Annotated in this window: 81 protein-coding genes, 1 tRNA gene and 4 pseudogenes (2 of these 86 running past the window's edge); 55 read left to right on the top strand and 31 right to left on the bottom strand. The window is 70.9% G+C overall.

The genetic code is table 11. The features are described from left to right. A protein-coding gene (locus OG819_RS11300) for an ArsA-related P-loop ATPase (protein ID WP_266627069.1) crosses the window boundary here: on the bottom strand, window positions 1-52 show its 5' end (the start). It extends 926 nt beyond the left edge of the window; the window shows 52 of its 978 coding nt (coding positions 1-52); it begins with the start codon at window positions 50-52; its stop codon lies beyond the left edge, outside the window. Window positions 53-147: 95 nt separating this feature from the next. On the opposite strand from OG819_RS11300, the gene OG819_RS11295 reads away from it, so the two are divergent. The 4 genes from OG819_RS11295 (at window position 148) to OG819_RS11280 (ending at window position 2,583) form a co-directional block, all read left to right on the top strand. Further along, window positions 148-309 (top strand): DUF4177 domain-containing protein, encoded by a 162-nt coding sequence (locus OG819_RS11295; RefSeq protein WP_075033571.1) that lies wholly within the window; start codon window positions 148-150, stop codon window positions 307-309. Continuing rightward, window positions 306-776 (top strand): RidA family protein, encoded by a 471-nt coding sequence (locus tag OG819_RS11290; RefSeq protein WP_266431976.1) that lies wholly within the window; start codon window positions 306-308, stop codon window positions 774-776. Before OG819_RS11295 ends, OG819_RS11290 begins: the two co-directional genes overlap by 4 nt. A 110-nt stretch (window positions 777-886) precedes the next feature. Next, complete coding sequence (locus OG819_RS11285; RefSeq protein WP_266627071.1) at window positions 887-1,756, top strand: NUDIX hydrolase; 870 nt, start codon at window positions 887-889, stop codon at window positions 1,754-1,756. Beyond that, window positions 1,753-2,583 (top strand): MBL fold metallo-hydrolase, encoded by an 831-nt coding sequence (locus OG819_RS11280; protein WP_266649206.1) that lies wholly within the window; start codon window positions 1,753-1,755, stop codon window positions 2,581-2,583. Before OG819_RS11285 ends, OG819_RS11280 begins: the two co-directional genes overlap by 4 nt. Before the next feature lie 135 nt (window positions 2,584-2,718). Here the strand turns inward: OG819_RS11280 and OG819_RS11275 are convergent, their stop codons facing one another. After that, window positions 2,719-3,393: a Crp/Fnr family transcriptional regulator gene (locus OG819_RS11275; RefSeq protein ID WP_006382668.1), complete on the bottom strand. Its 675-nt coding sequence runs from the start codon at window positions 3,391-3,393 to the stop codon at window positions 2,719-2,721. Between the two features lie 336 nt (window positions 3,394-3,729). On the opposite strand from OG819_RS11275, the gene nth reads away from it, so the two are divergent. From nth to OG819_RS11260, 3 genes are read left to right on the top strand one after another with little or no spacing between them, the layout of a single operon-like run. After that, the gene (nth, locus tag OG819_RS11270) at window positions 3,730-4,815 is read left to right on the top strand and encodes an endonuclease III (protein ID WP_266627076.1); all 1,086 of its coding nucleotides are present in this window, start codon (window positions 3,730-3,732) and stop codon (window positions 4,813-4,815) included. 52 nt (window positions 4,816-4,867) lie between these two features. After that, window positions 4,868-5,701 (top strand): CoA pyrophosphatase, encoded by an 834-nt coding sequence (locus tag OG819_RS11265; RefSeq protein ID WP_266627078.1) that lies wholly within the window; start codon window positions 4,868-4,870, stop codon window positions 5,699-5,701. A gap of 13 nt (window positions 5,702-5,714) precedes the next feature. Continuing rightward, window positions 5,715-6,914: a MarP family serine protease gene (locus OG819_RS11260; RefSeq protein ID WP_266627080.1), complete on the top strand. Its 1,200-nt coding sequence runs from the start codon at window positions 5,715-5,717 to the stop codon at window positions 6,912-6,914. A gap of 27 nt (window positions 6,915-6,941) precedes the next feature. On the opposite strand, the gene OG819_RS11255 is transcribed toward OG819_RS11260, so the two are convergent. From OG819_RS11255 to OG819_RS11230, 6 genes are all read right to left on the bottom strand, one after another. Further along, complete coding sequence (locus OG819_RS11255) at window positions 6,942-7,121, bottom strand: hypothetical protein (protein ID WP_075033566.1); 180 nt, start codon at window positions 7,119-7,121, stop codon at window positions 6,942-6,944. 150 nt (window positions 7,122-7,271) lie between these two features. Further along, on the bottom strand, window positions 7,272-8,222 hold the full coding sequence (locus tag OG819_RS11250; RefSeq protein WP_266627082.1) for an alpha/beta fold hydrolase: 951 nt from the start codon (window positions 8,220-8,222) through the stop codon (window positions 7,272-7,274). Then, window positions 8,219-8,695 carry a phage holin family protein gene (locus OG819_RS11245; protein WP_266431966.1) on the bottom strand — a complete coding sequence of 159 codons (477 nt, stop codon included), beginning with the start codon at window positions 8,693-8,695 and terminating at the stop codon, window positions 8,219-8,221. The genes OG819_RS11250 and OG819_RS11245 overlap by 4 nt, the downstream gene beginning before the upstream one ends. Before the next feature lie 186 nt (window positions 8,696-8,881). Then, window positions 8,882-10,273 carry a Na+/H+ antiporter NhaA gene (gene nhaA, locus OG819_RS11240; protein WP_266649204.1) on the bottom strand — a complete coding sequence of 464 codons (1,392 nt, stop codon included), beginning with the start codon at window positions 10,271-10,273 and terminating at the stop codon, window positions 8,882-8,884. 315 nt (window positions 10,274-10,588) lie between these two features. Beyond that, entirely contained in the window at window positions 10,589-12,589 is a 2,001-nt protein-coding gene (gene acs / locus OG819_RS11235) for an acetate--CoA ligase (RefSeq protein WP_266627085.1), read from the bottom strand. A 340-nt stretch (window positions 12,590-12,929) separates the two neighbouring features. Continuing rightward, window positions 12,930-15,353 (bottom strand): bifunctional SulP family inorganic anion transporter/carbonic anhydrase, encoded by a 2,424-nt coding sequence (locus OG819_RS11230; RefSeq protein WP_266649202.1) that lies wholly within the window; start codon window positions 15,351-15,353, stop codon window positions 12,930-12,932. 334 nt (window positions 15,354-15,687) lie between these two features. Here OG819_RS11230 and OG819_RS11225 point away from each other — a divergent pair, with 334 nt between their 5' ends. After that, window positions 15,688-16,950: a hypothetical protein gene (locus tag OG819_RS11225; RefSeq protein ID WP_266649200.1), complete on the top strand. Its 1,263-nt coding sequence runs from the start codon at window positions 15,688-15,690 to the stop codon at window positions 16,948-16,950. Here OG819_RS11225 and OG819_RS11220 read toward each other — a convergent pair. After that, window positions 16,940-17,920, bottom strand: a complete 981-nt coding sequence (locus tag OG819_RS11220; RefSeq protein ID WP_266649198.1) for an ATP-binding protein — start codon at window positions 17,918-17,920, stop codon at window positions 16,940-16,942. The two genes, OG819_RS11225 and OG819_RS11220, sit on opposite strands and share 11 nt — an antisense overlap. Before the next feature lie 101 nt (window positions 17,921-18,021). Here OG819_RS11220 and OG819_RS11215 point away from each other — a divergent pair, with 101 nt between their 5' ends. Continuing rightward, window positions 18,022-18,846, top strand: a complete 825-nt coding sequence (locus tag OG819_RS11215) for an oxidoreductase (protein WP_266627093.1) — start codon at window positions 18,022-18,024, stop codon at window positions 18,844-18,846. A gap of 386 nt (window positions 18,847-19,232) precedes the next feature. On the opposite strand, the gene OG819_RS11210 is transcribed toward OG819_RS11215, so the two are convergent. Next, window positions 19,233-20,066 carry an HAD family phosphatase gene (locus tag OG819_RS11210; RefSeq protein ID WP_266627095.1) on the bottom strand — a complete coding sequence of 278 codons (834 nt, stop codon included), beginning with the start codon at window positions 20,064-20,066 and terminating at the stop codon, window positions 19,233-19,235. A gap of 596 nt (window positions 20,067-20,662) precedes the next feature. On the opposite strand from OG819_RS11210, the gene ssd reads away from it, so the two are divergent. The 7 genes from ssd to OG819_RS11175 all read left to right on the top strand — a co-directional run bounded on the left by ssd (window position 20,663) and on the right by OG819_RS11175 (window position 25,799). After that, on the top strand, window positions 20,663-21,757 hold the full coding sequence (gene ssd / locus OG819_RS11205; RefSeq protein ID WP_266649196.1) for a septum site-determining protein Ssd: 1,095 nt from the start codon (window positions 20,663-20,665) through the stop codon (window positions 21,755-21,757). After that, on the top strand, window positions 21,754-22,947 hold the full coding sequence (locus tag OG819_RS11200) for a TadA family conjugal transfer-associated ATPase (RefSeq protein WP_266627098.1): 1,194 nt from the start codon (window positions 21,754-21,756) through the stop codon (window positions 22,945-22,947). Before ssd ends, OG819_RS11200 begins: the two co-directional genes overlap by 4 nt. Continuing rightward, window positions 22,947-23,816: a type II secretion system F family protein gene (locus OG819_RS11195; RefSeq protein ID WP_266649195.1), complete on the top strand. Its 870-nt coding sequence runs from the start codon at window positions 22,947-22,949 to the stop codon at window positions 23,814-23,816. Before OG819_RS11200 ends, OG819_RS11195 begins: the two co-directional genes overlap by 1 nt. Next, window positions 23,813-24,595 (top strand): type II secretion system F family protein, encoded by a 783-nt coding sequence (locus OG819_RS11190; protein ID WP_266649193.1) that lies wholly within the window; start codon window positions 23,813-23,815, stop codon window positions 24,593-24,595. The genes OG819_RS11195 and OG819_RS11190 overlap by 4 nt, the downstream gene beginning before the upstream one ends. Window positions 24,596-24,656: 61 nt before the next feature. Further along, the gene (locus tag OG819_RS11185; protein WP_266649192.1) at window positions 24,657-24,863 is read left to right on the top strand and encodes a DUF4244 domain-containing protein; all 207 of its coding nucleotides are present in this window, start codon (window positions 24,657-24,659) and stop codon (window positions 24,861-24,863) included. A 109-nt stretch (window positions 24,864-24,972) separates the two neighbouring features. Further along, the gene (locus tag OG819_RS11180) at window positions 24,973-25,305 is read left to right on the top strand and encodes a TadE family type IV pilus minor pilin (protein ID WP_266627103.1); all 333 of its coding nucleotides are present in this window, start codon (window positions 24,973-24,975) and stop codon (window positions 25,303-25,305) included. A gap of 104 nt (window positions 25,306-25,409) precedes the next feature. Beyond that, window positions 25,410-25,799 carry an Rv3654c family TadE-like protein gene (locus OG819_RS11175; protein ID WP_266634559.1) on the top strand — a complete coding sequence of 130 codons (390 nt, stop codon included), beginning with the start codon at window positions 25,410-25,412 and terminating at the stop codon, window positions 25,797-25,799. Here OG819_RS11175 and OG819_RS11170 read toward each other — a convergent pair. Continuing rightward, the gene (locus OG819_RS11170; protein WP_266649190.1) at window positions 25,765-28,218 is read right to left on the bottom strand and encodes a DEAD/DEAH box helicase; all 2,454 of its coding nucleotides are present in this window, start codon (window positions 28,216-28,218) and stop codon (window positions 25,765-25,767) included. The two genes, OG819_RS11175 and OG819_RS11170, sit on opposite strands and share 35 nt — an antisense overlap. An 80-nt stretch (window positions 28,219-28,298) precedes the next feature. Between OG819_RS11170 and bldG the strand changes: the two genes are divergently transcribed. The 13 genes and pseudogenes from bldG to OG819_RS11105 all read left to right on the top strand — a co-directional run bounded on the left by bldG (window position 28,299) and on the right by OG819_RS11105 (window position 47,731). Then, entirely contained in the window at window positions 28,299-28,640 is a 342-nt protein-coding gene (gene bldG / locus OG819_RS11165; protein ID WP_010986038.1) for an anti-sigma factor antagonist BldG, read from the top strand. A 115-nt stretch (window positions 28,641-28,755) separates the two neighbouring features. Next, complete coding sequence (locus tag OG819_RS11160) at window positions 28,756-29,190, top strand: ATP-binding protein (RefSeq protein ID WP_266627108.1); 435 nt, start codon at window positions 28,756-28,758, stop codon at window positions 29,188-29,190. 299 nt (window positions 29,191-29,489) lie between these two features. After that, window positions 29,490-31,895 (top strand): sodium-translocating pyrophosphatase, encoded by a 2,406-nt coding sequence (locus tag OG819_RS11155; protein ID WP_266649189.1) that lies wholly within the window; start codon window positions 29,490-29,492, stop codon window positions 31,893-31,895. A 212-nt stretch (window positions 31,896-32,107) separates the two neighbouring features. Next, window positions 32,108-32,692, top strand: a complete 585-nt coding sequence (locus OG819_RS11150) for a small secreted protein (RefSeq protein WP_266627111.1) — start codon at window positions 32,108-32,110, stop codon at window positions 32,690-32,692. A 262-nt stretch (window positions 32,693-32,954) separates the two neighbouring features. Further along, complete coding sequence (locus tag OG819_RS11145) at window positions 32,955-34,484, top strand: class I SAM-dependent methyltransferase (protein ID WP_266649187.1); 1,530 nt, start codon at window positions 32,955-32,957, stop codon at window positions 34,482-34,484. Between the two features lie 81 nt (window positions 34,485-34,565). Beyond that, window positions 34,566-35,093: pseudogene (locus tag OG819_RS11140) on the top strand (protein kinase); the annotation flags it as partial. A 695-nt stretch (window positions 35,094-35,788) separates the two neighbouring features. Then, the gene (locus tag OG819_RS11135; protein WP_266647505.1) at window positions 35,789-37,492 is read left to right on the top strand and encodes an IS1634 family transposase; all 1,704 of its coding nucleotides are present in this window, start codon (window positions 35,789-35,791) and stop codon (window positions 37,490-37,492) included. 294 nt (window positions 37,493-37,786) lie between these two features. Continuing rightward, entirely contained in the window at window positions 37,787-37,984 is a 198-nt protein-coding gene (locus OG819_RS11130) for a hypothetical protein (RefSeq protein WP_266627115.1), read from the top strand. A 237-nt stretch (window positions 37,985-38,221) separates the two neighbouring features. Further along, on the top strand, window positions 38,222-41,035 hold the full coding sequence (gene topA, locus OG819_RS11125; protein WP_266627117.1) for a type I DNA topoisomerase: 2,814 nt from the start codon (window positions 38,222-38,224) through the stop codon (window positions 41,033-41,035). 180 nt (window positions 41,036-41,215) lie between these two features. Next, window positions 41,216-44,419, top strand: coding sequence for a dTMP kinase (gene tmk / locus OG819_RS11120; protein ID WP_266649186.1), 3,204 nt, complete (start codon window positions 41,216-41,218; stop codon window positions 44,417-44,419). Window positions 44,420-44,528: 109 nt separating this feature from the next. Beyond that, window positions 44,529-45,734 (top strand): DNA polymerase III subunit delta', encoded by a 1,206-nt coding sequence (locus tag OG819_RS11115; RefSeq protein WP_266649184.1) that lies wholly within the window; start codon window positions 44,529-44,531, stop codon window positions 45,732-45,734. 256 nt (window positions 45,735-45,990) lie between these two features. Next, on the top strand, window positions 45,991-47,550 hold the full coding sequence (locus tag OG819_RS11110) for an alpha/beta hydrolase (RefSeq protein ID WP_266652658.1): 1,560 nt from the start codon (window positions 45,991-45,993) through the stop codon (window positions 47,548-47,550). Between the two features lie 107 nt (window positions 47,551-47,657). Next, window positions 47,658-47,731: transfer RNA gene (locus OG819_RS11105), tRNA-Thr, on the top strand. Between the two features lie 50 nt (window positions 47,732-47,781). On the opposite strand, the gene OG819_RS11100 is transcribed toward OG819_RS11105, so the two are convergent. The 16 genes from OG819_RS11100 to OG819_RS11025 all read right to left on the bottom strand — a co-directional run bounded on the left by OG819_RS11100 (window position 47,782) and on the right by OG819_RS11025 (window position 58,648). Continuing rightward, on the bottom strand, window positions 47,782-49,173 hold the full coding sequence (locus OG819_RS11100) for a tyrosine-type recombinase/integrase (protein ID WP_266649182.1): 1,392 nt from the start codon (window positions 49,171-49,173) through the stop codon (window positions 47,782-47,784). Window positions 49,174-49,236: 63 nt separating this feature from the next. Continuing rightward, the gene (locus OG819_RS11095; RefSeq protein ID WP_266649180.1) at window positions 49,237-49,437 is read right to left on the bottom strand and encodes a helix-turn-helix domain-containing protein; all 201 of its coding nucleotides are present in this window, start codon (window positions 49,435-49,437) and stop codon (window positions 49,237-49,239) included. Between the two features lie 172 nt (window positions 49,438-49,609). Then, complete coding sequence (locus tag OG819_RS11090; protein ID WP_266649178.1) at window positions 49,610-50,782, bottom strand: DUF3631 domain-containing protein; 1,173 nt, start codon at window positions 50,780-50,782, stop codon at window positions 49,610-49,612. Next, window positions 50,779-51,132 carry a hypothetical protein gene (locus tag OG819_RS11085; protein WP_266649176.1) on the bottom strand — a complete coding sequence of 118 codons (354 nt, stop codon included), beginning with the start codon at window positions 51,130-51,132 and terminating at the stop codon, window positions 50,779-50,781. The genes OG819_RS11090 and OG819_RS11085 overlap by 4 nt, the downstream gene beginning before the upstream one ends. Continuing rightward, the gene (locus tag OG819_RS11080; RefSeq protein ID WP_266649174.1) at window positions 51,129-52,043 is read right to left on the bottom strand and encodes a bifunctional DNA primase/polymerase; all 915 of its coding nucleotides are present in this window, start codon (window positions 52,041-52,043) and stop codon (window positions 51,129-51,131) included. Before OG819_RS11080 ends, OG819_RS11085 begins: the two co-directional genes overlap by 4 nt. 86 nt (window positions 52,044-52,129) lie before the next feature. After that, complete coding sequence (locus tag OG819_RS11075; RefSeq protein WP_266649172.1) at window positions 52,130-52,690, bottom strand: hypothetical protein; 561 nt, start codon at window positions 52,688-52,690, stop codon at window positions 52,130-52,132. Window positions 52,691-52,709: 19 nt separating this feature from the next. Beyond that, window positions 52,710-53,195 carry a hypothetical protein gene (locus tag OG819_RS11070; protein ID WP_266649171.1) on the bottom strand — a complete coding sequence of 162 codons (486 nt, stop codon included), beginning with the start codon at window positions 53,193-53,195 and terminating at the stop codon, window positions 52,710-52,712. A 14-nt stretch (window positions 53,196-53,209) separates the two neighbouring features. Next, the gene (locus OG819_RS11065) at window positions 53,210-53,404 is read right to left on the bottom strand and encodes a hypothetical protein (RefSeq protein ID WP_190171262.1); all 195 of its coding nucleotides are present in this window, start codon (window positions 53,402-53,404) and stop codon (window positions 53,210-53,212) included. A 20-nt stretch (window positions 53,405-53,424) separates the two neighbouring features. Beyond that, window positions 53,425-53,676, bottom strand: coding sequence for a hypothetical protein (locus OG819_RS11060; RefSeq protein ID WP_266649169.1), 252 nt, complete (start codon window positions 53,674-53,676; stop codon window positions 53,425-53,427). 140 nt (window positions 53,677-53,816) lie between these two features. Further along, on the bottom strand, window positions 53,817-56,051 hold the full coding sequence (locus tag OG819_RS11055; protein ID WP_266649168.1) for a cell division protein FtsK: 2,235 nt from the start codon (window positions 56,049-56,051) through the stop codon (window positions 53,817-53,819). An 84-nt stretch (window positions 56,052-56,135) separates the two neighbouring features. Further along, window positions 56,136-56,345, bottom strand: coding sequence for a hypothetical protein (locus tag OG819_RS11050; RefSeq protein WP_266649166.1), 210 nt, complete (start codon window positions 56,343-56,345; stop codon window positions 56,136-56,138). A 29-nt stretch (window positions 56,346-56,374) separates the two neighbouring features. Further along, a complete protein-coding gene (locus OG819_RS11045) occupies window positions 56,375-56,758 on the bottom strand; it encodes an RRQRL motif-containing zinc-binding protein (protein ID WP_266649164.1) in 384 nt (127 codons plus the stop codon). Next, on the bottom strand, window positions 56,758-57,654 hold the full coding sequence (locus OG819_RS11040; RefSeq protein WP_266649163.1) for a DUF2637 domain-containing protein: 897 nt from the start codon (window positions 57,652-57,654) through the stop codon (window positions 56,758-56,760). The genes OG819_RS11045 and OG819_RS11040 overlap by 1 nt, the downstream gene beginning before the upstream one ends. Further along, entirely contained in the window at window positions 57,651-58,094 is a 444-nt protein-coding gene (locus OG819_RS11035) for a Pycsar system effector family protein (protein ID WP_266649162.1), read from the bottom strand. The genes OG819_RS11040 and OG819_RS11035 overlap by 4 nt, the downstream gene beginning before the upstream one ends. After that, the gene (locus OG819_RS11030; protein ID WP_266649160.1) at window positions 58,091-58,357 is read right to left on the bottom strand and encodes a DUF6284 family protein; all 267 of its coding nucleotides are present in this window, start codon (window positions 58,355-58,357) and stop codon (window positions 58,091-58,093) included. Before OG819_RS11030 ends, OG819_RS11035 begins: the two co-directional genes overlap by 4 nt. A gap of 126 nt (window positions 58,358-58,483) precedes the next feature. Next, window positions 58,484-58,648, bottom strand: coding sequence for a hypothetical protein (locus OG819_RS11025; RefSeq protein ID WP_266649158.1), 165 nt, complete (start codon window positions 58,646-58,648; stop codon window positions 58,484-58,486). Window positions 58,649-59,152: 504 nt separating this feature from the next. Here OG819_RS11025 and OG819_RS11020 point away from each other — a divergent pair. Continuing rightward, window positions 59,153-59,869, top strand: a complete 717-nt coding sequence (locus OG819_RS11020) for an XRE family transcriptional regulator (RefSeq protein ID WP_266649156.1) — start codon at window positions 59,153-59,155, stop codon at window positions 59,867-59,869. 2 nt (window positions 59,870-59,871) lie between these two features. Further along, window positions 59,872-60,345, top strand: coding sequence for an NUDIX domain-containing protein (locus OG819_RS11015; RefSeq protein ID WP_266649154.1), 474 nt, complete (start codon window positions 59,872-59,874; stop codon window positions 60,343-60,345). Here OG819_RS11015 and OG819_RS11010 read toward each other — a convergent pair. After that, window positions 60,333-60,899 carry an HD domain-containing protein gene (locus OG819_RS11010; protein ID WP_266649153.1) on the bottom strand — a complete coding sequence of 189 codons (567 nt, stop codon included), beginning with the start codon at window positions 60,897-60,899 and terminating at the stop codon, window positions 60,333-60,335. The genes OG819_RS11015 and OG819_RS11010 overlap by 13 nt on opposite strands. Window positions 60,900-60,901: 2 nt before the next feature. Continuing rightward, a complete protein-coding gene (locus tag OG819_RS11005) occupies window positions 60,902-61,363 on the bottom strand; it encodes a GntR family transcriptional regulator (RefSeq protein WP_266649151.1) in 462 nt (153 codons plus the stop codon). A 733-nt stretch (window positions 61,364-62,096) separates the two neighbouring features. Here OG819_RS11005 and OG819_RS11000 point away from each other — a divergent pair. Further along, the gene (locus tag OG819_RS11000) at window positions 62,097-63,362 is read left to right on the top strand and encodes a hypothetical protein (RefSeq protein ID WP_266649149.1); all 1,266 of its coding nucleotides are present in this window, start codon (window positions 62,097-62,099) and stop codon (window positions 63,360-63,362) included. 7 nt (window positions 63,363-63,369) lie between these two features. Here OG819_RS11000 and OG819_RS10995 read toward each other — a convergent pair whose 3' ends face one another. After that, window positions 63,370-64,551, bottom strand: coding sequence for a hypothetical protein (locus OG819_RS10995; RefSeq protein ID WP_266649148.1), 1,182 nt, complete (start codon window positions 64,549-64,551; stop codon window positions 63,370-63,372). A 252-nt stretch (window positions 64,552-64,803) separates the two neighbouring features. Between OG819_RS10995 and OG819_RS10990 the strand changes: the two genes are divergently transcribed. The 4 genes from OG819_RS10990 to OG819_RS10975 all read left to right on the top strand — a co-directional run bounded on the left by OG819_RS10990 (window position 64,804) and on the right by OG819_RS10975 (window position 69,885). Further along, the gene (locus tag OG819_RS10990) at window positions 64,804-66,471 is read left to right on the top strand and encodes a DEAD/DEAH box helicase (protein ID WP_266649146.1); all 1,668 of its coding nucleotides are present in this window, start codon (window positions 64,804-64,806) and stop codon (window positions 66,469-66,471) included. Beyond that, a complete protein-coding gene (locus tag OG819_RS10985) occupies window positions 66,468-68,567 on the top strand; it encodes a hypothetical protein (protein WP_266649145.1) in 2,100 nt (699 codons plus the stop codon). The genes OG819_RS10990 and OG819_RS10985 overlap by 4 nt, the downstream gene beginning before the upstream one ends. Before the next feature lie 326 nt (window positions 68,568-68,893). Next, window positions 68,894-69,217, top strand: coding sequence for a hypothetical protein (locus tag OG819_RS10980; RefSeq protein WP_266649143.1), 324 nt, complete (start codon window positions 68,894-68,896; stop codon window positions 69,215-69,217). Between the two features lie 11 nt (window positions 69,218-69,228). Continuing rightward, window positions 69,229-69,885: a nucleotidyl transferase AbiEii/AbiGii toxin family protein gene (locus OG819_RS10975; protein WP_266649141.1), complete on the top strand. Its 657-nt coding sequence runs from the start codon at window positions 69,229-69,231 to the stop codon at window positions 69,883-69,885. A gap of 530 nt (window positions 69,886-70,415) precedes the next feature. On the opposite strand, the pseudogene OG819_RS10970 reads toward OG819_RS10975, so the two are convergent. Continuing rightward, window positions 70,416-70,643, bottom strand: a pseudogene (locus OG819_RS10970) (tyrosine-type recombinase/integrase); the annotation flags it as partial. 193 nt (window positions 70,644-70,836) lie between these two features. Between OG819_RS10970 and OG819_RS10965 the strand changes: the two are divergent. The 19 genes and pseudogenes from OG819_RS10965 to OG819_RS10875 all read left to right on the top strand — a co-directional run. Further along, window positions 70,837-71,019: pseudogene (locus tag OG819_RS10965) on the top strand (hypothetical protein); the annotation flags it as partial. Window positions 71,020-71,172: 153 nt separating this feature from the next. Then, window positions 71,173-72,252 carry a hypothetical protein gene (locus OG819_RS10960; protein WP_266649139.1) on the top strand — a complete coding sequence of 360 codons (1,080 nt, stop codon included), beginning with the start codon at window positions 71,173-71,175 and terminating at the stop codon, window positions 72,250-72,252. 230 nt (window positions 72,253-72,482) lie between these two features. Beyond that, on the top strand, window positions 72,483-75,149 hold the full coding sequence (locus OG819_RS10955; protein WP_266649137.1) for an amino acid adenylation domain-containing protein: 2,667 nt from the start codon (window positions 72,483-72,485) through the stop codon (window positions 75,147-75,149). A gap of 200 nt (window positions 75,150-75,349) precedes the next feature. Continuing rightward, window positions 75,350-76,297, top strand: coding sequence for a 2,3-diaminopropionate biosynthesis protein SbnA (gene sbnA, locus OG819_RS10950; protein ID WP_266627127.1), 948 nt, complete (start codon window positions 75,350-75,352; stop codon window positions 76,295-76,297). An 8-nt stretch (window positions 76,298-76,305) separates the two neighbouring features. Then, window positions 76,306-77,295, top strand: a complete 990-nt coding sequence (gene sbnB, locus OG819_RS10945) for a 2,3-diaminopropionate biosynthesis protein SbnB (RefSeq protein WP_266649135.1) — start codon at window positions 76,306-76,308, stop codon at window positions 77,293-77,295. A 59-nt stretch (window positions 77,296-77,354) separates the two neighbouring features. Next, on the top strand, window positions 77,355-78,293 hold the full coding sequence (locus tag OG819_RS10940; RefSeq protein WP_266649134.1) for a TauD/TfdA family dioxygenase: 939 nt from the start codon (window positions 77,355-77,357) through the stop codon (window positions 78,291-78,293). Between the two features lie 263 nt (window positions 78,294-78,556). Beyond that, window positions 78,557-78,766: an MbtH family NRPS accessory protein gene (locus tag OG819_RS10935; protein ID WP_266584470.1), complete on the top strand. Its 210-nt coding sequence runs from the start codon at window positions 78,557-78,559 to the stop codon at window positions 78,764-78,766. A 101-nt stretch (window positions 78,767-78,867) separates the two neighbouring features. After that, a complete protein-coding gene (locus tag OG819_RS10930) occupies window positions 78,868-83,853 on the top strand; it encodes a non-ribosomal peptide synthetase (protein WP_266649132.1) in 4,986 nt (1,661 codons plus the stop codon). Beyond that, window positions 83,850-93,593 (top strand): annotated as a pseudogene (locus tag OG819_RS10925) (amino acid adenylation domain-containing protein); the annotation flags it as partial. The gene OG819_RS10930 and the pseudogene OG819_RS10925, both read left to right, overlap by 4 nt. A 77-nt stretch (window positions 93,594-93,670) precedes the next feature. Further along, entirely contained in the window at window positions 93,671-104,173 is a 10,503-nt protein-coding gene (locus OG819_RS10920; protein ID WP_353963254.1) for an amino acid adenylation domain-containing protein, read from the top strand. Between the two features lie 88 nt (window positions 104,174-104,261). Next, the gene (locus OG819_RS10915; RefSeq protein WP_266649126.1) at window positions 104,262-105,236 is read left to right on the top strand and encodes an ornithine carbamoyltransferase; all 975 of its coding nucleotides are present in this window, start codon (window positions 104,262-104,264) and stop codon (window positions 105,234-105,236) included. Further along, entirely contained in the window at window positions 105,233-106,492 is a 1,260-nt protein-coding gene (locus OG819_RS10910) for an MFS transporter (protein ID WP_266627138.1), read from the top strand. The genes OG819_RS10915 and OG819_RS10910 overlap by 4 nt, the downstream gene beginning before the upstream one ends. Before the next feature lie 247 nt (window positions 106,493-106,739). After that, on the top strand, window positions 106,740-107,102 hold the full coding sequence (locus OG819_RS10905) for a winged helix-turn-helix domain-containing protein (protein WP_266627140.1): 363 nt from the start codon (window positions 106,740-106,742) through the stop codon (window positions 107,100-107,102). Window positions 107,103-107,161: 59 nt separating this feature from the next. Further along, entirely contained in the window at window positions 107,162-107,392 is a 231-nt protein-coding gene (locus tag OG819_RS10900; protein ID WP_257017301.1) for a hypothetical protein, read from the top strand. A gap of 215 nt (window positions 107,393-107,607) precedes the next feature. Continuing rightward, entirely contained in the window at window positions 107,608-109,860 is a 2,253-nt protein-coding gene (locus tag OG819_RS10895; protein ID WP_266649125.1) for an MMPL family transporter, read from the top strand. 38 nt (window positions 109,861-109,898) lie between these two features. After that, window positions 109,899-110,561 (top strand): hypothetical protein, encoded by a 663-nt coding sequence (locus OG819_RS10890; protein ID WP_266627144.1) that lies wholly within the window; start codon window positions 109,899-109,901, stop codon window positions 110,559-110,561. A gap of 459 nt (window positions 110,562-111,020) precedes the next feature. After that, window positions 111,021-111,839, top strand: a complete 819-nt coding sequence (locus OG819_RS10885; RefSeq protein WP_266649124.1) for an alpha/beta fold hydrolase — start codon at window positions 111,021-111,023, stop codon at window positions 111,837-111,839. Then, window positions 111,836-115,114 (top strand): amino acid adenylation domain-containing protein, encoded by a 3,279-nt coding sequence (locus OG819_RS10880; RefSeq protein WP_266649123.1) that lies wholly within the window; start codon window positions 111,836-111,838, stop codon window positions 115,112-115,114. Before OG819_RS10885 ends, OG819_RS10880 begins: the two co-directional genes overlap by 4 nt. Window position 115,115: 1 nt before the next feature. Further along, on the top strand, window positions 115,116-115,343 hold the beginning of the coding sequence (locus OG819_RS10875) for a non-ribosomal peptide synthetase (protein ID WP_266649121.1). 5,688 nt of this gene lie beyond the right edge of the window; only the first 228 of its 5,916 coding nucleotides appear in the window; the start codon lies at window positions 115,116-115,118; its stop codon lies off the right edge, out of view.

Here is a 115,343-nt window from a genome sequence, read left to right as displayed (position 1 = left end):
CCGTGGTCTTGCCGGTACCGCCCTTGCCGCTGACGACCTGGAGCCTGCTCACGTCTTCGAGCCTAACCAGTCCGCCGCCGTAGTACGCAGGAGGCTGTGGACAACGTGTGCGCGAGGCCCCCGGCGGCAACGGCTACAGTCGGCGACATGACCAAGTGGGAATACGCAACCGTGCCGCTGCTCGTCCATGCCACGAAGCAGATTCTGGACACCTGGGGCGAGGACGGCTGGGAGCTCGTCCAGGTCGTGCCCGGGCCGAACAACCCCGAGCAGCTGGTGGCCTACCTGAAGCGCGAGAAGTCGGCATGAGCGGCGCCGTCGAGGCGAAGCTCGCGGAGCTCGGCCTGACACTGCCGGACGTCGTTCCGCCGCTGGCCGCCTACCAGCCCGCCGTGCAGTCCGGTGTGTACGTCTTCACGGCGGGGCAGCTGCCGATGGTGGACGGCAAGCTTCCGGTCACCGGCAAGGTGGGTGCGGAGGTCACCGCCGAGGAAGCCAAGGACCTGGCCCGCATCTGCGCGCTGAACGCGCTGGCCGCGGTCAAGTCCGTCGCGGGCGACCTCGACCGCATCGCGCGCGTCGTGAAGGTCGTCGGCTTCGTGGCCTCGGCCTCGGACTTCACCGGCCAGCCGGGTGTCCTGAACGGCGCGAGCGAGCTCCTGGGCGCGGCCCTGGGCGACAAGGGCGTCCACGCCCGCAGCGCGGTCGGCGTGGCCGTCCTCCCGCTGGATGCCCCGGTCGAGGTCGAGATCCAGGTGGAGCTGACGGCGGTGTAGCCGGTCGGGGCCGCGCCCCGCACGGGAGCACGCGGCTCGGGCCCCCACCCCGGCCGGGGGATCCTCATGGGCCCCTCGAACATTCGCCCGGCTCGGGATAGCCTCCGGCCATGGCGAATGGGCAGTGGTATCCACCGGAGTGGCCCGAGCGGATCCGCGCGCTCGCGGAGGGCACGCTGACCCCGGTGCCCCCCAAGCGTGCGGCCACCGTCATGCTGCTCAAGGACACCCCCACCACGCCTGTGGTGCACATGCTGCGCAGACGCGCCTCCATGGCCTTCGCCGGAGGCGCGTACGCGTACCCGGGTGGCGGCGTGGACCCACGCGACGACGAGCACCAGATCCGCTGGGCGGGCCCCACGCGCGCGTGGTGGGCGAAAAGGCTCGGCACCGACGAGACGTCCGCCCAGGCCGTCGTCTGCGCGGCGGTCCGCGAGACGTACGAGGAGGCCGGCGTTCTGCTGGCCGGACCCGCCCCGGACACCGTGGTCGGTGACACCACCGGCGAGGACTGGGAGGCGGACCGAGCGGCCCTGGTCGCCCGCGACCTCTCCTTCGCCGAGTTCCTCGACCGCCGGGGACTCGTGCTCAGGTCCGACCTCTTGGGCGTCTGGACCCGCTGGATCACCCCGGAGTTCGAAACCCGCCGCTACGACACCTGGTTCTTCGTGGCCGCCCTCCCGGAGGGCCAGCGCACCCGCAACGCCTCCACGGAGGCCGACCGTACGGTCTGGATCCGCCCCGCGGACGCGGCGGACGGATACGACAAGGGCGAGCTCCTGATGATGCCGCCCACCGTCGCGACCCTGCGCCAGCTCATCCCGTACGGCAGCGCCGCCGACGTCCTCGCCGCCGCTCCCGCCCGCGATCTGACCCCCGTCCTGGCCAAGGCCCGCCTGGAGAACGGCGAAGTCGTCCTCGCCTGGCCCGGCCACGACGAGTTCACCAAGCACATCCCGACCGGTGGAGCCCCCGCATGACCGACGCCGCCGCCCTCCCCGGCCAGCCGCGAGGCGGGGTCCTCTCCGGCTCCGCCACCCCGCGCGCCGTCAACGTGCTCGCGTCCAACGCGTCCGCGATGACCCTGGACGGCACCAACACCTGGATCGTCTCCGAGCCGGACTCCGACCTGGCGGTCGTGATCGACCCCGGGCCCCTGGACGACGTACATCTGCGCAATGTCGTGGACACCGCCGAGAAGGCGGGGAAGCGGGTGGCGCTGACCCTGCTGACGCACGGGCACCCCGATCACGCCGAGGGCGCCGCGCGGTTCGCCGAACTGACGGACACGAAGGTGCGGGCACTGGATCCGGCGCTGCGGCTCGGGGACGAGGGGCTCGCGCACGGGGACGTCATCACCGTCGGCGGGCTCGAACTGCGTGTCGTGCCGACCCCCGGCCACACCGCCGACTCGCTGTGCTTCCATCTCCCGGGCGATCGGGCCGTCCTGACGGGTGACACCATCCTCGGTCGCGGTACGACCGTCGTGGCCCACCCCGACGGCCGCCTGGGCGACTATCTCGACTCGCTGCGGCGGCTCAGGTCCCTCACCGTGGACGACGGCGTGCACACCGTGCTGCCGGGGCACGGGCCCGTCCTGGAAGACGCCCAGGGCGCCGTCGAGTTCTATCTCGCCCACCGCGCCCACCGTCTCGCCCAGGTCGAGACGGCGGTCGAGAACGGCTACCGGTCGCCGGCCCAGGTCGTCGCGCACGTGTACGCGGACGTGGACCGTTCGCTGTGGCCGGCGGCGGAGCTGTCGGTCCGGGCGCAGATGGACTACCTCCGGGAACACGGCCTCATCTAGGGCCTGTCCGGCGCCGGGCGTCCGCACAGGTGGCACCGGCGACCGCCGGGGACACGAGAAGGGCCCCGCTGTACGGCAGGGCCCTTCAAGTGCGTCGAAAGTCGGCGCGCCGTGTGGTCTCGGCGCGCCGTGCGGTCAGCGCGAGCGCTTCGCGAGGCGCTCCACGTCCAGCAGGATGACCGCGCGGGCCTCCAGGCGGAGCCAGCCGCGGCCCGCGAAGTCGGCGAGCGCCTTGTTGACCGTCTCGCGGGACGCGCCGACCAGCTGGGCCAGCTCCTCCTGCGTCAGGTCGTGCACGACGTGGATGCCCTCCTCCGACTGCACGCCGAAGCGGCGGGAGAGGTCCAGGAGCGCGCGGGCCACGCGGCCGGGCACGTCCGAGAAGACCAGGTCGGACATCTGGTCGTTGGTCTTGCGCAGGCGCCGGGCGACGGCGCGCAGCAGCGCGGCGGCCACCTCGGGCCGGGCGTTCAGCCAGGGCTGGAGGTCGCCGTGGCCGAGACCGAGCAGCTTGACCTCGGTCAGCGCGGTGGCGGTCGCCGTGCGCGGGCCCGGGTCGAACAGCGACAGTTCGCCGATGAGCTCACCGGGGCCCAGGACGGCCAGCATGTTCTCGCGGCCGTCGGGTGAGGTGCGGTGGAGCTTCACCTTGCCCTCGGTGACCACGTAGAGGCGGTCACCGGGGTCGCCCTCGTGGAAGAGAGCGTCGCCGCGTGCGAGGGTCACCTCACTCATGGAGGCGCGGAGCTCCGCGGCCTGCTCGTCATCGAGCGCCGCGAAGAGCGGGGCGCGCCGCAGAACGTCGTCCACGAGTTCTCTCCTTGTCGACCTGCTCAGGGGATCTTGCTCCCCCGTGATACCAGGGGACCGTGTTCCCCATCTTGCTGGACGGTCCAAACAGTGTGATCAGTCACAAGTCTGCCGCACTGGCGTGCCGGGCAGTGCGGCAGGGGGCCAATTGGGGGCTGATCTTCTGGGTCCGGGGCGGATGTCGGTGGTGGGCTTTAGGCTGGCCGAGTGTCCAAATCGCCGGTGAGAGCACAGGCCAAGGGGGCTGGGCGGGTGGTTGTACGTCGCGATTCCGCTGTGGGCGAACAGAGCCCGGCCGGAAGTATGAAAACGACAAAAGCGGCAAAATCGGCGCCGGTGAAGCCGGTCACGAAGAAGGCCGTGAAGAAGGTGGCCGAAAAGGCGACAGCCACGACCGACAAGAAGACAGGCGTGGCCAAGAAGGCGACGGCCACGATCAAGAAGGCGGCGACCACGTCCACGGCGACCACGTCCACGAAGGCGACAGCCACGTCCGAGAAGAAGACGGCTGCCGCCAAGAAAGCGACGCCTGCCAAGACCGTTGCCAAGAAAGTTGCCAAGAAGGCGGTCCCCGCCAAGACCGTCGCGAAGAAGACGTCGCCGGCCAAGCAGGCGGCCTCTACCCGGACCGCCCCCAAGAAGGCGACCGCAGAGTCCCACGCCGCTCTCGTGCGCCGAGCCCGCCGTATCAACCGTGAGCTCGCCGAGGTGTACCCGTACGCCCACCCGGAGCTGGACTTCGAGAACCCCTTCCAGCTGGTGATCGCCACGGTCCTGTCGGCTCAGACGACCGACCTGCGGGTGAACCAGACGACTCCGGCGCTCTTCGCCAAGTACCCCACTCCCGAGGACCTCGCCGTGGCGAACCCGGAGGAGGTCGAGGAGATCCTCCGCCCCACCGGTTTCTTCCGGGCCAAGACGAAGTCGGTGATAGGGCTCTCCAAGGCCCTGGTGGAGGACTTCGGGGGCGAGGTCCCCGGCCGCCTCGAAGACCTCGTCAAGCTTCCCGGCGTAGGCCGCAAGACCGCCTTCGTGGTCCTCGGTAACGCCTTCGGGCGCCCCGGCATCACCGTGGACACCCACTTCGGCCGACTCGTGCGCCGTTGGCAGTGGACCGACGAGACCGACCCGGACAAGGTCGAGGCCGCCGTCGGCGCGCTCTTCCCGAAGAGCGAGTGGACGATGCTCTCGCACCACGTGATCTTCCACGGGCGCCGTATCTGCCACGCCCGCAAGCCCGCGTGCGGCGCCTGCCCCATCGCGCCGCTCTGCCCCGCGTACGGAGAGGGCGAGACGGACCCGGAGAAGGCGCGCAAGCTCCTGAAGTACGAGAAGGGCGGTTTCCCCGGCCAGCGTCTCAACCCGCCGCAGTCCTACCTGGACGCGGGCGGCATCCCGGCACCCCCACTGGGCGCCGGATGACGGAACGAACACCGCGCCGCCCGGCGTTGGGGAGAGCAGAACGGGGGTGGCGATGACGCACGCGAGCAACACGCACAGCAGGCACGACGAGCCGGAGACGCACCACACGCAGAACGAGACGGGCACACACCGCACGCGGAACGAGTCGGGTACGCACCACACGCACGACGGCCCCGGCGCGCACCACCGCACACACGAAGGCGCCGACTCGCACAACGGCCGGGTCCTGGTGACCAAGGACGGCCTGCCCCCCTGGCTCGACCCGGTGGTGCACGCCGTCGAGACCGTGGAGCCGCTCCAGCTGAGCCGCTTCCTGCCGCCGGCGGACGGCGCGGGGCGGCAGTCCGCCGTTCTCATCCTCTTCGGCGAGGGCGCCCGCGGTCCCGAGCTGCTGCTGATGGAGCGTGCCAGCTCCCTGCGCTCGCACGCCGGGCAGCCCTCCTTCCCCGGCGGCGCCCTCGACCCGGAGGACGGCGACCCGATGGCCGACGGGCCGCTGCGGGCCGCGCTGCGGGAGGCCGAGGAGGAGACCGGGCTCGACCCGAGCGGCGTCCAGCTCTTCGGGGTGCTGCCGAAGCTCTACATCCCGGTGAGCGGCTTCGTGGTGACCCCGGTCCTGGGCTGGTGGCGCGAGCCGACCCCGGTCGGCGTGGTCGATCCGGCCGAGACGGCCCGGGTCTTCACGGTTCCCGTGGCGGATCTCACGGACCCCGCCCACCGCGCGACGACCGTGCACCCCAGTGGCCACCGAGGCGCGGCATTCCTGGTCGAATCGGCCCTGGTCTGGGGCTTCACCGCGGGGATCATCGACCGCCTGCTGCACTACGCGGGCTGGGAGCTGCCCTGGGACCGCGAGAAGCAGGTCCCGCTCGACTGGCGCGCATGACAGGGTGGCCCCCGTGAACGTGCTGGACATTCTGTTGCTGGTCGCCGCCGTGTGGTTCGCGATCGTGGGCTACCGCCAGGGCTTCGTCGTCGGCATCCTGTCGGTGATCGGCTTCCTGGGCGGCGGCCTCGTCGCCGTCTATCTGCTCCCCGTCATCTGGGGTGCTGTGACCGACGACACCAAGGTGAGTACGACCGCCGCCGTCGTCGCGGTGATCGTCGTGATCGTCTGTGCCTCCGTCGGCCAGGCCCTCACCACGCACCTCGGCAACAAATTGCGCCGCTACATCACCTGGTCCCCGGCCCGCGCCCTGGACGCGACCGGCGGCGCCCTCGTCAACGTCGTCGCGATGCTCCTGGTCGCCTGGCTGATCGGCTCCGCCCTCGCGGGCACGACGTTGCCGACGCTCGGCAAGGAGGTCCGTGGTTCCAAGGTGCTCCACGGCGTCTCCGATGCTCTGCCCTCCCAGGCCGACACCTGGTTCGCCGACTTCTCCTCGGTCCTCGCGCAGAACGGCTTCCCGCAGGTCTTCAGCCCGTTCGCCAACGAACCCATCACCGATGTCCAGCCCCCCGATCCGGCGCTCGCGAACAGTCCCGTCGCCACTCGCGCCGAGAAGTCCATCGTCAAGGTGATGGGCACCGCGCAGAGCTGCGGCAAGGTCCTCGAGGGCAGTGGCTTCGTCTTCGGCGACCGCCGCGTGATGACCAACGCGCACGTGGTCGGCGGGGTCGACGAGCCCACCGTCCAGATCGGCGGCGAGGGCAGGAAGTACGACGCCAAGGTCGTCCTGTACGACTGGGAGCGCGACATCGCCGTACTCGACGTACCGAACCTGGACGCGCCCGCCCTCCAGTTCACCGCGAAGGACGCGGCGAGCGGCAACAACGCGATCGTCGCCGGCTTCCCGCAGAACGGCGCGTACAACGTCCAGCCCGCGCGCGTACGCGGCCGCATCACGGCCAACGGCCCGGACATCTACCACCGCGGAACCGTGCGCCGCGACGTCTACTCGCTCTACGCGACCGTGCGCCAGGGCAACTCCGGCGGCCCACTGCTCACGCCCGACGGCAAGGTGTACGGAGTGGTCTTCGCGAAGTCCCTCGACGACGCCAACACCGGGTACGCGCTCACCGCGGACGAGGTCCAGCCGGACGTCACCAAGGGCCGTACGGCCAATCAGCAGGTGGACAGCGACAGCTGCGCGCTCTGAGGGTGACGGATGGGGTGGTGCGGGGGCTCAGCCTCGTGGGTGACGCAGCCGTACCGAAACCCAGCGGGCCCGGCGGCGCAAAATGCGCGGGATCCCCACTTGGGGGTCCGCGCCCGGCAACTGCGGGGTGCCCCTCTGATGGGAGCTCAGGCCCGTCGCCGAGCGGCGGTTGCGTGGTGCGTCACTGTAGTCGTGCGTCCAGCCCATACCCCGACGTGTGCCCCTGCCCCAAGGTCGATAACCGTGCCCGAGCCCCCCAATTGGCCTATGCGCCAGGCATTTGGCTGTTCGTAGGACAGGTGTTCCCGTCCGCATACCGGGCGCGCCACGGGCCGCAATCGGACAGTCACCGACGGATCACCGGTCGGGCTCGGGATCCTTCAGCCAGTTGACCAATTCGGTCGAAAACGCCACCGGGTCCTCTTCGTGGGGGAAGTGTCCGAGACCGTCGAACAGCCGCCAGCGGTACGGCGCTTCGACGTACTCCCCGGATCCGGCCGCGCTCCGTGTCCGCATCACAGGATCGAGCGATCCGTGCAGATGCAGCGTGGGCACCCGAACCGGGCGCTTCATGCGCCGGTTGAACTGGATCCCGTCCGGACGCGCCATCGAACGGACCATCCACCGATAGGGCTCGATCGAGCAATGCGCCGTCGACGGGATGCACATGGCGCGGCGATACGTCTCCACGGCCTCGTCGTCCGGCTGCCGCGGCCCCGACCAGTCCCGTACCAGACGACCCACCAGGGCGCCTTCTTCGGCCACGAGTTGGCGCTCGGGGATCCAGGGCCGCTGGAACCCCCAGATGTACGAACCCGCGGCCGACTGCTTGACGTCGGAGAGCATGGCCGAGCGCCAGCGCCGCGGATGCGGCATGGACGACACGGCGAGCCGGCGGACGAGCTTGGGGCGCATCACGGCCGCCGTCCACGCCAGATAGCCGCCCAGGTCGTGTCCGACGAGTGCGGCGTCGGGCTCGCCGAGGGACCGTACGACCCCGGTGATGTCGAGTGCGAGGTTGGCGGGGTCGTAGCCGCGGGGCGTGCGGTCGCTGCCGCCGACGCCGCGCAGATCCATGGCCACGGCCCGGAAGCCCGCGTCCGCGAGCGCCACCATCTGCCGGCGCCAGGTCCACCAGAACTGCGGGAAGCCGTGCAGCAGCAGGACGAGCGGTCCGTCGCCCATCTCGGCGATGTGGAAGCGCGCGCCGTTGGCGGCGACGTCCCGGTGGGTCACTTCTCTCCCGCCGGGGACGTCGAGCCGCACGACCGAGGTGGGTTGCGCCGAAGGGGTGGCGGGGTCCGTCATGACGTCGAGCGTGCCACAACCTCGACCGCGTCACTCACAGGGGCGGTCCGGGGATGCGGTTTGGCGTTCTGGAGCACGCCCGCCGTCTCCTTGACCGAGGCGGCCACCTTCTGCGGGCCCTTGCCCTTCTTCGCCTTCTTCGCGAAGACCAGACCGATCAACGCGAGGAGGGCGGCGACCAGCACGTTCGCGGCGAACGACAGGACGAAGCAGATCGCGAGATTCCAGTGGCTCCAGGTCCGGATGCCGTACGCCAGGGCGAAGTTCAGCATCGGCAGGGAGAAGATCAGCACCGCTCCGGCCGCGGAGAACGCGCCGCCGCTGACCGCACCACGCTTGACATCGCGCTTGAGCTGCGCCTTCGCCAGCGCGATCTCGTCGTGCACCAGCGCGGACATCTCGGTCGTCGCCGAGGCGAACAGCTGGCCGATGCTGCGTTCGGCGCCGACCGGGCTGCCGTCGGGTGCGCTCATCGCGGACTCCCTCTTCTGTATGTGTCTGCTCTGTCGTGCCGCTCTGCACGGGTCCGGCTGCCAAGGGTGCCGGTACGGACCCTGGCTTCTCCAGAGTCCGTACCGCCGTACCGCCTGCTGCCGAACTGTCTACTGCTGACCGTTCGGTCTTGACCGTTCGGTTCTGACCATCCGGTTCTGCTCAGATCATGCCGGACCGTCGTTCTCCTCGCTTGCCCCGCCCGCCACTTCGGCAAGCCTTCGGTGCTCGGCGGCCTTCCGTTCGTGGATCTCGGCCATCCGCAGGTGGTACGCCGGGTTGTCCTGCTCGTAGATGTCGGGGATGCCGTCGCTGTCCTCGTCGAGCTCCTCGGCCTCGCACAGCGCACGGTACTTGGCGTTGCGTATCTTCAGCAGCGTCGTGGCGAGTACGGCGGCTATGAGTGAGCCGATCAGTACGGCCGCCTTGACCTCGTCGGTGAGTACCGAGTCGTCCGTGAAGGCGAGCTCGCCGATGAGGAGGGAGACGGTGAAGCCGATTCCGGAGAGGGAGGCGACGGCGAAGACGTCGGGCCACACGAGATCCTCACTGAGCGAGGCGCTGGTGAAACGTGCCGCCAGCCAGGTCCCCCCGAAAATGCCCACGGCCTTCCCGACGACGAGCCCCAGCACGACACCGAGCGTCTCGGGTCGCGTGAACACATCGCCGACCGCTCCGCTGGAGACGACGACCCCGGCGCTGAAGAGCGCGAACAGCGGCACGGCGAGCCCGGCGGAAAGGGGCCGCACAAGATGCTCGATGTGCTCCCCCGGTGAGTGCTCCTCGCCCTCCCGCCGGTGACAGCGCAGCATCAGCCCCATTGCGACGCCGGAGATGGTGGCGTGGACGCCGCTGTTGTACATCAGCCCCCAGATGACGAGCGCGAGCGGCACATACACGTACCACCCGCGTACGCCCTTGCGTAGGAGTACCCAGAACACACCGAGCCCGACGACGGCCCCGCCGAGCGCACCGAAGTCGATGTGTTCGGTGAAGAAGATCGCGATGATCAGGATCGCGACCAGGTCGTCGACCACGGCGAGGGTGAGCAGGAAGGCGCGCAGGGCGGACGGCAGGGAGGTGCCGATCACGGCGAGCACGGCGAGCGCGAAGGCGATGTCGGTGGCGGTGGGCACGGCCCACCCGCCCAGGGACCCGCCCCCGACCGCGTTGGTGAGCGTGTAGACGAGCGCGGGTACCGCCATTCCGCACACGGCCGCGACGACGGGCAGTATTGCGGCCTTCGGATCCCGCAGATCCCCCGCCACCAGCTCGCGCTTGAGTTCGATCCCGGCGACGAAGAAGAACACGGCCAGCAGCCCGTCCGCCGCCCAGTGCTGAACGGACAGGTTCAGCCCGAGAGCCGAGGGCCCGAAATGGAGGTGACTGACGGTGGCGTAACTGTCCCGCAGCGGCGTATTCGCCCACACCAGCGCGGCAACCGCCGCGACGAGCAACAACACCCCACCGACGGTCTCGGTCCGCAACGCCTCCGCGACGAAGTTCCGCTCGGGCAGCGACAGCCGTCCGAGAAGCTTGCGGTTGCTGGGCGCGGCCACGGCGGGACCTCCGGGTCGTTACGGCTGCTTGCTGACGGCCGCCACACGGGATCGCTGACGACACCGCCGACCAGACTTCCCGGCACACCCTGAGGTCACTACTTTACCTTGCCATTACAGCGAGGTACTTCGCGTTGCGAACATATGGGACATGGGGCGAGCCCCAGGAGAAGGCCTCCCGGTGTCGCAAGGCCATGGCGGCACTGCCCGCCTCGCGGCCGACCGGAACAGGGCCGCGGAGCCTCACAAGGTTGGCGGGTGTGGGGGCACGAAGTACCCCCACACCCAAAAGGGGCGGGTGGGTGAGGGAAACCCTCAGTCCTCGCTCGGCGCCGCCGGCAGCTTCGCCTGGATGAGATCCATGACCGTGGAGTCCGTCAACGTCGTGACATCCCCCAGCTCCCGGTTCTCCGCCACGTCACGCAGCAACCGCCGCATGATCTTCCCGGACCGGGTCTTGGGAAGCTCGGCCACCGGCAACACCCGCTTCGGCTTGGCGATCGGCCCCAGCGTGGCTCCCACGTGATTCCGCAGATCCGCCACCAGCCCGGCATCCTCCGCGGAAGCGGTCCCCCGCAGAATCACGAACGCGACAATCGCCTGCCCCGTCGTCTCGTCCGCCGCACCGACCACCGCCGCCTCGGCGACCGAAGGATGCGAGACGAGCGCCGACTCCACCTCGGTCGTCGAGATGTTGTGCCCGGACACGAGCATCACGTCGTCGACCCGCCCGAGGAGCCAGATGTCCCCGTCCTCGTCCTTCTTGGCGCCGTCCCCGGCGAAGTACTTCCCCTCGAACCGCGACCAGTACGTGTCGAGGAACCGCTGGTCATCGCCCCAGATCGTGCGCAGCATCGACGGCCACGGCTCGGTCAGCACGAGGTACCCGCCACCCCCGTTGGGAACCTCCTGGGCCTCGTCGTCGACCACAGTCGCCGAGATCCCCGGCAACGGCCGCTGCGCCGACCCCGGCTTGGTCTCGGTGACCCCCGGCAGCGGCGAGATCATCATCGCGCCGGTCTCGGTCTGCCACCACGTGTCCACGATGGGCGTCCGGTCGCCGCCGATGTGCTTGCGGTACCAGATCCACGCCTCGGGGTTGATCGGCTCGCCCACGGACCCCAGCACCCGCAGGCTGCTGAGATCGAACTTCGCGGGGATGTCGTCCCCCCACTTCATGAACGTACGGATCGCGGTGGGCGCCGTGTAGAGAATCGTCACCCCGTACTTCTGCACGATCTCCCAGAAACGCCCCTGGTGAGGAGTGTCCGGCGTCCCCTCATACATCACCTGCGTCGCACCGTTCGAAAGCGGCCCGTACGTGATGTACGAGTGCCCGGTGACCCAGCCGATGTCGGCCGTGCACCAGTACACGTCGGTCTCCGGCTTGAGATCGAAGACGGCGTGGTGGGTGTACGAGGCCTGCGTGAGGTAACCGCCCGAGGTGTGCAGGATGCCCTTCGGCTTCCCCGTGGTCCCGGAGGTGTAGAGGATGAACAGCGGCTGCTCGGCGTCGAACGCCTCCGGAGTGTGCTCGGCGGACTGCCGCTCGACGATCTCGTGCCACCACACGTCGCGGCCCTCGGTCCAGTCGACCTCCTGGCCGGTACGGCGGACCACCAGCACCTTGTCGACCCCGTCGACCCGGCTCACCGCGTCGTCGACCGCCGGCTTGAGCGCGGACGGCTTACCGCGTCGGTAACCGCCGTCGGAGGTGATGACCAGCTTGGCGTCGGCGTCCTGGATGCGCGTGGCGATCGCGTCCGCGGAGAACCCGCCGAACACGACCGAGTGGGCGGCGCCGATCCGTGCGCACGCCAGCATCGCGACGACGGCCTCGGGGATCATCGGCAGATAGACGGCGACCCGGTCGCCCTTCCCGACGCCCAGCTCGGTCAGTGCGTTGGCGGCCTTGCTCACCTCGTCCTTGAGCTCGGCGTACGTGATCGCCCGGCTGTCACCCGGCTCGCCCTCGAAGTGGATGGCGACCCGGTCGCCGTTCCCGGCCTCTACATGCCGGTCGACGCAGTTGTACGCGACGTTCAGCTTCCCGTCGGCGAACCACTTCGCGAACGGCGGGTTGGACCAGTCCAGGGTCTCGGTCGGCTCGGTGGCCCAGGTCAGCCGGCGGGCCTGCTCGGCCCAGAAGCCGAGCCTGTCAGCCTTGGCCTGCTCATACGCCTCCGCAGTGACATTGGCGTTCGCTGCCAGGTCGGCGGGCGGCGCGAACCTGCGCTCTTCCTTCAGCAGGTTGGCCAGGCTTTCGTTGCTCACGACATCTCCCTTTCCCAGGGTGTCCGTTGTGTCCCAGGCCACAGCTCATCAGACCGGGGGCCTCGATGACAAGGGCCGATCTCAAATTGGTTTAGACCTATAGGGGAGCTGAGGTCTCTTCAGAAGCACGCACCAGGCACACGTGAGGTACGCACTCCGAGCCACGTACGGACAGGTGCGCGGGTTCACCCGGCGACGTCTCCCGCGACCGACCCCCACATGGACGCGTGACAGATGTGGCGCCCGGGCGTGTCGCGGCCCCCGCCCCAGGTCCGCACGAGGGAGCCGTCACCCCGTACCTGCCGTATCCCTACGCACGGCGTGGTGCGCGCCCCCGCCGACCGGGGCCGCGCACCACGCCGAGGTCACACGGGTGGCGAGGTCAGGCGGGGTGCCGTAGATCCTCGGTGGCTCCCACGTGATCGAACAGCTCGCCACCGTCACGTTCGACCAGCAGATACGCCTGCGCCTCCCCGACGTGGAAATACATTCCGTGCAGTTCGAGCGCACCCTCCCGCAGAGCCCGCGCCACGGACTCGTGTGCCCGCAGATGCTCCAACTGCTGGACCACGTTGGTCAGACACAGCTGCTCCACCGCGTCGGCCGGCGCCCGCCCGGCGATCCGGGCCCAGGGGCGGTTCTTCGCGGCCATCCGCTCCAGACTCGGAAGCCCATGCCGCAACCACCGCTTGAGTGGGGTCTGTGCCCCGCCGGGCTCCGAGTTCAACAGGGCCTGCATGGCCCCGCACCCGGAGTGCCCGCACACCGTGATGGACCGCACATGCAGCACGTCCACCGCGTACTCGATCGCAGCGGCCACCGAGTCGTCCCCGCTCTCCTCCCCGGGCCTCGGCACGAGGTTGCCCACGTTGCGTACGACGAAGAGGTCACCCGGACCACTGGAGGTGATCATCGACGTGACGAGCCGTGAGTCGGCACAGGTCAGGAACAGCTGCGAGGGCCGCTGCCCTTCCCGCGCCAGCCGCGCCAGCTCACCTCGCACCAGGGGCGCGGTGTTGCGCTGGAACGCGCTGATTCCGCGTGCCAGTTGGTGCGCGCTCTGCCCGCTGCGGCCGTCGCGCCCGGCGGAACCGGCCGCTCCGTCGGGTCCCTCCGACCCGTCTGCCGGGCCCTCCCCACCCGACCGCTCGCCGGGGGATGCGGGCTGCGGACCGGCGGAGGGTTCGCAGTGGTGGTTGCGCCAGGGCGTCCAGGGGCGGCAGCGGCAGTGGGAGGGGCCCTCGGGCTCGGCGATCCTGGTGCCGGTCCGGCCGGACCGGCCGGTCAGCTCGACCGTGCCGCCTCGCGCGACATGCGAGTTCTGCCAGTCCTGCAGGGACTCGTACGCCGCGTGGTCCATGAACGAGCCGTCCAACTCGAGCACCACATCAGCGCCTTGAGGCACCAGGTGCAGGGCGCGGCTGAGCCGAGGCACCGCGAGGAACGTCAACTGCCCTCGCACTTGTACGTGATGGACTGCTCCTCTCTCTTCGTGCGTGATGCGTGTGCGGGCGAGGCGGCGCAGGGCTACGGCGACGGCGACGGAGACCCCCAGCGCCACGCCCTCGAGGACGCCGAGGCATACGACGCCGAGCGTGGTGACGATGTACACCAGCACTTCGCGGTGGCGGGTGACCGTGCGGATGTGGTGCAGGGACACCATCTGGATGCCGACGGCCATCACCAGGGCGGCGAGCGATGCGAGGGGGATCAGCTCCAGGATCGGGACCATCAGCAGCGCGGCAACTACTACGAAAACGCCGTGCAGCATCGTGGAGTTCCGGCTCACGGCACCGGCTTGCACATTCGCCGAACTGCGCACGGCGACCCCGGCGAGGGGCAGTCCGCCGAGCGCGCCGGAGACGACGTTGCCGGCGCCCTGCCCGAGCAGCTCCCGGTCCAGGTCGGAGCGGCCCACCCGGGTTTGCTGCGCGGGCCGCCCCGCCACCATCTTGTCCACGGCCACGGCGCCGAGCAGGGACTGCACACTGCACACCAGCGTGACGGTGAGGACGGCGGCGGCGATTCCGAGCACCGGTCCCTCGGGCAGCCCGGCCAGCGCGTGGCTGCTCCAGGACGGCAGGTCGACCTTGGGCAGGACCAGCCCCGTGAGCGAGGCGGTCACGGTGGCACCGGCGACGGCGACGAGCGCGGTGGGCACGGTGCGCAGGACGTGCCCGACCCGTCCGGGAATCCGGGGCCAGGCGAAGAGGAGCGTCAGGGTGAGCGCGCTCATCGAGACCGCCCCGGGGTGAACGTTCGCCAACTGGGCGGGCAGCGCGCTCAGGTTCTCGAGCACGGAGCTCTGCGGGGTGCCGCCCAGCACGATGTGCAGTTGGGCGACGGCGATGGTCACACCGATGCCGGCGAGCATGCCGTGCACGATCGCGGGGCTGACGGCGAGCGCGGTACGGGCCACGCGCAGGCATCCGAGGCCCAGCTGGGCGACCCCGGCGAGGACGGTGATGGCGCAGGTCGTACGCCATCCGTAGCGATGGATGAGATCGGCGGTGACGACCGTGAGGCCGGCGGCGGGCCCGCTCACCTGGAGCGGTGAGCCGCCGAGCCGCCCGGCGACGATTCCGCCGACGGCAGCCGCGACAAGGCCCGACTGGAGCGGCGCGCCGGTGGCGAGGGCGATACCGAGAGACAACGGCAGGGCGATCAGGAAGACCGCGATCGAGGCGGACAGATCGGCGCCCGCGATACGGAATCGGCGGGGCGGGGTGGGTGGGGGGCTGTGGGGTTTGTGGATGCGCCTGGGCCGAGATGAGTCGGTGGCGCGGGTGGGGACGCAGGCAGACATTCCCGTCTCCTCCGGGGCAGCGCGGTCGCGGAACAGGTGGTCCCCGCCCAGGGAGGGCGGGGGCGGATCGCGGCCGTGGGTCACGGCGTGCAGCGGCGGGACTTTCAACGATCGGTAAACGAATCGTAATCCAGAGTAAAGCTCTTATGCGGACTTTAGTGGCAAATGGGGCAGCAAATCACTCACGTGGGTGAACCGGTCTTTTTATCGGCTTGTCGTATTTATTCATTCTCGGTCGCGTGCGACCTTGGCGGCGCTGTCGGCATTTAGCCGCACATCACCCTAGAACGCCCGAAGCGGCGTTGCTCTGACTGAAGGAAGAAGGTGGGCGGAGATGGCCGCCACCCAGAGGATCGCCGCGAGCGTAGCAATTGCCGCGGCCTGCGCCACGGCGCTCGCCGGTTGCGCCACCGGTACCCAGCAAGGCGCGCACGGCGCGAACGAGGCCGCAGGGGCCCCGGCGCCCCGGAGCGTGGTCCGCCTGATCGGCGACGGCTCCACCGCGTATACGGGAGCGCAGCCGAATCTGCCCCAGCCCGAGCGACTGAAGCCCGGTCAGAAGCCCCCGCAGTTCGTGGTCTTCTCCTGGGACGGCGCTGGTGAGGACAGCCAGAAGCTCTTCTCGCACTTCCGCGAGGTGGCCAAGGCCAACCGGGCGACGATGACGTACTTCCTGAGCGGTGTGTACATGCTGCCGGAGGACAAGCGCGAGTTGTACAAGCCACCGGAGCATTCGCCAGGCAGCTCGGAGATCGGCTTCAACGACGAGCAGGGCATCAAGAACACCGTCGAGCAGCTACGCGGTGCGTGGCTGGAGGGCAACGAGATCGGCACGCACTTCAACGGCCACTTCTGCGGTCCGGAAGGCGGTGTCGGCGAGTGGTCGGTCGCCGAGTGGAGGAGCGAGATCGCCCAGGCGAAGGCGTTCGTGAAGTCCTGGAAGACCAACGCGGGCATGAAGAACGCGGCTCCGCTGCCCTTCGACTACGACAAGGAGCTCATCGGTGCCCGTACGCCCTGCCTGGAGGGCCAGAAGAACTTCATGAAGGCGGCCCGGCAGCTGGGCTTCCGCTATGACACCAGCGGCGTCAACAACCAGGTCTGGCCCAAGAAGAAGAACGGCCTGTGGGATCTGTCGATGCAGCTGGTCCCCTTCCCCGGACACACCTTCGAGCAGCTCACCATGGACTACAACTTCATGGTCAACCAGTCGGGCACGCTGACCCAGGGCGACCCCGACAAGCGGGAGTACTGGGGCAACCAGATGCGTGACGGCCTGCTCAAGGGCTTCGACCGCGCCTACGACGGCAACCGCGCGCCGCTGATCATCGGCAACCACTTCGAGTCCTGGAACGGCGGCACCTACATGCGTGCCATCGACCAGGTCGTGGAGAACGTCTGCAACAAGCCTGACGTCCGCTGCGTCTCCTTCCGGCAGCTCGCCGACTGGCTCGACGCCCAGGACCCGACCACGCTCGACAAGCTGCGCGGCCTCAACGTCGGAGAGGCCCCGAAGCAGGGCTGGGCGTCCCTCCTGTCGGGTCGCCCGGCCCCGGCCCCGAAGGGCATCCCCGGGGCGCCGGCCGTCAGGCCGTAGCCACCAGCCCCTCGCCGAGTACGAAACCGGGATCGACCTGCGCCGCCAGGTCGGCCCCGGTCCTCTCGTTGCCCCAGCTGCCCGCGTTCTTCAGGTGGAAGTGCACCATCTGGCGCGTGTAGCGCTCCCAGTCCCGCAACTCGTACGTGGCGTCGGCGGCACTCTGCAAGATGCGCAGGGAGCGCCGGTTGGCCTCCTCCAGGAGCTCGAACCGGGGTGGGCGGCCCTTCTCCATGGCGCGCACCCAGTCCGAGTGCCCGACCGTGACCAGAAGGTCGTCGCCGACCTCGGCGCGGAGGAAGTCGATGTCGTCCTGGCCCTGCACCTTGTTGCCGACGACCTTCAGGATGACCCCGAAGTCGCGGGCGTACTCCTTGTATTGCCGATAGACGGAGACTCCCTTCCGGGTCGGCTCGGCGACGAGGAACGTGATGTCGAAGCGGGTGAACATGCCGGACGCGAAGGAGTCGGAGCCCGCCGTCATGTCGACGACGACGTACTCGCTCTGGCCGTCGACGAGATGGTTCAGGCAGAGCTCCACCGCACCGGTCTTGGAGTGGTAGCAGGCCACTCCCAAATCGGCCTCGCTGAACGGGCCGGTGACCATCAAACGGACGGCGCCGCCGTCGAGTTCCACCGGCCGCGCACAGGCGTCGTACACCGGGTTGTTCTCGCGCACCCGCAGCAGTCGGGACCCCTCGCCGGGCGGTGTCGTCTTGATCATCGTCTCGGCGGACGTGATCCGCGGATTGGCTCCGCGCAGGTAGTCTTTGATCAGCTGCAGCCGCGGGCCCATGGCGGGCAGCCCGGCGGCCACCGCCTCGTCGAGGCCGAGCGCGGCCCCCAGGTGTTGGTTGATGTCGGCGTCCACCGCGACGACCGGCGACCCCGAGACCGCGAGGTGGCGGATGAAGAGGGAGGACAGGGTGGTCTTGCCGCTGCCGCCCTTCCCCACGAAAGCAATTTTCATGTTCACCAAGGGTAGTCGGGTGATTGCTCATGGTGCCCTGGTGACGTGAAGAAGACCACTCCTTCGTGGGGCGGGCCGCCGGGGTGCGTAGGGTCGTACTCATGAGTACGACAGGCGCGACCGCCGATCCGCTCGCGGCCCTGGGCTCGCTGCCCGGCGTGGCCGAATCCGTGGAGTCCGTCCGCAAGGCGGTGGACCGGGTCTACGGACACCGGATCATGCGGCGCCGCAGTAACGAGATCACTTCCGAGGCCGCGCTGCGGGGCGCCCGCGGCTCCGCGGCGCTGTCGGGCACCGACTGGGCTCTCGAAGAGGTGCGCCGCCGCACCGACTTCAGCGGTGACGGCGAGGCCCGCGCGGTCGGCGCGGCCCTGCGGCTGACCGCCGAGGCGGGTCAACTCCTGTCCATCTGGCGACAGTCGCCGCTCCGGGTGCTGGCCCGGCTGCACCTCGTGGCGGCCGCGGACAGGGCAGGCGCGGTCGGTCGGCCCCGCCAGGACGGCGAACCGGTCGACGAGCCGCTCGTCGAGCTGCCCCTGCCGGAGGCGAGCGAGGTGGCCGGCCGGCTCGAAGGGCTGTCTCAGCTGATCATCGCGGGTGGTTCGGCCCCGGCTCTGGTGACGGCGGCCGTCGTGCACGGCGAACTGCTCGCGCTGCGCCCCTTCGGCACCCATAACGGCCTCGTCGCGCGCGCGGCCGAGCGCATCGTCCTGGTCGGCAGCGGCCTCGACCCCAAATCCGTCTGCCCGGCGGAGGTCGGTCATGCCGAGCTGGGCCGCGCGGCCTATCTGGCGGCCCTGGACGGTTATGTCTCCGGCACCCCGGAGGGCATGGCGGCCTGGATCGCCCACTGCGGAAAGGCGATTGAACTGGGAGCCAGGGAGTCGACAGCCGTCTGCGAGGCGCTTCAGCGCGGCGCGGCATAAGTCCTACAGCGCGGGTCCGTGTGCGAACCGGCCCCAAAAAGGGTTGCGGCGGTACGAGTTTTCGTACCGCCGCTGGCATGCTCACCGGGTTACCAAGCGTCCTCGATATGTTGCCCATCAGGTCGGGAACTCCTGCCCGTCACCTGGTGCGGCTGGCCCGTAATCGACGGGTCGACGTCGCGTGGGTGCTCGATGTCCATGCTCGGTCCGTGGGGCCTCGTTGCGTTTGAAGGTGATCCTTTCGGATGTCCTTGGTCTCGCGGGCCGTTAACCCCTTTGTACTCCTGGTCCAGGGGAAGCGGAACCCCTGACTGCACTTCTTTACTTTTAGGTTCAAACGGGTGTTAATCAGGCATAAATGTGCGGCGCCCGCATGCGTGACACGCTCACGCCACCGTGGTGCGCCGCTTGCTCGCGTACCAGACGAGCCCCGCCGTGGCCGCTGCCGCGCCTATCGCGGCCGCCGCGACGAGCGCGGGACGCGGCGGCACCGACAGTGCGGGCAGCCGCTGCTTGAGCCGGACCGGTCGGTGGAAGTCCAGAATCGGCCACGAACGGGCAATTGCCTCGCGTCGCAGCGCACGGCCCGGATTCACCGCATGGGGATGGCCGACGGCCTCCAGCATCGGAACGTCGGTCACGGAGTCGCTGTAGGCGTAGCAGCGCGAGAGGTCGTACCCCTCGGACGCGGCCAGCTCCTTGACGGCCTCGGCCTTCGTCGGCCCGTACGCGTAGTACTCCACCTCTCCGGTGAAGCAGCCGTCCTCGCCCACGACCATGCGCGTGGCCACCACCCGGTCCGCGCCGAGGAGCTCTCCGATCGGCTCGACCACCTCCGCCCCGGACGTGGAGACGATCACGACGTCGCGCCCGGCGGTGTGGTGCTCCTCGATGAGGGAGGCGGCCTCGTCGTAAATGATCGGGTCGATCAGGTCGTGCAGCGTCTCGGCGACGATCTCCTTGACCTGCCGCACGTTCCAGCCGCGACACAGCGCGGAGAGGTAAGCGCGCATCCGCTCGATCTGATCGTGGTCCGCGCCGCCCGCCATGAACACGAACTGGGCGTATGCGGTACGCAACACGGCCCTTCGGTTGATCAGCCCGCCTTGGTAGAACGACTTGCTGAACGTGAGCGTGCTCGACTTCGCAATGACCGTCTTGTCCAGGTCAAAGAAGGCTGCCGTGCGAGGCAAGGAGTGGTTTTCCACGAGCCCGAGCATATGCGCCCACCATTCGGGCTAGTGTGGGGCGCGTGGGTTTGCCTGAGAGGGCTCTCGGGTACACCATGGAAGTCACGGATCGTTCGCGACCGTGCTAACCCGGTCCGACTCCTCCCCCCCCGAGTCGGCCGTGGGGACGACCCCCGCTCTCCCCCCCGGCGGGGGTCGTCGCATGTCCGGATGGGTTTTTCCCCTCTTTCGCGCGGCCCCGGGACCCCGTTGTCACCGTTGCGGCCGTCCCTTTCGCATGTCCGCGATCTGTCACTCTGCGTAGCCGTGAGGCTGCTCTGTGAAAGTCGCACGCGGTTCACCGGTATGAGTGATGGCGATATTCACAGCCACTGAGTTGTCCACAGTTATCGACCAAGATCCACACGATTTTCGGGATCGCTGCACCGTGATTCCAGCGCGTCCCGCTCGCGGCGAGTTCCTCGCGGCAAGTTCATGGCCGGTTCCGTTTGTCGGACGCGTTTGGCCGGTTCGTATCGGCCGTTCATATGGAGGCCGCTTGCCGGTTCTTCACACGAGCGGGAATCGCGGGTCCGCAGAGGACCCTGCGGGCTCCGCGCAAGAAGCAGCGAAGGGGGCTGGAGATCATGGCGGGAGCCATCACACACGACCTGCCGCCCGCCGCCGACGGGCGGCAGGGCGGACCACTGATCGTCACGGAGGACGCCGAACTTCTCGACGACCTGCTGCGCCTGTGCGCCGCGGCGGGCGCGAGGCCGGAGGTTCACCACGGGGTGCCGGAGGGCCGCGGCAGCTGGGAGGCGGCACCACTCGTCCTGGTCGGCGACGACGCGGCGCGGCGCGTGCGCGGGGCCGTGCGGCGACGCGGAGTGGTGCTGGTCGGCCGGGATCAGGACGACTCCGGCGTCTGGAAACGGGCTGTCGAGATCGGAGCCGACCATGTCCTGATGCTTCCGGACGGCGAACAGTGGCTCGTCGACCGCATCGCCGACGTGGCCGAGGGAGTCGGCCGCCCCGCGCTCACCGTCGGCGTGATCGGCGGCCGCGGCGGGGCCGGAGCCTCCACGCTGGCCTGCGCGCTCGCCGTCACCTCGGCGCGTGAGGGACGCCGCACCCTGCTCGTGGACGCGGATCCCCTGGGTGGCGGACTCGACGTACTCCTGGGCGGAGAGGCGGCCGAAGGCCTGCGCTGGCCGGCGTTCGCGGCCTCCCGTGGCAGGGTCGGCGGCGGCGCCCTGGAGGAGTCCCTTCCAGAATTGCACGCGCTGCGCGTCCTGAGCTGGGATCGCGGCGACTCCGTGACCATTCCGGCGCAGGCCGTGCGAGCCGTCCTGGCCGCCGCCAGACGGCGCGGTGGCGCGGTGGTGGTCGACCTGCCCCGGCGCGTCGACGAAGGCGTCGCGGAAGCCCTCGCCCAGCTCGACCTCGGACTACTGGTGGTCCCCGCAGATCTGCGCGCCATCGCGGCGGCCAAACGGGTGGCGTCCGTGGTCGGCATGGTCCTGCGCGACCTGCGCGTCGCAGTCCGCGGCCCCTACACACCGGGCCTCGACGACCGCGAAGTGGCCCGTCTGCTCGGACTGCCGCTGGTCGGCGAAGTGCCCGCGGAATCCGCGCAGCTGGACACCGGAGTGCCACCCGGGGGAGCCGTGCGAGGGCCGCTCGCCCGGTTCTGCGCCGCCTTCTGGGAGCGGGTTCCGGTGGAAGGCGGGGGCGTATGAGCCGGGAAGCGGGCACGGGCGTCGGTACCGGCACAGGACTGCTGGACGGCGTACGGCAGTGGCTGGCCGAGAGCGGGTCGGAACCGACCCCCGCGCGCGTGGCACAGGCCCTGCGCGAGCAGGGGCGCGTGCTCGGAGACGCCGAGGTCCTCGGCACCGCCGAGCGGTTGCGCTCCGAACTGGTCGGCAGTGGTCCGCTGGAGCCGCTGCTCGCCGACCCGTCGGTGACCGACGTCCTGGTGTCCGCGCCGGACCGGGTGTGGGTCGACCGGGGCGGTGGCCTGGAACTGACGGCGGTCACCTTTCCGGACACGGCCGCCGTACGACGCCTCGCGCAGCGCCTCGCGGCCGTGGCCGGGCGAAGGCTCGACGACGCCCGCCCCTGGGTCGACGCCCGGCTTCCGGACGGCACCCGCCTGCACGCGGTGCTGCCCCCGGTCGCCGTCGGTTCCACCTGCCTCTCACTGCGGGTCGTACGGCCCCGGGCGTTCACCCTCGACGAGTTGGTGGCGGCGGGGACGATCCCGCACGGCGGGGACCGGGTGCTCAGAGCCCTGCTGGACGCCCGGCTGTCGTTCCTGATCAGCGGTGGCACCGGGAGCGGCAAGACGACCCTGCTGAGCGCGCTGCTGGGGCTGGTCGGACCCGGGGAGCGGATCGTGCTCGCCGAGGACTCGGCGGAGCTGCGGCCCGACCATCCCCATGTGGTGCGCCTGGAGGGACGGCCCGCCAATCAGGAGGGCGCCGGACTCGTGGCGCTGCAGGACCTGGTCCGTCAGGCCCTGCGCATGCGACCGGACCGGCTGGTCGTCGGCGAGGTGCGCGGACCGGAGGTCGTGTCGCTCCTGGCGGCGCTCAACACCGGCCACGAGGGCGGCTGCGGAACGGTGCACGCGAATGCGGCGGCGCAGGTACCGGCCCGCCTGGAGGCCCTGGGCACGGCGGCAGGGCTCGACAGAGCCGCGCTGCACAGCCAGTTGGCGGCGGCGCTGTCCGTGGTCCTGCATCTCGTACGCGACCGGGCCGGGCGGCGGCGGATCGCCGAGGTGCATGTCCTGGAGCGCGATGCGACGGGGCTGGTGGTGACGGTGCCCGCGCTGCGGTGGGGCGCGGAGGCGTTCGCGTACGAGCGGGGGTGGGAGCGGCTGCGGGGGCTGCTCCGGGACGGGACCGAGAGGAGTGGTCTGTGATGACGGGGGTCGTTGACATCTCGGTGGGGGCGGCCATGGCGTGTGCCGGGGTGGCGGCCTGGTTGATGGGCGGATGGGACGCGGGGGCACGCAGGGCTCGGCTGCTGTGCGCGGGCGGCGGGGTGGTGGCCACCGGTCCGCCGGCGTGGGAGCGGGCACGGGCCGAGTGGCGGCGACTGCGCGGACGACTGCGACCCGAAGGGTGGTCGCTGGTAGCCGGGTTGGTGATCGCGGTACTGGGCACGTCCGTGGTGCCGCTGTTCCTGGGGGCGGCCGGGATGCCGCTGCTCCGCCGGGTACGGCGGGCCGGCGAGGCGCGTCGGGACCGGGAGCGTCGGGGCGAGGCGGTGATCGCGCTGTGCGGGGCGCTGGCCGGCGAGGTGCGGGCCGGGTGTCAGCCGGGCGAGGCACTGCGGAGAGCGGCGCGCGACTCGGGCGGGCTCGGCGAGGCACAGGCGGTGGTGCTGGCTGCGGCGCGGTTCGGCGGTGATGTGCCGGGCGCGCTCACCGACGCGGCACGGCAGCCGGGAGCCGACGGGCTGGTGGGGCTCGCCGCGTGCTGGCGGGTGGCGGTGGACCGGGGCGCCGGCCTGGCGGCGGGACTCGACCGCCTGGAAGGGGCCCTGTGCGCGGAGCGGGACCAACGGGCCGATCTGCGCGCTCAAGTGGCCGGATCGAGATCCACGGCGGTGATGCTCGCGGGACTGCCCGTTCTGGGGCTCCTGCTGGGCACCGCGCTGGGAGCCGATCCACTGCACGTGCTGCTGCACAGCGGGCCGGGCCTGGGCTGTCTGCTGGTCGGCGGGGTGCTGGAGGCCGTGGGGCTGTGGTGGGCGCTGCGCATCGTGAGGGGAGCGGAGGCGACATGAGCACGGAAGTTGTCCACAGGCTGGGGGCGCTCGCGTGCGGAGCGCTGGCGCTGGGGTGGCTGCCGCGAGCGCTTGGCGCGGCGCGGCGTGAGCGACGGGCACGCAGAAGGTTGGCCGAGCTGCTGGCCCTGGACCGGACGCCCGAGAAGCGGCACTTCGCGGTCCGGGACGTCGGGCGGCGGTGGTTGCCGGTGGCGGGCGCGGTGTGCGCCGGCTGGGTGCTGGTCGGCGGTCTTGCCGGGGTCGTGGTGGGACTGCTGGCCGGGTTCGGGGCCTGGCGGTGGCGGCAGCGGCGCAGACCGGGGCCGGTGAAGGAGCACGACGCGACGCTGGTTGCCCGGCAACTTCCCCTTGCGGCCGACCTGGTCGCGGCCTGTATCGCGGCGGGGGCGGACCCGGTGGTGGCAGCCCAGGCGGTGGGCGAGGCACTGGGCGGACCGGTGGGGGAGCGGCTCGCGCGGGGCGCGGCGGAGGTACGGCTCGGAGGCGAACCGGCCGAGGCATGGCGGAGGCTGGCGTCGCTCCCGGGCGCGAGGGCACTGGCGCGGCTGCTGGAACGGGCCGGCGAGTCGGGCGTACCGGCGGCCGTGCCGGTCGGGCGGCTCGCCATGGAGGCCCGCGCCGAGCGGGGCCGCACCGCGACGGCGCGGGCGCGCCGGGCGGCCGTCATGGTCACCGCGCCCCTGGGGCTGTGCTTTCTTCCCGCGTTCCTCGCGATGGGCGTCCTGCCCGTGGTGATCGGGCTGGCGGACGGGGTGCTGGGAGGGGGTGGCGGATGACGAGCGACAGCGTGCGGTGAACGACGGACGATCAACAGGCTTGGAGCTTATGGGGGTTGAGATGTGCAAGACGGTAGGCGTACGGATGCGGGCGTGGGTGCGGGCCCTGGCGGCACGGAGGGACGCGGGAATGGTCACCTCCGAGTACGCGGTGGGTGTCCTCGCGGCGGTGGCCTTCGCGGCGGTGCTCTACAAGGTGGTGACGAGCGGCCAGGTCGGCGCGGAGTTGCAGGACATCGTGGGGCGGGCGCTCAATGCGCCGATGTGAACGCGGGACGGCTGGTCGGGACCGGGACCGGGATCGGGCCTGGGGCCGAAATCCGAGCCAGAGCCGGTCCCGGTCCCGGTTCAGGGACCGGCCCCGAGACCAGGGATTTGTGACCGCCGAGGCCGCCGTGGTGCTGCCCTCGCTGGTGCTCGTCGGAATGGCGCTGGTCTGGGCCCTGCTCGCCGCGTCCGCGCAGATCCAGTGCGTGGACGCGGCCAGGGCGGGCGCCCGCGCGGCTGCCCGTCAGGACCCGCCGGACACGGTGCTGGCGACGACCCGCCGTGCGGCCCCGCGGGGCGCCAGGGTCACGGTGACCCGGGAGGGCGACCTCGTCCGGGTCATGGTCAAGGCGAGTGCGCCGGGACCGGACGCGCTGTCATTGGAGCTGGGCGACGAGGCCGTGGCGTTGGCGGAGGAGACGGTGGGGGTGGTGAGGGGATGAGGGTCTGGAGCCCTGGTCGCGCCGGGTGGACGGCCGCTTGGAACAGATGGCGCACCCGCCGGATCCGCGGCCCGGACATCGGCGGCCGCCGTCTTCCGTCGGACATCGGCGGGACTCTTTGCTCGGACCGGGGGTCGGCCACCGTCTGGACCGTCGGGGCGATCGCCGTGCTGTGTGTCGTGTTCGGTGCCGTTCTGGTCATGGGGCAGGCGGTCGTGGTCCGGCACCGCGCGGCGGGGGCGGCCGACCTGGCCGCGCTCGCCGCGGCGGACCACTGGGCGGACGGCGGCACGGCGGCCTGTGCCCAGGCTGACCGGGTGGCACGGGCCCAGCACGCCCGGCTGGTGCGGTGCGCCGTGGAGGGCGAGGTCTCGGACGTTACGGCCGTGTCGGGCTCCAGGCCCTTCGACGCGGAGGTCAGGTCAAGAGCCGGGCCCGCGACACCACAGGAGCCGGAGCCTAGCCCTCCGGCGCCCCCCGCAGAAGTTCCGTGAGCAGCCGCACAGCGCCCCGTTTGTGCAACGGCTCGTTCCCGTTGCCGCACTTGGGGGACTGGATGCAGGACGGGCAGCCGGCCTCGCACTCGCAGGACGCGATGGCCTGCCGGGTGGCGGTGAGCCAGGCGCGGGCGGTGTGGAAGGCGCGCTCCGCGAATCCCGCGCCGCCCGGGTGGCCGTCGTACACGAAGACCGTGGGCAGGAGCGTGTCCGGGTGCAGCGGGATGGACACGCCGCCGATGTCCCAGCGGTCGCAGGTGGCGAACAGCGGGAGCATGCCGATCGACGCGTGCTCGGCGGCGTGCAGGGTGCCGCCGAGGATCTCCGGGTTGATCCGGGCCGCGTCCAGCTGGTCCTCGGTGACCGTCCACCACACGGCGCGCGTGCGGAGCGTACGAGGCGGGAGGTCGAGTTTCGACTCGCCCAGTACTTCGCCGGTGATGACACGACGACGCAGGAAGGAGACGACCTGGTTGGTGACTTCGACGGACCCGTAGCACAGCCGTCCCTCGCCCCACGGGACTTCGGTGTCCGTCTCCAGGACGGAGATGGAGGTCGTGTCGCGGGCGACCGTCGAATACGGCGGGTCGGCCTCCTCGACCAGGGCGACGGAGTCCTCCAGGTCCAGGTGCTTCACCAGGTACGTACGGCCCTGGTGGAGGTGGACCGCGCCCTCGTGGACCGTGGTGTGCGCGGAGCCCGCGTCGACCGTGCCGAGCAGCCGTCCGGTTCCGGCCTCGACGATCTGCACCGGACTGCCGCCTTCGCCCCGGATGTCGGTCAGGTCGGCGGCCCGCTCCCGACGCGTCCAGTGCCACGCCGTCGTTCTCCGGCGCAGCAGTTTCGCGGCCTCCAGCTGTGGCAGCAGACCGGGGGCGGCCGGCCCGAAGAGCTCCAGATCCTCTTCCGTGAGGGGGATTTCGGAGGCGGCGGCGCACAGGTGCGGGGCGAGGACGTACGGGTTGTCGGGGTCGAGGACGGTGGACTCCACCGGCTGGTCGAACAGGGCTTCGGGGTGATGCACGAGGAACGTGTCCAGTGGATCGTCGCGGGCGACGAGGACGGCGAGTGCGCCCTGCCCCGAGCGGCCGGCGCGGCCCGCCTGCTGCCACAGGGAGGCCCGGGTGCCCGGGTAGCCCGCGATGACGACGGCGTCCAGGCCGGAGACGTCGATGCCGAGTTCGAGGGCGGTGGTGGCGGCGAGGCCGAGGAGTTCGCCGGAGTGCAGGGCGCGCTCCAGGGCGCGGCGTTCCTCGGGGAGGTAGCCGCCGCGGTAGGCGGCCACGCGCCGGGCCAGTGAGCGGTCGATCTCGGCGAGGCGCTCCTGGGCGATCACCGCGATCAGTTCGGCGCCGCGGCGGGACCGTACGAAGGCGACGGAGCGTACGCCCTGGAGGGTCAGGTCGGTGAGGAGGCCGGCCGTCTCGGCGGTGGCGGTACGCCGAACGGGTGCTCCTTTCTCGCCGTGTAGTTCGGTGAGCGGGGGCTCCCAGAGGGCGAACACGAGTTCGCCGCGGGGTGAGGCGTCGTCGGCGACCTCGACGACCGGGAGGCCGGTCAGCCGGCGGGCGGCGACCGAGGGTTCCGCGGCGGTCGCGGAGGCCAGCAGGAAGACGGGTGAGGCGCCGTAGCGGGCGCACACTCGGCGCAGTCGGCGCAGTACCTGGGCGACGTGGGAGCCGAAGACACCTCGGTAGGTGTGCACCTCGTCGATGACGACGTACTTCAGGGCGCGGAGGAAGGAGGACCAGCGGGGATGGGAGGGCAATATCCCGCGGTGCAGCATGTCGGGGTTGGTCAGGACGTAGTTGGCGTACTGCCGTACCCACTCGCGTTCCTCGAACGGAGTATCGCCGTCGTACACGGCTGGGCGAACGGCATTGCCCAAAGGTTGTGAAAGTTCCTTCACCGAACGGCGCTGATCGGCTGCAAGGGCCTTTGTGGGGGCCAGGTACAGCGCGGTGGCCCCACGGCCGTTCGGGGCCTCGGAGCCGTCCAGGAGGGCTGTCAGGACCGGCGTGAGGTATGCCAGGGACTTTCCCGAGGCGGTGCCCGTGGCGACGATCACGGAGTCGCCGTCCAGGGCGTGCTCGGCGGCCAGTGCCTGGTGGGCCCAGGGGTGCTCGATGCCCGCGGCCTGCACCGCCGCGATGACCTCCGAACGGATCCGATCGGGCCACACGGCATGGCGACCCGCCCGTGGGGGCAAGTGCTCCGTATGAGTGATGCGCGAAGCCCGACTCGGCCCCGAGGCGAGCCGGTCCAGGACCGTGCCCGGATCGGGGCGGGAAGCGGTGTCCGTCGAGGGTCGATCGGATCGGTGATTCTTGGCCATCGGCATCGAGTGTGTCACTGGCGTGACGGACAATGGGCCCAAGGCGTCGTGCACGCCTGCCGGTAAGTGATTGAATGCCATCGCGGCTGGCGAACCGTCCCGGGGGCTCTGCCGAGGTGTCCCTTGGGATGACCGCTCGATAGCAAGGTGCTGGAGGATCCGTGGACCTGTCCCTGTCGACCCGTACCGTCGGCGATCGTACGGTCGTCGAGGTCGGTGGCGAAATCGATGTATATACCGCGCCCAAGCTGCGCGAGCAGCTGGTCGAGCTGGTGAACGACGGCAATTTCCACCTTGTCGTCGACATGGAGGGCGTGGACTTCCTCGACTCCACCGGGCTCGGCGTGCTGGTGGGCGGCCTGAAGCGTGTGCGTGCCCATGAGGGCTCGCTGCGACTGGTCTGCAACCAGGAGCGCATTCTGAAGATCTTCCGCATCACCGGCCTCACCAAGGTGTTCCCCATCCACACCTCGGTCGAGGAAGCGGTAGCGGCCACCGACTGACCCCGTCCCGGGCCTCACGAGTGATGTGGTGTCCGAGACGGTAGAAGCAATGGACGGGGGACCGGGCCTCGGCGGCCCGGCCCCCTGACAGCACGCCCGTAGTTGAGGGGGATGCATGGCCACCGTTGAACTCCGCTTCAGCGCGCTGCCCGAGCACGTCAGGACCGCCCGACTGGTGGCGGCAGCGGTGGCGCGCAGGGCCGGAGTGGACGAGGCCGTCCTCGACGAGGTCAGACTCGCCGTCGGTGAGGCCTGTACTCGTGCCGTCGGACTGCACCAGAGCAACGGCATCTCGGCGCCGGTGCAGGTGAAGCTGATCGAGGAGGAGAAACAGTTCTCCATCGAGGTCGGCGACGAGGCGCCGCGTTCGGTGCCCGGTGAGACGGCATCCGGTGCCTCGGGTGATCCGGACATGGATGCCGAGGAGGACGAGATGGGCCTCGCGGTCATCAGCGGCCTCGTCGACGATGTCGAGGTCACTTCCGGTGAGCACGGTGGACTGATCAAGATGAGCTGGCCGACCACGCCGCCGGCCGCGCTCGTCCCCTGATCGCACCCCCGCAACACACTCGAAGGGCCCTGCTCAGCAGGGCCCTTTTTGTATGCCCGCGTCCGGCCGGGTTCGGCCCAGGCCTTTTCGTGAATTGATTCACGATCAATCACACGATTATTTGATCAAGCGTCAACGCTTTTGGGGCATTACTTCTTTTGGGCCCCACGGATGCCCGTCGATCATTTGCTGATCGGCATGTGAAGGCGAATTCCGTTTACCGGGCACTGTTTTGATCAGGTTCCGGTACCTACAATCCGTCCACATCTTGAGCTCAGCCCAAGCGTCAAGGAGGACGAATGGCGGGGCTTTCTACCCCTCATCAGTTTGACCATCCCACAACCTTCGCAGCCGCAGTACTGACCAATGACAATCGCTTGATCGTGATGGTCATCGGCGCCGTGGCCCTGGCGGCTCTGGCGGTAGCCGGGGTGCTGGTACGGCAAGTGCTCGCGGCCGGCGAGGGCACCGACAGCATGAAGAAGATCGCGACGGCCATCCAGGAAGGCGCGAACGCCTACCTGGGGCGACAGATGCGCACGCTCGGCGTATTCGCCGTCGCGGTGTTCTTCCTGCTCATGCTGCTGCCCGCGGATGACTGGAATCAGCGCGCCGGACGATCGATCTTCTTCCTGATCGGCGCGGTGTTCTCGGCGACCACCGGTTATATCGGTATGTGGCTCGCCGTACGAAGCAACGTCCGCGTGGCCGCCGCGGCAAGGGAAGCGACCCCGGCCGAGGGTGAACCCGAAAAGGATCTCACCGCCGTCTCGCACAAAGCCATGAAGATCGCTTTCCGTACCGGCGGCGTCGTCGGCATGTTCACGGTGGGGCTCGGTCTACTGGGCGCCTCCTGTGTGGTGCTGGTGTACGCGGCCGACGCGCCGAAGGTCCTGGAGGGCTTCGGTCTCGGCGCGGCGCTGATCGCCATGTTCATGCGTGTCGGCGGCGGCATCTTCACCAAGGCCGCCGACGTCGGCGCCGACCTGGTCGGCAAGGTCGAGCAGGGCATTCCGGAGGACGACCCGCGCAATGCCGCGACCATCGCCGACAACGTGGGCGACAACGTCGGCGACTGCGCCGGCATGGCCGCGGACCTCTTCGAGTCGTACGCCGTCACGCTCGTCGCCGCGCTGATCCTCGGCAAGGCGGCGTTCGGCGACGCCGGGCTCGCCTTCCCGCTGATCGTGCCCGCGATCGGCGTCCTCACCGCGATGGTCGGCATCTTCGCGGTGGCACCACGGCGCTCCGACCGCAGTGGCATGTCCGCGATCAACCGTGGTTTCTTCATCTCCGCGGTGATCTCGTTGGTGCTGGTGGCCGCAGCCGTCTTCATCTACCTGCCGGGGAAGTACGCCGACCTCGACGGCGTCACGGACGCGGCGATCAAGGCCAAGGAGGGCGATCCGCGGATCCTCGCGGTCGTCGCGGTGGCCATCGGCATCGTGCTCGCCGCCCTCATCCAGCAACTGACCGGCTACTTCACCGAGACCACCCGTCGTCCCGTACGGGACATCGGCAAGAGCTCGCTCACCGGCGCGGCCACCGTCATCCTGGCCGGTATCTCCATCGGTCTGGAATCGGCCGTCTACACCGCCCTGCTGATCGGCCTCAGCGTCTACGGGGCCTTCCTGCTCGGCGGTACGTCGATCCTCCTGGCGCTGTTCGCGGTGGCGCTCGCCGGAACCGGCCTGCTCACCACGGTCGGCGTCATCGTCGCCATGGACACCTTCGGCCCGGTCTCCGACAACGCGCAGGGCATCGCCGAGATGTCCGGCGATGTCACGGGCGCGGGCGCGCAGGTGCTCACCGACCTGGACGCGGTGGGCAACACCACGAAAGCCATCACCAAGGGCATCGCCATCGCCACGGCCGTCCTCGCGGCCTCGGCGCTCTTCGGCTCGTACCGGGACGCGATCCTCACGGCCGCGAACGACGTGGGCGAGAAGGTCTCCGGGCAGGGCGCGCCGCTGAACCTGATGATGGACATCTCGCAGCCCAACAACCTGGTGGGCCTGATCGCGGGCGCGGCGGTCGTCTTCCTGTTCTCGGGCCTCGCGATCAACGCGGTGTCCCGGTCCGCGGGGGCCGTGGTCTACGAGGTGCGGCGGCAGTTCCGCGAGCACCCCGGGATCATGGACTACACGGAGAAGCCGGAGTACGGGCGGGTCGTCGACATCTGCACCAAGGACGCCCTGCGGGAGCTGGCCACTCCGGGTCTGCTCGCCGTCCTGGCGCCCATCGCCATCGGCTTCACGCTCGGCGTCGGCGCGCTCGGCTCGTATCTGGCGGGCGCGATCGGCACCGGCACGCTGATGGCGGTCTTCCTCGCCAACTCCGGCGGCGCCTGGGACAACGCGAAGAAACTGGTCGAGGACGGCCACCACGGGGGCAAGGGCAGTGAGGCCCATGCCGCCACGGTGATCGGCGACACCGTAGGTGACCCCTTCAAGGACACCGCGGGCCCCGCGATCAACCCGCTCCTCAAGGTGATGAACCTGGTGGCGCTGCTGATCGCACCCGCGGTCGTGAAGTTCTCGTACGGCGACGACAAGAACCTCGGTCTGCGCATCCTGATCGCGGTGCTCTCGATCCTCGTGATCGTGGGCGCGGTGTACATCTCCAAGCGGCGCGGGATCGCCGTGGGTGACGAAGGCAACGCGGAACGGGTGTCGAAGTCGGCCGACGCCGCGGTGGTTTCGTAGCGCTAGGTCCTTTGGGCAGGTCCCGACGGGCGGGCGGCACGCAGCGACGTGCCGCCCGCCCGTCGTTTGTGTGCGTTCACGCCCGTGTCGTGAGCCTTCTCTCGCATGGAGCAAATGGCTTCAATAGTCACTAAATCGGAAATTCGCTATGGGGGTGGCGCCCGTGTGGCGTGTAAGTTCCGGGGCCGAGAGCCACGGAAGGGACCAATCCGGTGAACAAGAAGCTCGCGGCCGCACTGTCCGGCGGTGCGGTACTGGTGCTGGCGCTGTCGGCATGCAGCAGCGGTAGTAGTACCAAGGACGACAAACTGGACCCCTGGGCCAAGCAGGTCTGTGACGCGGTGCAGCCCCAGGTCCAGAAGATCGCGGCCGCCAACACCGCGATCCAGAAGGAGACCACGGACCAGAGCGCTCCGGCGGACGTGCAGAAGGCCGACTCCAAGGGCTTCCAGGACATCTCCGACGCCTACAAGGCGATGGCGGCCGCCATCGAGAAGGCCGGCCCGCCGGACGTGGACAGCGGCAAGACCAAGCAGGAGAACGCGGTCAAGGAGCTCAACGCCCTCTCCGCCTCCTACGCCGATCTGGGGAAGCAGTCCGACGCGCTCAACACGAAGGACCAGGCGAAGTTCGCGGATGGTCTCGACGGCGTCGCCAAGCAGCTGGAGAAGCTCAGCAAGACCGGGACCGACGCCCTGAAGGAGCTCGAAGCGGGCGACGTCGGCAAGGCGATGGCCAAGCAGGTGAGCTGCAAGTCCGCCTCCGCGTCCGCCTCGCCGGCGACCACCCAGGGCTGACCCCCCCCGGAGAGCGACCGGCGAACGCCCGGAGAGCGACCGCAGAGCAGGATCCGTCCCGTCCACCCGGAAAGAGCCCGGTACGCGCGCGTACCGGGCCCGTGGCGCCTGCCCTACGGCTCTCGCGGCGCAAGCCCACGGCTCCCGACGGCGCATGGCCCATGGCTCCCGCGCGAGCCCCCACGGCTCCTCGTGCGGGCCTGTCCACACCGGCGCGGGCTCTGTCCACAGGTGTACGTCCCTTTCGGCCGGAGCGGACACAATGGGGGACGTGAGTCACACCAGCCTGCCACCGTTGCCCTCGTCCGACCGCGTCGACGTCGCCGCTCGGCTGCGGGACGCCCTGCTCGGCGCCTCCTTCACCGCCGACGGTCTGCTCGACCTGCTCGGCGCCCCCGCGTACGCGGCGCTGGCACGCAGCGAGACCGTGCCCGCGCTCCGGGCGACCCGCGGCGACACACCGTTGGAGACGCTCGTACGGCTGTTCCTGCTGCAGCAGCCCGTCTCTCACGCGCGCGTGAGAGACGGGCTGCCGGTGGAGGACTGCCTGGAGAGCGGCTGGCTGACCCGCGCGGGCGCGGACGAGGTCGCGGCGACCGTGGACATCCGGCCGTACGGGGGGCCTGGTGGCGAGGACTGGTTCATCGTGTCCGACCTGGGGTGCGCCGTCGGCGGCGCGGGCGGCATCGGCAGCCGCGAGGAGGGCGTCGTCCTGGGCGTGGGCGGAGCGTCCACGACGCTGGCCGGCATCACCGTCCGGACACCCGTCTCCTCCGCGCTCGACCTCGGCACCGGCTCCGGGATCCAGGCCCTGCACGCCGCGCAGCACGCCACGCGCGTGACCGCGACCGACCTCAACCCGCGCGCCCTGCACATCACCGCGCTCACCCTCGCGCTCTCCGGCGCCCCGGCGGCCGATCTGCGCCAGGGCTCCCTCTTCGAACCGATCGCGGACGACGAGACGTACGACCTGATCGTCTCGAACCCGCCCTTCGTGATCTCGCCCGGTGCCCGGCTCACCTATCGCGACGGCGGGATGGGCGGGGACGATCTGTGCCGCACGATCGTTCAGCAGGCGGGAGACCGGCTCAGCGACGGGGGGTACGCGCAGTTCCTGGCCAACTGGCAGCACGTGGAGGGCGAGGAGTGGCAGGACCGGCTGCGCTCCTGGGTGCCGCGCGGCTGTGACGCCTGGATCGTGCAGCGCGAGGTACAGGACGTCACGCAGTACGCGGAGTTGTGGCTGCGCGACGCGGGCGACCACCGCGACGACCCCGCCGAGTACCAGGCGCGGTACGACGCCTGGCTGGACGAGTTCGAGGCCCGCAAGGTCAAGGCTGTCGGCTTCGGATGGATCACGCTGCGCAGAACGGCGGCCGCCGAGCCCTCGATCACGGTCGAGGAATGGCCGCACTCCGTCGAACAGCCGCTCGGTGAGACCGTGCGCGCACACTTCGACCGCGTCGACTACCTGCGGGCGAGCGACGACGCGGCCCTGCTCGCCGGGCACTTCAGGCTCGTGGACGAGGTCGTTCAGGAGCAGGTCGGGCTGCCCGGCGCGGAGGACCCGGAACACGTGGTGCTGCGCCAGCACCGCGGGATGCGCCGGGCCACCAAGGTGGACACGGTCGGCGCGGGCTTCGCGGGTGTGTGCGACGGCACGCTGAGCGCCGGGCGGATCCTGGACGCCATCGCTCAATTGGTCGGCGAGGACCCGGTGTTGCTGCGCGACCGGACGCCCGCGCAGATCCGGCTGCTGGTGGAGCAAGGGTTCCTCGAGCCCGCGGAGTGAAGAGCTGAGTCGCATGTGCTTGTTCTGACGGGATTGACCGACATTGATCAGGATTGGTCGGTAAAACGGCTCCTGTCAGTGGTGCGTGCGAAGGTACCTTCAAGAGACAAGTTCCATGCGTCCTCGGAGGCGGCGCGCTGTCTCGGGGGAGGCGCCATGGGGAGGGCGTGGCTCGCGTACGACGCGGAGTTGGCTTGCGAGGTCTCCATGAGGGAGATCGCGCTGCCGGACGTGCCGATGGACGCGACGCAGCCCGCGCAGCGCGTCGCCCGGGCGCGCAGCCAGGCCCGGCACGCGGCCCGGCTGCGCGGGTATCCCCATGTGGCCACCGTTCACGACGTGGTGGTGCGCGAAGGACTGCCGTGGATCGTCATGGAGTACGTGCCGGACGCGGTCGATCTACATGCGGTCGTACGGCAGTCGGGGCCGCTGTCGCCCGCTCGGACCGCCCGGATCGGGCTCGCCGTTCTCGACGCGCTCTCCGCCGGACACCGGATCGGGATCCTCCACAGGGATGTGAAACCGGCCAACATCCTTCTGGCGCCAGACTCTTCGGACGATCCCTATGCACGCGTGCTGCTCACCGACTACGGGATCGCACTTCAGCCTGTTCTTGTGGGAACCCCAGGGCTTCAGCCGAGGGGGAATCGCATCTTCGTCGAGGCGACCTGCGCGCGTGCGACGAGGCCGCCGGCTGGGCGAGCGAGGTCGCCTGGTGAGATCAGGTCCCGGTGGGGGCTGGGGGCGCAGGCCGCCCAGCACGTGATCAAGAGGGTGTGCGACGCGTGCGCCACGCTGAAGGCGGAGGGCGGGGAGCCTAGGCATCGTGAACCTCGCCACCACCTCGGACGGCGAGGTCATGGCCGGACGGGAACTCAACCGCGTCCGATTCCGGGAGCGCACGCTGCGCGCCAAGCTCCAGAGGAAGAACACGCCGTCCGCCAACGCCGCGCCAGGAAGCGGCGGCGCAAGGAGGCGCGGAGGGCGCGGGACATTGATCACGCGGACCGGAACAGCTCCCGCTGCATCCGCGCCAGAGCTCGGCAGTTGTGGCGGCGCGGGGTCCAGTCAACGGCCCCCGCCCCACCACCGCACCAGCCCGGCGCTTCAGCGCCGGGTAGTTGACCAAAGTCGTGTGCACTGTGACCTGCGTTCCACAGTTGAGCGGGGTTCTCGGGGGTGTGGCAGGGCATCGGTGCAGGTCAGGCGGTTGCACCTAGCGCGAAAGGCCGAAAACGCCTAGTGGCACGATGTTGTCACCCCCATGCCTGTGACATGGAATGATGTGCGTATCGTCTAGCGGCATGTATGTGAAGACGACGTCCCGGCGGAACAAGGACGGGCAGACGGTCCGGTATCTGCAGCTGGCCCACAACGAGTGGGACCCGGCCGTGGGGCGTTCGCGTACGAAGGTGCTGCACTCCTTCGGCCGGGAGGACGAGCTCGACCGCGAGGCGGTGCGCCGACTGGTCGGCGCGCTCTCGAAGCTGCTGGACCCCGCGTCCGCGCTGGCCGCGACCGGCTCGGGAGACCTGTCACTGATCAGTTCCAGGCCGTGCGGCGGGGTGCACGCGCTGGACGGACTCTGGCACCGGCTCGGCCTCGACGGTGTCGTGCACCGCCAACTGGCCGGGCGGCGGCTGGATCCGCGCGTCGAACGGGTGCTGTTCGCGCTGGTCGCCAACCGGGCCCTGGCCGCCTCCAGCAAGCTCGCCGCGACCGAGTGGATCGCCGACGACGTCCACATAGACGGCCTGGAGGCGATCAGTGACGAAGCCTGCTACCGAGCCATGGATTACCTGCTGACCATCGAGCCGGCCCTGGCCAAGGAGACGTACTTCCAGGTCACCGACCTGCTCAACCTGGAGGTGGACCTGCTGTTCTTCGACACCAGCTCCACGTACTTCGAGACCGAGGACGCCGACGAACCTGTCGCCCGCGACGAACACGGCGAGCGCCTGGCCGCCGACGCGCCGGCCGAAGACGCGGTGCGACACGACGGGTTCCGCACCCACGGCAAGTCCAAGGACTCCCGCGACGATCTGCCCCAGGTCGTCATCGGCATGGCCGTCACCCGCGACGGGATCCCGGTGCGGGTGTGGTCCTGGCCCGGCAACACCGGTGACCAGGCCCTGATCCGGCAGGTCCGCGACGACCTGCGCGAGTGGACGCTGTCGAAGATCGTGTGGGTCGCCGACCGCGGCTTCACCTCCGCCGCCAACCGCCGGGCGCTGATGCGCGGAGGCGGCGGCTACATCATCGGCGAGAAACTCCGCACCGGATCACCCGAAGTACGCGCCGCCCTCTCGCGGCAGGGCCGCTATGCGTCCGTGCGCGACAACCTCCAGGTCAAGGAGGTCAACATCGGAACCGACGACCGGTTCGTGATCTGCTTCAACCCCGACCAGGCCACCCGCGACGCCGCGATCCGTCAGCGGATGGTCACCCAGCTCACCGAGGCGATCGAGGCCACGGACAAGCTGCCCAGGCCCGAACGCGACAAGCTGGCTGGGGTGTTGTCCACCAAGCCCGGTCTGAAACGGTTCTTGCGCACCACCCCGAGCGGGCTGCTGCGGGTGGACAAGAAGAAGATCGCCGCCGAGGCCAACCTCGACGGGAAGTACCTCCTGCGCTCCTCGGATCCGAAGCTGTCGGCCGAGGACATCGCCCTGGGTTACAAACAGCTCCTGGAAGTCGAGCGCGGCTGGCGCGACATGAAGCAAATTCTCGATCTCCGCCCCGTTTACCACCGCCGCGAGGACCGCATCCGCGCCCACGTCCTGCTCTGCTGGCTCGCCCTGCTGCTGATCCGCGTCGCCGAGACCTCCACCGGCCAGACCTGGAACCGCCTGCGCGCCGAACTCCAGCGCCTGCACGCGGTCACCTACACCGGCCCGGCCGGCACCTTCCGCCAGTCCACCGACCTCACCAAGCCCCAGCGCGACATCTTCACCGCCCTGAACGTCACCCCGCCCAAGAAGATCATCGATCTGACCGCAGGCCGCTGACCAGGCACTATCCCCCCGCCTAGTGACACGCCATCTCGGCGTGCTCACAGGCGTTTCCGCAGGTCAACCCACGTTTTCGTTCCCTAGTCGACACCGCTAACTGTGGAACTCAGGTGTGAGGCGTGTCGACAGCACGCGGACGAGCGGCCGGATACCCGACCCCACTACGGTCTGAGCGGTCCGTGGGGTGTCGTCTGCCCGGCGTTCACCGCAGGTTCGCACGCCCGCTTCCGGCCCGCTTCCGGAGGGTGCCAGCCTCCCCACCCTGGGGACCCGGGGCGGAAGGGCATATCAGTGGAAAGTGGACCGGCGATCTTTGTGGGGACGGTGTTCGCGCTGTTCGGAGGCGGACTGCTGATCTGGACCGCGGTGCGGCTGCGACACGGCGAGCCCGTCGCCGTCGGTGTGAACCGCGTCGCATCGGCGACGCTCGCGAGCGTCGCCGGAGTGGGTGCGCTGGCGCTTGGGATGTGGTGTTTGACGCGCGCGTGAGAGCCGGGTCTCCGGTAACTGAGAGGTCACGCTCCGGATAGGCCTGAAAGGGCTGCTGGACACTCCGGGCGGCAGGAATGGCGGTAGTCGGGTTACCGTTCGAGTGGCCGTTGCGGGCTTTTCCCGTTTGACACGGGGGCGGGATGTACCGTCACACTCCGCAGCGTCAGCATGACCCGACCCCCGGGACCAAGGCCTGGGGGAGACCCCCTGCGTCGACCGGAGAGAAGAGCGAAGTTGTCCCCGACCAGCGACACCGCACACGGCGGCCGCCGACTCGTCATCGTCGAGTCGCCTGCCAAGGCGAAGACGATCAAGGGCTATCTCGGCCCCGGCTATGTCGTCGAAGCGAGCGTCGGGCACATCCGCGACCTCCCCAACGGCGCCGCGGAGGTGCCGGAGGAGTACACCGGCGAGGTGCGCCGCCTCGGCGTGGACGTCGATCACGACTTCCAGCCCATCTACGTGGTCAACGCCGACAAGAAGGCCCAGGTCAAGAAGCTCAAGGACCTGCTGCGCGACTCCGACGAACTCTTCCTCGCCACCGATGAGGACCGCGAGGGCGAGGCCATCGCGTGGCACCTCCAGGAAGTACTCAAGCCCAAGGTCCCGGTCAAGCGGATGGTCTTCCACGAGATCACCAAGGCCGCGATCCAGGCCGCCGTCGCCAACCCGCGCGAGCTCAACCAGAAACTCGTCGACGCCCAGGAGACCCGCCGCATCCTCGACCGCCTCTACGGCTACGAGGTCTCGCCGGTCCTGTGGAAGAAGGTCATGCCGCGGCTGTCGGCGGGCCGCGTGCAGTCCGTGGCGACCCGGCTCGTCGTCGAGCGGGAGCGTGAGCGCATCGCCTTCCGCTCCGCCGAGTACTGGGACCTGAACGGCACCTTCGGCACCGGCCGTGCCGGTGACGCCAGTGACCCGTCCAACCTGGTCGCCCGTCTGACCGCGGTCGACGGGAAGCGCATCGCCCAGGGTCGCGACTTCGACTCGCTGGGTCAGATCAAGGGCGCGAACACGCTCCACCTGGACGAGACGAACGCCCGTGCGCTCGCCGCCGCCCTCCAGGACACAAACTTCGCGGTCCGCTCGGTCGAGTCCAAGCCGTACCGCCGCTCGCCGTACGCGCCGTTCCGCACGACGACCCTCCAGCAGGAGGCCTCGCGCAAACTCGGCTTCGGCGCGAAGGCCACCATGCAGGTGGCCCAGAAGCTGTACGAGAACGGCTTCATCACGTACATGCGTACGGACTCCACGACCCTCTCGGACACGGCGATCTCCGCCGCCCGTGCCCAGGTCACGCAGCTCTACGGCGCCGACTACCTGCCAGCCCAGCCGCGGACGTACGCCGGGAAGGTCAAGAACGCGCAGGAGGCGCACGAGGCGATCCGTCCCTCGGGTGATCGTTTCCGCACCCCGGCCGAGACGGGCCTGACCGGCGACCAGTTCAAGCTGTACGAGCTGATCTGGAAGCGGACCGTCGCCTCCCAGATGAAGGACGCGGTCGGCAACTCCGTCACCGTGAAGATCGCGGGCACGGCCTCCGACGGCCGCGACGCCGAGTTCAGCGCGTCCGGCAAGACGATCACCTTCCACGGCTTCCTGAAGGCGTACGTCGAGGGCGCGGACGACCCGAACGCCGAGCTCGACGACCGCGAGCGCCGTCTCCCGCAGGTCAACGAGGGCGACCCGCTGTCCGCCGAGGAGATCACGGTCGACGGGCACGCCACCAAGCCCCCGGCCCGCTACACCGAGGCGTCGCTGGTCAAGGAGCTCGAAGAGCGCGAGATCGGCCGCCCGTCGACGTACGCGTCGATCATCGGCACCATCCTCGACCGCGGATACGTGTTCAAGAAGGGCACGGCACTCGTGCCGTCCTTCCTGTCCTTCGCCGTGGTCAACCTCCTGGAGAAGCACTTCGGGCGGCTCGTCGACTACGACTTCACGGCCAAGATGGAGGACGACCTCGACCGCATCGCGCGGGGCGAGGCGCAGGCCGTGCCGTGGCTCAAGCGGTTCTACTTCGGTGAGGGCGACGCCAGGGGCGCCGCCGAGGCCGGAAACGGCGACGGGGACCACCTGGGCGGCCTCAAGGAACTCGTCACCGACCTGGGCGCCATCGACGCCCGTGAGGTGTCGTCCTTCCCTGTCGGCAACGACATCGTGCTGCGGGTGGGCCGCTACGGTCCGTACATCGAGCGCGGCGAGAAGGATTCCGAGAACCACCAGCGCGCGGACGTTCCCGAGGACCTGGCCCCGGACGAGCTGGGCGTCGAGCTCGCGGAGGAGCTGCTCGCCAAGCCGAGCGGTGACTTCGAACTCGGCACGGACCCGGAGTCGGGCCACCAGATCATCGCCAGGGCCGGCCGCTACGGCCCGTACGTCACCGAGGTGCTCCCCGAGGGCACCCCGAAGACGGGCAAGAACGCCGTCAAGCCGCGTACCGCCTCACTCTTCAAGTCGATGTCGCTCGACACGGTGACGCTCGACGAAGCCCTCAAACTGATGTCCCTGCCGCGCGTCGTCGGCAAGGACGCCGAAGGCGTGGAGATCACCGCGCAGAACGGGCGCTACGGGCCGTACCTGAAGAAGGGCACGGACTCGCGCTCCCTGCAGTCCGAGGACCAGCTCTTCAGCATCACCCTGGAAGAGGCGCTGGAGATCTACTCCCAGCCCAAGCAGCGCGGGCGTGCGGCCGCCAAGCCGCCGCTCAAGGAGCTGGGCGAGGACCCGGTCAGCGGGAAGCCCGTCGTGGTCAAGGACGGCCGTTTCGGGCCGTACGTGACCGACGGCGAGACCAACGCGACCCTGCGCTCCGCCGACAGCGTCGAGGAGATCACCCCAGAGCGCGGCTACGAGCTGCTGGCCGAGAAGCGCGCCAAGGCTCCCGCCAAGAAGACGGCGAAGAAGGCCGCCGCCAAGAAGACGGCGACCAAGAAGGCCCCGGCCAAGAAGACGGCCGCCAAGAAGACGACGACTTCGAAGACGGCCGCCAAGAAGGCTCCGGCCAAGAAGGCCGCCGCCAAGAAGACGGCGGCTTCGGAGAACTGAGGTCCGGGTTCTCGGCCTGCAAAAGGTCTCGCGGCCTGCACCAGGTCTCGCGGTCCCTGTCAGGTCTCTCGCGGTCTCTGTCGGATTCAGATGTGGACGCCTCTACACGTTTCGGTGTGGGGGCGTCCACATGTTCGGGCACCCCTTCGGGCAGTCACTGGGGCCGGATAGGCTTGCAGGATGACGCGAGCCGAGCAGCCAACGGCCCCCAATCCGGCCACCGACGACGCCCTGGTCGCGGATTCCCGCGAGCGCGCCGTCCGCGCGCTGCTGCGCCGACCTCAGCTGAAACGGTTGTGGAGCGCCCACCTGGTGGGCGGTGTCGGCGACGTCCTGGCCCTGCTCGTGCTGGTCGTCCTCGTCCTTCAGGCGGCGATCGCGGAGGGTTCCTTCGGCGGTGGTTACCGTGGGGTCGCCCTCGCCGTGGCGGCCGTCTTCGGGGCACGCATTCTGGCCACGCTGCTCTTCGGAGCCGTACTCCTCGGGCCGCTCACCTCGCTGACGTCCCAGGAAGGGCCGCTCGACCGGCGCTGGACCATGGTCGGAGCCGACGGACTGCGCGCCGTGCTCATGCTCCTCGCGCCCCTGTGGATCGACTGGACCCCCGACAACGCACTCGCCGCCCTCCTCGTCGTCGCCTTCGTGACCGGCGTCGCCGAGCGCTTCTGGACGGTGTGCCGGGAGAGCGCGGCGCCCGCGCTGCTGCCCGCGCCGCCGCTGGAGGGCGCCACCGTACGCCCGCTGCCGGACCACTTGGACGCGCTGCGGCGCCTGTCGCTGCGTACGGCCTTCGTGGCGGTGCCGATCGCGGCCGCCACGCTCGTCGTGGTGTCACTCGTCAGCAACCTGCTCGGTGCCGGGATCGCCTGGTTCGATCAGCACCAGGCGGCGCTCGCCTCGTACGTCGCCGCCGGACTGTTCGCCGCCTCGCTCTCCGTGCTCACGTCCCTCGAACTGCCCGACACCCGCACCCCGCGTGCGCGCTCGCCCCTGGAGGGTCTGCGCCGCCCCAGGACGGGCACGGACGTCGACAAGGGCCGTACCGGCGTGATCCCGCTCCTGGTGCTCGCCTGCGCGGCCGTCGCCGCGGCGATCGCCGCGGCCGTCGCCGTCTCCGTGCTGCAGGCCAAGGACCTGGGCGGCGGACCGGTCACGTACGGCCTGCTGGTGCTGGCGCTGACCGGGGGCGTCGTCATCGGCATCCGGACGGCCCCCTCCATGCTGCCGTCGCTGTCACGGCGCAGGCTGCTCTCGCTGGTGATCGCCTTCACCGGGATCGCGCTGCTGGCCGCCGGTCTGGTCCCGGACGTCACCACGGTGTTGCTGATCGCCGCCCTCGCGGGCATCGGCGCTGGCGTCGCCGCGAACACCGGGCACGCCCTGCTCGACCAGGAGACCGAGGAGTACCGGCGGGCGCGTACGACGGAACACCTGCACGCGGTCGTACGGGTCTCCGTGGCGCTCGGCGCCCTGCTGGCGCCGGTGGTAGCCGCGGCGATCGGCCCGCACCGGCTCGAGAACGGCAAGTTCGTGTTCGCGCACGGAGGCGCCGCCTTCACGCTGATGCTGGTCGGCGCCCTGCTGCTGCCGGTCGCCGCGCTGGTGCTCGCCAAGGTCGACGACCGCTCCGGAGTGCCGCTGCGACACGACCTGCTGGACGCGCTGCGCGGCGGCGACGACCCGGTGCAGACTCCCACCGCGAACGGGTTCTTCATCGCCCTGGAGGGCGGCGACGGGGCCGGGAAGTCGACGCAGGCGGAAGCGCTCGCGGAGTGGATCCGCGCGAAGGGCCACGAGGTCGTGTTGACCCGCGAGCCGGGCGCCACGCCGGTCGGCAAGCGACTGCGGTCGATCCTGCTGGACGTGTCGTCGGCGGGCCTTTCGCACCGCGCGGAGGCGCTGCTGTACGCCGCCGATCGTGCCGAGCACGTGGACACGGTGGTGCGGCCCGCGCTGGAGCGGGGTGCCGTGGTCATCTCCGACCGCTACATCGACTCGTCGGTGGCCTACCAGGGAGCCGGCCGGGACCTGTCTCCGACCGAGATCGCCCGCATCAACCGGTGGGCGACGAACGGACTGGTGCCGCATCTGACGGTGCTCCTCGACGTCTCCCCGGAGGCGGCGCGCGAGCGCTTCACGGAGGCGCCCGACCGCCTGGAGTCGGAGCCGGTCGAGTTCCACACGCGCGTGCGGTCCGGATTCCTGACGCTGGCCGCGGCCGACCCGGGCCGGTACCTGGTCGTCGACGCCGCCCAGGAGCCCGAGGCGGTCACCACCGTCGTCCGGCACCGGCTCGACGTGATGCTGCCCCTCTCCGAGGCCGAGGTGAAGGCCCAGGAGGAGGCACGCAAGGCGGCCGAGGAGGCGGCCCGGCGCAAGGCCGAGGAGGAGGCCGCCCGCAAGGCCGAGGAAGAGCGACTGGAGCGCGAGCGCCAGGAACAGCTCGCCCGGCTGCGGGCGGAGGAAGAGGAGCGCAAGCAGCGCGAGCTGGAGGAGGCCCAGCGGCGCGAGGCCGAGCGGCAGGCGGAGGAGGCCCGGCAGCGCGCCGAGGAGGCCCGCCGCCGGGCCGAGGAGGAGCGGGCGCGGCTGCTGGCCGAGGAGCAGGCACGGGCCGCCGAGGAGGACCGGCTGCGCAAGCTGGCCGAGGAGCAGGCACGGCTGCGGGCCGAGGCGGAGGAGCGCCGCCTGGAGAAGCAGCGCAAGGCCGAGGAGGCGCTGCTGAGGGCGGAGGAAGCGCGGCGGACCGCGGCGGAGTCGGCGGCAGCGGCGGCGGCCGCGGCCACGGCCGCTTCGACTTCCGCTTCGGCGGCTGCGGGTTCCGGTGAGCCGGCGGTCGCGGGTCCCGTGGCCGCCAACGAGACGACGCTGCCCACGCCGGTCGTGACGCGCTCCGGAGAGCGCCGCGAGGGTTCCCGTTCCGACTCGGAGGAGACGGCCAAGCTGCTGAAGCCGCCCGTGCCCGAGGAGGCGGCCGAGAAGACGGCCGTTCTCCGGCCGGTGGTTCCGGGGGCCGCGGACGAGACCGCTGTGCTGCCGCCGGTACGGGACACGGGCGCGGCCGACGAGACGGCCGTGCTTCCCCCGGTACGGGACGCGGGCTCGGATGCCGCGACGGGCGCCGGCGTGGGTGATCCCACGGGCCGGGTGCCCTCGGGCTTCTTCCGGGACGAGCGGCCGGAGCCCCGGCCCGAGGGTGCCGGTGACCGTACGCGCGAGCTGCCGCAGGTCGATGCCGAGGGTGCTCCCCGCCGCCGCCCCCGTCCCGACTGGGCGGAGGAAACCCCGCTCGACGATCTCCCGACTCTGGCGGACGAGCTGCTGGGCCCGCGTGACGAGGACGAGCCGGACGACGGGCGTGAGGGACGGAGCGGCCGCTACCGCTGAGAGCCGGTGCTGAGAGCGGCGGTCGGGGGACGGTCGGGGGGACCCGTTGTCAGTGGCGACCCGCACAATGGACGCGGCAAGGCAAAGTGCGACGAAAGGGCGGTGCCCCGTGCCCGTATGGGACGACCTGGTGGGCCAGGACAAGGTGAGCGAGCAGCTCGCCGCCGCCGCTCGGGACGCCGACGCCCTCGTCACTGCGATCGCCGAGGACACCCCGCCCCCCGAGGCGTCCAAGATGACGCACGCCTGGCTGTTCACCGGCCCGCCCGGCTCCGGCCGTTCCACTGCGGCGCGAGCCTTCGCGGCGGCGCTCCAGTGCGTGAGCCCCGACCGCGCGCTGGGCGGAGTGCCCGGCTGCGGCTTCTGTGACGGTTGCCACACCAGCCTGATCGGGACGCACGCCGATGTGCAGATCGTCCGCACCGATCTCCTCTCCATCGGTGTGAAGGAGACCCGCGACCTGGTCCGCCGCGCCCAGATGTCCCCGGCGACCGGCCGCTGGCAGGTCATCGTCCTGGAGGACGCGGACCGCCTCACGGAGGGCGCGGGCAACGTCCTTCTGAAGGCCGTCGAGGAACCGGCTCCCCGTACGGTCTGGCTGCTCTGCGCGCCCTCCATCGAGGACGTCCTGCCCACCATCCGCTCCCGCTGCCGCCTGCTCACCCTGCGCACCCCGCCGGTGGACGCGGTCGCCGACATCCTCGTCCGCCGTGACGGCATCGAGCCCGGTGTCGCGGCGGCCGCCGCCCGCGCGACACAGGGGCACATCGGGCGTGCCCGCCGCCTTGCCACGGACCAGAGCGCCCGTGAGCGCCGGGCCGCCGTCCTCAAGCTCCCGCTGCGGGTCGACGACATCGGCGGCTGTCTCAAGGCGGCCCAGGAGCTGATCGACACGGCAGCGGAGGACGCGAAGCAGCTCGCCGAGGAAGTCGACGTCAAGGAGACCGAAGACCTGAAGGCGGCCCTCGGTGCGTCGCAGGGCGGCCGGATGCCGCGTGGCACGGCGGGTGTCATGAAGGAGCTGGAGGACCGGCAGAAGCGCCGGAGAACGCGTACGCAGCGCGACAGCCTGGACCTGGCCCTCATCGACCTCACCGGCTTCTACCGCGATGTCCTCGCTCTCCAGCTCGGTTCCCGGGTGGCCCTCGCCAACACGGAGGCCGAGGATGTACTCGAGCGCCTCGCCCGCGGCAGCTCACCGGAGGCGACCCTCCGCCGGATCGACGCGATCGCCGCGTGCCGCGAGGCACTGGACCGCAATGTGGCCCCACTGCTGGCGGTGGAGGCGATGACGATGGCGCTGCGGGCGGGCTGAGCCGAGGAGCGCGTGCGCGCAGCCGACAGCCGGGCCCGGGCCGAGGGGCCGGAGTGAGGAGCTGAGGCGAGGTGTGGGCACGAGGAGCTGAGTCGCGGTGTTGACCGCATCACTCGTAAGAGGCAGATCCGCGACTGGTGGTGATCATTGCATCGCGCAGGGTTACGCTCGCGAGATGTACTCCAGGTACTTCAGGCGCACCCCTCGGCTGCCCCGGTCCCGTCGGCCGGACCGACCCCTCGGCGCGATCCGCGCGATGCGTACCGTCCGCACGGGCGGCGCGCTGCTGGCCGCCACCGCGCTGCTCGTCTCCGCCTGCTCCACGGGGAGTTCGATCAGGACGGCCACGACGTCGGCCGACGCGGAGCTGGCCGCGCTGCCCCGCGCCACACCGTCCGCGCTGTCCTCGTACTACGACCAGAAGCTGGCCTGGCGCAGCTGCGGCACCGCCGGCTTCGAGTGCGCCACGATGAAGGCGCCGCTCGACTACGCGAAACCGGCCTCGGGCGAGGTCAAGCTGGCCGTGGCCCGCAAGAAGGCGACAGGCCCCGGCAAGCGCATCGGCTCGTTGCTGGTCAACCCGGGCGGCCCGGGCGGCTCGGCGGTGGGCTATCTGCAGGCGTATGCGGGGGTCGGCTACCCGGCGGAGGTGCGTGCCCGCTACGACATGGTCGCGGTCGACCCCCGCGGGGTGGCGCGCAGCGAGCCCGTCGAGTGCCTGACCGGCCGCCAGATGGACACGTACACGGAGGCGGACGTCACCCCCGACGACAAGAGGGAGACGGGTGAACTGGTCGACGCGTACAAGAAGTTCGCCGAGGGCTGCGGCCGGCGCTCGCCCAGCCTGTTGCGGCACGTGTCCACGGTCGAGGCGGCCCGGGACATGGACATCCTGCGCGCGGTCCTGGGCGACCCGAAGCTGAACTACGTGGGGGCGTCGTACGGCACGTTCCTCGGGGCGACGTACGCGGGCCTGTTCCCGGACCGGGTGGGCCGTATGGTCCTGGACGGCGCGATGGACCCGTCCCTGTCCGCACGCCAACTCAACCTGGACCAGACGGCGGGCTTCGAGACGGCGTTCCAGTCCTTCGCGAAGGACTGCGTGCGCCAGAGCGGCTGCCCGCTGGGTGGCCCGGGCACGAGTCCGGACCAGGTCGGCAAGAACCTCAGCGCCTTCTTCAAGCGGCTCGACGCGGCCCCGATCCCGGCGGGCGACGCGGGTGGCCGCAAGCTCGGCGAGGCGCTCGCGACGACGGGCGTGATCGCGGCGATGTACGACGAGGCGGCCTGGCCGCAGCTGCGTGAGGCGCTCACCACGGCGATGAAGGACAAGGACGGCGCGGGTCTGCTCGCCCTCTCGGACAGCTATTACGAGCGCGACACCAAGGGCAAGTACGCGAACCTGATGTTCGCCAACGCGGCCGTGAACTGCCTCGACCTCCCGGCCGCCTTCGCCACCCCCGACCAGGTGGAGAAGGACCTTCCCGCGTTCGAGAAGGCGTCCCCCGTCTTCGGTGACGGCCTGGCCTGGGCCTCCCTGAACTGCGCGTACTGGCCCGTGAGGCACACCGGCGAGCCTCACCGTATCGAGGCGAAGGGCGCGGGCCCGATCCTCGTGGTCGGCACCACCCGGGATCCGGCGACCCCCTACGCCTGGGCCAAGTCCCTCGCCTCCCAGCTGTCCTCCGGCGTCCTCCTCACCTACGTCGGCGACGGCCACACCGCGTACGGCCGCGGCAGCGTCTGCATCGACTCCACGATCAACCGCTACCTCCTCCAGGGCACCCCTCCCGCGAAGGGAAAACGCTGCGCATAGCCCTCCCGCACGCCCCGGAACCGGTCCTCCCGGGGCGTGTACGGAGCACCCCCGGAAACTGTGTAGACTTACCGACGTTGCTGATCGCACCATAGTGTGTACAGCGCGCCGCCTTAGCTCAGATGGCCAGAGCAACGCACTCGTAATGCGTAGGTCTCGGGTTCGAATCCCGAAGGCGGCTCTGTGGAAGCCCCAGGATTCTCACTCGCCGTGACCTGGGGCTTTTGCTTTTTACCGGAGCCGTCGGCGGCGCCGTGCACGTGCCGCGCGGCTGTCCGTGGTCTCAATTGTGGTCTCAATTGCAGGTTCGGGCTGCGGCATGAAGGCGTCTCCCATGCGGCGCATGGCGTCCTTCGAGAGGTGAGATCTTCCCTTCACGTACCGGCGCGTCTGACTGATCTGCGTGTGCCGAAGGATCTCCATGATGGTCGGCATGTCCACGCCCAGCTCATTCAGGATCGTGCCCGCGGTGTGCCGACTCCCGTCGTACAGGCGACGGTCGTCGATGCCTGCCTCTTTCAGTAGATCCTTGAATTCCTCCCAGTCGGCTCGGGGGTCCAACGGCCGGCCGTCCGGCCGCGTGAACACCGCCTTGTGCTCCTGCCACTCCTCGCCCGCGGCCGCTCGCATTTCCTCCTGCCGTGCCTTGTGCTCGCGCAGGTACGGAACGAACGGCGGCGGGATCGGGACGGGGTTGGTGCTCTTCTTCGTCTTCGGGCGAGTGAAGACCAGCCCACCGCCCTTGCGCTCAGGGCATGCGCTCGCGTGCCTCGTGCACGTCTTCGTGCACGGCTGGGGGCAACCGCGCGTGTAGTTCTTGTGCGTCTTGCAGTCCGGCGGGCAGGGCTCGAAGCGGTGAAGGCGAGCACCGCAGGCGTGCGCGTCCTTGCAGCCATGGCGCCACGTAAGGCGCTGAATCTGCCACTGGGGGTGGAACAACTCGCCTTCGAGGTCGACGTATGGCCACCGCAGGCCGAGCGTTTCTCCCTGCCGGAAGCCCATCCCAACGCCGACGCACCACCGCATGAAGTTGGGACGCTTGGCAGCGGCTTGCAGGAAGGCCTTGGCCTCATCGGTCGTGAACGGGTTCGCCTCCGTCTCGTCGACGGCCGGCGGGTCCACCAGCGTGGCCACGTTCTCCACGATCATCCGGCGACGGTGGGCAATCTTCAGGGCTCGCGACAGGATGCGGTGCACCTTGAGCACGTGAGACGGCGCGTGCCCCTCATCGAGCATGACGCGGTACATCTTCTCCAGGTGCTCAGGGGCGAGCTTGTCGAGGCGGTGCCGCCCGATGCCCGGAACGATGTCGTTGCGGGTCTTGGACCAGTAGTCGTCCAGGGAACGCGGCTTGAGCTTCAGGCTCGCGATGTCGGTGAGGTAGGTCTCCATCCACTGGGCCACGGTCGGTTTGCGTCCGGCCTTAGGTGCACGCCCCTTGTCTCGGAGATCCTCCAATTCCCTTACCTTGCGCCGCACTTCGGGCTCTGTCTTGGCCCTGCGGTGGCGTCGGTCGGGGCTGCCGTCGTCCTTGACGCCCATCGTGACGCGGCCGTGCCACCAGCCGTCGCTGCCCTCGTAGATGGACGATTCCATGTTCAGTTTCTTGGGGCGGGGGCTCATGCAGTCCTCCATGAAAGAGGCGGCCCCGGACGATTGTCCGGGGCCGCCTCGGTCGGGCTCGGGTCAGTTGGGCAGCGGTTCGAGGCTGTCCACGTAGGCCTCAAGGTCGCTCCGGCGTATGCGGCGGGAGCGTCCTCGCTTGATGTACTTCAGGGCCCCCTCGGCCATCAGCTCGTAGACGGTTGAGCGGCCGTAGCGAAGAACCTTTGCGGCATCCTCGGGGGTGTAGAGCAGTTGATCGGCGGACGAGAGCGCGGTGCTCATCGGGCGTGCCTCCTCGGCGGGCGTCCTCTCTGGGGCCTCTCAGAAGTCCGCTACATCCGCTACGCCGCTACATCGCAGGTCAGCGGCATGTTTTGTGTAGCGGATGGGCGGGATGTAGCGGCTACGGCCGCTTACGGGTGCGGGGGCGTAGCCGCTACATCGGGGCTCGCCGCTACAGATTCAGTTGCTCTGACCTGGGCTGTAGCGGTGTAGCGGATGTAGCGGCCCCAGGGGGCGGGCAGTAGCGGGACCATGCGTCGTCGAGGTCCTTGGCGAAGAACCCTTTGAGGACTCCGCCGGCGGTGCGGATGTTGCGGGAGACGATCGGGTCGCCGTCGACGGTGACGTACTCGCTGAGCATCTTGGAGAGGCGCCGGTTGTCGAGCGGCTTGCCGTTGAGGTCGGCCCATGGGGCGTCATCGAGGGCGTTGAGGCGGTCCAGGATGGCGACGGTGGGAAGGCGGTCGATGCCGATGAGCACGTGATCGCGTAGGTCTGTCAGGAGCCGGATGCCGATGCTGCCCTTGTCGTTGGCCCGTGAGGCGTTGACCAGGGTCAGGCAGGCTTCGCGGGCTCGGCGGGGCCAGTCGCCCCCGGCAGCGTCCGCGACGGCGAGCAGCGGTTCCCAAACGTCCGCCGGGCGGTCGGTGACGCCGTCCGGCAGAGCGGGGAAGGCGCCAGCGACGCGCTTTTCTACGGACTCCGCCCACTTGGCGAGGCGGTCGCGGATCACGTTGCCCTCGCGGACGTGGATACGGGAGCGGAAGGGTTCTGCCTTCTCGTTCCTCGCCCGGCGGCGCATTCGGATGATGACGGAGCGGGTCAGGATCGTGTCGGGCAGCGAGCCGAGTCCGGCGACGGCGACAGCGCAGTACGAGGGGAAGCCCTGTACCTGCTGGTTGGAGCCGTCCCCGACGCATCGGTACATGACGCGTCCGCGCGCGTGGCCGGCGTTGATGAACCCGCGGAGCTGCTCGTTGTCCCCGGCTTTGGGGCCAAAGACGGTGTCAATCTCGTCGAACAGGATCGTGGGCCGTCCGCCGTCGATCCCGGAGACGGCCCGGAACAGGGCGGCGGCGGATGCGTCCGCAGCGGCCATGGAGCGCGGCACGAGGGTCTCGACTACGTCCAGCGCGCGGGACTTCCCGGAACCCGGTTCGGGCGAGAGGAACGCGAGTCGGGGGGTGGAGTCGAACGCGTCGAGCATGTGCGCGTGTGCGTCCCACAGCGTGACAGCGACGTAGGCGGCTTCGAGCGGGAAGACGTTGAAGCGGCGGTGGAAGGCTTCCACCTCGTTCAGCAGGGCCGCGCCGTCGATGGACGGGCCGGGCGTTGTGTCGGTCATGCGGCGGTCCTCCCTTTCTGGGGAGTGCGGAGCGGGCAGGCGTCGCGGTGGGCTTCGTGGTCGGTGATCAGGGCGAGGACGCGGGCTTTGCCGACGGCGCTGCGGTCACGGCCGCACAGGCATTTCGAGGTGGCGGTCGGGACGGCGCCGCGCGGGGCGCAGATGTGCAGCCACGCGACGGGGTAGCGGCCGTCTCCCTGCTGCGGGTCAGGGCGAACGGCAATGGGGACGCCTTCGGCGACGCCCTTCGGCTCGCCCACGGCCGGTGTGTCCACAGGCTGTGGAGCGACGTGCGGCGTGGCCGTGGTGGGGGTGATGCTCTTCAGAGGGGGATGGGAAGGGGCGGTCATGCCGCGTCCCGCCGGCGCTGGTTGTGGGCGATGGACCAGTTGAGGGCGCTGCGGAGGGTGGCGCGGCACTGGGACGACGGCAGTCCCACCGCCTCGCCTGCCTCCTGAAGAGCCTGCTCGACCTCGTGTCGGGGGAGGTCGCCCCACGCGATGAAGCGCCCCATGGCTCGCGCCGCCCGGAACAACCTCGCCTCGCGCTGGCCGAGTTGGGCCCCGGAGACGTTGCGGACCTCATTGCCGAGCGCCGTGCCCGCGTATCGGCGGGATTGTTCCGTTACGGGCGCTGCGGGGGCCTGTACGGGCTTGGGGGCCGGTTTCAGGATGCTCAGCAGCCACGAGGGCAGAGAAGCCGTTACAGGGCCGCTCATGGCTTCGTAGGGTCCGGCGGGGGTGATGCTGCCCGCGGCGACGACGTAGCCGCCCCACGCCCGGGTGTCGACCAACGGGGCGATCGTTCCTGCCGTGTTGGCCAGCCGCACGCCGGACGGCGCCGCGAAGTACAGGTGCCATCCGCCGCTCGCGGTCCGGGTCCGGTAGGTGTTGGGGACGGCGTGACCGGTGCGCTCGCAGAGCGCCTCAAAGGTCGTCGCGCCGTCAGGCGCGTCCCCATTGCTGTTGTCCTTGGGCATGTCGAGGTCGACGACCAGCAGCCCGGAAGGGCCGGTGGCGATACCGACGTTGAACGCGCTCGTGGCCCAAGTGGCGCGGATGCGGTCGGGGTCGGTCGTCGCGCGCTGCTCCCACTTGAGGTGGCCTGCCTCGCACGCTCCGGTGCGCGGGCAGGTGGCTTCCCCGTGGAGGGCGGGGCGCTTGGTGCCGGGGCGGAGCGGGAAGACGTACCAGCCGCGGCCGGCAGCGTTCAGGGCGGCGGCGAGTAAGACCTCTCGCCGGTTGTCCGTGGGTTGGGTCATGCTGGAGGTCTCCAGTTCCTGTGTTGGGTTCTGGTTGGCAAGGGCGGCCCCGGACTTTGGCGAGACGGGGGCCGCCCTTGGCGTAGCTACTGGTTCTCGGCCCAGACGGCGTATTCCTGGCGGACGTAGCCGCGCGGGTGGGCGAGCGTGGCCGGGTGCTCCGGCCAGTACGGGGCGCCGCTGTAGTCGCCCTCGCCGTCCTGGTCGATCTCGATGAGCTGGCGAGCGGCATGGGCCGCGATCTCGTCGGTTCCGTTGCGGACGCCGTCGGCCTCGTGCTCCAGCGCGATGCGGTCCAGCAGGGCGGCTTTGCGGAGCCAGTACTCGCGGTCCACGTCGCCGCCGTGCGGGTTCTCGGTGAGCGTCCTGGCCGTGGAAGCGGTCCATGCGATCTCGTAGGTGATGCCGGGGGCGGTGGCGTAGGCGTCTTCCGGCGTGGGCCATGCTGTCGGCCCTGCCTCGGTCGCCTCGGGGGCATCGTTGAGCAGCGCGGCGGGGTCGGGGTGGAAGGCTTTGGTGTAGAGGCGGACGCGGTGGCCGTTGTGGGCGGGGCGGCGCTGGATGGGGTCGCAGTCGAACGCGGCGGTCAACGCGCGGGTGATGTCCGGCTCGTCGGCGGGGTCGCAGATGATGCGGATGTCGAACACGGTTCTCCTCTGGGGGTGTTCAGCCGTGGAAGTGGCTGCGCTTGATGACGGCTTTGCGGATGTTGACCGTGCTGCCCTTGCCGCCGGTGATGGCGCGAGCGGGGGTGCGCAGGGCGAGGACGACGAGGGCGATCCAGATCAGTGCCCCGCCGCTGAAGCCGGCGGCGGCGTTGATGACTTCGCCGATGCCGTATCCGGCCCCGGCGGACAGGGCGCCGCCCCCGATGCCGGCGCCCATGAGGCGCTGCGCGACGGGGTCGAGGAGCGGGAGCGGGGTCAGGTCGCGGGGCGCGGGGGCGACGACGGCGGGCGGGGCGAGGTGCTTGGGCATGGGGACCATGCGGCCGTAGGCGTCGGGCACCCACACCACCGGCTGACGCTCGGCGTACGGGTCCATGGCCACCGGCGTGGCGAGGTCGTAGGGCGCGAGCGGGGTGGGGTGGTGGACTTCCACGGCCGTCGGCTCGTATCCGGCCGGGCGGTGGTAAGCGGTGGGTTCGTTCACGTCCTGGTCTCCCTTCAGCGGCCGGTGCCGGCGAGGGCGCCGGTGACGGCGGTGACGAGTTGGTTGACGGTGTCGGCTGCGCCGGTGCCGGCGAGGTAGAAGCCGAAGAGCACGGCGGCGACGGCCGCGCCGGCACCGAGCGCCCGGAAGCGCAGCAGCAGCGCGAGCACGGCGGCGAGCAGCAGCACGAGCGGGATGGTGATGACCATGGGTCCTCCCCTGGGGGTGGTCAGCGGGTGCCGGCGCGGTAGGTGCGCGCGGCGCGGTTGTAGATCCAGCGGCCGACGCGTATGCGCTTGCCGGTGGCCTGGCAGCGGCGGCAGTCTTTGCCGCGCTTGAGGCGTCCCTTGCGGTCGGTCTTGAAGGCGTGGCCCATGCCGGCGCACTTGCGGCAGTCGCCGAACGGGCTCAGCCAGCACTTGGCGCTGTAACCAAGCGTGACGGTCAGCAGGAAGGCGGTAGCGAGGACGGGAAGGCTCATCAGGGGCCTCTCAGGCGGGTTTCGAGGGTTTCCGCAGGTGGGCCGATAGGTGCTAGCGACCTGATCAGGGGCGGTTTGGGTCGCTAGCAGGGTTGCTACCGGTAGCGACCCCTGCCGCTACCGGTAGCAACCTCTGGGACCTATCCGGCGTCCCGCTTCCTGTTGCGCTCCGTAATCGCAGTGGCGAGGTCATCGCGCTTGATGCCGCGCTTGTTGACCTGTTCGCCGTCGATGCGGCGGCTGATCTGGAGCGTGCCGACGCCGAACGGCTTGAGCGCGTTGGAGAGGGCTTCGGCCTTGGGCTTGGGATCCAGCTCGGCCCACGCGCCGTAGGACTCGGGGCGCAGGTCGGCGAGGCGGTCGACGATGGTCTCGGACCACACCTTGGCCTCGCCCTTGTCCAGCACCTGGGCGACGTCGTCCAGGATCGTGGCGGAGACCTCCGGGGCCGGGGCCTCGCCGGCCGCGTCGCCGGTGAGCGTGCCCTCGGCCTCGCGCAGCGCCGCGGCGCGGGTCAGGATGCGTTCGGCGTCGCGGCCGTCGGCAAGGTAGGTCCGCACGATCCCGGAGTCGTCCGACATGCCCTTGAGCAGGCCTACACCCTTGTGGGACTTGAGGAGCTTGGACGCGTCCAGGCCCTCGGAGTACGAGCCCGCACCGAGGATGGTGTCGGAGACCTGGTAGGCGCCGACGCGCAGCGCGAACCGTGCTTGGTGCTGGTCGCGCAGCTCCGAGGGGCACGCCTTGTCGTCCGGCTTCTGCGTGGACGTCATCACGCTCACGCCGACCGCCGGCGCGACCCGGGCGAGGTAGACCAGCAAGGACAGGATCTCCTTGCCGTGCTCGGGGTGCTGCAAGTACTCCTGCACCTCGTCCACCACGAACAGCGTGAGGGGCATGTTCAGCTTCTTGTCCCGGCTGATCTCCGGGGTGAGCTTGCCCTCCGGGCAGATGTGCAGCGGCAGTTCAGAGAGCCGGTGGTAGCGGTCCTCGACGTCCGCCTTCAGCTCGCGCAGCGAGGTCAGCATGTGCACCACCGGATCGAACCCGTTCTTGGGCACGATGCCGAACGCGATGCGGTGGGCGACCTTGGCGAACTTGCGCCAGTCCGGCGACGCCTTCCCGTCGAACAGGTACAGGCGTACGTACGGGTCCAGCGCGGCGGCGAGCGCGATCGTCCGGGCAGAGAACGTCTTACCCTGCCGCGGTACCGCGCCGACCAGCAGAGACAGCCACAGCATCGTGGCCATGACCGGGTTGCCCCGCTCGTCCACACCCCACGGGAACGGCTTCCAGAAGTCCACCCGCGTCGCCCCCAACAGCGGGGACTTGCCGGACGGGACGGCGAGCGGGTCGCGGTCGGCGATCCAGTACGACACCCGCCGGCCACTCGTCTCGTCCTTGTCCAGGAAGAGCTGAGTCGGCGCGATGTCCATGCCGGACGCGAGCCGGGCGTGAGCATTGAGGGCGTCCTCGAACGTCCTGCCGTACGGCAGATCGACCACCACACGCCACCCATCGCCGTCCCGCCCGATCGGCCGCGGGAACGCAATGGACTGGTCCTTGCTGGTCAGCCTGGCAGCTTCGTGCGCGCGGATGACGATGTCCGAGGACAGCCGCCGCTTGCGGAACGTCACCTTGGCCATGTCGATTAGCGGCCGGTCCGCCGGCGCCCCCACCGCGCCCAACGTGGTGGTCAGCGTGGCCACGGCCAGCAGGAGCAGCCACGACGGCGCCATGACGTACAGGGTGAGCGCGGCGGCGAGGCCGACCAGGCTCGCGATCGCCGCGACGATGCCCCGAAGCCTCACGCGGTCGTTGCGCTGCCGCGAGAGCTTGAGGTACTCGGCCGCGTCCTCGTTGGCCACGGAGGCGAGGCGCAGGGTTTTGCCTTCCGCGTCGAACACCCACCGGCCGATCGCGGCCGACCAGCGCCACGCCCCGCGCGGCGAGTACCACAGCACCTTCGGCGTGTAGATGCACGGCAGGCGAACGGCGTGGTAGCCGGCCACCGCGGAGTAGTGGCGGACCGCCCACTTGCGGACGGCTTTGCGCTGGTCGGGCAGCTTCACCCAGTCCGGCAGCACCGCCATGCGCGCCTTGTCCTTGGCCTCCATCCACTCGGCCACCGAGGGCGGGTAGACCTCGCGCGGCGGGTCGACCGGGGCACCCTCGGCCAGTCCTTCGGCCTCGGGGTCGTCGGTGTCGGGGGGTTCGGCCTCCCACTCGCCCGGCTTCATCACGCTCTCGGCCGGCAACTCCGGGGCGGGGGCCGGGTCGGTGTCCTTCTTCAGCGGGAACGGCAGCACGTCGGCCGTCCGCTCGCTGGTGCCCGCCGGCTCGTCGGGGGGCGTGAATACGGTGGTCTCGGTCACGATGGATCTGCTCCTTCACGGGAGTCGAGGGCCCGACCGGTTGCTGTGGAAGGTGGGCGGTCGGGCCCGGCAGCGAGGGGAGGTTCAAGCGGGCAGCAGGGTGATGTCGGCGAGGCGGCCGGTGCAGCCGTGGGCGCCCAGCCAGGCGCCGATGTCGCGCAGGGCCCGGGCGCGGCAGTAGCCGTGTGGGCCGGTGACGGTGCCGGAGGCGAACGCGCGGCCCTGGCCGCGTACGGTCACCCAGCCGTGCCAGGAGTAGGCGACGGCGGGCGGGGTGGTATTGGTGCTGGTCACAGCGGAACTCCTGGGTCTGGTCGACGTGTTCAGGCGGCGCGCTGTTCGTCGTCGGGGTAGGCGCAGGGCACGCACATGCCGAGCGAGGTGGGGATGACGTATCCGGCGTCCGTGCGGCACTTCGGGCAGGTGCGGCGCGCCAGGTTGGCCTTGGCGAGCGCTGCCCACCTCGCCGGGGTCATGGGCCGGACGGGCTTGGCTCGGTCGACGCGGTAGAGGTAGGCGGTCAGCGGGCCGCGCCGGTAGCGCGGGCGCAGCACCTGCGCGGCTATCTGCTGACCTCCGGGGCGTAAGCCCCGGGCACGGAGTTGGCGGCGGGTGGCGAGCCCCTTGGGGGCGTAGCGCCAGGGGTAGGTGGGGATGCCGAACTGACTGCCGGAAGGGTCGTAGCACTTGCCGAACGACCCGCCCATCAGCCGGCCTTGACGGTGCCGTCGCGTTCAGCTCGGAGGGTCTCGCGCAGGGTCCGGGCGTTCTTCGGCGAGGTGTGCACCGCGAGGCGGATCCCCTCGGCCGTGAGCTTCGCGTCCGGCCAGTCGGCGGTCACCGTGCGGGCTTCGGCGAGCAGTTGATCCGGCGTGCGCCTCGGCCGGCTCGATCGGGCAACCTCGGGAACCCGACCCGTCGCCCGACGCGGGCGGGCCGACTCAGCCGCGGCCACCGCGCGCCGCTCGATCGCCGGGGCAACAGTCGGGGCGAGGGCGGTCGGTACGGGCTTGAGGGGGAGAGTCGACTTCACGAACTCCACGGCCACCGGATCGGGCATCCGCACCGGAGCCGCGGGAACGGGCTGTGGGGTCGATTCCGTGAGGTCAGCCGTAGACCGATTGCTTACGGTCTCGGTCGATTCCTCCGCATTCACGACCGGGGGCGGGATCGGGGCGGGGCGGTGGTGCAGCACCTTCGCGACGAGATCGGAGCCGAAGTAGATCGACCCGACCGGGAGCGAGGTGGCCAGCAGTACGAGCGCCCAGTTCGCCGGGTCCCAGTCCGCGAGTCGTCCCCAGTCGACCGTCCGGCCGTGCAGCTCGGGAACGAGTCCGTGGACGTAGTTGAGGACCAGCGAGGCGAGCGTGTAGGTGCCCAGCACCCGCAGTGAGAACGTCCGGTCCCGTCCGGCCAGAACGAGCGTGGCGACGAGGGCGAGGGCCATGAGGCCGTCGACCACGAACGGGTAGAGCGTCGCGGCGGTGTGGTCTGCGCCGATGGCGTTGGCGATGTCCCGCAACGCGTTCCACGAGACCCTGAACGCCATCGCGACGACCGCGACCAGCGCCGTCACCAGCAGGATCCTGCCCGTGCGGTTCATGCCGCACCCCCGAGGGCGAGCAGGGCCGCGAGGATGAGCAGGGCGCCGCCCGCGCGGGTCAGGTGGACCGCGCGGCGCAGGTTGGTGAACTTGGCGACAGCGATGCGGGAAAGGCCCGCGATGTCCGCGGCCTGGTCGCCGGCGAGGGTGGCGCTGATCTCCTCGGCCGTGAGCGTCGCCCACAGCGGGAACCCACGACCACCGCCCAGGTTCGGCCGGACCGCCCGCAGCAGAAGGTCAGCCGCGGCGACCAGCAGCCCCATCCCGAGCCCGCCCACGACGTACGCGGGAACGGTCAGCGGGACGTCCTTCGCGACCGTCCACGATCCGGCGAGGACGGCACCGACGAACGCCAGCAACAGACCGGTCTTGGTGTCGGTCCGCGCGATCTCCGCTTTGACCTCGGCGTGCGCGGCGGCGAGGTTGTCGGGGGCGCTCACGCTCCCACCCCCGGAATGCGCATCGTGGTCATGTTCGACAGTGCGAGGCGAGCGGTCAGCACCTTGCGGCGGGCCCTGCGGATGCGCCGCTGGTCCAGCTCGGTGGGGGTGCGGTCCAGCGTGATGATCTGCGCGTCCAGCAGCTCGACTTCCGCCCGGATCACGGGCATCTCGTGCGCGATGGCGTCCAGCTCTGCGAACGTCGGCTCGCGGTCGAACTCGTCGGCGGTAACAACCGCCTGGTCAGTACCGATGTGTTCCATGGGTCGTGGTTCCCTTCACGGAGGAACGGCCCGAAAAGCGGCTCCCGGGTGGCACCCCGGGAGCCGCGCGCCGTTGATGGTGGAAGGTCGCGTGAACTACGCGCGACGGTGAGCGAGCGAGGCGTCCTACTCGTCGTCGGTGCTCTCGGTCTTGCTCCCGGCACCCATGACCACGTCGCCGTGGACGACACCGCCGGACACGGCCACCTGGTCCCCCAGGACCACGGAGCCGCCGAACGTGATGTTGCTGTCGCCGAAGTTGAAGACGGCGCCGCTCTTGCTGTCGCTCATGTGCTTCTCCTCTGTGCGTGCCGGACGTACAGCGGTCGGGCGACCGCAGCGCCCCGGGCGGGATTCGGTCCCGCGCCCTCGCGGCTGGATGCCGGGGCGGTGGTGCGTGTCTCCTTCATCGCGACCGCGCTCCCGTGTCAGGTAGAGCCGTCCGGCCTCGAAGTAGGCGTATGGAGACGTGACCTTTCGGTCTGAGCCCTCCGGTGAATGCCAAGGCGCCGGGTCGCCTCCCCCCGTCCGATGCGGGGCTCCTGGTCGTGCGGTGATGCAGTACCTGTTTTACAGGTACTGCATGGGGGTCCGTCAAGTGCAGCGACGGAACGTCTTGGCTTCGCGCCGGGGACTTCTTGGCGCACCATCAGAATCGGTGCAGGTCAGGGGAGTTGGTGACCCCATGCGTGGACAGCTCACGCCGATCTGGCTACCGTCAAGAGCTCCCTAGAAGTTCCATCGGGAGTGCAGATGTCCAATGAGCGTTTGCGGTCCGCTCTCCTGGCGCGAGGCATGAGCGTCCAGGACTTGGCGGAAGCGATCGAGGTCAACCCAAAGACTGTCGAGCGTTGGATCACTCAGGGGAAAGTGCCGTACCGGCGCCATCAGTACGCGACAGCCTCAGCGCTCAAGGTCGACGTGACCACACTGTGGGAGGACAGTCGCACCGTCGACAGTGCGATGGATCTGAGCAAGGCTGAGATCGTCGCGGTCTACCCACACCGGCACACGGTGCCCGCTGGACTCTGGCGCGAGATCTACGCGCGGGCGGAGAAACACCTAGACGTGCTCGTCTACTCCGGGCTCTTCCTGTCTGAAGACCCCGTGTTTCACGACATCTTGAAGGCGAAGGTCGCTGGGACTACGCAGGTGCGAATCCTGCTTGGGGACCCCGGCAGCGAAGCGGTCCGGCAACGTGGCATAGACGAAGGGCACCGGATCATGGACGGCAAGATCCGCAATGCCCTGTTGAACTATCGCCCACTCTTCGAGAGCCACCCAGACATCGGCTTCCGGCTGCACGATTCGACGCTCTACAACTCCATCTACCGGTCTGATGACGAGATGCTCGTGAACCCGCACGTCTACGGCATCGGCGCCTATCTGGCCCCTGTTCTCCATCTGCGTCGCATGCCGGGCGGCGGCCTGTTCGACACGTACGCGAATAGCATCGAACAGACGTGGGGTGGCGCTCGCCACATCACGGACCGCGACATCACGGGAGCTTGAACATGGCACGCATCGACTACCTGCACGACCCCGACGCCCCGCCGGCCAATTCGGTCGTGCCCTCGGTGGTGGCGTTCGTCCAGAACGATGCGGGGGAGGTGCTGATGATCCAGCGGTCCGACAACGGCCGTTGGGCGCTGCCCGGCGGTGGTCACGACGTGGGGGAGTTCATCAGTGACACCGTCGTGCGCGAAGTCTGGGAAGAGACAGGTATCAAGGCGGAAGTCGTCGACATGTCCGGTGTCTACACCGACCCTGGGCACGTGATGCGATACGACGATGGCGAGGTCCGCCAACAGTTCAGCATCTGCTTCCGTGCGCGACCGGTCGGCGGCGAGGTGCGCACGAGCAACGAGACGACACAGGTCCGCTGGGTTGCCCCCGCGGACCTGTCGGCGCTGGACGTGCACCCCACCATGCGGCTCCGGATCGAGCACGCGATGGACAGTACGCGGACGGCTCCCTACATCGGCTGACGCTTGGCGGCAGCGACCCGTTCGAGGACGCGGGCCGTGCTCGCCAGGATCTCGGGTTCGGCGCGGCGGATGAACGTACCGATCAGGCTGTCCGGCCCGTAGCGTCCGGTGATTTCGTTGATCCGGTCCACGGGATTCGTCGGCGTGCCGTCCGGCGTGGTGTTCATGTCGCAGTAGCAGAGAGCGTCATTGAGGTGCGCACTCTCGCGGGGGAACTCGCCCTCCAACTCCTCGCGCAAGCCTCGCGCATCTGCCTCCATCCACGCGCAGGAGTGGTGCGCCACCAGGTGCACAACCCGCTCGTCGGCGTCGGCAACGTCCCGGAGGTAGCGGGCGCCATCGAGCGGATGGAATCCCGTCTTGGCGAGGTCCGGCGAGTAGCCGATGTCATGGAGCACCGCGGCCGCTTCGAGTAGTTCGGCGTCCGCGCCGACGATCGAGGCGATCGTGCGTGCTCGCTCAGCGACTCCAAGCGAGTGCTTCCAGCGGCGCGGCAGCGGCTCCGAGAGCAGCGATTCGGCGAGTGGGTAGGCCCACCCCGTCAGTCCCGTCAAAGCTAGGAACGCTCCTCTCGATTCGGCAGGGCTCGCACCGTCCGCACCTTCCCCTGCCCTCCTTCGGACAGCCATCCTGCGGCTTCCAGTTTCTCCAGTGCCTTGGTCACCGTCGGACGTGAGGCACCGAATCTCTCGCTCAGCGTGGAGGCGCTCGGAAAGGCTGCCCCTACCTCCAGGCCGTCATCCGCGATCACGTCGGCGATCCGGTCCGCCAGCGGGCGACGGTCAATCCGCTGGCCCGCCCGGACCACACGCCAGCGCCCACCCGGCACCTGCTCTGCCACGCCCTCTTTCTCAAGGACGCCGAAAGCCCGGAGCGCGACACCGCGAGAGATGCCGTGATCGCGTACGAGGTCCGCGGCCGACGGGAGCTCCACCATCCCCGGGTCGGACTCGATCTGAGCCTTCACGGCGTCCGCGATCTTCTGGAAGGTCCCCCGCGGGCTCGCCTGCTGCGCCACTCGCTCTCCCTCTCTGTCTGCCCGTCATCAGGCTCAAGCCTCGCACGTCGGGCAAGCCGCTGGAACGCCCGGCGGGGTCGATCCTCGGCGTCAGGGGCGGTCTCAATTGCGGTCTCAATTGCCGCTCATTCCGGGGCGGTCCGCTGACGTCCACCCAAGTCCGGCAGACCCTCTGACCAGCGGCGCGAGCCGCACGGCGGACGCCCGTGGATGCCCCCGGATCAAGATCGGACAACTCGTAATGCGTAGGTCTCGGGTTCGAATCCCGAAGGCGGCTCCATGGTGAACCCCAGGTCAGGCCTCTGAGCTGGGGTTTCTTGTTTTGGTTGACCTTGGAATTCGGACAGTTCGTACACTTGCGGCCTGCGCATCGCAATGCGTCGGTCGCGGGTTTGCTCTCTGTTGCCAGCGGGCCGTGATGAGGCTCTGACCAGCGGTTTTGATGTATTGAGTCCTTCGGTTGCCTGTGCAGGCGAATGCTCCGGTGGACAGTCGGTGGACAAGCGTGCGTGACGGCTCGTCGGAAACGCCTTGCCGCCCCTGGGGGGAGCCGAGGGTTTCGGGTGTCTTGGGAAGGGTGGTCGGCGGCGTAGGGGTTGTGCTGTTCCGACAGGCTGGGGAAGCCCTGGTTGCCGAGGGATGACGTCGCTGGTGAGGTTCCCGCCGCAGCGTTGCCCACGGACGGGACCCCTGTCCGTGGGAGGATCGGCAGGTAGGCCGGAATGTGGCGGAGGTGACGGCCTTGGTGGCGGACGGGGCGATGGCGCAGCGCCTGCTGGGTTGGCTGGTGCCCGACGGTGACTCGCTCGTCACGCTCTCGGTGGCCGAGGTCGAGCGGTTCTGCTGGTACGAGCTGCCTCGCAAGTGGCACGCGGACACCTCTGAGCAGCGGCGGGCCGTTGCTGTCCTGGCCGATCTGCTGACCGGAGTCGGCCGTGTTCGGGCCGCCGCGGTGTGTGCGAGTGGGACCACCTCCCAGGTGCTGGCGGCTTGGCAGCGCTCCGAGGAGGCGGGTTTCGCGGCGTACCGCAAGGCCGTGGCTGCCTCGCCCACGACTCCGCCGGACGTGCCCGAGCTGAGCTGGGGGCAGTTCATGGGTGTCCGGGAAGCGCAGGCCCGTGCCAATCTCGAAGGTCGACTGGAGCGGGCTCTGGACGAGGGCGAGCTCGACCCGGACGCGCGTACGTTCCCGGCCGCGCGCCGACGGTTCGTCCAGCAATGGCTCACCACCGAGCAGCCCGGGTTCGAGGGCCGCGCCCCGCTGGAGGCCGTGCGGCGTGAACGGCGTGAGTTGTGGGCCGTGGCTCCCCCGACCGAGCGTCGCGCTCTGCTCGCCGCCGTCCTGCCGGCCCTGGAGGAGCCGGCCGTGGCACCGGTGGACACGGCGGAGCCGCTGCGGTGGCTGCTGGAGCAGATCGGTGATGGCGTCACCCTGACCCAGGCCGGTTACCTGCCGCGGGAGGTGGTGGCTGCTGCGTTCGCCCGCTATCCGCTCTGGTACCCGATCGGCAAGGGGCCGCGCTCGGAGGCGGATCTGTTCCAGCTGGCCGATCTGCATGAACTGGCTCGCATCCACCGGCTGGTGACCAAGCGCCACCGTACGCTCAAGCTCTCGCCCGCTGGCCGCGCCTTGCTGACGGACCATCAGCGGCGTCAGTACACGGCCGCGCTGGCCTGGCTCGGCACCACCGCGGCTGAGCGGCAGGTGGCCGAGTCCGCCTTGGGCGCGCTGTGGGCGGAGCCCCGGCTCCGCGAGGACCTGCGCGATGATGTCCATCCAGTGCTTGCCGCGGGTTTCACCCACGGCGACGGCAGCGCGATGGAGGTGAAGGACACCGAGCGGCTGCTGTGGAGGTTCTGGCACACAGGTCGCGAACTCGGCTACCTCGACGAGCGGGACCGGTCCGTCGACGCCTCGATCTCTCTGTCCGCCACCGGCCGCTCGGCTGCCCTCGCGGCGCTCCGCGTCCTGGCCGAGGGGCCGCGCGACCGCGTCTGAGCGTGGCTCAGCGGGCTGTCAGGCCGGCGTCGGTGAGGCGCCGCATCAGTGAGGGTTTGCCGCGGTGCTGTTCGCGCAGGTCGTCAAGGCGCCGGGTGAACTCCTCGGGGGTGCCCGCCCGGTCGTGGATCTCGCGGAGATCTTTCAGGAGGGTGACGGCGGTGTCGTAGGGGCCGGGCTGCTTCTGCCCGATCAGGTGGGCGATGTCCTGCCAGGCTTGCTGGGTGTTCTCGGACAGGCGGTCCAGGTGGCTCTCGCGAGCGCGCTGTTCGGCTCGGCGGGCCTGGGTGCGGGCCGGGGTGCGGGCCTGTTCCTGTTGCCGGGTGTGCTCGGTGCGCACCTCGTAGGCGGCGTCGAGGAGTTCCGCGGCTGAGCGGGGCCGGGTGGCGGTGGACGGTCCGGCTGTGCCGTGGGACGCGGCGCGGTGGCGGGCGAGCAGGGCGGGGCCCGGTTGTGGGGCGGTGCCCAGGGCGGCGTCCAGCAGCAGGGTGTCCTTCTCGTGTGGTGGCAGGGCGCGGATCCAGTTGGCGAGGGCGTCCTTGTCGATTGCCTGGGAAGGGGCGGCGCCGCTGGCGCGGGCAGCCGCGGTGAGCAGGTGCGGGTCGACGTGAAGAAAGTCGGCCAGGGCCTGTTGCGGGCCGGTGAGTCGGGCAAGGCCGGCGGGTACGGGCGGCTCGACGGCGTGGGTGTACTCGTCCTCGTCGACGTCCTCCTCCAGCTCCCAGCGGGTGAGTGCGGAGAGCCAGGCCAGGTAGAGGGGGCGCAGGTCGCCCGCGGCGAGTTCGGTACGCAGGGCGGTGAACGAGGCGAGGGTGAATGAGGTGGAGAAGTCCCACTCGCCGTCTTCCTCGGCCTGGTAGGAGAAGTCGAGCAGCAGATGCCCTTTCCTGCTCCAGCAGGTCAAGGCGTCTTCCGAGCAGTAAGGTTCGGCACGGCGGGCAGGCAGCAGGGCGGTGGGCAGGCGCAGCATCAGGCGCCGCGAGCCCCAGTTGGCGAAGTACAGGTGGGCGTCGTACACCTGCTCCATCAGTTTGCGCTCATCGCCGCGGAAGCTGCCGTAGTGGTACTCGTTGACGAAGTGCGTCGCGCTGATCCGAGCCCGGCTCGACAGCGCCCGCACCCGTTCTAGTTCGTCCTTGGTCAAAGGCCGGTCGATGGCCTGGAACTCGTAGTATTGGTACTCGCTCACGGCCGTGCAGCCTACTGCCGTGCGCCGCGGCTCATACGGCGGGGACGGGCCGGGACCCCTCGCTCGGAGCCCATCCACGGTGACGGTCCCGGCGGTGCTGTCGGTAGGCTGGTCCACGCGGGTGACGGAGCGTGCCCGTTGCTATCCGTTCCGCTGCTTCCCGAGCGAGGTCGCTTGAGTACCGTCACCATTTGCCCTCCCACAGATGACGGCTCGGCTCCGCGGTCCGAAGGGCTGCCTGACGCGTTCGCGGTGCTGTTGGCCCGGCTGGGCGCGGCTCCGGTGGATCCGGTCACCTCGGTGCTGGTGGACGCGGCGGTGGAGGTGTGGCGCAGGCCGGGTTTCGACTCCTTCCTGTCGCTGCCGCAGCTGTCCTTCGTGCCGTTCGGGTACCAGATGCAGACCGCTCAGACGGTGCTTCGGCGGATGCGTGGCCGGGCGATCCTGGCCGACGAGGTGGGGCTGGGCAAGACCATCGAGGCGGGTCTGGTGCTGTCCGAGCTGCGGATGCGGGGGCTGGCGGACCGGACGCTGGTGCTCACCCCTGCCGGGCTGGTGGAGCAGTGGCGCGAGGAGCTGGAGCGCAAGTTCGGCCTGCCCACAGTGATCGCCCGGGGCGGGGGCTGGGAGGAGACGGACGCGGAGCGCCCGATGGTGCTCGCCTCGATCGCCGCCGCGCGCCGGGAGCCGCTCAAATCCCGGCTGACCGCAGGGCAGTGGGATGTGGTGGTGGCAGACGAGGCGCACCGGTTGCGCAATCCGCGCAGCGCCTCGGGGAAGCTCGCCCGGGCCTTGCGCGCCCGCTATCTGCTGCTGCTCACCGCGACTCCGGTGGAGAACCGGTTGCAGGACCTGTACGAGCTCGTGAGCCTGGTCGCGCCCGGGTTGCTGGGTACCCCTGCGCAGTTCCGCCAGCGGCACGCCGGAGCCGGGACGGATCCCTCGGCGCCGCGCAACCTGGACGAGCTGCGGGCCCGTACCCGCGAGGTGATGGTCCGCCACCGACGCAGCGAGGTCGAGGTACTGCTGCCGCAGCGGCTGGCCGAGACGGTGCTGGTGACGCCCTCGCAGGAGGAGGCGGAGCTGTATGCGGGGATCGCGGCCAGGATCAGGGCGGAGGCCAAGGGCGCGTCCTCGGCGCGGCTGCTGACCCTGCGCGGGCTGACCCGGCTGGCCGGGTCGAGCCCGCAGGCCGCCGCGCCGACCCTGGCCAAGGCGGGCTGGCCGGACCTGGCGGCGCTGGCCCGCCAGATCGAGGGATCCACCAAGGCGGATCTCCTGCTGGAGCGGCTGCGCCGGCACAACGGACAGGGGGAGAAGGTGCTGGTGTTCACCGCCTTCCGGCAGACCCTGGACGCGCTCGCCACTCGGCTGGAGCGCGAGGGCGTCCAGACGGCGGTCTACCACGGCAGCCTCTCGCGCCGGGACAAGGAAGCGGCGGTGGCGGCCTTCCGCGATCAGGCGCCGGTACTGCTGTCCACCGAGTCCGCCGGAGAAGGCCGCAACCTGCAGTTCTGCCATGTGATGGCCAATGTGGACCTGCCGTGGAACCCTATGCAGATCGAGCAGCGTCTGGGCCGACTGCACCGGGTGGGGCAGGAGCACGACGTGGTGCTGACCAATCTGGTCGCCCGGGGCACCATCGAGCAACGGATCCTGCACGTCCTCGAATCCAAGATCAACCTGTTTGAGCTGGTCGTCGGCGAGCTCGACATGATCCTGGGCCGGGTGGACGAGGACTTCGACTTCGAGACCTCCGTCTTCGACGCCTTCGCCACCGCGGAGGACGACGCGGAGTTCGCCGAACGCCTGGAGCGCCTGGGTGAGCGGCTGGTCAGTGCCCGCACGGACTACCTGGACAGCCGCGGCGCGGTCGATCAACTGGTCGGCGGCGACGACGAGCGGGAGGCGGGCCGGTGATCCGCAAAGAGGCCGGGCTGGCCTTCTGGCTGGACTGGGTCGCCCACCGCGGCGGGCTGTGGGAGGACGCAGGGGACACCGCCCTGGCACTCCTGCCCGCCACCCTGGCGAGCGAACTGGAGCTGCCCGAGGAGACCGCGGTCACCGCCGACCCCGATGTCGCCCGCGATGACGGCGCCCTGCTGCTGGTGACCGGACACCCGGTGGTCGCCAAGGCCGCAGAGAGTGTGCTGGCCGCAGGTGACACCGGCACCCTCACCCTGGCCGCGCCGCGCTCCGTGCCGCCCGACGCCGCCACGTTGCTGTCCAAGGCCCGCGAGTATCTGCCGGTCGACCACGGTCGCCTGGATCCGCGCGACGACGCCACGCCCGAGCGGGCCCTGCGGCCGGTGCTGCGCGTGGGAGCCCTGGTGGGCTACGAGCTCTCCGTGGAGGACCACTTCCAGGAGCAGGTCGAGGTGTTCGTCGACGTACCCAGCCGCCTGCGGGTGCCGGCGGGGGTGAGCGAGCGCCTCGCCCGCACCGGCCATGACCCCCGTGCCCAGGTCGCGCTGCCAGTCGGGCTCGCCGCCGCCGTGGACTACGCCTCCACCAGCCGGCCGGACCTGGCTGCGGCCCTCGCCGAGGCCCACCGGATGCTGGAAGCCGCCGCCGAACTGCGCCGTGAGGCACTGGCCGGGCAGATCGGCGACGCGTACGCCAAGGAGCGCACCCGCGCCGAGGAGTATTACGCAGCCGCCGTGGACTCCTTGGAGCGCCGCGTGGCCACCGCGCCCGAGGACCGCGCGGCGTTGCTGCGTGCCCGTATCGAGAGCACCCGCGAGGAGCGCGCCCGCCGTCTGGCCGAGATCGCCGAAAAGTATCGTGCGCGCCACACGCTGACTCCCTACCGGCTGCACCTGCTGAGAGTGCCGGTGCTGCGCCTCGCGCTGGACGTCCGCAGGGGCGAGCGGCGCTACCCGCTGGACCTGGACTGGTTGCTGCCCGCTGGGGAGTTCGCCCCACTACGCTGCCCGGCCTGCGCCCGCAGTAGTGCGCAGCTGGTCGCGGCCAAGACCCACCTGGGCTGCGACCGATGCCTGACCCCCAAGCGTCCCACCCCGCATCCAGCCCCGGAGTCCGTACCGCCGCCCCGCGACGGCGCTGGCGCGCACGCTGCCGTATCCGCGGAACGCGCGGCGGCGCCGGTGCGTGCGGGCGCGACCATCGCTGTGGGGCCGTCGTCCGCACGAAATGCCGAGGCCGCAGGCGGCGCTGCGCCGCGAAGCAGAGGTGAAGCGAAGGGCGGGCGAATCGCTGAGGCGTCCGCAGCGCGCGCCGCCTCTGGCCGGCCTGCCGCACCCGGCCATGCCCAGTCCCCGCCGCAGCGCCGATCTGTCGATCCCCAGACCCTGCAGAAGCGGGCCTTCGCCTTCTGGGAGCACGCCGCAGGGGGAGACCGTCGCAAGCTGGAGCGGCTGTGCGCCCCGGACTCGCCCGCCGCCGCCCTGCTCCGGCTGTACGGCGCGGCCGGGCCGCTGTACGGGATCGGCGTCGGCTCCCGGGAGCGGGTGGAGTCCTGCAGCGCCGCGGTCTTCCCCGCCGAGGGACGACGCGGCTGGGACAGTGCCGGAGGTGAGGTCCACACCGACCGGGGACGCCATGACTACCTGCTGCGCTGGTCCCTCGGGCCCGACCGGCTGATCGCCGAGGTCCTGCCCCACCGGACTCCCTTCGCGATGAATGCCGGCACCATGATGGCGCGTTACCGCTCGGGTGGTACCGAGCTGGCCACGCGCCTCCCGCGCACCGCTGCCGAACTGGACCCGGTCGCCCACCTTCTGTGGCAGCGCACCCCTGCCCGGCACGGGGCGCACCTGGCCGCACGGGCCCTGGCTTCCTGGTGGCGGCTTGCCGCCCCGCAGGCGTTGCGGGAGCGGTACCCGGCTGCGGTCCTCGCTGCCGCCGCCGAACGGTCCGCCTGCTACTGGAGCGGCGTCGGTGGAGGCGGCTACGGCGACGCGGCACTGTTGTGGCAGGTCCCCGAGACCGACCTGCGCAAGGCGGGCACGCACCTGCAGCGCCTGCTGACACTGACCCAGGACCAGCCCTGGTAGTCGCGCACCGCGCTCGGAACGCACTGCCGGAAGCCGGGGTGGATGAGAGGCTCCGTCTCAAGGGCCTGAAGGTCCTCGAGGAGACGCACTTGCCGAAGCCTCGACCTCGGCTGCCCGCCGGACGCGCTCGCGGTCTGTGGACGCGCCATCGAGCCCCGCAGTTCAGGGCGGTCACGATGATCGGGACGACGGTGGTCCTGCGGTCGGCTGGGGGCGGCCTCGCCTCCCCCTCGGCGAGGCTCCCGTGCCTGGTTGCGGAGCGAGGCGTCGCCGACGAACACCACGGCGACCGGTGGACAACGCTCGGGCAGGGGCATACTGGGTGCATGGAGTCACGGGTGCGGTACGCGGAGATCCGGCCCTACACGGTTCCGGAGACGCTGGAGGAGCTGGCCGGTCCGGCAACCGGGGTGGTGGTTCTGCCGACCGTACTGGACTGGACGCCGAAGCGCGTCTACGACCTGTCGGACGACGTCGACCTGCGGATGCTCTATGAGACGGTCCTCCGTGAGGCCATGCATGTGGAGGAGCTACGGAAGTTCCTGGACCCGGTGCTGCTCTCGGCCGTGTGGCAGAGGCTGTGGCTTCCGCCGCGCGCACGGTCGATGTGGGAAGGGCGATTCCCGCAGCTGGTCCGCAGGGCTGCGTAGTATTCACCTGCATGGATCCGTTTCATGCCCGACTCGCCCGCATCGGTCTTGGAGCCGCTGCGAGATACGGCTTCGTCCTGGCCGGCGGGTACGCGGTTCAGGCGCACGGGTTCCTGGAACGACTGTCGGACGACGTCGACCTCTTCACGGACATCGCCGACCCCGTCGCCTTCTCCGAGGCTGTCGAGGCGGTGGCTGCGGCCTACCAAGCGGCCGACCTGACCGTTGAGGTGGAGAAGTCCGCCGGGGTGTTCACCCGGTTCGCGGTTGCTGACGAACAGGGGCACAGGGCGAAGGTGGAACTCGGGTGCGACTGGCGGGCTCGGCCGCCTGCGGTGTTGGAGATCGGTCCGGTACTGCACCCCGATGACGCGGTGGCCAACAAGGTGACGACGCTGTTCGGACGGGCCGCGCCGCGGGATTACCTCGACGTGAATGCCGCGCTCGCCTCCGGGCGGTACTCGGGTGGGCAGTTGCTGGAGTTGGCGTCGGAGCACGACGCCGGGTTCGATCCGCGCTACTTCGCCCAAGCGCTGCGGGCGGTCGACCGTTGGCCGGACCGGGAGTACGAGGCCTACGGTGTCGATGGCGGCCAGGTGGAGGATATGCGCCGACGGTTGCGCGCCTGGGCTGCCGAGATCCTTGACGAACGGCTCGACGAGAAATGACCCGGCCAGCTGTGTCGACCCTGAGCACCCACAGACGCGGGCGACCTCGCCGACCACGGTGTCTCTGGCACCGGAACTGAAGGTGACGGTGACCGAACCCGGCGATGGGGCGCTTGTAGATGTCCTACAGCGATATCCGTTCGTCTCTCCGCCTGGTCGACAGCGTCGTTGGGAGCGCAGCTCCAGTCTCGCTGGTGCGCCGTTGACACTTCCTTCGGTGGACAGCCGGTGGACAGACGCCTTTGGACGGTGCATCACGGGGTGGCATGGGCCAACCTGCCGAACGTGCTCTGATCAGGAAAAACGTCACTGGACAGCACGACGAGGCACTACGCAACATGAACGCTCATGGTCTCGTAATGCGTAGGTCTCGGGTTCGAATCCCGAAGGCGGCTCTGTGGAAGCCCCAGGATTCTCACTCGCCGTGACCTGGGGCTTTTGCTTTTTTCGGGGCCGGTTAGGGCGTGGCGAGGTGTACGGCTGGGACGCCGTGAAGGGGCTTGCGTGAGCGGAACGGTGCCGCGGCCTTTCTTGATGTCGATGTCGGCGGCGAGCATGAGCGTGGCTACGCCGTGCCGGAGGTCGTGCAGCCGGATCGGCGGGAGGCCGGAGGCGGCGACGAGGCGTTCGAAGAGGTCGGTGACCTTGCCGGGGTGCAGCCAGGAGCCGTCTGCCTGGGTGAAGACGAGGCCGGTCTCGATCCAGGCAGAGCCCCACTCCCCGCGATCCGCCTCCTGCTGCTTCCGGTGCCGCTCCAGGGAACCGCTCCGGTTCGCAGGCCGGGTTGCCCGATAGAGAAGGCGTATAGGCGGATCGCGGAGTTTTGGAGGCGCTCGCCGGGACTGGCCGGCGGGGTACCGAATCCGTGGAGGACCCGTGCGTCGCCGTCCCGCCATGCTGGTCGTCGGCACCGCCGCCGTGCTCTCGGCCGTTCCCGGACTCACCGCGCCCGCGGTCGGCACCACCAGCGCCGACGAGTACCTCCTCGGTGGCGCCCTCCATGGCGACCTCAAGCGGGTCCGCGCGGTGTGCAGCGGAGTGAAGAAGACCTCCTGCGACGCCACGGCCTGGACTTATCACCAAGCCGTCGACGAGTTCGGCTCCGTCGCTTCCGTCGACGTCCCGGCGGCCTGAGGCCCGTTCGGTGTGCGGCGGAGCACGCCGTTCGCGGCGCGACGAGAGCCGCAACGCGGCCGGGCACATCCGCACCGGCCGCTCCTCACCCCACCGATATCGCCGATTCTCGGAGGTTTCATGTCCACTCTGCCTTCAAGTGCCACATCCGCCTTGCTCCGCAAAGCCGCCGTCGTCCTGCTGGCGGGCGGCGCCACCCTGTCGCTCGCCGCGGGCCCGGCCCAGGCGGCGTCGCCCGGTTGGGAGACCCTTGCCAAGCCCAACACCGACGGCTCGCTCTATGACGTTCTGCCGGTCGGCGACGGCAGCACCGCCTTCGGCCAGACCGTCTGGGGCCGCAACAGCGGGGACGCCGAAGTCGTCCGTTACTGGCTGCGTCAGGGGACGGCTTGGAAGGAGCTGACCTACGAGAAGGATCGTGCGGACGACGGGATCTGGGCCGCCACGTCTGCCAACGACTTCTGGGTCCTGGGCAAGAAGTACCAGCAGTCCCTTTCCGTCAGCCACTGGAACGGCACGGCCTGGGAGAAGCGGAACCCGGCCGACGCGTCCGTCAACTTCCTTGGCATCAAGGCGGTTTCGGCCACCGATGTGTGGGCCGTGGGCGAGTCGCGAACGGACACCGCCACGAGTGTCCCGGGCGTCGTCGGGCACTGGGACGGCACCTCCTGGAAGGTCACCAAGCTCCCGCAGGCCTCCGGCGGCAGTACCAAGCTGAACTCCGTCCAGGTCAACTCCGCCACCGACATCTGGGCGGCCGGACAGACCTGCACGGATACCGCGGGCACCAACTGCCGTCCGTACGTAGTGAAGTACGACGGCGCCAACTGGAAGGAGGTCGTCACGCCCACCGGCCTCACGGGCTCCCTCACCAAGGTCGTCGCCCGCGGCTCCGGTGATGTGTGGGTCGTCGGCGGCACCACCGCCCTGCACTGGAACGGCACCGGTTGGACCCGCGCGGACATCACCCTGAAGGGAGTTACGAGCTTCGCCGATCTGGCTTTCTACGGCGGACAGTTGTACGCCGGTCTGCACTCCGGCACCGACGGCGCCTTCGCCCGCTGGAACGGGCAGGCCTGGGAGGCCGTCACCGGTCCCGTCTCCTACTCGGCGGACGGCGTCCGGCTGACCACGGCTACCGACGGGAGCCTGTGGGTGGCCGGCCGGACCATGTCCTTCTTCGGCAGCTCGTCGCCGTTCGCCGCCAGGCTCGCGGCGCCGGCCGCCGGCTGACGATCCGCGCGGCCGGGACTCCCCGGCCGCGGTTTTGGCGCCCCCAGCCGGTTCCGGCACGGTCACTCCATCGTGCCGGAACCGGCCCCTGTGCATTGCCTCCCTCGTCACCCGTGATCCAATCCGCGTCCTCTCCCCATCCCCTTCACGACGTCGCTCGAGACCCTTCCTCCGAAACGGAGTGACCGATGCCCCGCCCCGCCCCGGTTCCGTCTCTTCAACTCCCGCTCTTGGCAGGCCAGTCCGGCATCTGGCGTGACCTCCGGGCCGGCGCCGGCAGCCAGCAGTACAACGTCGGCCTCTACACCGATGTGCGCGGACCGCTGCATGTCCCGGACTTCCAGGAAGCCGCCCGCCTCGCCGTGACCGAGACCGAGGCGCTGCGGGTGCGATTCGTCGAAGCCGAAGCCGAAGCCGAAGCCGAAGCCGAAGCCGAAGCCGATGGGCATGGGGCGGGCTGGGCCGGGGGGCGTCCGGGGCAGTACGCGGACGGCGGGATCCGGCAGGAGGTCGGGCCGCCCCTCGACTGGGAGCTGCCGCTGGTCCGGGCTGCCGACGAGGGGGCCGCCCATGACTGGATGCGCGCCGACCTGGCCCGGCCCGTCGACCTCGGCCGGGATCCGCTGTTCGCCTTCGCGCTGATCACCGTCGCCCCCGAACGGCACTTCTTCTACCAGCGCGCCCACCATGTGGTCCTCGACGGGCACAGCGGTGTGCTCGTGCTGCGCCGCACCGCCGAGATCTACACCGCTCTGCGCGAGGGCCGGGATCCTTCGGAGGGAGCCCTGCCGGGCCTCGCCGAGCTCCACGCGGCACAGGCCGAGTACCGGGCGTCGGAACGGTTCACCGCGGACCGTGCCCACTGGGCCGGGCGCATGGCCGACCGGCCGGAGCCCGTCGGCCTGTCCCTCGGCCTGGCCCGGCCGCGAGGGCGTACGGAGCGCACGCAGGGCGCGGACGATCTCGTACGGAGCGCGGAGTGCATTCCGCGGGAGACCCTGGACCGGCTCGGCGCGACCGCCCGGCTGGCCGGCACCAACTGGTCCACCGGTCTCGTCGCCGCCGTCGCCGCCTACCTGCACCGCATGACCGGCCGGGACGACATCCTGCTCAGCCTGCCGGTCGTCGGCCGTGTCACGGAGGTCGCGCGGCGGACGCCCGGCATGACGGCCAACATCCTTCCGCTGCGCATCAGGGCGGACCGTGACACGACCGTCCACACCCTCATCCGCAGTGCGCTCGACGAGACCCGCCAGACCCTGCGCCACCAGCAGTACCGCTACGAGGAACTGCTCCGTGACCTGCGCGACGGCGGCTCCGAGAGCGCACATCGGCAGTTCGGTCCGATGGTCGACATCATGGGCTTCGACCTCGGCATCTCCTTCGACGGCACCCTGGGTAACGCTCACCGGCTCACCTCCGGCCCCGTCGAAGACCTGGAGATCGCGGCCTGTCCGGTGCCCGGTGAGGGCGGTCTCCAGATCCGGCTGGTCGGCCATCCCTCGCGCTACACAGAGTCCGAACTCACCGCCCACCTGCGCCGGTTCACCCGATTCCTCGCCGCCTTCGCCGCCGACCCCGATGCCCTGGTGGGCGATGTGCCCATACTGCTTCCGGGCGAGCGGGAGCGGCTGCTCGAGGAGTGGAACGACACCGCCGTCGAGCTGAGTCCGGCGACCGTGCACGGACTGTTCGAGGCGCAGGCCGCCACCACGCCGACCCGGATCGCCCTGATCCACGGCGAGGAGCGGCTCACCTACGTGGAGCTGAACGCGCGGGCCAACCGGCTGGCGCACCGGCTGATCGACCAGGGGGCAGGGCCGCGCACCGTGGTCGCGGTGTCGCTGCCGCCCTCGGTGGAGCTGGTGGTGGCGCTCCTTGCGGTCATGAAGTCGGGGGCGGCGTATCTGCCCGTGGACCCCGGGGATCCGGCCGAGCGGATCGCGTTCATGCTGGACGACGCCAAGTCCGTCGCCGTACTCGCGGAGCCGGCGGCCGTGCGGCACACCGGCGGGTGGTCCGAGAACAACCCCGCCGCGCAGGAAGGCGCGGCCAGGCATCCGGCGTACGTCATCCACACCTCCGGTTCGACGGGTCGGCCCAAGGGCGTGGTGATCCGGCACGAGGCCGTGGCGGGCTATCTGTCCTATCTGCACGATCTGACGGGGCTCGGGGGCGACGACACCGTCCTGAACCTGGCGTCGGTGTCCTTAGACCCGTCGGTGCGGGACATCTTCGGGCCGCTGACAGCGGGCTCCCGGCTCGTCCTGGCGGAGCAGGACGAGGCCCAGGACCCGGCCGCGCTGTTCGCCCTGCTCAGGCGGCACCGGGTGACTGTGCTGCCCGCTCTGACGCCGACGATGCTGAACGCGCTCGCGGACGCCGCGCGGGATGCGGCGGACGAGGGGGACGTGCCGTCGCCCTGGCTGCGGATGGGCCTGGTCAGCGGTGAGGAGCTGACCGCCGCGCACCTGCGGCGGGCAGCCTCGATCGGCGCGGACTGGCGGCTGGTCAACCAGTACGGGCCGACCGAGTCGACCATGGCGGCCACCGTCCACCCGGTCGGTCCCGAGGACGGGGCGGGCGGGACGCGGCTTCCGATCGGGCGGCCGATCGCCAACGCCCGCTGCTATGTGCTCGACCGGTGGCTGCGACCGGTGCCGCCCGGTGCGACCGGCGAACTGTACCTGGGGGGCGACGACTTGGCCGACGGGTACATGAACCGTCCCGGACTCACCGCCGAGCGGTTCCTGGCCGACCCGTACGGGCTGCGGCCGGGAGCGAGGATGTACCGCACGGGCGACCTGGCGAGCTGGCGGGCGGACGGCACCCTGGAGCTCCACGGGCGCGTCGACGACCAGGTGAGGCTGCGCGGTGTACGGACCGAACGGGGCTAGCCCCAACCTGAAAGTTCCGGCGACATTGGCTCGATTGCCGCGAAATATGGCGCCCAAAATGCTTGCGATATGACGAGAATATAGCTGCCGGATAGGCGAAACCTCAAGAATGTCAAGGAGCACGTCGAGCATTCGACGCGATCAATGTTCGGGAGGTGACAGTCGTGTCGGAGCCACCATTCTCAGGAATTCTTTCGACCGTGGGGAACACCCCGCTCGTGGAATTGGAGAGGCTGCTGCCGGGGTTTGAGGCCCGGGTATTCGCCAAGATAGAGAGATTCAATCCGGGCGGCAGTATCAAGGACCGGTCCGGGCTCAGCATGCTGAGCAGCGCGATCGAGAGCGGCGAGCTGGTACCCGGCCGCTCCGTGGTGGTCGAGTCCAGCTCGGGGAACCTGGCGGTCGGACTCGCCCAGATATGCCGCTACTTCGGGTTCCGCTTCATCTGTGTGGTGGACGGAAAGACCACGGAGCAGAACCTGGCGATCCTGCGCGCCTACGGCGCCGAGATCGAGGTGGTGACCGAGCGGGACGAGCTGACCGGCGAGTACCTGCCGATGCGGCTGCGCCGTGTGCGGGAACTCGTCGCGCGGACGCCGTACGCGTTCTGGCCCAACCAGTACGCCAACCTGCTCAACCCGCGGGCCCACGAGAAGACCATGAGGGAGATAGCGCGCGCCCTCGACGGCCGGGTGGACTACCTGTTCTGCTCGGTCAGCACCTTCGGCACGTTGCGAGGCTGCGCCGACCACATCCGCGAGCAGGGGATGGACACAACCATCGTCGCGGTGGACGCGGAGGGCAGCGCCATCTTCGGCCTGGAGTCCACCCGCCGTCTCATCCCCGGGCACGGGGCGTCGGTCGTGCCGGCCCTGATGGACCCGACCGCCGCCGACCGGGTCGTCCACGTATCCGACCTGGACTGCGTGGTGGCCTGCCGCAGGCTCATCCACCGCGAGGCCATCCTGGCCGGCGGCTCGTCCGGGGCGACCGTCGCCGCGCTGGCCCGGCTGAGGGACGAGATCCCGGCCGACTCGACCGTCGCGCTCGTCTTCCCCGACGGCGGCGACCGTTATCTCGACACGATTTATTCCGACACGTGGGTGCGCCGAAATTTCGGTGAAGTCGCGCACCTCTGGAAGGACTGAACCCCGTCATGCTCATCATCCGGCACTCCGAGGTCGGGCAGATTCTGAACGGCCGTGAACTCGAGAACATCGAGGCCGTCGCGGACGCCTACCGCATTCACGCACAGGGCGACACCGCGGTGCCGCACTCCATATTCCTTCGCTTTCCCGGACAGTCGCGCAATCGCATCATCGGCCTGCCCGCCTACCGGGGCGGAGAGAAGCCGGCCGCGGGTATGAAGTGGATCTCGTCCTTCCCGGCCAACATCGACCGGGGCATTCAGCGCGCCAACGCGGCGATCATCCTCAACTCCCTGGAGACCGGCCGCCCCGAGGCGCTCGTCGAGGGCTCGCTGATCTCCGCCAAGCGCACCGCCGCCAGCGCGGCGCTCGCCGCCGAACTGCTCACCCGCGACCGCCGCCCGGACGGTCTCTCGCTGATCGGCTGCGGCGTCATCAACCTGGAGATCCTGCGTCACACCCGGGCGGCCGTCCCCGGCCTCAAGACCGTGACGCTGTACGACAGTTCGGCCGAGCGGGCCGCTTCGTTCGCCGCCCAGGCGGCCGAGGCCGCCCCGGAGGCGCGGGTGGTCACCGTCACCACCGCCGAGGAGGCGCTCGCCGCCCACGGCCTGGTCTCCATCGCGACGTCCGCCATCGAACCGCACCTGGACCTGAGGGCCGCCGTGCCCGGCACGGTCGTCCTGCACATCTCGCTGCGCGACTTGCTGCCCGAGTCGCTGCTCGACGCGCACAACATCGTCGACGACGTCGACCACGCGCTGCGCGAGCGCACCTCGCTGCACCTGGCCGAGCAGTTCGCCGGCCACCACGACTTCATCGACCCGACGATCGGCGAACTCCTCCTGGACGAGGGCACGTTCACTCCCCAGCCGGGCCGCACGATCGTCTACGCGCCCTTCGGGCTCGGTGTCCTCGACATCGCGCTGGCCGACGACGTGCTGACCACGGCCCGGCAGAAGGGGCTGGGCGTGGAGGTGGAGGGCTTCCTGCCGTAGCCCCGGGCCGCTCGGCGGCGTACCGGCATCACCTGAACGACGACACGAGAGGAACTACCATGACCGACCGCAACGGCTGGTCGCCGCTGGAGATCACGCCGGGCGACGTGGGCGCAGCGGCGACCCCGGAGGCGCTCGTCGAGCACCTCGACAGCATCGACCTGGCCGGGCTGCTCGTCCGCGAGAAGGTCGTGGTCTTCCGCGGGTTCAAGGTGCCCGGCGAGGGGCTGGACCCGGTCCTCGACCGGCTGCTGCCCCGCCGCCTCGCCTACGTGCACGGCAACTCGCCGCGCACCAAGGTTGGCTCCAACGTGTACACCTCGACGGAGTACCCGCAGGAGTACACCATCTCGATGCACAACGAGATGTCGTACGCCCACGCCTGGCCTACCCGGCTCGCCTTCTACTGCGCCGTCGCGCCGGAGACCGGCGGTGCCACTCCGGTCGTCGACGCCGCGCTGTGGCTGGAGGCCCTCGACCCGGAGGTCCGCGAGGCCTTCGAGGCCGGGGTGCGCTACACGCAGAACCTGCATGGCGGCAGGGGCCTCGGCAAGAGCTGGCAGGACACCTTCGAAACCGGGGACCGGGACGAGGTCGACGTCTTCCTCAAGGAGGCGGAGGCCGAGTGGAGCTGGGGGCCGGGCAACAGCCTGAAGGTCAGCCAGCTGCGCCACTCCACGATGCGCCACCCGGTCACCGGCGCCGAGGTCTGGTTCAACCAGTCCGACCAGTGGCACCCGGCCTCGCTCGGCGACGACACCGCGAAGGCGCTCGCCCAGATCATGCCGGCCGACGAGCTGCCGCAGTCCGTGACCTTCGCGGACGGCAGCCCGATCCCGGACGAGTACGTCCTGCAGGTGCGCGACCGTGGCCTGGAGAACGCGGTGAACGTCGACTGGCACGAGGGCGACCTGCTGCTCATCGACAACCTGCTGGTCGGCCATGGCCGCCGCCCGTTCACCGGCCCGCGCCGGATCCTCGTCGCGATGTCCGACTGACGGCCGGTCCGACCGGCCAACCTTCGTAGGTCAACTTCCGTTGGCCGACCCCGGTTGGTCAATCTCCGTTGGCCGACCCCGGTTGGCCAACCTCCGTAGGCACCCCCCCGCAGCGGGGCCCAGCCGGTGGATCCCCCGCCATCGGCCGGGCCCCGCCGGTCTGTTTCAGGCCTCGTATAGGCCGGATATGGGCCCGGATCGAAAACTGGCCAACGCATTACGACCAGCACACCACCGCTCCACCGAAAACACAGGAGACCACCGTGTCCGAGCAGCACGAATCCGCCATCACCCACCGCGTCGTGCTCAACGACGAGGAGCAGTACTCGATCTGGTGGGCCGACCGTGACCTGCCGGCCGGCTGGCACGCCGAGGGCACCGAGGGCACCCGCGAGGAGTGCCTGGCCCACATCGAGCGGATCTGGACCGACCTGCGCCCGGCCAGCCTCCGCCGTCGGATGGACGCCGCGTAACCGGCCCGGCTCCGGCCGACGGCGCACCACGCGTACGACCGGGCTCCCGCCCGGCACCCCGCTCTCGATCAGTCACTCACCACACGAGGAGCACACCCTCCATGTTTCCCGAGTCACGGACGGACGCATCGGCCGATGCAGCCCAGCTCACCCCCGTGCTCGTCGGCCGTCAGGCTTCGCTGACTCCGGAAGCGATCGCCGTGGAGCACGGTCGGCAGCGGATGACGTACGCGGAGCTCGACGCCCGCAGCAACCGGCTCGCCCACCTGCTGAGGGCCCAGGGCGCCGGACCCGACCTGCCGGTCGGCGTCCGGCTCGCCCGCGGCCTCGACCTGGTCGTCGGACTGCTCGCCATCTGGCGGGCCGGTGCCGCTTACCTGCCGCTGGACACCGAGGCGCCGCGGTCCCGCACCTCCGCGCTGATCGCCGCGTCCGGCACCGCACTCGTCCTCACCGACGCCCGGGGCAGCGCCGCCGTCACCGACGCCGGGGCCCGGCCCGTCGTCCCCGAGGACCTTGCCGCCGAACTCCGGGAGCAGCCCGCCGGCGCCCCGGTCACCGGCGTGCACAGCACCAACGCCGCCTACGTCCTGCACACCTCCGGCTCCACCGGCACCCCCAAGGGCGTCGTGGTCAGCCACGCCGGCATCGCCAACCGCATCGGCTGGGCGGTGCGACAGCACGGACTCTCGACCGCCGACCGGGTGCTGCAGAAGACCGCCCTGGTTTTCGACGCCCATGTCTGGGAGGTCTTCGCCCCGCTGGTCAGCGGCGGCACCGTGGTGCTCGCCCCGGCCGGTGCCGAACGCGATCCGGCCGCCCTGGTCCGCGCGGTCGGCGAGCACCGGATCACCGTGCTGCAGGTCGTGCCGTCCGTGCTGCGCCTGCTCGTCGCCGAGGACGGCTGGCAGAAGTGCGGCGAGCTGCGCCTGGTGTGCTGTGCCGGTGAGCCGCTGCACGCTGAACTCGCCCAACGGCTGCGGGCGTTGAGCGATGCCGAGTTGTGGAACACCTATGGTCCGACCGAGTGCTCCATCGACGTCACCGCGCACCGGTTCGACCCCGCCCAGCTGACCGGCCCGGTGCCGATCGGCCGCCCCATCGAGAAGACGCGCGTCCTGGTCGTGGACGCGTCAGGCAGCCCGGTCGGCGTCGGTGTCCCCGGCGAGCTGCTCGCGGGCGGTGCCGGTGTGGCGCGCGGCTATCTCGGCCGCCCCGGCCAGACCGCCGAGCGCTTCCTGCCCGACCCGTTCGCCAAGGACGGCAGCCGCCTGTACCGCACCGGCGACCGGGTCAGCTGGCGTGCCGACGGCGTACTCGAATACCTGGGCCGCATGGACGACCAGGTCAAGGTCAACGGCGTACGCATCGAACCCGCCGAGGTCGAGGCCCAGCTGGCCGCGCACCCGGCGATCGCCGGTGCCGTGGTCCGCCCCTACGCCGCGGCCGACGGCGCCACGCGGCTCGCCGCCTATTACGTGATCCGCGAGCCGGTCGCCGAGACCGAGCTGCGCGGCCACCTGCTGGAGCGGCTGCCCAGCACCCATGTGCCGGCCGCCCTGATCGAACTGGAGTCCTTCCCGCTGGGCCCGACCGGCAAGGTCGACCGGCGGGCGCTGCCCTCGCCCGACGCGGTCGCCGAACCGGCGGGCACCACCCCCGCCACCGAGGCCGAGCTCCTGGTCGCCGAGGCCTGGCAGAGTGTCCTCGACTTCGGCCCGCTCACCACCTCCAGCGACTTCTTCCGCGGCGGCGGCACCTCGCTCCAGCTCACCCGGGTCGCCGCCCGGCTGCGCGCCGCCACCGGCCGCGACATCTCCTTGCGCGCCCTGCTCGGCGCCCCCACCCTCGCCGACCACGCGGCCCTGCTGACGGCGGCCGCCGGGGAGGATTCCGCGCCCGTCCGGCCCGTTTCGCGCGAGGGCGGCCTTCCGCTCTCGTACGGGCAGCGCCGCCTGTGGTTCATGGACAAGATGCATCCGGCCAGTCCCGAGTGGGTCGCCGGTCTGCTGCTCAAGGTGCCCGCCGGCACCGCTTCCGAACTCGTCGGGCGGGCCCTGGACATCCTGGTCGCCCGGCACGAGGCGCTGCGCACCCGGTACGCCGAAGTGGACGGCGAGCCGCGCCAGTTCATCGAGGCGCCGACCGGCGTCCCGGTCCGCGCGATCACCACCGGCCGCGAGGGGCTGCCCGCCGTCCTCGCCGAGCTGCTCGGCACCGGCTTCCGCCTCGACGGCGGTGAGCTGCTGCGGGCCGCGCACATCACGCTCGACGACGACAGCGAGCTGCTCGCCGTCGCCATGCACCACATCACCACCGACGGCTGGTCCACCGCCGTCCTGGAGCGCGAGTTCCACCAGGTCCTCGCCGCGCTGACGGCCGGCGAGCAGCCGACCCTGCCGCAACTCGCCGTCCAGTACGCCGACTTCGCGGCCTGGCAGCAGGAGCGGCTCACGGGCGAGGTCGTCGGGCGCGAGCTCACGCACTGGCGCGCCGTCCTCGACGGACACCAGCCACTCGCCCTGCCCACCGACCACCCGCGTCCCGCCGTCCGCGACGGCCGCGGCGGCATCACCCCGGTCACCATCGACGCCGGCACCCTCGCGGCCGTCGACACGATCGCCCGCGAGCACGGCACCACCCGGTTCACCGTCCTGCTCACGGCGTACGCCACCGTCCTCGCCCGGCACAGCGGCCAGTGGGACCTGCCGGTCGGCACCCCGGTCGCCGGGCGCGAGCGGCCCGAACTCGACGGCGTCGTCGGCTTCTTCCTCAACAACGTGGTGCTGCGCTGTGTGCTCGACGGCGAACTCGGCTTCAACGACGCGGTCGCCAGGGTCGCCGCCATCACCCGAGACGCCTTCAGCCACCAGGACCTGCCGTTCGACCTCCTCGTCGACGAGCTGGCGCCCGACCGCGACCTGTCACGCACCCCGCTCTACCAGGCCGCCTTCGACCTGCACGGCGAGGACTTCAACGCCGCCGTCGACGGCGACACCGAGACGGTCCGCAGGATGTGGCGGATCACCCACACCGACCTCACCCTGCTGCTGCGCCCGGCCGCCGACGGCACCCTGGTGGGCGGCCTGGAGTACGCGACCAGCCTGTACGAGGAGGCCACCGCAGCCCGCCTCGCCGCCGGCCTGACCACCCTGCTCGCGTCCGCCACGGCCGACCCCGACCGCGCGCTCGGCGCCCTCGACCTGCTCACCCCCGGTGAGCACGCCGAGCTGACCCGCTGGGGCACCGCCGAGGCGCCCCAGCCCGTCATGTCGACGCCGCAGATGTTCGCCGCGCAGGCCGTGCGAACCCCGCACGCCACCGCCGTCGAGGGCGACGGGTTCGCCCTGACCTACCGGGAGCTGGCGGCCCGCGCCGCGCGGATCGCCCGCCACCTGCGTTCGATCGGAGTCCGCCAGGGCAGCACCGTCGGTGTCCTGCTCGACCGGGGCCCGGAGTTGCACGCGACACTGCTCGCCGTCTGGCAGGCCGGCGCGGCGTACGTGCCGATCGACCCGGCCTTCCCCGTCGAGCGGGTCACCGGGATGCTCGCGGACGCCGACGCCCGCGTCCTGGTCACCCAGAACGCCTGTGAGACAGGGGAGTTCGACGGCACGGTCGTACGGATCGACGGGGCCGACGCCGACGCGATCGCCGCACAGGACGCCTGGACGCCGCCACTGGAGGCCCACTTCGACGACCTGGCGTACATCATCTACACCTCTGGCTCGACCGGCCGCCCCAAGGGCGTCGCGGTCACCCACCGCGGCCTCGCCAACCACCTGAACTGGGCGGCAGCCGAGCTCGCGGGAGCGGGCACCGGCGGCGGCGCGGTCTTCTCCTCGGTCGCCTTCGACCTGGTCGTCCCCAACCTGTGGGCGCCGCTGCTCACCGGCCGGCGGGTACTGCTCCTTCCGCAGGACCTCGACCTGTCCGAACTCGGCGAGCGCCTGGCCGCGCACGCCCCGTTCAGCTTCCTCAAGCTGACGCCGGGCCATCTCGACGTCCTGACGCAGCAGTTGACCGAACGACAGGCAGCCTCGCTGGCCCCGATCGTGGTGGTCGCGGGCGAGGCCCTGGACGGCTCGCTCGCCGCCACCTGGGCTTCGCTGCTCGGTGAGGGCGGCCGGCTCATCAACGAGTACGGCCCGACCGAGGCCTCCGTGGGCACCAGCGTCCACCCGGTGGCGACCGGCACCGGCCCTGGCGTCGTGCCCATCGGCGGCCCGCTGCCCGGCATGGTCATGCGCGTCCTGGACGAGCGGATGCGGCCCGTCCCCGTCGGCGCGGTCGGCGAACTGTACGTCGGCGGCACCGGAGTCGCCCGCGGCTATGTCGGCCGCCCCGGCCTGACCGCCGAGAAGTTCCTGCCCGACCCGTACGGGCCCGCCGGAACCCGCCTCTACCGCACCGGGGACCTGGCGCGCTGGCTCGACGGCGGCGCCGTGGAGTTCCTCGGCCGCACCGACGACCAGGTCAAGATCCGCGGCTACCGGGTGGAGACCGGCGAGATCCGCGCGGTCCTGCTCGATCACCCCGGCGTCGCCGACGCGGTCGTCGTGCCGGTCGGCAGCGGCGCCCGGGTCCGGCTCGCCGCCTACTTCACCGCCGTCCCCGGCGGCGACGCGGACGCCGCATCCCTCGCCGCCCACAGCGCCCTGCTGCTGCCCCCGTACATGGTCCCGGGCAGCTTCACCGAGCTGGAGCGCATCCCGCTCAACCCGAACGGCAAGATCGACCGGCGCGCCCTGCCCGAGCCGGCGGCGGCCGAACCGCCGCGGCGCGCGCGCCCCGCCGACCCCGTCGAGGAGCGCCTCCTCGACATCTGGCGCGACGCCTGCGGGATCGAGGCCGGCCTCGACGACAACTTCTTCCACGCCGGTGGAAATTCGATCCTCGCGATCCGGCTCATCGCCGCGATCCAGACCGACTTCGAGATCACCCTGCCCGTACGCGCCGTGTTCGAGGGCCCGACCGTCGCCGAACTGGCGCAGACGATCGAGGACCGGATCCGCGCGGAGATCGCCGAGATGTCCGACTCCGAAGTGATGGCGGACTCGATGCTGCTGAAGGAGCAGAACGCATGAGCACCGAGGAAGCAACCACCGCCGTGCCCGCCCCGTCGGGCGCCTCACTCCGCGACGAACTGCTGCGCCGCCGCCTGGCCGGCCGCCGCGGCGCCCGCCGCGACGAGATCACCCGTGCCGAGCGCAGCGCCCCCCTGGCGCTCAGCGCCGGCCAGCAGCAGATGTGGTTCCTCAACCGCCTGGAGCCGGACAGCACCGAGTATCTGGTGCCGCTGGTGCTGCGGCTTCGCGGCACCCTCGACGCCGCCGCCCTCGGCCGCGCCTTCGAGACGATCGCCGCCCGCCACGAGATCCTGCGCACCCGGTACGCCTTCGAGAACGGCGGCCCGGTCCAGGTCGTGGACGCGCCCGGCGCCCGCGCGCTGCCGCTGCCGGTCGTCCCGCTCACCGAGGAACCGGCCGCCGAGCGCGAGCGGAAGGCCACCGAGGTGCTGCGCGAGCAGCTCGCCACCGGCTTCGACCTGGCCACCGAGTGGCCGGTGCGCGGCACGCTGCTGCGCCTCGCCGACGATGACCACATCCTGGCCTTCGTCTTCCACCACATCGCCTGCGACGCCTGGTCCACCCGCGTCTTCGGCGGCGAACTCAGCGCCCTGTACGCGGCGTTCGTCTCCGGCCACGAGGCTCAGCTGCCGCCGCTCACCCTCCAGTACGCCGACTACGCGGCCTGGCAGCGGCAGCAGCTCGCCGGCCCCGGCGCCGAGGCTCACCTCGACTACTGGCGCGAGCGCCTGGCCGGCGTCGAGGCGACCGACCTGCCGACCGACCGGCCGCGCCCGGCCGTCCGCGACCACGCGGGCGCCGACCTGGACTTCGAGCTGCCCGACGGGCTCGCCGACCGGGTTCGAGAAGCCGCGCTGAAACACGACACCACGCCGTTCACCGTGCTGCTCACCGCCTACCAGACGCTGATCGCCCGCTACACCGGAAAGCGGGACGTGACCGTCGGAACCGTCGTCTCCGGGCGCGGCCGCCCCGAGCTCCAGCAGCTCATCGGCTACGGCATCAACACCCTCGTCCTGCGCGCCGGGTGGGACGATCAGGCCACGTTCGGCGGGCTCGTCGCATCCGGTCGGCGGCACATTTTGGACGCCTTCGACCACCAGCAGGTGCCGTTCGCGCAGCTGGTCGACGAGCTCCAGCCGGAGCGCGACCAGTCCCGCACCCCCCTCTACCAGGTCGCCTTCACCCTGCACGAGTGGCGCCTGGACTCCTTCGAGCTGCCCGGCCTCACGGTGGAACCGTTCGGTGACAGCGACGGCATCGCCAAGTGCGACCTCGCCCTCCAGGTGCAGGAACTGCCCGACGGCTCGTTCAGGGCCCGCTTCCAGTACGCCACCGCCCTCTTCGACCAGAGCACGGTCCGCCGCCTCGCCGGTAACTTCGTGCGCCTGCTCGACCAGGTCCTGGGGGTCCCGGACGCCCCCCTCGCGGCCATCGACATCCTCAGCGAGGCCGAGCGCGCCATCGTCACCGGCGCTCTGGACGGCCACCGCACCACCGAGCCGGTCACGTCCCTCGCTCATGAGTTGTTCGAGGCGTGGGTGGTGGGGGCGCCGGGGTCGGTGGCGGTGGTGGCGGGTGGGTTGTCGTTGTCGTATGCGGAGGTGAATGAGCGGGCGAACCGGTTGGCGCATGTGTTGCGTGGGGCGGGTGTGGGTCCGGAGGATCTGGTGGGTGTGCATCTGGAGCGGGGGGTGGATCTGGTTCCCACGCTGTTGGGTGTGCTGAAGTCGGGGGCGGGTTATCTGCCGTTGGATCCGGCGAATCCGGTGGAGCGTCTGGGGTTTGTGCTGGGGGACGCGGGTGCGCGGGTGGTGGTGACGACGTCGGCGTTGTTGCCGTCGTTGTCGGGTGTGTATGCGGGTGCGGTGGTGGTGCTGGACGCGCAGGAGACGTGTGCTGCGTTGGCTGCGGCTTCGGTGGAGAATCCGGTGCGGGTCTCTCATCCGGACAATGTGATCTACACGATCTATACGTCGGGTTCGACGGGTCGGCCCAAGGGTGTGGTGCTGAGCCATGCCAATGTCGTGCGGTTGTTGGAGACGGCGCAGGAGCATTACGGGTTCGATGAGTCCGATGTGTGGTCGATGGCGCACTCGTATGCCTTTGATGTGTCGGTTTTCGAGATGTGGGGTGCGCTGGCTCATGGTGGGCGGCTGGTGGTGGTTCCGCGGGCGGTGACGCGTGCGCCGGAGGAGTTTTTGGATCTGCTGGTCGGGGAGGAGGTGTCGGTCCTCTCTCAGACGCCGACCGCTTTCCGGTCCCTGGTCGCGGCCGCCGCCTCCGGTGATCCGCGTGTTCACGAGCTTTCCCTGCGTGCTGTCGTCTTCGCGGGCGAGAAGCTGGAGGTCTCCGAACTCCAGCCATGGACGGACAGACTGGGCCTCGACGCTCCCGTGCTCGTCAACATGTACGGCATCACCGAGACCACCGTGCACACCACCTACCACAAGGTCGAGGAACAGGACGTTGACGGCCTGGCGGCGAACCGCGTGGGCTACCCGCTCAGCGACCTTTCGGTCTATCTGCTGGACGCCTCGGGTTCGCTCGCGCCCGTCGGTGTACCGGGTGAGATCCATGTGGCGGGCCCGGGTGTGGCGCGCGGTTACCTCGGACGTCCGGACCTGACCGCGGAGCGGTTCGTGCCGAACCCGTTCGGGCCGGCCGGCGGCCGGATGTATCGCAGTGGTGACCTTGCCCGCCGCCGTGAGGACGGCAGCCTTGAGTTCCTGGGCCGTATCGACGACCAGGTCAAGATCCGCGGCTACCGCATCGAGCTCGGCGAGATCTCGGCCGCGTTGACCGCGCACGAGGACATCGCTCAGGCCGTCGTGGTCGTCCGCGAGGACACCCCCGGCGACAAGCGACTCGTCGGCTACCTCGTCCCGGCGCGGTCCGGTGCCGGGCTGCCCGTCGCCGAGATCCGCGCGGCCCTCGCCCGCGAGCTGCCCGAGTACATGGTTCCGGCCGCCTTCGTGGCGCTCGACACCATTCCGCTCACCACCAACGGCAAGCTCGACAAGCGCGCCCTGCCCGCCCCTGACGTCGCCCTCCAGCTGCGCGCCGCGGGCGAGTTCACCGCGCCGCGCACCCCGGACGAGGAGTCCGTCGCCGCCGTCTGGCGTTCGGTGCTCGGCGTCGAGCGGGTCGGCGTCCACGACAGCTTCTTCGAGCTGGGCGGTGACTCGATCCGCGCCGTCGCCCTGGTCGGCGAGCTCCGCGAGGCCGGCCACGAGGTCGCGGTCCGCGACGTCTTCGACTGCCGTACGGTTGCCCGCCTCACCGAGCTGGCCACCGGCCGCCCCGCCGCCACGGCCGCCGCCGAGCGCCGCGTCGCCCCCTTCGAGCTGATCGGCGACGAGGACCGGGCCGTCCTGCCCGCCGACGTCGTCGACGCCTACCCGCTGGGCCAGAACCAGCTGGGCATGGTCATCGAGATGCTGATGGACGACGGCCGCAACCACTACCACAACGTCTCCACCTTCCGGATCCGTGACCAGCACCCCTTCTCGCTCGACGCCCTCGTCGAGGCCGGCCGTATCGTCACCGCCCGGCACGAGGTGCTCCGCACGTCCATCGACCTGGCGTCCTACTCGCGACCCCTCCAGCTCGTCCACGCCACCGCCGAACTGCCCATCACCGCAAAGGACCTGACCGGCCTCGACGCCGAGCAGGTGGAGGCCGCGCTGCGCGCCTTCACCGTCGCTGAGCGGGCCCGCCTCTTCGACCTGGCAGTGCCGTCGCTGATGCGCTTCCACGCGCACACCACGGATGACGGCGGCTGGTGGATCTCGGTCACCGAGTGCCACCCCATCCTGGAAGGCTGGAGTCACCACTCCCTCCTGATGGAGCTGTTGACGACCTATCAGGCCATACGTGACGGCCGCGACCCGGAGCCGGCGGAGCTGCCCTCGCTGCGCTTCGCCGACTTCATCGCGGGCGAGCTCGCCGCCCTCGACTCGGCCGACGACCAGGCGTACTGGACCGAAGTCACCGAGAACCACGCCAAGTTCATCCTGCCCACCACCTGGGGCGAGCCAGGGGCCGCGCACACCACCTTCCAGACCGGCATCTCCTGGCAGGACCTGGAGTCGGGCCTGCGCGCGCTGGCTACGGCCGCCGACGCCTCCCTCAAGAGCGTCATGATCGCCGCCCACCTCAAGGTGCTCGGCCAGCTCACCCACGAGCAGGCCTTCCACACCGGCCTGGTCTGCGACGCGCGCCCCGAGGAGACAGGCGCCGACCGCGTCTACGGCATGTACCTCAACACGCTGCCGTTCCCGCACACCAAGGGCGCCCGCACCTGGCGTGAGCTGGTGGGCCGGACCTTCGCGGCCGAGGTCGAGCTGTGGGGTCACCGCCGTTACCCGCTGCCCACCGTCCAGCGCGACTGGGGCGGCACCGGCCGCCTCATGGACGTCTACTTCAACTACCAGGACTTCCGGCAGATCGACACCGACCTGGTGGACGAGCTGGCCGGCATCGACGACAGCCCCACCGAGTTCCCGCTCAGCGTCTCCTCGCGCGCCGGGCATGTCATCCTGACCGCCGACACCCGCGCCGTCACCCCGGCCCACGCCGAGCGGCTCGCCGAGATGTACCGGTCGGTCCTGGAGGCCATGGCCGCCGACGCGGACGGCGACGCCACCCGCACCTTCCTGCCAGAGGGCGAGCGGGCCGCCCTGTTCGCCGCCGCCGAGGGCCCCGCCACCGAGCCGGTCAGCCGCACCGCGCTCGAGGCGATCATGGCCACCGCGGCCCGTACGCCCGGCGCGGTCGCCGTCCGCGACGCCTCAGGTTCCCTCGACTACGCGGGGCTGTCCGCCCGTTCGGGGGCCCTGGCCCGCCGCGTTCGCGCGGCCGGCGCGGGTCCCGAATCCGTGGTCGGTGTGCTTCTCGACCCGACCGTCGACCTGCCGGCCGCCCTCCTCGCGGTGTGGCGGGCCGGAGCGGCGTACGTCCCGATGGACGGCTCCTGGCCGGCCGAGCGCATCGCGACCGTCGTCGCCGACGCCGGCTGCCCCGCCGTCGTCACCCAGGCCGAGTACGCCGATCGCTTCGCCGGATTCGGCGGCCGGGTCCTGCTCGTCGATGAGGACGCCGGCGTCCGGGGTATCGGTGAGGGTGCGGAGGTCCTGGACCCGAACCCGCTGCCCGGGGCCGACCCCGAGCAGCTCGCCTATGTCATCTACACCTCCGGCTCCACCGGCAGGCCCAAGGGCGTCCAGATCACCCACCGCTCGCTCGCGGGCTATCTGGACTGGGCGGTCGCCGACTACTTCGGCGGCGCCCCCGGCGACACCGCGCTGTTCTCGTCCGTCGCCTTCGACCTGGTCGTGCCGACGCTGTACGCCCCGCTGATGACCGGCGGCGCGCTGAACCTGTTCGGCTCCGAGCGCGACCTGTCCGAGCTCGGCGACTGGCTGGCCGAGTCGGGCCCGTACGGCTTCCTCAAGCTGACCCCCGGCCATCTGGAGATGCTGGGCCAGCAGTTCGACGGCGAGCGCGCGCACGGCCTCGCGCCGGTGCTCGTCGTCGGCGGCGAGGCCCTGCTCAGCCGCACCGCGGAGCGCTGGCTCGACCTCGTCGGCGGCGGCCGTGTCGTCAACGAGTACGGCCCGACCGAGATCACCGTCGGCAACAGCGTCCACGACGTCACCGGTCCCCAGGCAACCGAGATCGTGCCCGTGGGCCGTCCGCTGCCGGGCACCACGATGCATGTCCTCGACGACAACCTCCAGCCGGTACCGGTCGGCGGCACCGGCGAGCTGTACGTCGGCGGCCGCGGCCTCGCCCGCGGCTATGCGGGCCGCCCGGCCCAGACGGCGGCGTCCTTCCTGCCCGACCCGTTCGGCCCGGCCGGCGCCCGCCTCTATCGCACCGGCGACCTCGCCCGGGTCCTCGCCGACGGCACGGTCGACTTCCTCGGCCGTATCGACGGACAGGTCAAGATCCGCGGCTACCGCGTCGAGCCGGGCGAGATCGAGGCCGTTCTCGGCGGCCACCCGGCGATCGGCGAGGTCCGCGTCCTCGTCCATGAGAGCGCCACAGGCAAGCAGCTTGTCGCCTACGTCGTTCCCGTCGTCCCGGAGGGCGAACTGCCCCCGCACGCCGAGCTCGACGCGTACGCCGCCGACCGGCTGCCCCCGTACCTGCTGCCCTCCGCCTACCTGGCGCTGGAGCGCATCCCGCTGACCGCCAACGGCAAGCTGGACCAGCGCGCCCTGCCCGCCCCTGACGCCGCCGCCTTCGACGCGGCCCCGCACGTCGCGCCACGCACCCCCGCCGAGGAGCGGATGGCCGCGGTCTGGGCCGAGCACCTGGGCCTGGAGCGGGTCGGCGTCCTCGACAGCTTCTTCCAGCTGGGCGGCGACTCGATCCGCGCGGTCGGCCTGGTCGGCGCGTTGCGCGCGGCGGGGTTCGAGGTCGGCGTCCGTGAGGTCTTCGAGAAGGCCACCGTCGCCGCGCTCTGCGAGTCCGTCACCGGGCGCCCCGCGCCCACCGCGCAGGTCACCGCCGTCGAGCCGTTCGCGCTGCTCTCGGACGCGGACCGGGCGCTGCTGCCCGAGGGTCTGAGCGACGCCTACCCGCTGTCGCAGAACCAGACCGGCATGCTCGTGGAGACCCTCGCGTCGGACGGCCGCAACAACTATCACGACCTGACCTCCTTCCTGGTCCGTGACGGCGCGCCGTTCGACTTCGGCGCCCTTCAGCGGGCCGTGGAGGTCGTCGGTGCCCGCCACGACATCCTGCGCACCTCGGTCGACCTGACCGGGTACAGCGTGCCGATGCAACTGGTGCACAGCGAGGTCGCCATCCCGCTGGACCGGGCCGACGTGCGCCACCTCGACGAGGACCGACTGGCGGCGGAGCTGGCGGAGTTCGCCGCCACCGAGCGGGCCACCCTCTTCGACATGACGTCGTCCGCGCCACTGCTGCGGATCTTCGTCCACGTCCAGACCGACGCGGCCTGGCGGCTGACCTTCACCAAGAGCCACGCCATGCTGGAGGGCTGGAGCTACCACACCCTGCTCAACGAATTGGTGGAGGTCTACCGGGCGCTGCGCGACGACGCCGAGCCCGCCCCGTACGAGGCGCCGCCCGTGCGCTTCGCGGACACCGTCGCCGCCGAGCTCGCGTCCCTCGACGACGCCGAGGACCGCGCCTACTGGCAGGGCATCGTGGACACCCACGCGCCGTTCGCGCTGCCCGCCGACTGGCACGGCGACCGCACCGCACCCCCCGAGACGGTGGGGGCCGGCTTCTCCTACCGCGACCTGGAGCCCGCGCTGCGCGGCCTCGCGACCAAGGCGGGAGTGCCGATCAAGGCGGTGCTGCACGCGGCCCACCTGAAGGTGATGTCGCAACTGACCGACGAGGAGCGCTTCTTCACCGGCATCGTCGGCCACCAGAGGCCCGAAGTCCCCGGCTCCGAGCGCCTGTTGGGCATGTATCTCAACACGATGCCGCACGCCCACGACCGGTCCTCCCGAACCTGGGGTGGGCTGGTGAGGCAGGCCTTCGACGGTGAGGTCGCGGCCTGGCCGCACCGGAACTTCCCGCTGCCGGCCATCGAGAGCGGCGGCCGCCGCCTGATCGGCGTCTACTTCGTCTACCTCGACTTCCACCTCGTCGGGGAGGACCAGGTGGTCGACGAGGGCAACGGCATCAACAGCAGCTCCACCGAGTTCGGCCTCGGCGTCACCGCCATCGGCGGCTTCATCAGCCTCCGCGCCAGTTCGCACGTCCTGTCCGCCGAGAACGCGGAGCGCGTCGCGGGCATGTACCGCTCGGTCCTGGAGGCGATGGCCGCCGAGGGCGTCGACGGCGACGCCGGCGCGGTTCGGGTGACGGCCGGGGAGTACGACCTGCTCGTACGTGACGCCCGGACCCCGGGCTCCGAAGTCACCTCTCTCGCTCATGAGTTGTTCGAGGCGTGGGTGGTGGGGGCGCCGGGGTCGGTGGCGGTGGTGGCGGGTGGGTTGTCGTTGTCGTATGTGGAGGTGAATGAGCGGGCGAACCGGTTGGCGCATGTGTTGCGTGGGGCGGGTGTGGGTCCGGAGGATCTGGTGGGTGTGCATCTGGAGCGGGGGTGGATCTGGTTCCCACGCTGTTGGGTGTGCTGAAGTCGGGGGCGGGTTATCTGCCGTTGGATCCGGCGAATCCGGTGGAGCGTCTGGGGTTTGTGCTGGGGGACGCGGGTGCGCGGGTGGTGGTGACGACGTCGGCGTTGTTGCCGTCGTTGTCGGGTGTGTATGCGGGTGCGGTGGTGGTGCTGGACGCGCAGGAGACGTGTGCTGCGTTGGCTGCGGCTTCGGTGGAGAATCCGGTGCGGGTCTCTCATCCGGACAATGTGATCTACACGATCTATACGTCGGGTTCGACGGGTCGGCCCAAGGGTGTGGTGCTGAGCCATGCCAATGTCGTGCGGTTGTTGGAGACGGCGCAGGAGCATTACGGGTTCGATGAGTCCGATGTGTGGTCGATGGCGCACTCGTATGCCTTTGATGTGTCGGTTTTCGAGATGTGGGGTGCGCTGGCTCATGGTGGGCGGCTGGTGGTGGTTCCGCGGGCGGTGACGCGTGCGCCGGAGGAGTTTTTGGATCTGCTGGTCGGGGAGGAGGTGTCGGTCCTCTCTCAGACGCCGACCGCTTTCCGGTCCCTGGTCGCGGCCGCCGCCTCCGGTGATCCGCGTGTTCACGAGCTTTCCCTGCGTGCTGTCGTCTTCGCGGGCGAGAAGCTGGAGGTCTCCGAACTCCAGCCATGGACGGACAGACTGGGCCTCGACGCTCCCGTGCTCGTCAACATGTACGGCATCACCGAGACCACGGTGCACACCACCTACCACAAGGTGGACGGTGTGGACCTGGCCCGTCCGGCGGCCAGCCGGGTCGGGCATCCGCTCTCCGACCTCTCGGTGCTGCTGCTCGATGCGGACGGCCGGCCGGTGCCGGTCGGTGTACCGGGTGAGATCCATGTGGCGGGCCCGGGTGTGGCGCGCGGTTACCTCGGACGTCCGGACCTGACCGCGGAGCGGTTCGTGCCGAACCCGTTCGGGCCGGCCGGCGGCCGGATGTACCGAAGCGGCGACGTGGCCAAGCGGCTGGCCGACGGAGGCCTGGAAGTCCTGGGCCGTATCGACGACCAGGTCAAGATCCGCGGCTACCGCATCGAACTGGGCGAGATCGCCTCCGCGCTCGCCGCCGAGCCGTCCATCGCCCAGGCCGTCGTGGTCGTCCGCGAGGACACCCCCGGCGACAAGCAGCTCGTGGCGTACGCGGTGCCCGCCGAGGGCGGACTCGCCGATCCGCGCACGCTGCGTGAGAGCCTGGGCCGCGCACTGCCGGACTACATGGTCCCGGCCCTCTTCGTGGCGCTCGACACCATTCCGCTCACCACCAACGGCAAGCTCGACAAGCGCGCCCTGCCCGCCCCGGACCGCTCCGACCTGGCGGTGGCGGCCGGCTCGGTCGCCCCGCGCACCCCGCAGGAGCAGCGGCTCGCGCTGATCTGGGCCGACGCCCTCGGTCTGGACTCGGTCGGCGTCGAGGACGCGTTCTTCGACCTCGGCGGCGACTCGATCCGCGCCGTCGCGCTGGTCGGCGCGATGCGCGCGGCCGGTCTCGACGTGTCCGTCCGGGACGTCTTCGAGCGGCGCACCATCGCCTCGGTCGCCGAGCTGCTCGCGGGCCGCACCGCCCCGGTCGAGGAGTTCCGCACGGTCGAGCGGTTCGCGATGATCAGTGCGGCGGACCGGGCGCTGCTGCCGGTCGGCGTGGTCGACGCGTACCCGCTGACCCAGGTGCAGACCGGCATGCTCGTCGAGATGGTGGCCGGTTCGCGGGACGGCGCCCCGGCGGCGTACCACTCGACCGCGAGCTACAAGGTCCGCGACGAGCGGCCGTTCGACGCGGACGCGCTCCGCGCGGCGGTGCGCACCGTCACGGCCCGGCACGAGGTGCTGCGCACCTCCTTCGACCTGTCCACGGCCTCCCGGCCGCTGCAGCTCGTGCACGCCTCGGCCGGGACCCCGGTCGCGGTGCACGACCTGAGCGACCTGGACGCGGCGGGCGCCGACGCGGCGCTGCGAGCGCACCAGGCCGCGGAGCGGGCCGAGTTGCTCGACCCGGCGGTCGCTCCGCAGCTGAGGGTCGCGGCGCATGTCGTGGGCGACGGGTGGTGGCTGGGGCTCACGCAGTCCCACATGATCACCGAGGGCTGGTCGCAGCACGCGATGCTGATGGAGATCATCGCCTGTTACCGGGCGTTCGCGGCGGGCCGCGCGCCCGGGACGTACCAGGCGCCGGATGTCCGCTTCGCGGACACCGTGGCCGCCGAGCTGGCCTCCCTGGAGTCGGCCGAGGACCGCGCGCACTGGCAGGGCGTGGTGCAGGGGTACACGCCGTTCGTGCTGCCCGCCGACTGGGCGGACCGCACGGGCGCGGCTGAGGACTACGCGGTCACCGTGGAGCTGATGGACCTGGAGGCGCCGCTGCGCGCCTTCGCCGCCAGGGCCGGGGTCTCCGTCAAGAGCGTGCTGCTCGCCGCCCACCTCAAGGTGCTCAGCACGCTCACCGACGAGCCCGCCTTCCACACGGGGCTGATCTGCGACACGCGCACCGAAGTCCTGGGCTCCGACCGGGTGTTCGGCATGTACGTCAACACCTTGCCGTTCCCGCACACCCGTACCGCCCGCACCTGGCGGGAGCTGGTGCGCCAGGTCTTCGACCGCGAGGTCGCGCTCTGGCCGCACCGCCGCTTCCCGCTGCCGGAGATCCAGCGCACCGCCGGCACGGCCGGGCGCCTCATCGAGGTGATCTTCAACTACCAGGACTTCCACAACCTGGACGGCCGACAGCTCGATCTCGCGGCCGGGCTCGGCTCGGGCTCCACCGAGTTCGCCCTGGAGGTCTCGACCTCCGGCGGGGGTCTCACCCTGAAGACCGACACCTCGGTGCTGGGCCGGGACGCGGCGGACCGCCTGGCCGCGATGTACCGGTCGGTCCTGGAGGCGATGGCCGCCGAGGGTGTCGACGGCGATGCCCGCACGACCCGTCTGTGCGCCGCCGACGCGGAACTGCTCGACTCCTGGGCGGACACGGCCCGTACGCCGTCCTGGATCAGCATCGAGCGGGAGTTCGAGCGGTATGCCGCCAAGTACCCCGACCGGCTGGCGATCTCCGACGACACCACCGCGCTCAGCTACGCCGCCGCCAACGCGGAGGCCAACCGGCTCGCCCGCCACCTGCGCGGCCTCGGCGTCGGCCCCGACACGGTGGTCGGCATCAGCGCCGACCGTTCCCCCAAGACGGTCCTCGCCGTCCTCGCGGTGCTCAAGGCGGGCGGCGCCTACCTGCCGCTCGACCCGGGCTACCCGGCGTCCCGGCTCGCCTTCATGGCCGCCGACGCGCAGGTGAAGGTGCTGATCACCCAGGGCTCGTACGCCGACGCCCTGGCCGGGATCGACGCCGCCACGGTGCTGCTCGACGAGCCGGCCGACTGGGCCGCGCAGGACGCCACCGATCTGCCGGAGACCGCCCACCCCGACGACCTGGCGTACGTCATCTACACCTCCGGCTCCACCGGCAGGCCCAAGGGCGTCCACGTCCACCGGCACGGCATGGCCAACCACCTGCTCGCCAAGGTCGAGGACCTGGAACTGACCGACGCCGACAGCATCGTGCAGAACGCGTCGATGGCCTTCGACATCTCGGTGTGGCAGATGCTCGCCGCGTTCGCGGTCGGCGGCCGGGTCCGGGTGGCCGACGCGGACACCGCCCTCGACCCACTGTCCTTGTTCCCGCGAACCGCCGACGAGCACATCACCGTCCTCGAAGTCGTACCGTCGCTGCTGCGCGCCGCGCTCGACGCGATGGACGCGGGCGCCCTCGATGTCCGCCTCCCGTCCCTGCGCTGGATGGTGGTGACCGGCGAGGCGCTGCCGCCGGACCTGTGCCGCCGCTGGTTCGACCGATTCCCGCACGTGCCGATGGTCAACGCCTACGGCCCGACCGAGTGCTCCGACGACATCACACACGCCCTGATCCGGGCCGGTGACGAGATCGGCGACACCCGCGTCACCATCGGAAAGCCGGTCCGCAACTTCCGGCTGTACGTACTGGACGAGCACCTGGCCCCGGTCCCGGTCGGTGTCCCCGGCGAGCTCTACGCGGGTGGCGTCGGCGTCGCCCGCGGCTACGGTGGCCGCCCCGGTCTGACGGCCGAGCGGTTCGTGCCCGACCCGTACGGCCCGGCCGGCTCCCGCCTGTACCGGACCGGTGACGTCGTCGCCTGGAACCGGGAGGGCGACGTCGAGTTCCTGGGCCGCGTCGACCACCAGGTGAAGATCCGCGGCCAGCGCATCGAACTCGGCGAGATCGAGGCCGTGCTCGTCGACCGGCCCGAGGTCGCCGACGCCGCCGCGGTCGTCCGTGAGGACACCCCGGGCGTCCAGCTCCTGGTCGCCTACCTGGTGCCCGCCGAGGACGACACGCTCGACGTGGCCGCGCTACGCGCCGAACTCGCCGAGCAGCTGCCGCCGGCGATGGTCCCCGGCGCCTACGTCACCCTGGACGCCCTGCCGCTCACCCCGAACGGCAAGGTCGACCGGCGCGGCCTGCCGGTCCCCGAGGCGGACGCGGACGCCGACGCGGCGTATGCCGAGCCCGCCACCGAGGCCGAGCGCGCGGTCGCCGAGGTCTGGGAGCAGGCCATCGGGGCCCGCCGGATCGGCGCCCAGGACGGCTTCTTCGACCGGGGCGGCGACTCGATCCGCGCCGTCACCGTCGTCGGAGCGCTGCGCGGCCGGGGCTACGACGTGTCCGTGCGGGACGTCTTCGAGCACCGCACGGTCGCGGCCCTGGCCGAACAGGCAGCCGGGCGCGACAGGTTGACCGTCCAGGCCGGTGCGGTCCGCCCGTTCTCCCTGATCGGCGCGGCCGACCGGGCGCTGCTGCCCGCCGACGCCGTCGACGCCTACCCGCTCGGCCAGGTCCAGCTCGGCATGGTCGCCGAACTGCTCTCCGAGAACGGCCGCAACAACTACCACACGGTGGTCTCCAAGCGGATCCGCGACGACCGGCCCTTCGACGCCGACGCGCTGCGCGCCGCGGTCCGCACCGTCACCGCCCGCCACGACACGCTGCGCACCTCGGTGCACATCACCGGCTACGGCGTACCGATGCAGGTGGTGCACGCGACGGCCGAAGTGCCCGTCCGGATAGATGACTTGAGGGGGGCCGGCCCGGTGGAGGGCGAGCGCGAACTGCTCGCGTACGTCGCCGCCGAGCGCGCCGACCTGTTCGACTTCCGTGTCGCCCCGCTGCTGCGCGTCGCCATCCACCTGGAGAGCGACGACGCCTGGTGGCTGACCCTGACCCAGTCCCACGTGATCGTCGAGGGCTGGAGCCAGCACACCCTGGAGATGGAGCTTGTGAACGCCTACCGGGAGTTCCGCGACTCGGGCGAGTCCGCCCCGTACCAGGCCCCGCCGGTGCGCTTCGCGGACTTCGTCGCGGGGGAACTCGACTCGCTGGACAGCGCCGCCGACCGCGCCTACTGGGAGCGGATCGTCAAGGAGCACGCCCGGCTCGCCCCGCCCGCCGCCTGGGCCGGCGACCCGGCCACCGCGGAGCCGTACGGCATCGACGTGCCGCTGGACTCGCTCGCCGAGGCCCTGCGCGCGCGGGCCGCCGAGGCGGACGTGCCGCTCAAGACCGTGCTGCTCACCGCCCACCTGACCGTCATGGGCCGCCTCACGGACGCCGCGGCCTTCCACACCGGTGTGGTCTTCCACGCCCGGCCCGAGGCCGTCGGCGCCGACCAGGTGATCGGCATGCACCTCAACACGCTGCCGTTCGCCCACGAGCGCGGGGCGCGCTCCTGGCGCGAGGCGATCGTCCAGGTGTTCCGCCGCGAGACGGAGATCTGGGCCCACCGCCGCTACCCGCTGCCCGCCATCCAGCGTGCCTGGGGCGGCCGACGGCGCCTGCTCGACGTCCACTTCAACTACATCGACTTCCACCAGACCGACACCGACCTGGTGGACACCGGGACGGGCATCAGCGAGGCGCCGACCGAGTTCGGGCTCTCCGTGCACGCGCACGGCGACCGCAAGATCGGCATCCACAGCGACACCGGCCTGATCACCCGCGCCAACGGCGAGCTCCTGGCCCAGATGTACCGCGAGGTTCTGGAGTCGATCGCGAACGGGCTCGACGGAGAGATCGGGCTCGACGGAGAGATCGGGCTCGACGAGTTCGGGACCACGGAACCAGTGCAGGGGGAGGCTGAAGTGGGCGTTCTCGCTCATGAGTTGTTCGAGGCGTGGGTGGTGGGGGCGCCGGGGTCGGTGGCGGTGGTGGCGGGTGGGTTGTCGTTGTCGTATGTGGAGGTGAATGAGCGGGCGAACCGGTTGGCGCATGTGTTGCGTGCGGCGGGTGTGGGTCCGGAGGATCTGGTGGGTGTGCATCTGGAGCGGGGTGTGGATCTGGTTCCCACGCTGTTGGGTGTGCTGAAGTCGGGGGCGGGTTATCTGCCGTTGGATCCGGCGAATCCGGTGGAGCGTCTGGGGTTTGTGCTGGGGGACGCGGGTGCGCGGGTGGTGGTGACGACGTCGGCGTTGTTGCCGTCGTTGTCGGGTGTGTATGCGGGTGCGGTGGTGGTGCTGGACGCGCAGGAGACGTGTGCTGCGTTGGCTGCGGCTTCGGTGGAGAATCCGGTGCGGGTCTCTCATCCGGACAATGTGATCTACACGATCTATACGTCGGGTTCGACGGGTCGGCCCAAGGGTGTGGTGCTGAGCCATGCCAATGTCGTGCGGTTGTTGGAGACGGCGCAGGAGCATTACGGGTTCGATGAGTCCGATGTGTGGTCGATGGCGCACTCGTATGCCTTTGATGTGTCGGTTTTCGAGATGTGGGGTGCGCTGGCTCATGGTGGGCGGCTGGTGGTGGTTCCGCGGGCGGTGACGCGTGCGCCGGAGGAGTTTTTGGATCTGCTGGTCGGGGAGGAGGTGTCGGTCCTCTCTCAGACGCCGACCGCTTTCCGGTCCCTGGTCGCGGCCGCCGCCTCCGGTGACCGCCGGGTCAAGCGGCTGAGTCTGCGCGCGGTGATTTTCGCGGGCGAGAAACTGGAAGTCTCCGAACTTCGGCCGTGGACGGACAGACTGGGCCTCGGTCGCACCTCGCTCGTCAACATGTACGGCATCACCGAGACCACCGTCCACACCACCTACCACCGGCTCACCAAGCGGGACTTCGCACCGGGCGCGGGCAACCCGGTCGGTCGTCCGCTGGCCGACCTGACCGTGCACCTGCTCGACGCCCAGGGCGCCGAGGTGCCTGTCGGCACCGAGGGTGAGATCCATGTGGCGGGCCCGGGTGTGGCGCGCGGTTACCTCGGACGTCCGGACCTGACCGCGGAGCGGTTCGTGCCGAACCCGTTCGGGCCGGCCGGCGGCCGGATGTATCGCAGTGGTGACCTTGCCCGCCGCCGTGAGGACGGCAGCCTTGAGTTCCTGGGCCGTATCGACGACCAGGTCAAGATCCGCGGCTACCGCATCGAGCTCGGCGAGATCTCGGCCGCGTTGACCGCGCACGAGGACATCGCTCAGGCCGTCGTGGTCGTCCGCGAGGACACCCCCGGCGACAAGCGACTCGTCGGCTACCTCGTGGCGGCCGGGCAGTTCCTCCCCGACGCGGGCGCCCTGCGCGCACACCTGGCGCGGACCCTGCCCGACTACATGGTTCCGGCCGCCTTCGTGGCGCTCGACACCCTCCCGCTCACCACCAACGGCAAGCTCGACAAGCGCGCCCTGCCCGCCCCGGAGGAGGGCGGTCAGCTCCGCTCGGCCGCCGGGTACGTCGCTCCCCGCACGGCCGTCGAGGCCCAGGTCGCCGCGGTGTTCCAGTCGGTGCTCGGCGTCGACAAGGCCGGCGTCCACGACAGCTTCTTCGACCTCGGCGGCGACTCCATCCGGGCCGTACTGCTCGTGGGCACACTGCGGGACGCCGGGTACGAGCTGAGCGTGCGCGAGCTCATGGAGCGGCCGGTCCTCGGCCCGCTCGCCGAGCTGCTCGCGGGGCGCACCGGTGCCGCGCCCGCCGCCGCCCCGGCCCCGGTCGCGCCGTACGCCCAGATATCCACCGCAGACCGTGAGCTGCTGCCCGCCGGTGTGGTGGACGCCTATCCGCTGACGCAGAACCAGCTCGGCATGCAGATCGAGATGCTGTCAGCGCCCGAGCGGCCGGACTACCACCTGGTGACCAGCCTGCGGCTGCGCGACGCACGGCCCTTCGATGCCGCCGCGTTCCAGCGGGCCCTGGACGCCCTGGTGGCCCGGCACGACGTGCTGCGCACCAGCGTCGACCTCGACACCTACAGCGTCCCGCTGCAACTGGTGCACGGCACCACGGAACTCCGGCTGAAGGTTGTCGACCTGACTGGGCTCGGCGAGGCCGGTGCCACCGCCGCCATCGAGGCCTACGTCGACGAGCGTGGCCGGACCGCGCTCGATCCGGCCGCCGCGCCCCTGCTGGACGTCACCGTCCACCTGTGCGCCGACGGGAGCCGCCAGCTCACCGCCGTCAACTCCCATGTGATCCTGGACGGCTGGAGCCTGGGCGGGCTGCTCACCGAATTGCTCGCGCTGTACGACGGGGCCCTGGCCGGGAAGCTGCCCGCCCACGAGGCACCCTCCGTGCGGTTCGCCGACACCGTCGCCGCCGAGGCGCGGGCCCTGGAGTCGAGGGAGGACCGGGCTCACTGGCAGGCCGTCGTCGCCGGGCACGAGCGGTTCGCGCTGCCGGCCGGCTGGGGCGAGACCGACCCGGACGCGTCCGGGGAGATGTACCTCCTCGACGTCGGCTACGCCGACCTGACCGAGGGCCTGGAGCGGCTCGCCGCGCAGGCCCAGGCGCCGCTGAAGAGCGTGCTGCTCGCGGGCCATCTCAAGGCGCTCAGCCTGCTCACTCCCGAGCCCGTCTTCCTGACCGGCCTCACCTCGCACGTGCGGCCCGAGGCGGCCGGCGCCGACCGGGTGCACGGCATGTTCCTGAACATCCAGCCCATCGGGTACACCGACGGCGCCCGCACCTGGCGCGAGCTCGTCGAGCGGACCCTCGCCGCGGAGCTCGCCGGCTGGCCACACCGGCACTTCCCGATGCCCGCCATCCAGCGGGAGTTCGGCGACGGCTCCCGGCTGGTCGAGGTGTACTTCAGCTATCAGGACTTCACCTCGGTCGCCGCCGGGCAGCAGGACCTGGGCGCCCGGGTCGACGCGGATGCCAGTATCGGCGCCAGCTCCAACGAGTTCGGCTTCTCCGTCGGCACCGCCCCCGGCCGGCTCCAGCTGCGCTGCGCGCCCCGCGCGGTCGGCCGGGCCCATGGCGAGCGGATCGCCGCCCTCTACCGCCAGGTCCTGGTGGAGATGGCGGGCGGTGCGGACGGCGACGCCCGCTCCGGCTGCCTGCCGCCCGACGAGACCGGCCGGATCGCGGGCTGGGAGGCGGCTTCCGAGGGGGCGACCGCCGGCCGCCCGGTGTACGAGGTGTTCGCCGAGCAGGCCGCCCGCACCCCGGACGCCGTCGCGGTGGCCGGGGACGGATTCGCCCTGACCTACGCCGAGGTGGAGGCGCGCAGCAATCAGATCGCGCACCACCTGCTCGCCCAGGGAGTCGGCACCGAGTCGCTCGTCGGTGTGCTCCTCGATCGGGGCCCGGACCTGCACGCCGCGCTGCTCGGCGTGTGGAAGGCCGGAGCGGCCTACATCCCGCTCGACCCGGCGTTCCCGGCCGCCCGTATCGAGACGATGCTCGACGACGCGGGCGCCACCCTCGCGCTGACCGGCACCGGCTACACCGACCGGTTCGCCGCCGGGGTCACGGTCGTCGACCTGGCGGCCGACGCCGCCGCGATCGCGGCCCGGCCGACGGCCCCCGCCGGCGTCCCCAGCGAACCGGACCGGCTCGCCTACGCCATCTACACCTCGGGCTCCACCGGCCGCCCCAAGGGGGTCGCGGTCTCCCACCGGGGGCTCGCCAACCATCTGGGCTGGGCGGTCCGCGAACTCGTCGGCGCGGGCCCCGGCGGCGGCGCGGTCTTCTCCTCGGTCGCCTTCGACCTGGTCGTCCCCAACCTGTGGGCGCCGCTGCTCACCGGCCGGCCCGTGGTGCTGCTGCCGCAGGACCTCGACCTGTCCGAGCTGGGGGAGCGGCTGCTCGCCCATGGCCCGTACGCCTTCCTCAAGCTCACCCCGGGCCACCTGGAGGTGCTCTCCCACCAGGTGAGCGACGAGCAGGCCCGGGACCTCGCCGGAGTGATCGTGGTCGCGGGCGAGGCGCTCCAGGGCGAACTCGCCTCCCGCTGGGCCGAGGTGCTGGGAGCGGGGCGGCTCATCAACGAGTACGGGCCGACCGAGGCCTCCGTCGGCACCAGTGTCCTTCCGCTGACGTGGCCTCTCGCCGCCGAGGTGGTGCCGATCGGGCGCCCGCTTCCCGGCATGGTGATGCGCGTCCTGGACGGCGGGATGCGCCGGGTACCGGCCGGGGCCGTCGGCGAGCTGTACGTCGGCGGCACCGGAGTCGCCCGCGGCTACATCGGCCGCGCCGCCCTGACCGCCGAGACGTTCCTGCCCGACCCATACGGCCCCCCGGGCGCCCGGATCTACCGCACCGGCGACCTGGCGCGCTGGCTGGCCGACGGCACGGTCGAGTTCCTCGGCCGCGCCGACGACCAGGTCAAGATCCGCGGCTACCGGGTGGAGACCGGCGAGATCCAGGCCGTCCTGCTCGGCCACCCGGCGGTCCGCGCGGCTTTTGTCGCGGGCCGCGAGCACGCCCCGGGCGATGTGCGGCTCGCCGCGTACGTGGTGCTCGACGAGGCCGTCGAGGCGGGCGCGCTCGCCCGGCACTGCACCGGGAAGCTGCCCGACTACATGGTCCCGGCGACGTTCACGGTCCTCGACTCGATGCCGCTGAACGCCAACGGGAAGGTCGACCGCAAGGCGCTGCCCGACCCCGAAGAGGCCGACAGCGAGGGCGAGTTCGTGGAGCCCGCCACCCCGACCGAGACCGCCCTCGCGGCCATCTGGTCGAGGGTGCTCGGGGTGGAGCGGGTGGGCGCCACCGACAGCTTCTTCGCCCGTGGCGGCCACTCCATTCTGGTCATCCAGGTGGTCGCCGCCGCCCGCGAGGCCCAGCTGCCGCTCTCGCTGTTCATGCTCTACCAGCACGAGACGCTGGCGGAGCTGGCGGCGGCCGTCGACGAGGCGGTCGCGGCCGCCGCGCCCAAGCCCGCCCCCGGGCCCGCCCCGGCGAGCCTGCTGCCGGTGCCGGCCGAGGTGTTGGAGCGGTACCGGGTGCCCGGGGTCAGCGTCGCCGTCATCATCGGCGGCGAACTGGTCGCCGCCGAGGCACACGGCCTCGCCGCAGGTGGGATCCCGGTCACGCCGGTCACGACGTTCCAGGTCGGCTCGCTCAGCAAGCACGTCACCGCCTTCGGCGCGCTGCGGCTGGTCGGGGACGGGGTGCTCGCCCTCGACGAGGACGTCAACACCTATCTGCGCGGCTGGCGCGTGCCGGACGGTGAGGTCCCGGTCACGGTAGGGCAGTTGCTCGGCCACCTGGCCGGTCTCACGCCGACCCCGGGCAAGGGCTTCCAGCCCGGCGACGCGGTACCGACCCTGCTCGACCTGCTGCACGGCAGCGGGCCCACGACGACCGCCCCGGTCGGCCGGGACCTCGAACCCGGCACGGTCTTCCGCAAGGCCAACGTCCATTACTCGGTGCTCCAGCAGGCCATGACGGACGCCACCGGCGAGCCGTTCCACCAGCTGATGCGGACCCTGGTGCTCGACCCGCTCGGCATGCGGGACAGCAGCTTCGACCAGGGCTTCCCTGTCATGCCGGGGCGCGTGGGCAAGGTCGCGCTCGGTCACGACGCCGAGGGCCGGCAGATCGAGGGCGGCCGCCGGATCCGCCCCGACGCGGCTGCCGCCGGCCTCTGGTCCACCGCGCCCGACCTCGCCAAACTGGCCCTGGAGATCCGCCGTTCGGCGCTCGGCAGGCCGCTCGCGCTGCTGCGTGAGGAGACGGCGGCCGAGCTGCTCACGCCCCACCGGGACACCTTCTACGGTCTGGGCACCGTGGTCGACGCCACCGGCGCCGACACCCAGTTCGGCCACGGCGGCACCCCGACGGGGTACCACGGGGTGTCCGTCACCCGGCTCACCGCGGGCTCCGGACTGGTCGTGCTGACCAACGGGGACGCGGGCGAGCATGTGGTCAAGGCAATCGCCGCCGCCATGGACACCGTCTGACCCCGCCCCTTTCCGGTGGCCGGTCCGGCAGGGCCTCGTTGGTCCAACCCGTCGGACCGGCCGCCATCGACGCACCCAGGAGCACACAGTGACCCCTCGGCACCTCATCTCCCTCGACGACCTCTCCGACGCCGAACTCCGCGCGATCGTGGCCCGCGGCGCCGACTTCTCCGCCGGCACCGCCGCCCACGGAGGCCCGCTGGCCGGCACCGTCACCGGCGTCTACTTCCGCAAGACCTCCACCCGGACCCGTACCGCCTTCTCGGTCGGGGCGCTGCGGCTCGGCGGCCAGATCCTCTCGTACGGGCCGGACGACCTGCAGCTGAACACCGGCGAGACCACCGAGGACACCGGCCGGGTCTTCTCCCGGATGCTGGACGTGCTGGTCGCACGGACCGCGGGCGACCCCGCCGAGCTGCGCGGCTGGGCCGCACAGCGGCGGATGTCGGTGGTCAACGCGATGAGCGCGGACGAGCACCCCACGCAGGGCCTCACCGATCTCACCACGCTGCTGCGGCGGTTCGGCCGGGTCGACGGGCTGCGGGTGCTGTACCTCGGCGAGGGCAACAACACCGCCGCCGCGCTCGCCCTCGGCCTGAGCCGCTTCAACGGCACCACGCTGGAGCTGCGGACACCCCAGGGGTACGGGCTGGCCGGACAGGTACGGCGCCGGGCGGACGAACAGGCCGCCCGGACCGGCTCGTCGGTCGTCGAGCACCACCACATGGACGCCCTCCCGGGCGACTTCGACGTCATCTACACCACGCGCTGGCAGACCACCGGCACCGCCAAGGCCGACCCGGACTGGCGCGCCGGCTTCCTGCCGTTCCGGGTCACCGCCGACCTGTGGAAGACCAGCCCGCGCGCGGTCTTCATGCACGACCTGCCCGCGCACCGCGGCGAGGAGGTGGCCGCCGACGTCCTGGACGGGCGCCACAGCACCGCCTTCGACCAGGCGGAGAACAAGATGCACAGCGCGATGGCGGTCCTGGAGTGGTGCCGCCTCGGCACCGTCGGCGGCGTCCCGTGTTCCGAGCCGATGGCCGTGGCGGCGGGCCGGTGACCCTGCTCGACCAGGCCGAGGTCCCCGAGGAGACCGAGAAGCCGCCCCCGCTGCGCCGCAACAAGAACTTCCTGCTGCTGTGGTCGGGCGCGGGACTGTCCCAGTTCGGCGTCCGAGCCGCGGTCTCCGCGTACCCGCTGCTGATGCTCTGGTACACGGGCTCGCCCGCCGACGCCGGCCTGGTCGGCTCGGCGGCACTGTTGCCACAGCTGCTCCTGCTGCTGCCGGCCGGCGCGCTGGTGGACCGCTGGGACCGGCGGCGGCTGATGGTGGTGTGCGACGCGGTCGGGCTCGTCTCGATGGGCAGTTTGGCCGCCGCGCTGTGGTTCGGGGTGCTGTCGGTGCCGCACGTGATGGCCGCGGCGTTCCTGGAGGGCGGCGCGGTGATCTTCTACAAGCTCGCCGAGCGGGCCGCCGTACGCCACGTCGTGCACCCCGACCACCTGTCGGCCGCGCTGTCGCAGAACGAGGCGCGCGGCCAGGCCGCTGGGCTGCTCGGGCAGCCGAGCGCGGCGGTCCTCTTCCAGGCGTTCCGCTGGCTGCCGTTCGGGGTGGCCGCGTTCACCCACTTCTTCGCGCTGGTCACGCTGCTGCTCATCCCCAAGTCGTTCCAGGACGAGCGGGACGAGGAGGCCGGACGGTCGGTGCGGGCCGAGATCGGCGAGGGCATCGCCTGGGTGTGGCGACAGCGCTTCATGCGGGCCGCGATCGTCATTGTCGGCGGCAGCAACCTGCTGTTCCAGATCCTCAATCTGGCCCTGGTGCTGATCGTCAAGGAGGGCGGGTACCCGCCTTCGTACATGGCCGTCATCGGGATCGTCGAGGGCGTCGGCGGCGTCCTGGGCGCGCTGACCGCCTCCTGGTTCATGAAGCGGCTGCCGCTGCCCGCGATCCTGATCGGTGCGCTGCTCGGCTGGGCGGGCCTGATCGCCGGGATCGCGCTGACCGGGCAGCCGGTGGTTCTCGGCGCGCTGTGCGCGGGCACCAGCTGGGCCGGGGCGCTGCTCAACGTGGCCGCCGGGGTGCACCAGGTCCGGGTGACCCCGGACGAGATGCAGGGCCGCGCGATGAGCGTGTTCGGCCTCGTCGGCTCCGGCATGAACTCCCTGGGAGCCCTTGCCGGCGGGCTGCTGCTGGCCGCGGCGGGCACGTACCGGAGCGTTCTGGGCGTGGCCGCCGCGATGGCCGTCCTCGCCCTCGTGGCCCTGGCCACGCCCGCGGTGCGCAGCATGGGCGCGGAGGAGCGGCAGGGCTGATCCGGCCCGGTCGGCGGGCACCCGGCGGCGTGGGCCGACTCCGGGTGCCCGTCGTCGGCGTACCCGAATATCGAAGGGATATAGAGCCGCACGGAAGGCTCGGAGCACCGGACGCCCCCATGGGTCCGGTGCTCCGCCATGCGGCGCAGCGGGACAACTCCACAGCGTCTGTCTTTCACGTGTAAGAAACTGTTGACAGGTACCTCGGGCACCTGTCATGGTTTTCTTACACATGAAAGAGGTCGCGATGGAAACATTCCTGACCCCGACCGGTGATGAGGTGTTGCAGATGCTGGCAGCGCTCGGGAATCCGCACCGGATGCGGATCGTCGCGGCGCTGTCGGAGGGGCGTAACTACGTCAGTCGGCTCGCCCGCGAGATCGGTATGAGCCGCCCGCTGCTCCATATGCATCTGCAGCGCCTCGAGGCGGCAGGGCTCGTGACCGGAGTACTCGAACTGTCGGAGGGCGGTAAGGCGATGAAGTACTTCGAAGTCACCCCCTTCGTCCTGCATCTGACCCCCGAGACCGTGGCCGACGCGGCCCGGACCCTGACCGATCAGGACGAGAGCAAGAACGAGACCGCGAGCACCACAAAGGGAGCGAAGTGAACGGGTACGAGACGGTGAAGCTGGCCAGTGATCCGTGGAGCGGCGACTCGACGGGCCTCGTGGCGTCGGGCGGCGTCTTCCTGCTGCTGATCGTGATCGTCTGGCAGATCGCCGCCACCTGGCGAGCCCGCATGCTGGCCGCCCGGGAGGACGAGTACCGCCGGCTCACCGCCAAGTACGCCCAACTGCTCGAGGACAACGTGGAGCTTCACCGCCGTACGTCCGAAGAGCTCACGCAGGCGCGTCAGGCCATCGTCTCGATGGAGAAGATGATGCGCGAGATCGAATAGGGCCGAGCGGCCTGGTCCCACCCCCCTGCGTGCCGTGGGCCGCACCACCGAGTTGGCGCTCGGTGGCGCGGCCCGGGCAAGGGAATACACGAAAGTCCCGCACAGCCGATCTTGGTGTCACGGCAAGGCCTAGGAACCGAAGGCCGTGACCCCGGCCGGCGTGCGTCCGCTACCGCACTGCACTCCCCTGCATAGGAGACCATCTCATGCCGAGCATGACACCCCCCACGTCACCGCTGGGGGAAGGGCGAAGGCCGCTGACCGTACGGGTCGCCGGCTGGTCCGCCCGCAATGCCAAGAAGACGATCGGCGGCTGGCTCCTGCTGGTGGTGCTCGCCGTGCTGATCGGCGGTGCGGCCGGGTCCGGCGCACAGACCTCCGACCCCGGTGAGTCCGGCCGGGCCCAGAAAGTCATCCGCGACCAGGACGTCGAGGAGCCCTACCAGGAGTCCGTGCTGGTCGAGGCCAAGAACCGGACCTCCGCGAGGTTCGCCGACGACGCCAGGCTGCAGCAGGCCGCCCGGGACCTGGTCGCCAACCTGAAGGCGATCGGCGGCGCCGCCACCGACGTGGCGTCCCCCCTCGGCGCCGAGGGCGCGGAGCAGATCTCCAAGGACGGCCACTCCGGCCTGGTCGGCCTCACCGTCGCGGGCCCCGAGGAGCAGGTCGACGCGCACTTCGAATCGGTGCTCGCCGCCGTGCAGAAGACCAAGGCCGCCAACCCGGACGTGCGCATCGCCGAGGCCGGCGACCTGTCCCTGCAGAAGGCCGTCAACGACGCCGCCGACAAGGACCTCGCCAAGGCGGAGCTGACCTCGCTGCCGCTCACCCTGATCATCCTGCTGGTGGTCTTCGGCGCCCTGGTCGCCGCCGGCATCCCGGTGCTGCTCGCCGTCACCTCGGTGCTCGCCGCCCTCGGCCTGCTCGGCGTCGTGGGCAACTTCATCCCCGCCAACAGCACGGTCTCCTCCGTGGTCCTGCTGATCGGCATGGCGGTCGGCGTCGACTACTCGCTCTTCTACCTGCGCCGCGAACGCGAGGAGCGCGCGGCGGGCAGGTCCGCCATCGAGGCCCTGGAGGCCAGCGCCCGCACCTCCGGCCACGCGGTCGTCGTCTCCGGTATCACCGTGATGCTCTCCGTCGCCGGGCTCTTCATCACCGGCATCGACGTCTTCAACGGCATGGCCGTCGGCACCGTTCTCGTGGTCGGCCTCGCCGTCCTCGGCTCGGTCACCGTACTGCCCGCCACCCTCTCCCTGCTCGGCCGCCGCGTCGACGCGCTGCGCATCCCCTTCCTGGGCCGCCGCCGCACCGCCGCCACCGAGTCCCGTACCTGGACCGCCATCGCCCGCGGCGTGGTGCGCAGGCCGCTGCTGATGGGCGGCGCCGCCGTGGTCCTGCTGCTCGCCCTGGCCGCGCCGGCGCTCCACATGAAGCTCTCCGACCCGGGCCAGACCCGCTCGCTGCCGCGCTCCATCGAGGCCGTCGACGCCGGCGTCCGCATTCAGGAGGCCTTCCCCGGCGGTCCCGCCCCGGCCTCGGTCGTCGTCTGGGGCGAGGGCGCCACCACCGGCAAGGCCGACGCGGCCGTCGCCGAACTGCGCCGCGAGGCCGCCGACAGCCCGGCCCTCGGCGAGCAGATCTCCACCCACAAGGTCGGCGAGGCCCTGGTCATCAAGGTTCCGCTGGCCGGTTCCGGCACCGACAAGGTCTCCACCGACGCCCTCAGGACGCTCCGCGACGACGCCCTGCCGAAGGCATTCAAGGACACCAAGGGCCTGGCGTACGCCGTCACCGGCTCCATCGCCGGACAGCACGACTTCGCCTCCGCGCTCAGCGGCCGCGCCCCCTGGGTCTTCGCCTTCGTCCTGGTCCTCGCGCTGGTCGTGCTGACCCTCGCCTTCCGCGCGCCGGTCGTCGCCCTCGTCTCCATCGCGCTCAACCTGCTCTCCATCGGGGCGGCCTACGGCCTGGTCGTCCTCGGCTTCCAGAACGGCGGCCTGGGCGGTCTGCTCGGCTTCGACTCCTACGGCGGAATCGTCAGCTGGCTCCCGCTCTTCATGTTCGTGATCCTGTTCGGCCTGAGCATGGACTACCACGTCTTCATCCTCAGCCGGGTCCGCGAGCTGTGGCAGCGCGGCGACAGCGCCAAGGACGCGGTGGTCAGCGGGGTCGGCTCCAGCGCCGGCGTCGTCACCAGCGCCGCGGTCGTGATGATCTCCGTCTTCGCGCTCTTCGCCACGATGTCCGGCATCGAGTACAAGATGCTCGGCGTCGGCATGGCCGCCGCGATCGCCATCGACGCGACCATCGTCCGCGGCCTGCTCCTCCCTGCCGCGCTGACCCTCCTCGGCGACCGCGCCTGGGGCAAGCGCCCCGAGGCCGCCACCCCGGCGCCCGTCTCCGCCACCGGCGAACTCGCCGCGCCCGAGGCGGAGTCCGCCGACCTCGCCACGTCCCGCCGATAAGCCGACCGCCCGCACGGAAGATGAGAAGGTAGATCCTCGTGAGCATTGACAGCAGGAGCCTCAAGAAGTTCGTCGTGTGCGCGGTGACCGTGGCGGCCGCGGCGGTCGTCACCACCGGGTGCCAGGAGTCGGACGGCCTCGGCAAGTCCGCCTCCAGCTCCAGCCAGTCGTACGACGTGACCGACAAGGTCACCGGGGTGAGCGTCGACAACAACGGCGGGAACATCGAGATCGTGGCCGGCACCGGCAGCGCGATCAAGGTGACCGAGCGGTTGGAGTACAGCGACAGCAAGCCGAAGACCGAGCACTCCGTCTCCGGCGGCGCACTGGCCCTCAAGGGCGGCGACTGCGGCGGCTCCGCCTCCAAGTGCTCCGTGGACTACCGCATCGAGGTGCCGGCCGGCGTCCAGGTCGACGCCAGCACCGGCGGCGGCGACATCACCGGCACCGGCCTCGGCGGCACCGTCGTCGCCAAGACCGGCGGCGGCAACGTCGACGTGGCCTTCGGCACGGCACCCGCCAGCGTCAACGCCGACAGCGAGGGCGGCAACGTGACGGTCAAACTCCCCAAGGGCTCGTACGCCGTCGACGCCTCCACCGACGGCGGCAACAAGAAGGTCGACGTGCCGGTCAACGACGGCTCGGCCAACAAGGTCAAGGCGCACAGCGCGGGCGGCGACGTCACCGTCCAGTCCGCCTAGGGCCTGTCCGGCGGATCAAGTCGGAGGGCAGCGGCGGTGCCTCATAAGCAGAGGTGAGCGGGGCTTGGTGCGTGCAGCTGCAAGGCGGAGGAGGGAGTCGACGCGATGGGGGTCCCCCCGCTCGAGCGAAGTCGAGAGTGGGGGAGTCGGCGAGTGACGACAACGCCGCTGGGGGTACCCCCTCTGGGGGAGGGCGTGCCAAGCCCCGCGTCTGCGGCATGATCCGCCGGACAGGCCCTATCCAAGCCCTGCCGGGAACCGGCAGTTCACGAGACTCCTGGAGGGCCGTCTCCGTACGGGGCCTTCACGTCCCCCGTCATGGTCGCGTAACGGAAAAATATAGGCACTCCCGGCAGAGTGAAGCCCCGGACGGATAGCCGTCCGGGGCTTCACCGTTGTCGCGGTGCATCTCACCGCCTCCACCGAACCACCGCTGACGAGCAGGGAGTTGCCGCGCTCATGACTGTTGTCCAGGCCGCCACCGGCACCGACTGGTTGCGGGTGTTCGCCGTCCGGCCGGCCGCCAGGCTGCGGCTGTTCTGTTTCCCGCACGCGGGCGGCGCGGCCAGTACCTTTCGCGAGCTGGCCCGGCTCGCTCCGCCGGACATCGAGCTGGTGGCCGTTCAGTACCCGGGCCGCCAGGACCGCTACGGCGAACCGCTCGCCGAGACCCTCGAAGAGCTCGCCGCAGGTGTCACCGAGGCCATCAGACCGCGCCTGGACAAGCCCGCCGCGTTCTTCGGCCACAGCATGGGCGGCACCGTCGCGTTCGAGACCGCGCGCCGGCTGCGCGCCACCCACCCGGGTGCCCCCACCCGGCTGTTCGTCTCCGCCCGCAAGGCCCCGCACATCGACATCAGCCGCGCCGTGAGCTTCAGCGGCGACGCCGATGCCATGGAGTACGTACGCGCCCTCGGCGGCGCCGGGGCCGCCCTGCTCGACAACCCCGAGCTGCGCGAGCTGACGCTGCCCGTGCTGCGCGGTGACTTCCGTCTCATCGAGGAGTACCGCTTCACCGCGGGCGCCCCGCTGACCTGCCCGGTCACCGTCGTCACCGGCGACAGCGACCGCTCCTGCACACCGGACGACGCCGCCCAGTGGGCGCGGCACACCGTGGCCGGACACGAGGTGCACACCCTGCCCGGCGGCCACTTCTACCTGGAGACGGCGGGCGAGCAATTGATGCAGCTGCTCACCGACCGGCTCGCCGCCCAACTGCCCGGGACCGTCCGCGCGACGACCGTGACCGCACCCGCCGACAGGGGGACCCGCCCGTGAACCGCCACCCGTCCGACCCGCCCGCTCCCGCCCTGCGGCGGCTGCCGCTGTCGGTGCCGCAGACCGGAGTCTGGTTCGCGCACGGCCTCGACCGCACCGGCTTCGCCTACAACATCGCCGAGTACTTCGACATCATGGGCGAGCTCGACCCGAAGCTGATGGAGGCCGCCTGGCACCGGCTCCTCACGGACGCCGAGACGCTGCGGGTCCGCCGCGTCGTCGAGGACCCCGACGGGGGCCTCTGGCAGCTCGTCGACGACGGGCCGCTGCCCGGGCTCCCGTACTTCGACCTGCGCACCGAACCGGAGGCGTTCGACGCCGCCCGGGCGTGGATCGACGACGACATGGAGCGCCCGATCGACCTGGCCGAGGGCCACCTCAGTACGTTCGCGCTGTTCCGCGTCGCCGACGACCGCTTCCTCTACTACCAGCGCGTCCACCACATCCTCATCGACGGCTTCGGAGGCTCGCTGATCTCCCGCAAGGTCGCCGACGCCTACACGGAGCTGGCGGGCATCACCGCCGTCGAGGGCGGCCTCGAACCGTTCGCCCCGCTCGCCGAGACCCTCGCCGAGGACGCCGCGTACCGCGCGGGCGAACAGGCCGGTGCCGACCGGGAGTACTGGACCGGGCGGCTCGCCGGGATGCCCGCACCCGCGCTGCTCAGCGACCACCTCTCCGGCGGCCCCGGCGCCGCGGCGGCCCCGCCCGCCGTGCGGATCCGCCGCACCAGCAGGCTGCCGCAGGAGTACGCCGACCGCCTCGCCGTGGCCGCGCGCGGCTGCCGTACCCGCTGGCCGCTGTTCGCCGTCGCCGCCACCGCCGCGTTCCTGCACCGCGTCACCGGACAGCGCGAGGTCGTCGTCGGCCTCCCGGTCACGGGCCGCGCCACCCCCGCGATCCGCCGCACTCCGCTGCTCGCCTCCAACGTGCTGCCGCTGCGCATCGAGGTCGCCCCAGGCGACTCCATGCGTGAGCTGATGCCCCGGGTCACCCGGGAGGCGCGCGGCGCGCTCAAGCACCAGCGGGCCCGCTACGAGGACCTCCGCCGCGACCTGGGCCTGACCGGCAGCGACCACAGCCTGATGGGCCCGGTCGTCAACATCATGGCGTTCGACTACGAGCTGAGGTTCGCGGGCTGTCGCGCCGACATCCACAACCTGGGCCTCGGCCCGGTCGACGACCTGTCCGTCGCCCTCTACGACCGGGGCGACGGCACCGGCCTGCGCATCGACTTCGACGGCAACCCCGAGCGCTACACCGACGCCGACCTCGCCGCCTGCCAGGAGTGGTTCCTGCACTTCCTGGAGGAGGTCACCGAGACACCCGACCGCTCCTTCGCCACGGTCGACCTGCTGCCGGCCGACTCCCTGGCCCAGCTCCTCGACGGCTGGAACGACACCGCGTACCCGGTGCCGGACGACAGTCTCGCCGCCCTCTTCGAGCGGCAGGCCGCCCGCACCCCCGACGCGGTCGTGATCGCCGTGGGCGAGCGGGAGATCACCTACCGGGAGCTCAACTCCCGTGCCAACGCCCTCGCCCGCCGCCTCACCGCGCTGGGCGTCGGCGCGGAGACCCCCGTCGCGATGCTCCTGGAACGCTCGCCGGACGTCGTCGTGGCGACCCTCGCCGTCGTCAAGTCCGGCGCCGCGTACGTGCCGCTGCACGCCGGGTACCCGCCGGAGCGGATGGGCTGGGTGCTCCAGGACACCGGTGCCCCGGTCCTGATCACCGACCGGGACGACGCGGCCCTCGGCTTCGCCGCCGACGTCACCGTCCTGCGGGTCGCCGGCACCACCGCCCACGCCGCCGATGCCGACGCCGATCCCGGCAACCTGGAAATCCCCATCGACAGCGCCCAGTTGGCGTACGTCATCTACACCTCCGGCTCGACGGGCGTGCCCAAGGGTGTCGCCGTCGCGCACCGCGACGTGGCCGCGTTCGCCGCCGACCGGCGCTGGCGGGGCGGCGCCCACGAGCGCCTGCTCATGCACTCCCCGCACGCCTTCGACGCCTCCACCTACGAGATCTGGGTGCCGCTGCTCTCCGGCGGCCAGATCGTCGTGGCTCCGCCCGCCGGGCTCGACGCGCCGGGCCTGCGGGAGCTCGCCGCCCGCCACGGCCTCACCGGGGTCTTCCTGACCACCGCCCTGTTCAACCTGATCGCGGGGGAGGACCCGGCCGCCTTCGCGCCCCTGCGCACCGTCCTGACCGGTGGCGAGGCCGCCACCCCCGCCGCCATGCGCCGGGTCCGCGAGGCCTGCCCCGAGCTCGCGCTCGCCCATGTCTACGGGCCGACCGAGACCACCACCTACGCCACCCACTTCCCGCTCGACACCGTCGACGACGTGCCGCCGATCGGTGCCGCCCTCGACAACATGCGGGCGTACGTCCTGGACGGCGGCCTGCGCCCGGTCCCGGCCGGGGTCGCGGGCGAGCTGTACCTGGCGGGCGCGGGCCTGGCGCGCGGCTATGTGCGCCGCCCGGGTCTGACCGCCGAGCGGTTCGTCGCCGACCCGTTCGGGGCGCCCGGCTCGCGCATGTACCGCACCGGAGACCTGGTGCGCTGGCGCGCCGACGGCGTACTCGCGTACGTGGGCCGCACCGACCACCAGGTGAAGGTGCGCGGCTTCCGCATCGAGCTCGGCGAGATCGAGGCCGCCCTGATGGCGCTCGACGGCGTGGCCCGGACGATCGTCCTCGTCCGCGAGGACCGCCCCGGTGCCCGCCGCCTGGTGGCGTACGTCGTCGGCGAGGACCTCCGGCCGGAGCGGCTGACCGCCGAACTCTCGGGCAGGCTACCTGAGTTCATGGTGCCCTCGGCGATCGTGGCGCTCGACGAGCTGCCGCTGACGCCGAACGGCAAGGTCGACCGCGCGGCGCTGCCCGCCCCCGAGGCCCCCACCGCAGGTGGCGGCCGGGGCCCGGCGGACGCCCGTGAGGAGATCCTCGCGGCCGCCTTCCAGCAGGTCCTCGGCATCGCCGGGGCCGGCGTCGAGGACTCCTTCTTCGACCTGGGCGGCGACTCCATCATGGCGATGCAGGTGGTTGCCCGGGTCCGCGAGGCCGGCTTGGTGATCAGCGCCCGCGACGTTTTCCGGCTGCGCACGGCCGCAGCGATCGCCGAGTCCGCACGGCCGGCGCCGGCTGCCCCGGCCCTCTCCGACGAGCCGCTCATCGAGCTGGACGACGACGAACTGGCTGTACTGGAAGCCGGGTTCGCCGACGAGCTCGGCCTGGCTGACGCCGACCTGGCCGTGGAAGCGGGGCACTGACATGACACCGACGGCACAGAGCACGGCACCGAACACAGCACGGGAGACGCCGCGGGAGACGCCACGCGGGCCGGTCCCGGCCGTCGAGGCATCAAGATCCGCGCCCGCCGCGCGCCCCGCCCGCGCCCTTCCCGAGGGCATCGAGGAGCTGCTGCCGCTCTCCCCGCTCCAGGAGGGTTTCCTGCTCCACGCCGCCGACGCGCGGGCCGCGGGCGCCGTGGACGTGTAC

Origin of the sequence: Streptomyces sp. NBC_01549 (genome assembly GCF_026339955.1) — a bacterium.
Classification (GTDB): Bacteria; Actinomycetota; Actinomycetes; order Streptomycetales; family Streptomycetaceae; genus Streptomyces.
The sequence above is the reverse complement of the archived record's forward strand: the minus strand, read 5'-3'. Positions and strand labels throughout refer to the sequence as shown.

Coding starts and splice junctions, on each gene's coding strand:
- OG819_RS11295 (WP_075033571.1), top strand. CDS start 148: ATGACCAAGTGGGAATACGCAACCGTGCCGCTGCTCGTCCATGCCACG.
- OG819_RS11290 (WP_266431976.1), top strand. CDS start 306: ATGAGCGGCGCCGTCGAGGCGAAGCTCGCGGAGCTCGGCCTGACACTG.
- OG819_RS11285 (WP_266627071.1), top strand. CDS start 887: ATGGCGAATGGGCAGTGGTATCCACCGGAGTGGCCCGAGCGGATCCGC.
- OG819_RS11280 (WP_266649206.1), top strand. CDS start 1,753: ATGACCGACGCCGCCGCCCTCCCCGGCCAGCCGCGAGGCGGGGTCCTC.
- OG819_RS11265 (WP_266627078.1), top strand. CDS start 4,868: ATGACGCACGCGAGCAACACGCACAGCAGGCACGACGAGCCGGAGACG.
- OG819_RS11255 (WP_075033566.1), bottom strand. CDS start 7,121: ATGGGCTGGACGCACGACTACAGTGACGCACCACGCAACCGCCGCTCG.
- OG819_RS11250 (WP_266627082.1), bottom strand. CDS start 8,222: ATGACGGACCCCGCCACCCCTTCGGCGCAACCCACCTCGGTCGTGCGG.
- OG819_RS11245 (WP_266431966.1), bottom strand. CDS start 8,695: ATGAGCGCACCCGACGGCAGCCCGGTCGGCGCCGAACGCAGCATCGGC.
- OG819_RS11230 (WP_266649202.1), bottom strand. CDS start 15,353: ATGTCTGCCTGCGTCCCCACCCGCGCCACCGACTCATCTCGGCCCAGG.
- OG819_RS11225 (WP_266649200.1), top strand. CDS start 15,688: ATGGCCGCCACCCAGAGGATCGCCGCGAGCGTAGCAATTGCCGCGGCC.
- OG819_RS11220 (WP_266649198.1), bottom strand. CDS start 17,920: ATGAAAATTGCTTTCGTGGGGAAGGGCGGCAGCGGCAAGACCACCCTG.
- OG819_RS11215 (WP_266627093.1), top strand. CDS start 18,022: ATGAGTACGACAGGCGCGACCGCCGATCCGCTCGCGGCCCTGGGCTCG.
- OG819_RS11210 (WP_266627095.1), bottom strand. CDS start 20,066: ATGCTCGGGCTCGTGGAAAACCACTCCTTGCCTCGCACGGCAGCCTTC.
- ssd (WP_266649196.1), top strand. CDS start 20,663: ATGGCGGGAGCCATCACACACGACCTGCCGCCCGCCGCCGACGGGCGG.
- OG819_RS11200 (WP_266627098.1), top strand. CDS start 21,754: ATGAGCCGGGAAGCGGGCACGGGCGTCGGTACCGGCACAGGACTGCTG.
- OG819_RS11195 (WP_266649195.1), top strand. CDS start 22,947: ATGACGGGGGTCGTTGACATCTCGGTGGGGGCGGCCATGGCGTGTGCC.
- OG819_RS11190 (WP_266649193.1), top strand. CDS start 23,813: ATGAGCACGGAAGTTGTCCACAGGCTGGGGGCGCTCGCGTGCGGAGCG.
- OG819_RS11185 (WP_266649192.1), top strand. CDS start 24,657: ATGTGCAAGACGGTAGGCGTACGGATGCGGGCGTGGGTGCGGGCCCTG.
- OG819_RS11170 (WP_266649190.1), bottom strand. CDS start 28,218: ATGGCATTCAATCACTTACCGGCAGGCGTGCACGACGCCTTGGGCCCA.
- OG819_RS11160 (WP_266627108.1), top strand. CDS start 28,756: ATGGCCACCGTTGAACTCCGCTTCAGCGCGCTGCCCGAGCACGTCAGG.
- OG819_RS11155 (WP_266649189.1), top strand. CDS start 29,490: ATGGCGGGGCTTTCTACCCCTCATCAGTTTGACCATCCCACAACCTTC.
- OG819_RS11145 (WP_266649187.1), top strand. CDS start 32,955: ATGGGGGACGTGAGTCACACCAGCCTGCCACCGTTGCCCTCGTCCGAC.
- OG819_RS11135 (WP_266647505.1), top strand. CDS start 35,789: ATGTATGTGAAGACGACGTCCCGGCGGAACAAGGACGGGCAGACGGTC.
- tmk (WP_266649186.1), top strand. CDS start 41,216: ATGACGCGAGCCGAGCAGCCAACGGCCCCCAATCCGGCCACCGACGAC.
- OG819_RS11110 (WP_266652658.1), top strand. CDS start 45,991: ATGCGTACCGTCCGCACGGGCGGCGCGCTGCTGGCCGCCACCGCGCTG.
- OG819_RS11100 (WP_266649182.1), bottom strand. CDS start 49,173: ATGAGCCCCCGCCCCAAGAAACTGAACATGGAATCGTCCATCTACGAG.
- OG819_RS11095 (WP_266649180.1), bottom strand. CDS start 49,437: ATGAGCACCGCGCTCTCGTCCGCCGATCAACTGCTCTACACCCCCGAG.
- OG819_RS11090 (WP_266649178.1), bottom strand. CDS start 50,782: ATGACCGACACAACGCCCGGCCCGTCCATCGACGGCGCGGCCCTGCTG.
- OG819_RS11085 (WP_266649176.1), bottom strand. CDS start 51,132: ATGACCGCCCCTTCCCATCCCCCTCTGAAGAGCATCACCCCCACCACG.
- OG819_RS11080 (WP_266649174.1), bottom strand. CDS start 52,043: ATGACCCAACCCACGGACAACCGGCGAGAGGTCTTACTCGCCGCCGCC.
- OG819_RS11065 (WP_190171262.1), bottom strand. CDS start 53,404: ATGGTCATCACCATCCCGCTCGTGCTGCTGCTCGCCGCCGTGCTCGCG.
- OG819_RS11060 (WP_266649169.1), bottom strand. CDS start 53,676: ATGAGCCTTCCCGTCCTCGCTACCGCCTTCCTGCTGACCGTCACGCTT.
- OG819_RS11045 (WP_266649164.1), bottom strand. CDS start 56,758: ATGGGCGGGTCGTTCGGCAAGTGCTACGACCCTTCCGGCAGTCAGTTC.
- OG819_RS11040 (WP_266649163.1), bottom strand. CDS start 57,654: ATGAACCGCACGGGCAGGATCCTGCTGGTGACGGCGCTGGTCGCGGTC.
- OG819_RS11030 (WP_266649160.1), bottom strand. CDS start 58,357: ATGGAACACATCGGTACTGACCAGGCGGTTGTTACCGCCGACGAGTTC.
- OG819_RS11025 (WP_266649158.1), bottom strand. CDS start 58,648: ATGAGCGACAGCAAGAGCGGCGCCGTCTTCAACTTCGGCGACAGCAAC.
- OG819_RS11020 (WP_266649156.1), top strand. CDS start 59,153: ATGAGCGTCCAGGACTTGGCGGAAGCGATCGAGGTCAACCCAAAGACT.
- OG819_RS11015 (WP_266649154.1), top strand. CDS start 59,872: ATGGCACGCATCGACTACCTGCACGACCCCGACGCCCCGCCGGCCAAT.
- OG819_RS10980 (WP_266649143.1), top strand. CDS start 68,894: ATGGAGTCACGGGTGCGGTACGCGGAGATCCGGCCCTACACGGTTCCG.
- OG819_RS10975 (WP_266649141.1), top strand. CDS start 69,229: ATGGATCCGTTTCATGCCCGACTCGCCCGCATCGGTCTTGGAGCCGCT.
- sbnB (WP_266649135.1), top strand. CDS start 76,306: ATGCTCATCATCCGGCACTCCGAGGTCGGGCAGATTCTGAACGGCCGT.
- OG819_RS10940 (WP_266649134.1), top strand. CDS start 77,355: ATGACCGACCGCAACGGCTGGTCGCCGCTGGAGATCACGCCGGGCGAC.
- OG819_RS10930 (WP_266649132.1), top strand. CDS start 78,868: ATGTTTCCCGAGTCACGGACGGACGCATCGGCCGATGCAGCCCAGCTC.
- OG819_RS10920 (WP_353963254.1), top strand. CDS start 93,671: ATGCTCGTCGAGATGGTGGCCGGTTCGCGGGACGGCGCCCCGGCGGCG.
- OG819_RS10905 (WP_266627140.1), top strand. CDS start 106,740: ATGGAAACATTCCTGACCCCGACCGGTGATGAGGTGTTGCAGATGCTG.
- OG819_RS10895 (WP_266649125.1), top strand. CDS start 107,608: ATGACACCCCCCACGTCACCGCTGGGGGAAGGGCGAAGGCCGCTGACC.
- OG819_RS10885 (WP_266649124.1), top strand. CDS start 111,021: ATGACTGTTGTCCAGGCCGCCACCGGCACCGACTGGTTGCGGGTGTTC.